The sequence below is a fragment of the Pseudomonas bubulae genome, assembly GCF_037023725.1.
GTDB classification, from domain to species: Bacteria; Pseudomonadota; Gammaproteobacteria; order Pseudomonadales; family Pseudomonadaceae; genus Aquipseudomonas; species Aquipseudomonas bubulae.
Genome location: NZ_CP146077.1, coordinates 67515 through 182857 on the forward strand (window position 1 = coordinate 67515; position 115343 = coordinate 182857).

The 115343-nt window shown below is 60.3% G+C and carries 98 protein-coding genes, 2 tRNA genes and 1 pseudogene (2 of these 101 cut by a window edge); 63 read left to right on the forward strand and 38 right to left on the reverse strand.

Annotated elements, in window-relative coordinates:
* On the forward strand, positions 1-1176 hold the 3' portion of the coding sequence (locus V6L81_RS00405) for an MATE family efflux transporter (protein ID WP_338660397.1). The gene continues 168 nt to the left of window position 1, outside the view; 1176 of the gene's 1344 nt are visible here — the last part of the coding sequence; its start codon lies beyond the left edge, outside the window; the stop codon is at positions 1174-1176.
* Between the two features lie 77 nt (positions 1177-1253).
* Here the strand turns inward: V6L81_RS00405 and speA are convergent, their stop codons facing one another.
* The 4 genes from speA to V6L81_RS00425 form a co-directional block, all read right to left on the reverse strand.
* Entirely contained in the window at positions 1254-3173 is a 1920-nt protein-coding gene (speA, locus tag V6L81_RS00410; protein ID WP_095001036.1) for an arginine decarboxylase, read from the reverse strand.
* Positions 3174-3381: 208 nt separating this feature from the next.
* A complete protein-coding gene (locus V6L81_RS00415) occupies positions 3382-3753 on the reverse strand; it encodes a translation initiation factor Sui1 (protein ID WP_016783399.1) in 372 nt (123 codons plus the stop codon).
* A gap of 310 nt (positions 3754-4063) precedes the next feature.
* A complete protein-coding gene (locus tag V6L81_RS00420) occupies positions 4064-4597 on the reverse strand; it encodes an NUDIX hydrolase (RefSeq protein WP_095026017.1) in 534 nt (177 codons plus the stop codon).
* Positions 4598-4600: 3 nt separating this feature from the next.
* Positions 4601-5668 carry a DUF2333 family protein gene (locus tag V6L81_RS00425; RefSeq protein ID WP_095001034.1) on the reverse strand — a complete coding sequence of 356 codons (1068 nt, stop codon included), beginning with the start codon at positions 5666-5668 and terminating at the stop codon, positions 4601-4603.
* A 243-nt stretch (positions 5669-5911) separates the two neighbouring features.
* On the opposite strand from V6L81_RS00425, the gene V6L81_RS00430 reads away from it, so the two are divergent.
* The 14 genes from V6L81_RS00430 (at position 5912) to V6L81_RS00495 (ending at position 24635) form a co-directional block, all read left to right on the forward strand.
* The gene (locus V6L81_RS00430; RefSeq protein ID WP_095001033.1) at positions 5912-7555 is read left to right on the forward strand and encodes a PleD family two-component system response regulator; all 1644 of its coding nucleotides are present in this window, start codon (positions 5912-5914) and stop codon (positions 7553-7555) included.
* Positions 7556-8553: 998 nt separating this feature from the next.
* On the forward strand, positions 8554-9597 hold the full coding sequence (locus V6L81_RS24150) for a methyl-accepting chemotaxis protein (RefSeq protein WP_404824669.1): 1044 nt from the start codon (positions 8554-8556) through the stop codon (positions 9595-9597).
* 156 nt (positions 9598-9753) lie between these two features.
* The gene (locus tag V6L81_RS00440) at positions 9754-11520 is read left to right on the forward strand and encodes a protein-disulfide reductase DsbD (RefSeq protein ID WP_338660399.1); all 1767 of its coding nucleotides are present in this window, start codon (positions 9754-9756) and stop codon (positions 11518-11520) included.
* A gap of 130 nt (positions 11521-11650) precedes the next feature.
* Complete coding sequence (gene aroQ, locus V6L81_RS00445; protein WP_048360251.1) at positions 11651-12106, forward strand: type II 3-dehydroquinate dehydratase; 456 nt, start codon at positions 11651-11653, stop codon at positions 12104-12106.
* 25 nt (positions 12107-12131) lie between these two features.
* A complete protein-coding gene (accB, locus tag V6L81_RS00450; RefSeq protein WP_095001030.1) occupies positions 12132-12590 on the forward strand; it encodes an acetyl-CoA carboxylase biotin carboxyl carrier protein in 459 nt (152 codons plus the stop codon).
* 17 nt (positions 12591-12607) lie between these two features.
* Positions 12608-13966, forward strand: a complete 1359-nt coding sequence (accC, locus tag V6L81_RS00455) for an acetyl-CoA carboxylase biotin carboxylase subunit (RefSeq protein WP_095001029.1) — start codon at positions 12608-12610, stop codon at positions 13964-13966.
* Positions 13967-14238: 272 nt separating this feature from the next.
* Positions 14239-15117 carry a 50S ribosomal protein L11 methyltransferase gene (gene prmA, locus V6L81_RS00460; protein WP_338660400.1) on the forward strand — a complete coding sequence of 293 codons (879 nt, stop codon included), beginning with the start codon at positions 14239-14241 and terminating at the stop codon, positions 15115-15117.
* Positions 15118-15147: 30 nt separating this feature from the next.
* Positions 15148-16401 (forward strand): DUF3426 domain-containing protein, encoded by a 1254-nt coding sequence (locus V6L81_RS00465; RefSeq protein WP_095001098.1) that lies wholly within the window; start codon positions 15148-15150, stop codon positions 16399-16401.
* A gap of 197 nt (positions 16402-16598) precedes the next feature.
* Positions 16599-17612 (forward strand): tRNA dihydrouridine synthase DusB, encoded by a 1014-nt coding sequence (gene dusB, locus V6L81_RS00470; RefSeq protein WP_095020812.1) that lies wholly within the window; start codon positions 16599-16601, stop codon positions 17610-17612.
* Positions 17609-17929 (forward strand): DNA-binding transcriptional regulator Fis, encoded by a 321-nt coding sequence (gene fis, locus V6L81_RS00475; RefSeq protein WP_003439210.1) that lies wholly within the window; start codon positions 17609-17611, stop codon positions 17927-17929. The genes dusB and fis overlap by 4 nt, the downstream gene beginning before the upstream one ends.
* A gap of 81 nt (positions 17930-18010) precedes the next feature.
* Entirely contained in the window at positions 18011-19618 is a 1608-nt protein-coding gene (purH, locus tag V6L81_RS00480; protein ID WP_095019746.1) for a bifunctional phosphoribosylaminoimidazolecarboxamide formyltransferase/IMP cyclohydrolase, read from the forward strand.
* 183 nt (positions 19619-19801) lie between these two features.
* Positions 19802-21100: a phosphoribosylamine--glycine ligase gene (purD, locus tag V6L81_RS00485; RefSeq protein WP_095001025.1), complete on the forward strand. Its 1299-nt coding sequence runs from the start codon at positions 19802-19804 to the stop codon at positions 21098-21100.
* A 99-nt stretch (positions 21101-21199) separates the two neighbouring features.
* The gene (locus V6L81_RS00490; protein WP_338660401.1) at positions 21200-23980 is read left to right on the forward strand and encodes a response regulator; all 2781 of its coding nucleotides are present in this window, start codon (positions 21200-21202) and stop codon (positions 23978-23980) included.
* Positions 23981-24038: 58 nt separating this feature from the next.
* The gene (locus V6L81_RS00495; protein WP_095001023.1) at positions 24039-24635 is read left to right on the forward strand and encodes a MarC family protein; all 597 of its coding nucleotides are present in this window, start codon (positions 24039-24041) and stop codon (positions 24633-24635) included.
* A gap of 81 nt (positions 24636-24716) precedes the next feature.
* Here V6L81_RS00495 and cobJ read toward each other — a convergent pair whose 3' ends face one another.
* The 6 genes from cobJ to V6L81_RS00525 all read right to left on the reverse strand — a co-directional run bounded on the left by cobJ (position 24717) and on the right by V6L81_RS00525 (position 38233).
* On the reverse strand, positions 24717-26384 hold the full coding sequence (cobJ, locus tag V6L81_RS00500) for a precorrin-3B C(17)-methyltransferase (RefSeq protein WP_133144726.1): 1668 nt from the start codon (positions 26382-26384) through the stop codon (positions 24717-24719).
* Positions 26381-27112: a precorrin-2 C(20)-methyltransferase gene (locus tag V6L81_RS00505; protein WP_086798974.1), complete on the reverse strand. Its 732-nt coding sequence runs from the start codon at positions 27110-27112 to the stop codon at positions 26381-26383. Before V6L81_RS00505 ends, cobJ begins: the two co-directional genes overlap by 4 nt.
* A complete protein-coding gene (locus V6L81_RS00510; protein WP_016783380.1) occupies positions 27112-27738 on the reverse strand; it encodes a precorrin-8X methylmutase in 627 nt (208 codons plus the stop codon). The genes V6L81_RS00505 and V6L81_RS00510 overlap by 1 nt, the downstream gene beginning before the upstream one ends.
* On the reverse strand, positions 27731-29062 hold the full coding sequence (gene cobG / locus V6L81_RS00515) for a precorrin-3B synthase (protein WP_338660402.1): 1332 nt from the start codon (positions 29060-29062) through the stop codon (positions 27731-27733). Before cobG ends, V6L81_RS00510 begins: the two co-directional genes overlap by 8 nt.
* Before the next feature lie 90 nt (positions 29063-29152).
* The gene (locus V6L81_RS00520; protein WP_338660403.1) at positions 29153-32917 is read right to left on the reverse strand and encodes a dermonecrotic toxin domain-containing protein; all 3765 of its coding nucleotides are present in this window, start codon (positions 32915-32917) and stop codon (positions 29153-29155) included.
* Between the two features lie 96 nt (positions 32918-33013).
* The gene (locus tag V6L81_RS00525) at positions 33014-38233 is read right to left on the reverse strand and encodes a dermonecrotic toxin domain-containing protein (RefSeq protein ID WP_338660404.1); all 5220 of its coding nucleotides are present in this window, start codon (positions 38231-38233) and stop codon (positions 33014-33016) included.
* Between the two features lie 188 nt (positions 38234-38421).
* Between V6L81_RS00525 and cbiE the strand changes: the two genes are divergently transcribed.
* The 26 genes from cbiE (at position 38422) to V6L81_RS00655 (ending at position 63797) form a co-directional block, all read left to right on the forward strand.
* Positions 38422-39633 (forward strand): precorrin-6y C5,15-methyltransferase (decarboxylating) subunit CbiE, encoded by a 1212-nt coding sequence (gene cbiE / locus V6L81_RS00530; protein ID WP_095017649.1) that lies wholly within the window; start codon positions 38422-38424, stop codon positions 39631-39633.
* Positions 39626-40723, forward strand: coding sequence for a cobalt-precorrin-5B (C(1))-methyltransferase (locus tag V6L81_RS00535; RefSeq protein ID WP_338660405.1), 1098 nt, complete (start codon positions 39626-39628; stop codon positions 40721-40723). Before cbiE ends, V6L81_RS00535 begins: the two co-directional genes overlap by 8 nt.
* Positions 40720-41448 carry a cobalt-precorrin-6A reductase gene (locus V6L81_RS00540; RefSeq protein WP_095025272.1) on the forward strand — a complete coding sequence of 243 codons (729 nt, stop codon included), beginning with the start codon at positions 40720-40722 and terminating at the stop codon, positions 41446-41448. Before V6L81_RS00535 ends, V6L81_RS00540 begins: the two co-directional genes overlap by 4 nt.
* A 49-nt stretch (positions 41449-41497) precedes the next feature.
* Positions 41498-41800, forward strand: a complete 303-nt coding sequence (locus V6L81_RS00545; protein ID WP_095020804.1) for a type II toxin-antitoxin system RelE/ParE family toxin — start codon at positions 41498-41500, stop codon at positions 41798-41800.
* 3 nt (positions 41801-41803) lie between these two features.
* The gene (locus V6L81_RS00550; protein WP_095024324.1) at positions 41804-42094 is read left to right on the forward strand and encodes an addiction module antidote protein; all 291 of its coding nucleotides are present in this window, start codon (positions 41804-41806) and stop codon (positions 42092-42094) included.
* Positions 42095-42203: 109 nt separating this feature from the next.
* Positions 42204-42602, forward strand: coding sequence for a DUF2946 domain-containing protein (locus V6L81_RS00555; RefSeq protein ID WP_095001016.1), 399 nt, complete (start codon positions 42204-42206; stop codon positions 42600-42602).
* 48 nt (positions 42603-42650) lie between these two features.
* Entirely contained in the window at positions 42651-43145 is a 495-nt protein-coding gene (locus V6L81_RS00560) for a copper chaperone PCu(A)C (protein ID WP_338660406.1), read from the forward strand.
* A 48-nt stretch (positions 43146-43193) separates the two neighbouring features.
* Complete coding sequence (locus V6L81_RS00565) at positions 43194-43559, forward strand: DUF2946 domain-containing protein (protein WP_095020802.1); 366 nt, start codon at positions 43194-43196, stop codon at positions 43557-43559.
* A gap of 101 nt (positions 43560-43660) precedes the next feature.
* Entirely contained in the window at positions 43661-45718 is a 2058-nt protein-coding gene (locus V6L81_RS00570) for a TonB-dependent copper receptor (RefSeq protein ID WP_095017655.1), read from the forward strand.
* 159 nt (positions 45719-45877) lie between these two features.
* The gene (locus tag V6L81_RS00575; protein WP_095038949.1) at positions 45878-47254 is read left to right on the forward strand and encodes a PepSY domain-containing protein; all 1377 of its coding nucleotides are present in this window, start codon (positions 45878-45880) and stop codon (positions 47252-47254) included.
* A gap of 165 nt (positions 47255-47419) precedes the next feature.
* Positions 47420-49546: a TonB-dependent receptor gene (locus tag V6L81_RS00580; protein ID WP_338660407.1), complete on the forward strand. Its 2127-nt coding sequence runs from the start codon at positions 47420-47422 to the stop codon at positions 49544-49546.
* A gap of 89 nt (positions 49547-49635) precedes the next feature.
* Positions 49636-50424, forward strand: a complete 789-nt coding sequence (locus V6L81_RS00585; RefSeq protein ID WP_095001010.1) for an ABC transporter ATP-binding protein — start codon at positions 49636-49638, stop codon at positions 50422-50424.
* Positions 50421-51371 (forward strand): ABC transporter substrate-binding protein, encoded by a 951-nt coding sequence (locus V6L81_RS00590; protein WP_095001009.1) that lies wholly within the window; start codon positions 50421-50423, stop codon positions 51369-51371. The genes V6L81_RS00585 and V6L81_RS00590 overlap by 4 nt, the downstream gene beginning before the upstream one ends.
* Positions 51368-52378, forward strand: a complete 1011-nt coding sequence (locus V6L81_RS00595) for an iron ABC transporter permease (RefSeq protein ID WP_095001008.1) — start codon at positions 51368-51370, stop codon at positions 52376-52378. Before V6L81_RS00590 ends, V6L81_RS00595 begins: the two co-directional genes overlap by 4 nt.
* Positions 52379-52601: 223 nt before the next feature.
* Positions 52602-53867 carry an urea ABC transporter substrate-binding protein gene (gene urtA, locus V6L81_RS00600; protein ID WP_095017659.1) on the forward strand — a complete coding sequence of 422 codons (1266 nt, stop codon included), beginning with the start codon at positions 52602-52604 and terminating at the stop codon, positions 53865-53867.
* Between the two features lie 149 nt (positions 53868-54016).
* Positions 54017-55519, forward strand: coding sequence for an urea ABC transporter permease subunit UrtB (gene urtB / locus V6L81_RS00605; protein ID WP_338660408.1), 1503 nt, complete (start codon positions 54017-54019; stop codon positions 55517-55519).
* The gene (gene urtC, locus V6L81_RS00610; protein WP_338660409.1) at positions 55519-56598 is read left to right on the forward strand and encodes an urea ABC transporter permease subunit UrtC; all 1080 of its coding nucleotides are present in this window, start codon (positions 55519-55521) and stop codon (positions 56596-56598) included. Before urtB ends, urtC begins: the two co-directional genes overlap by 1 nt.
* Positions 56595-57443 (forward strand): urea ABC transporter ATP-binding protein UrtD, encoded by an 849-nt coding sequence (gene urtD / locus V6L81_RS00615; protein ID WP_095001004.1) that lies wholly within the window; start codon positions 56595-56597, stop codon positions 57441-57443. The genes urtC and urtD overlap by 4 nt, the downstream gene beginning before the upstream one ends.
* 40 nt (positions 57444-57483) lie before the next feature.
* Complete coding sequence (urtE, locus tag V6L81_RS00620) at positions 57484-58182, forward strand: urea ABC transporter ATP-binding subunit UrtE (protein WP_095024332.1); 699 nt, start codon at positions 57484-57486, stop codon at positions 58180-58182.
* Between the two features lie 45 nt (positions 58183-58227).
* Entirely contained in the window at positions 58228-59067 is an 840-nt protein-coding gene (locus tag V6L81_RS00625; RefSeq protein ID WP_095017662.1) for an urease accessory protein UreD, read from the forward strand.
* 75 nt (positions 59068-59142) lie between these two features.
* On the forward strand, positions 59143-59445 hold the full coding sequence (gene ureA / locus V6L81_RS00630) for an urease subunit gamma (protein WP_016783355.1): 303 nt from the start codon (positions 59143-59145) through the stop codon (positions 59443-59445).
* 8 nt (positions 59446-59453) lie between these two features.
* The gene (locus tag V6L81_RS00635) at positions 59454-59987 is read left to right on the forward strand and encodes an N-acetyltransferase family protein (protein ID WP_338660410.1); all 534 of its coding nucleotides are present in this window, start codon (positions 59454-59456) and stop codon (positions 59985-59987) included.
* The gene (locus tag V6L81_RS00640; protein WP_095017663.1) at positions 59984-60517 is read left to right on the forward strand and encodes a GNAT family N-acetyltransferase; all 534 of its coding nucleotides are present in this window, start codon (positions 59984-59986) and stop codon (positions 60515-60517) included. Before V6L81_RS00635 ends, V6L81_RS00640 begins: the two co-directional genes overlap by 4 nt.
* Complete coding sequence (locus V6L81_RS00645; RefSeq protein ID WP_095000999.1) at positions 60514-60822, forward strand: urease subunit beta; 309 nt, start codon at positions 60514-60516, stop codon at positions 60820-60822. The genes V6L81_RS00640 and V6L81_RS00645 overlap by 4 nt, the downstream gene beginning before the upstream one ends.
* 35 nt (positions 60823-60857) lie before the next feature.
* Positions 60858-62558 (forward strand): urease subunit alpha, encoded by a 1701-nt coding sequence (ureC, locus tag V6L81_RS00650; RefSeq protein ID WP_095017664.1) that lies wholly within the window; start codon positions 60858-60860, stop codon positions 62556-62558.
* A gap of 105 nt (positions 62559-62663) precedes the next feature.
* The gene (locus tag V6L81_RS00655) at positions 62664-63797 is read left to right on the forward strand and encodes a sensor histidine kinase KdpD (protein WP_095000997.1); all 1134 of its coding nucleotides are present in this window, start codon (positions 62664-62666) and stop codon (positions 63795-63797) included.
* Positions 63798-63924: 127 nt separating this feature from the next.
* Here the strand turns inward: V6L81_RS00655 and V6L81_RS00660 are convergent, their stop codons facing one another.
* On the reverse strand, positions 63925-64230 hold the full coding sequence (locus tag V6L81_RS00660) for a chaperone modulator CbpM (RefSeq protein WP_095000996.1): 306 nt from the start codon (positions 64228-64230) through the stop codon (positions 63925-63927).
* Between the two features lie 2 nt (positions 64231-64232).
* Positions 64233-65144 carry a curved DNA-binding protein gene (cbpA, locus tag V6L81_RS00665; RefSeq protein ID WP_095000995.1) on the reverse strand — a complete coding sequence of 304 codons (912 nt, stop codon included), beginning with the start codon at positions 65142-65144 and terminating at the stop codon, positions 64233-64235.
* Positions 65145-65413: 269 nt separating this feature from the next.
* Between cbpA and V6L81_RS00670 the strand changes: the two genes are divergently transcribed.
* The gene (locus V6L81_RS00670) at positions 65414-66679 is read left to right on the forward strand and encodes an Hsp70 family protein (RefSeq protein ID WP_095000994.1); all 1266 of its coding nucleotides are present in this window, start codon (positions 65414-65416) and stop codon (positions 66677-66679) included.
* 48 nt (positions 66680-66727) lie between these two features.
* On the opposite strand, the gene V6L81_RS00675 is transcribed toward V6L81_RS00670, so the two are convergent.
* The 3 genes from V6L81_RS00675 to V6L81_RS00685 all read right to left on the reverse strand — a co-directional run bounded on the left by V6L81_RS00675 (position 66728) and on the right by V6L81_RS00685 (position 69057).
* On the reverse strand, positions 66728-67738 hold the full coding sequence (locus tag V6L81_RS00675; RefSeq protein WP_095000993.1) for an AI-2E family transporter: 1011 nt from the start codon (positions 67736-67738) through the stop codon (positions 66728-66730).
* A gap of 188 nt (positions 67739-67926) precedes the next feature.
* On the reverse strand, positions 67927-68208 hold the full coding sequence (locus V6L81_RS00680) for a PsiF family protein (protein ID WP_095000992.1): 282 nt from the start codon (positions 68206-68208) through the stop codon (positions 67927-67929).
* Positions 68209-68271: 63 nt separating this feature from the next.
* Positions 68272-69057, reverse strand: a complete 786-nt coding sequence (locus V6L81_RS00685) for a helix-turn-helix transcriptional regulator (RefSeq protein WP_095000991.1) — start codon at positions 69055-69057, stop codon at positions 68272-68274.
* A gap of 97 nt (positions 69058-69154) precedes the next feature.
* Between V6L81_RS00685 and V6L81_RS00690 the strand changes: the two genes are divergently transcribed.
* Positions 69155-70030: a DMT family transporter gene (locus V6L81_RS00690; protein WP_095000990.1), complete on the forward strand. Its 876-nt coding sequence runs from the start codon at positions 69155-69157 to the stop codon at positions 70028-70030.
* A 148-nt stretch (positions 70031-70178) separates the two neighbouring features.
* Here the strand turns inward: V6L81_RS00690 and V6L81_RS00695 are convergent, their stop codons facing one another.
* Entirely contained in the window at positions 70179-72245 is a 2067-nt protein-coding gene (locus V6L81_RS00695) for an AsmA family protein (RefSeq protein WP_095020792.1), read from the reverse strand.
* Positions 72246-72498: 253 nt separating this feature from the next.
* Here V6L81_RS00695 and V6L81_RS00700 point away from each other — a divergent pair, with 253 nt between their 5' ends.
* The 6 genes from V6L81_RS00700 to V6L81_RS00725 all read left to right on the forward strand — a co-directional run bounded on the left by V6L81_RS00700 (position 72499) and on the right by V6L81_RS00725 (position 76842).
* Positions 72499-72771: a hypothetical protein gene (locus V6L81_RS00700; protein ID WP_095000988.1), complete on the forward strand. Its 273-nt coding sequence runs from the start codon at positions 72499-72501 to the stop codon at positions 72769-72771.
* A gap of 180 nt (positions 72772-72951) precedes the next feature.
* Positions 72952-73584, forward strand: a complete 633-nt coding sequence (locus tag V6L81_RS00705) for a TetR family transcriptional regulator (protein WP_095000987.1) — start codon at positions 72952-72954, stop codon at positions 73582-73584.
* 161 nt (positions 73585-73745) lie between these two features.
* The gene (gene ureE / locus V6L81_RS00710) at positions 73746-74246 is read left to right on the forward strand and encodes an urease accessory protein UreE (protein WP_095017669.1); all 501 of its coding nucleotides are present in this window, start codon (positions 73746-73748) and stop codon (positions 74244-74246) included.
* On the forward strand, positions 74243-74917 hold the full coding sequence (locus V6L81_RS00715) for an urease accessory protein UreF (protein WP_095017670.1): 675 nt from the start codon (positions 74243-74245) through the stop codon (positions 74915-74917). The genes ureE and V6L81_RS00715 overlap by 4 nt, the downstream gene beginning before the upstream one ends.
* A gap of 9 nt (positions 74918-74926) precedes the next feature.
* A complete protein-coding gene (gene ureG / locus V6L81_RS00720; RefSeq protein WP_095000984.1) occupies positions 74927-75538 on the forward strand; it encodes an urease accessory protein UreG in 612 nt (203 codons plus the stop codon).
* A 170-nt stretch (positions 75539-75708) separates the two neighbouring features.
* Entirely contained in the window at positions 75709-76842 is a 1134-nt protein-coding gene (locus V6L81_RS00725; RefSeq protein WP_338660411.1) for an AGE family epimerase/isomerase, read from the forward strand.
* Positions 76843-76952: 110 nt separating this feature from the next.
* Here the strand turns inward: V6L81_RS00725 and V6L81_RS00730 are convergent, their stop codons facing one another.
* The 10 genes from V6L81_RS00730 to V6L81_RS00775 form a co-directional block, all read right to left on the reverse strand.
* Positions 76953-77858, reverse strand: coding sequence for a cation diffusion facilitator family transporter (locus V6L81_RS00730; protein WP_178126975.1), 906 nt, complete (start codon positions 77856-77858; stop codon positions 76953-76955).
* A gap of 70 nt (positions 77859-77928) precedes the next feature.
* Positions 77929-78696 carry an SDR family oxidoreductase gene (locus V6L81_RS00735; RefSeq protein WP_130872345.1) on the reverse strand — a complete coding sequence of 256 codons (768 nt, stop codon included), beginning with the start codon at positions 78694-78696 and terminating at the stop codon, positions 77929-77931.
* An 811-nt stretch (positions 78697-79507) separates the two neighbouring features.
* Positions 79508-80224 carry an ABC transporter ATP-binding protein gene (locus V6L81_RS00740; protein WP_095000980.1) on the reverse strand — a complete coding sequence of 239 codons (717 nt, stop codon included), beginning with the start codon at positions 80222-80224 and terminating at the stop codon, positions 79508-79510.
* Entirely contained in the window at positions 80221-81108 is an 888-nt protein-coding gene (locus V6L81_RS00745) for an ABC transporter ATP-binding protein (protein ID WP_095017673.1), read from the reverse strand. Before V6L81_RS00745 ends, V6L81_RS00740 begins: the two co-directional genes overlap by 4 nt.
* Positions 81105-82388, reverse strand: a complete 1284-nt coding sequence (gene livM, locus V6L81_RS00750) for a high-affinity branched-chain amino acid ABC transporter permease LivM (protein WP_095000978.1) — start codon at positions 82386-82388, stop codon at positions 81105-81107. Before livM ends, V6L81_RS00745 begins: the two co-directional genes overlap by 4 nt.
* A 2-nt stretch (positions 82389-82390) precedes the next feature.
* Positions 82391-83305: an ABC transporter permease subunit gene (locus V6L81_RS00755; protein WP_095000977.1), complete on the reverse strand. Its 915-nt coding sequence runs from the start codon at positions 83303-83305 to the stop codon at positions 82391-82393.
* A gap of 9 nt (positions 83306-83314) precedes the next feature.
* Entirely contained in the window at positions 83315-83470 is a 156-nt protein-coding gene (locus tag V6L81_RS00760) for a hypothetical protein (protein ID WP_153327708.1), read from the reverse strand.
* Position 83471: 1 nt separating this feature from the next.
* Positions 83472-84608, reverse strand: coding sequence for a branched-chain amino acid ABC transporter substrate-binding protein (locus V6L81_RS00765; RefSeq protein WP_095000976.1), 1137 nt, complete (start codon positions 84606-84608; stop codon positions 83472-83474).
* A gap of 363 nt (positions 84609-84971) precedes the next feature.
* Entirely contained in the window at positions 84972-86255 is a 1284-nt protein-coding gene (locus V6L81_RS00770; protein WP_095000975.1) for an FAD-binding oxidoreductase, read from the reverse strand.
* 142 nt (positions 86256-86397) lie between these two features.
* Entirely contained in the window at positions 86398-87888 is a 1491-nt protein-coding gene (locus V6L81_RS00775) for an aldehyde dehydrogenase family protein (protein ID WP_095000974.1), read from the reverse strand.
* Positions 87889-88042: 154 nt separating this feature from the next.
* On the opposite strand from V6L81_RS00775, the gene V6L81_RS00780 reads away from it, so the two are divergent.
* From V6L81_RS00780 to V6L81_RS00795, 4 genes are all read left to right on the forward strand, one after another.
* On the forward strand, positions 88043-88939 hold the full coding sequence (locus V6L81_RS00780) for a LysR family transcriptional regulator (protein WP_095017674.1): 897 nt from the start codon (positions 88043-88045) through the stop codon (positions 88937-88939).
* A 141-nt stretch (positions 88940-89080) separates the two neighbouring features.
* Positions 89081-90295, forward strand: a complete 1215-nt coding sequence (gene pncB / locus V6L81_RS00785) for a nicotinate phosphoribosyltransferase (RefSeq protein ID WP_338660412.1) — start codon at positions 89081-89083, stop codon at positions 90293-90295.
* 3 nt (positions 90296-90298) lie between these two features.
* Positions 90299-91126 (forward strand): ammonia-dependent NAD(+) synthetase, encoded by an 828-nt coding sequence (gene nadE, locus V6L81_RS00790; protein ID WP_095020790.1) that lies wholly within the window; start codon positions 90299-90301, stop codon positions 91124-91126.
* A gap of 214 nt (positions 91127-91340) precedes the next feature.
* On the forward strand, positions 91341-92369 hold the full coding sequence (locus V6L81_RS00795) for a DUF1338 domain-containing protein (RefSeq protein ID WP_338660413.1): 1029 nt from the start codon (positions 91341-91343) through the stop codon (positions 92367-92369).
* Positions 92370-92426: 57 nt separating this feature from the next.
* Here the strand turns inward: V6L81_RS00795 and azu are convergent, their stop codons facing one another.
* Positions 92427-92873: an azurin gene (azu, locus tag V6L81_RS00800; RefSeq protein WP_095000969.1), complete on the reverse strand. Its 447-nt coding sequence runs from the start codon at positions 92871-92873 to the stop codon at positions 92427-92429.
* 332 nt (positions 92874-93205) lie between these two features.
* Between azu and V6L81_RS00805 the strand changes: the two genes are divergently transcribed.
* Entirely contained in the window at positions 93206-93406 is a 201-nt protein-coding gene (locus tag V6L81_RS00805) for a hypothetical protein (protein ID WP_095000968.1), read from the forward strand.
* 350 nt (positions 93407-93756) lie between these two features.
* Here the strand turns inward: V6L81_RS00805 and V6L81_RS00810 are convergent, their stop codons facing one another.
* From V6L81_RS00810 to rnr, 8 genes are all read right to left on the reverse strand, one after another.
* Positions 93757-96063 carry a YgiQ family radical SAM protein gene (locus V6L81_RS00810; RefSeq protein WP_095000967.1) on the reverse strand — a complete coding sequence of 769 codons (2307 nt, stop codon included), beginning with the start codon at positions 96061-96063 and terminating at the stop codon, positions 93757-93759.
* Positions 96064-96295: 232 nt separating this feature from the next.
* A complete protein-coding gene (gene dnaB, locus V6L81_RS00815) occupies positions 96296-97690 on the reverse strand; it encodes a replicative DNA helicase (protein WP_016783319.1) in 1395 nt (464 codons plus the stop codon).
* Positions 97691-97810: 120 nt separating this feature from the next.
* The gene (gene rplI, locus V6L81_RS00820; RefSeq protein WP_003439047.1) at positions 97811-98257 is read right to left on the reverse strand and encodes a 50S ribosomal protein L9; all 447 of its coding nucleotides are present in this window, start codon (positions 98255-98257) and stop codon (positions 97811-97813) included.
* Positions 98258-98276: 19 nt separating this feature from the next.
* A complete protein-coding gene (locus V6L81_RS00825) occupies positions 98277-99173 on the reverse strand; it encodes a hypothetical protein (protein ID WP_095000965.1) in 897 nt (298 codons plus the stop codon).
* 36 nt (positions 99174-99209) lie between these two features.
* Positions 99210-99440, reverse strand: a complete 231-nt coding sequence (rpsR, locus tag V6L81_RS00830) for a 30S ribosomal protein S18 (RefSeq protein ID WP_003171373.1) — start codon at positions 99438-99440, stop codon at positions 99210-99212.
* Positions 99441-99468: 28 nt separating this feature from the next.
* Positions 99469-99894: a 30S ribosomal protein S6 gene (gene rpsF, locus V6L81_RS00835; protein ID WP_003439045.1), complete on the reverse strand. Its 426-nt coding sequence runs from the start codon at positions 99892-99894 to the stop codon at positions 99469-99471.
* A gap of 306 nt (positions 99895-100200) precedes the next feature.
* Positions 100201-100965 carry a 23S rRNA (guanosine(2251)-2'-O)-methyltransferase RlmB gene (gene rlmB, locus V6L81_RS00840; protein WP_338660414.1) on the reverse strand — a complete coding sequence of 255 codons (765 nt, stop codon included), beginning with the start codon at positions 100963-100965 and terminating at the stop codon, positions 100201-100203.
* Positions 100962-103625, reverse strand: coding sequence for a ribonuclease R (gene rnr / locus V6L81_RS00845; protein WP_095000963.1), 2664 nt, complete (start codon positions 103623-103625; stop codon positions 100962-100964). Before rnr ends, rlmB begins: the two co-directional genes overlap by 4 nt.
* Before the next feature lie 227 nt (positions 103626-103852).
* Between rnr and V6L81_RS00850 the strand changes: the two genes are divergently transcribed.
* From V6L81_RS00850 to V6L81_RS00890, 9 genes are all read left to right on the forward strand, one after another.
* A tRNA-Leu gene (locus V6L81_RS00850) sits at positions 103853-103939 on the forward strand.
* Positions 103940-104113: 174 nt separating this feature from the next.
* Positions 104114-104200: transfer RNA gene (locus tag V6L81_RS00855), tRNA-Leu, on the forward strand.
* A 192-nt stretch (positions 104201-104392) separates the two neighbouring features.
* Positions 104393-104899 carry a sigma-70 family RNA polymerase sigma factor gene (locus tag V6L81_RS00860; protein WP_095017676.1) on the forward strand — a complete coding sequence of 169 codons (507 nt, stop codon included), beginning with the start codon at positions 104393-104395 and terminating at the stop codon, positions 104897-104899.
* On the forward strand, positions 104892-105860 hold the full coding sequence (locus tag V6L81_RS00865; protein ID WP_095017677.1) for a FecR domain-containing protein: 969 nt from the start codon (positions 104892-104894) through the stop codon (positions 105858-105860). The genes V6L81_RS00860 and V6L81_RS00865 overlap by 8 nt, the downstream gene beginning before the upstream one ends.
* Before the next feature lie 145 nt (positions 105861-106005).
* A complete protein-coding gene (locus V6L81_RS00870; RefSeq protein ID WP_338660415.1) occupies positions 106006-107967 on the forward strand; it encodes a TonB-dependent receptor in 1962 nt (653 codons plus the stop codon).
* 48 nt (positions 107968-108015) lie between these two features.
* Complete coding sequence (locus tag V6L81_RS00875; RefSeq protein WP_338660416.1) at positions 108016-108780, forward strand: hypothetical protein; 765 nt, start codon at positions 108016-108018, stop codon at positions 108778-108780.
* The gene (locus V6L81_RS00880) at positions 108777-109868 is read left to right on the forward strand and encodes a cytochrome c peroxidase (RefSeq protein WP_338660417.1); all 1092 of its coding nucleotides are present in this window, start codon (positions 108777-108779) and stop codon (positions 109866-109868) included. Before V6L81_RS00875 ends, V6L81_RS00880 begins: the two co-directional genes overlap by 4 nt.
* A 233-nt stretch (positions 109869-110101) precedes the next feature.
* Positions 110102-111127, forward strand: coding sequence for an iron ABC transporter substrate-binding protein (locus tag V6L81_RS00885; RefSeq protein WP_095000959.1), 1026 nt, complete (start codon positions 110102-110104; stop codon positions 111125-111127).
* Complete coding sequence (locus V6L81_RS00890; protein WP_095017680.1) at positions 111127-112680, forward strand: iron ABC transporter permease; 1554 nt, start codon at positions 111127-111129, stop codon at positions 112678-112680. Before V6L81_RS00885 ends, V6L81_RS00890 begins: the two co-directional genes overlap by 1 nt.
* A gap of 125 nt (positions 112681-112805) precedes the next feature.
* Here the strand turns inward: V6L81_RS00890 and V6L81_RS24155 are convergent, their stop codons facing one another.
* From V6L81_RS24155 to V6L81_RS00900, 3 genes and pseudogenes are all read right to left on the reverse strand, one after another.
* A complete protein-coding gene (locus V6L81_RS24155) occupies positions 112806-113690 on the reverse strand; it encodes a methyl-accepting chemotaxis protein (RefSeq protein ID WP_370688628.1) in 885 nt (294 codons plus the stop codon).
* A gap of 21 nt (positions 113691-113711) precedes the next feature.
* A pseudogene (locus V6L81_RS24160) lies at positions 113712-114455 on the reverse strand (methyl-accepting chemotaxis protein); the annotation flags it as partial.
* Between the two features lie 419 nt (positions 114456-114874).
* A protein-coding gene (locus V6L81_RS00900) for an adenylosuccinate synthase (RefSeq protein WP_016783309.1) crosses the window boundary here: on the reverse strand, positions 114875-115343 show its 3' end. The gene runs 821 nt beyond the window's last position; 469 of the gene's 1290 nt are visible here — the last part of the coding sequence; the start codon falls outside the window, past its right edge — the gene reads right to left on this strand; its stop codon occupies positions 114875-114877.

Below are 115343 nucleotides of genomic sequence, written 5' to 3' on the forward strand. Positions count from 1 at the left end.
GTGGGCGCCAGCCTGTATATCTTCCTGGCCTGGATGATGGGTTTTCTGCGCATGGGCACCACCGGCTTCGCCGCGCAGGCCGCCGGACGCGGTGATGGCGCCGCGCTGCGGCAAATCCTGCTGCAGGGCCTGTTGCTCAGCGTGCTGTTGTCGATGCTGCTGGGGGCCATTGCGATTCCTTTTAGCGGCGTGGCCCTGAGCCTGATGCAGCCCTCCACCGAACTGCACGCGCTGACTCTGGAGTTCTTCCACACACGGCTGTTTGGCCTGCCCGCCGCACTGGCCAGTTATGCACTGGTAGGCTGGTTTTTGGGCACGCAAAACGCCCGCGCACCGTTGGCGATCCTGCTGACGACCAATCTGGTGAATATCGCGCTGAACCTGTGGTTCGTCCTCGGGCTGGACTGGGGGGTGGCAGGCTCGGCCCGGGCTTCGGTGATTGCCGAATGGAGCGGCGCCCTGCTCGGTCTGTGGCTGACCCGCGGTGCCCTGCGTCGATATCCGGGCAAGGTAGTGTGGGCCGCCCTGGGCATGTGGCACAACTGGAAGCCGTTACTGGGGGTCAATCGCGATATTTTTATCCGCAGCCTGATGCTGCAACTGGTGTTTTTCTCCATCACCCTGCAAGGCGCCCGCCTGGGCGATGCCACCGTGGCTGCCAATGCGTTATTGCTCAATGGCCTGCTGCTGGCTGCCCATGCCCTGGACGGTCTGGCCCACGCCGTCGAGGCACTGTGCGGACACGCTATCGGCGCCCGCGACCGTGAGGCGTTGCGCCGCTCGATGGTGGTGGCCTGCGGCTGGTCACTATTGGCCAGCCTGGGTTTTGCGCTGCTGTTTATGTTCGGCGGGCATCTGTTTGTGCAAATGCAGACCGACATCCCCAGCGTGCGCGACACCGCTTTCCAGTACTTGCCCTATCTGGCCCTGCTGCCGCTGATTGCAGTGTGGAGCTACCTGCTTGACGGGCTGTTTATCGGTGCTACCCGCGCTCGTGAAATGCGCAATGCCATGGTCATCAGCGTGGTCATCGTCTTCCCCGCCGCCTGGGTCCTGCACGGCTATGGCAACCACGGGCTGTGGATAAGTTTCCTGCTGTTTATGGTGCTGCGCAGCCTGACCCTGGGCGTGTATGCATGGCAGATGCAGCGCAAGAATCAGTGGTTCGGCGCCTGACACTGAGGCGAAAAAAAACGCCGGCCCGTGCAATGCACAGGCCGGCGTTTTTCGGTCAGCTCTGAAGCCCGTGGGGATCAGTGGCTCGACAGGTACGACGAGCGGGTCAGGCCCAGGCGCAGTGCGTCGAGGTACTGGGTACGCTCCTTGGCACTGATGCTGGCGCTGGCCACTTTGTCGCGGTAGTGGTTCATCAGCTCTTCAGGCGACAAGTGCACGTAGCGCAGCATGTCTTCGATGGTGTCATGGGTCTCGATACCGGCGTGGTACACGCTGCCGTCTTCGTTCTGGTAGATGTTCACCGAGTCGGTGTCACCGAACAGGTTGTGCATGTCACCGAGGATTTCCTGGTAAGCGCCCACCAGGAAGATCCCCAGCAGGTAGTCTTCACCTTCGTTCAGCCCGTGCACCGGCAGGCTGGTTTCGATGCTCTGCTCGTCGACGTATTGCTTGATCTTGCCGTCGGAGTCACAGGTCAGGTCTTGCAGCACGGCGCGACGCAGCGGCTCTTCGTTGAGACGATGCAGCGGCAGGATCGGCAGTACCTGGCCAATCGCCCAGGTGTCCGGCAGACTCTGGAACACCGAGAAGTTGCAGATGTACTTGTCGGCCAGCTTGTCGTTGAGCTCGTCCAGCACCTGACGGTGGGAACGCTGACGCGCTTTCAGCGAGTTGTGCAGGCGACGGCACACCGCGAAGTAGCACTGTTCGGCCAGGGCCTTTTCCGCCAGGGTGATTTTGCCATCAGCGTACTGGGCAGCGATATCGCTCATGTAGTGCGTGGCGCGCCAGTAGGTTTCGGTGACCATCTCAATGTCGGTCGGCCCCAGCAGGTCCACCAGCCATTGCACGGTTTCCGGCAGGCTTTCCTTGTTTTCGATCACCGGCACGTCGTCGTTGTGTTTCTCGACGTCGGTCACCTGCACCACCAGCATGGCGTGGTGGGCGGTCAGGGAACGGCCACTCTCGGAGAAGATGTGCGGGTGCGGCAGGCTCTGCGCATCGCAGAACTCTTTGAGCATACCCACAACCACACCGGCGTAATCGTCCATGTCGTAGTTGATCGAACTGGCGTTGCGCGAGTGGGTACCGTCGTAATCCACGCCCAGACCGCCGCCCACGTCGATATGGTCAACCGGCAGGCCGAGGTTGCGCAGTTCGCCGTAATAGCGGATCGCTTCCTTGAAACCGTGCTGGTAGTCCGCCAGGTTGGCGATCTGCGAGCCCATATGGAAGTGCAGCAGGCGGATGCCCTGGTCCAGACCGGCCGCTCGGAAGCGCTCAACCACCGACAGCAATTGCGCGGCAGAAAGACCGAACTTGGATTTTTCACCGCCGGTGTCAGCCCACTTGCTCGACGCCAGGGACGACAGGCGCACGCGCAGGCCAACCTGTGGCTTGACCTTGAGCGAGGCTGCTTCTTCGATCACCAGGTCTACTTCGGATTCTTTCTCGATCACGATAAAGACGTTGTGACCCAGCTTCTGGCCCATCAGCGCCAGGCGGATGAACTCACGGTCCTTGTAACCATTGCAGACGATGGTGCCGCCCTTGGGCGCCAGGGCCAGCACGGCCAGCAGCTCGGGCTTGGAGCCGGCTTCAAGACCGATCGACACGTTCTTGGTAGCGATGATGTTTTCGATCACCGCTTCCTGCTGGTTAACCTTGATCGGGTACAGCGCGGTGTATTCGCTCTGGTATTCCAGGCGCGCGATGTTGGCATCGAATGCGCCGGTCAGCTGGCGTACACGGTCTTGCAGGATATCCGGGAAACGCACCAGCAACGGCAAGGACAAACCGCTGGTCTTGCGCAGCTCGTCGACCTGCTCGTACAAATCGATGGGCGAGCTGTTCGGGCCGTTCGGACGGACTTCTACGCGACCGGCTTCATTGATCGCGAAATACCCGGCCCCCCAATGGCGAATCCCGTAAACACTGCGGCTGTCCGCAACTGTCCATTGGCTGCCATCGTCTTTGCGTGTGCGTCGTACGGACATCGAAGTCCCCTATAAATAAGTCAAATAGCCCAGCCTGAAAGCAGGCTGGCGCAGTCTAAAGTGTGAACGTGACGATTAGTCAGACCCTGACAATAGCGCCGAGTTTAGAAACCGGTGATAACAGGCTCTGTGAAAACCATGGCGAGCACGCTCTGACCAGCCTTCGAGGGGCGCCAGAACGGCTGTGCGGTGGCTTTCACAGAGGCTGCTAGCCGCCGGACTTCTTGGCTTTGAAACCGTGCTTGACCAGCTCGGCCAGCAGCAGTTCGACGTGGTCGCCCTGGATCTCGATGATGCCGTCTTTCAACGCGCCACCGGTGCCGCAGCGTTTTTTCAACGTCGTGGCCAGTTCCTTGAGTGCGTCTTCAGCCAACGGCACGCCGGTGATGGTGGTCACCGTCTTGCCGCCGCGGCCTTTGCTTTCGCGGCGCACGCGAGCGATACCGTCACCTTCGGGGATCAGGGTTTGTTTGCAGGTACAGGCGTCCACCGGCTGACGGCAGTCCGGACAGTGACGACCTGCGTCGGTGGAAAATACCAGGCCACCCAGGGCGGCGAAGGATGCGGCTTTTTTGGCCACCGGCAATCCTCATTCGGAGGACAAATAATTGGCCGGTGCCTGGCGCTGTTGCGCCAGGGTGTACCGACCGCGAAGCCCCACTCTGGCAGGGGCAGCGCAACTCAGGAGGGAAAACCGCCTGAGCCTGAAAAAGGTCGCGCAGTGTAACGACAAAATCGCTGCATCCCAATAGCCAATCGGCGGCATTTTTTAAAGCGCCAGCCACGAACTTGTGGGAGCGGGCTTGCTCGCGATGGGATCGCAGCGGTGCAACTGAAAAACCGGGTCGACTGAATCGCGAGCAAGCCCGCTCCCACAGGGGGAATCAACGTCAGCCCTGGGTCATATAACGCTTGAGCGCATCCAGTGAGTCAGGGCAGTAGTCCAGTTGCGTACTCAGGTGCAATGCCTCGGCCACCGGCATAAAGCACGCTTGCTGCACTTCCTCGGGCTGCACCTGCAACGGGCCGTCCCACACCGCTGAAAACACTGCGCACCACAGATGGTTTTGCGGAGCCTCGAAGTAAAAGCGCTCATGGGCCGTCAGCGGCACACCACTCACACCCAGTTCTTCGGCCAACTCACGGGCCGCCGATTCGGCGTAGGTTTCATTCACCCCGACCATGCCGCCCGCTGCCACATCCCAGAACCCCGGGTACAGCGCTTTGCTCAGGGTGCGTTGATGCACGCACAGCTCCCCGGCAGAGTTGAACAGCAAAATGAACGTACCTCGTCCAATCAGGCCGCGCTCGCGCAATTCATGACGGGGCAGGCCGCCCAGCAGGCGATCATCGCGATCCACCCAGGCAACTTGCTCGACATCAGAGGCCGCACGGTGTGCGGCCTCCAAGGCTGAAATGGCCATTGCTTAGCCTTGCGACAACAATTGACGCAAGTCCATGACCGCCGCGTTGGCGCGGGAAATATAGTTGGCCATGACCAGCGAATGGTTGGCCAGCACGCCATAGCCGCTGCCATTGAGGATCATCGGGCTCCAGACCGGTTCTTGCGCCGCTTCCAGCTCGCGAATGATCTGGCGCACGCTGACCGTGGCGTTCTTTTTCGCCAGCACATCGGCAAAGTCGACCTCAATGGCACGCAGCAAGTGTGACAGCGCCCAGGCCTGACCACGGGCTTCATAGAACACGTTGTCGATCTGCATCCACGGGGTTTCTACCACTTCTTCATCCACCACCGGCACCTGACCCGGTTGCAGGCTTTCGGTTTTCAGCGCGCTGTTGAGCTTGACCCGACCCACGCTGGCCGACAGGCGTTGCGACAGGGAGCCCAGACGGGTGCCGACATCACCCAACCAGTTGTTGAGGTTGTCGGCGCGGGCATAGAACAGGGCGTTTTTCTGGTTAGGGTCAGACAGGCGTGCCTGATAACGGCTCAGGGAATTGATGCCTTCCTGGTATTCGGATTCGCTGGACGGCAGCATCCAGCTTTTGTTGTCAAAGTTGAAACGCGGCTCGGCCTTGGCCAGATCGGCATCTTCCGCAGACTGCGACTGTGAACGGGCGAAGTCTTTGCGCAGGGCGCGGGTCAGGTCGCGCACCTGCACCAGAACGCCGTATTCCCAGCTAGGGATGTTGTCCAGAAAAATGCCCGGTGGAAAACGGTCATTGGACAGGTAACCGCCCGGTTTGCTCAGCAATGTGCCGGCCACGGTCTTGAGGGTTTCGACGGTGGTGAAGCCCGGCACCATCTGTTTGCCTTCTTTTTCGGCCGCCAATTGCGCGTTTTGCTGCACCGGGAACAGATCCGGCTCCTGGCTCCAGTACCAGCCCAGACCCAGGTTCACCAGCACAAAAATCCCTACCAGCACCGCGATGGAACGGCTCAGCAGGATGCTCTTGAAATAGCCACGCGACTGTATTTTGGGCTCTTTGACCGATTCGCGGGCTGTGCCCTCACGTTTTTTCCAGTCCAGCATGGCTATATCCTTTCATATGCTTGATTCAACGGTTCGACCACAACCCTAACCCATCGTGCCTTGCATGCACGCTTTTTATCTCAGGGGGCCACTACGCCCGGCACTATAGAACAAGCGCACAGGTGATGGGCAATATGGCTGCCCGACAGTTAATTTCAAGGAGAAACTCGTAGATTTGCAATGAGCTGCTAGCATAGAGCCATCATTCGATTTCAGCATGCCTCCCTACCCAGCAGCCAGGTTATGACCGAGCAAGAAGATCCCAGTCGCGAGCGTCTGAAAAACCACTTTGCCCAGCGTGTCACCCACCAGGCCCGCCAGATCCTTGAGATCTGGCAACGTCTGCAGGCCAATGAGTGGTCGCCTGCCGGCCTGGCCGAGCTCGACGACGCCAATTTGCGCCTGCTGCGCTTTGCCGAGCGCTTCGAGCAACCGGAGCATACCGCGCTGGCGCGGGCCATCGGCCTGGCGCTGCAGGACATGGCCGCCAACCAGAGCCGCCTGAGCAGCTCGATCATCACCGAACTCAATCGCCTTATGCAGCGCCTGTCACGCACCGGCTTGCGTCAGGGCGACTTGATGGGAAATATCAACCTGCCACCGCTGCGCAAGCCGGTGTATATCCTGCTGCAAGACCTGCCGCGCGCCGACCGACTAGCCAGGCAGCTAGAGTTTTTCGAGCTCAGCGCCCAGGCGATCAGCAGCCCGGCAGCATTTCGTCAGGCCATGGCCGAGCGTCATCCGGCCGCCATTGTGATGGACGTGGACTTTGCCAGCCCCGGTTTTGGCCTTGAACTGGCCGCCCAGGCCCAAGCCGGTCTTGAGCAAAAATTGCCGCTGCTGTTTTTCAGCCTGCATGAAACCGACACCCCGACCCGCCTTGCAGCGGTGCGCGCAGGCGGGCAGGCGTTTTTGACCGGCACCCTGGAAGCCTCCAGCCTGATGGAGAAAATCGAGGTGCTGACCTGTGTCGCCCAATATGAGCCCTACAAAGTGCTGATCATTGACGACTCCCGGGCCCAGGCGCTGCACACCGAGCGCCTGCTCAACAGCGCAGGCATTGTTACCCGCACCCTGATCGATCCGATCCAGGCGATGGCCGAGCTGGCAGACTTCCAGCCAGACCTGATCATCCTCGACATGTACATGCCCTCCTGCACTGGCACCGAGTTGGCCAAGGTCATCCGCCACAACGACCGCTACGTCAGCGTGCCAATCATTTATCTGTCGGCCGAAGACGATATGGACAAGCAGCTTGATGCCATGAGCGAGGGCGGCGATGACTTCCTGACCAAGCCAATCCAGCCGCGCCATCTGATCACCACCGTACGCAACCGTGCCGTGCGCGCCCGCCATCTCAAGGCGCGGATGGTGCGCGACAGCCTGACCGGGTTGTACAACCACACCCATATCCTGCAACTGCTCGAAGACTGCACCTTTCGCGCCCGCCGCGAGAACCGCCCCTTGAGCTTTGCCATGCTCGACCTCGATCACTTCAAGCACGTCAACGATGGCTACGGCCACCCCATGGGCGACCGGGTGATCAAGAGCCTGGCGCTGTTTCTCAAGCAGCGCCTGCGCAAAAGCGACTTTATTGGCCGCTACGGCGGCGAGGAATTCGCGATTGTGATGCCTGACACCGATCAAGAGTCGGCCTATAAGGTACTCAATCAGATTCGCCAGCGCTTTGCCGAAATCCACTACCCGGCCCAGCCCGCAGACCTGTCGTGCTCCTTCAGCGCAGGCGTGGTGCAGATGCAGGGCGAAGCCGACAGCCTGCAAATGGCCTCCCAGGCCGATGAGGCGCTGTACCGCGCCAAGAACAATGGGCGCAATCAGGTACAACCCTTTCACCAGACAAGGCCAATTGCCACTATTTGTCCCTGATCCCGAGTTTTCGTCACAACGCTGTAACTTAAGTGCAATAACTTTTGCCGCTTCTGACTGTGTAGTAGGCAAAATCCCACATGCGCCTCAAGCTGCTAACCAACCTCAACACGCTATTGCTGGTCGCCGTGTGCCTCGCGCTGGGTGCAACCTTGTGGTGGTCACAACAGGCCCTGGAACGCCCATTTTTGCTGATGGAACGCTACTTGAGCCTTTCGCAGCAGTTCCACAACACAGTGGCACGCAATATCGAGGACTACCTGGCCAGCGGTGACGCCCTGCGCCTGAGTGATGCCAACAGCGCCCTCGACACTCTCAAAAGCGAACTCACTCCTTTGCCGCCCGCACTGGCCGATGCACTGCGCCCCAGCCTGGAAAACCTCAGCACCTACAGCAATTCCGAACTGCTGGCCGCTGGCAAACTGGCCGGCGACCCCCAGGCCTTACTGCTACAGGCCGAACGCGAGCTGAGCGCCGGCCTGGAACAACTCGGCCAATATGCCAGTGACGCCACTTCCAACGAGGCCCGCGCTTATCTGCCCCTGCTGTTCACTGCCTCGCAACACCTGGCCAAGCTGTCCCTCGCCCGCGAAAAACTGGTCAGTAGCGGACGCAGTGAACTGGCCGGCGATGTGGAACGTGAGCTGGACAGCATTGAGCTCCAGGCCAGGCAAATCGACGCCCTGCCCCTGCTGGGCGTGAGCAGTAAAAGTGCCTCGGGCACCGATGATTTTGCCGCGATGATGGGCCTTGATCCCACCGAAACAACCCAAGCCGAAGATGCAGGAATTGCTCTCAAGCGCGAACTTAACAGCCTGCTAAGCCGCTACCCCGCAGAACTCAAGCGCACCCGGGACCAGATCGAACAACGCAGCCAGCTCAGCGCCGCCACCCACCTCAAGCTCAACGCCGTACAGCAGGCCATTGCCGGGCTGGAGCCCGTTGTGCGCGCCGAACACGGGCAAATCCAGAATGAAGTGCGGCTGATCCAGGGCCTGATGATTGGCCTTATCCTGTTGATCGCACTCCTGATCGACACCTTGCAGCGCAAACTGGCGCGGGTACTGACCTACCTTGCACCGCTGCTGTCGACCTGGGCCGAAGGTGATTTCAGCCGCGACATTCAATTGGGTAAAACCAACCGGGAATTGCGTGATATCGAGGCGTCACTAAACCGCCTGCGCAGCTATCTGGTGAACCTGGTGGGCACCTTGCGCCTGAATGCCGAGCAAGTGGCCGGCAGCAGCCGGACCCTGGCCGAGCTGAGCTCCGGACTGCATAGCGGCGCCGAGCGCCAGGCCGGCGATAGCGCACAAATCCGCGACGCGCTGGGTGAGCTGGAGGCCACCATTTCCCAGGTGGCGGGCGACGCCAGCCAGGCTGCCGATGCCAGCCGCAGTGCCGGCCTTGCGGTGGCCCAGGGGCAACGGGTGATTGGCCAGAGCCTGACCGGGCTGCATGCCCTGGTCGGTGAAGTACAAGGTAACGCGCAAACCATCGAACGCCTGGCCGAAGAGTCGGCCACCATCGGTGGCGTGTTGACGGTGATTCGATCGATTGCCGACCAGACCAACCTGCTGGCCCTGAATGCCGCTATCGAAGCGGCCCGCGCCGGTGAAATGGGCCGCGGCTTTGCCGTGGTCGCGGAAGAAGTGCGCTCGCTGGCACAGCGCACCGCAGGCGCGACCAACGAAATCCAGACCCTGATTGGCGGCCTGCAACTGGCCGCCCGCCAATCGGTTGAGGGCATCCGCGCACAAGTGACCCACGCCCGGGCCACCGCCCAGCAAGCCCAGGACGCAGATGGGGCACTGGATGAAATTGTCGGGGCGATTGCCACCATCTCCACTACCGCCGTACGCATCGCCGACGTTACCGCGCAGCAGACGGGGGCGGTCGGTGAGATCCGCGATCACGGTGAACGGATTCACGTACTGGGGGACGAAAACCTGCAACGTATCGGCATTGCCCGCGACCAGAGCCAGCAGCTACTGACGCTGGGGTCAGAACTCAACACCGCGGTGCAGGCGTTTCGGGTGTAACCCGCCCCCCTTGTGGGAGCGGGCTTGCTCGCGATACCGACGACTCGGTCTACCTGCATGACCACGGTGATGCAATCGCGAGCAAGCCCGCTCCCACACACCCACATACCCATGCACCGCGCTATCATGCCCCCACGTTTGATTTGCGAGATTCCTATGCGCCGCCTGCTTTTGCTCCTGTGTCTGCTGTTTGCCGTGCCTGCCATGGGCGCGGGCTTGCTGGATAACCGCCCCAGCGCAACCCTGGGCGCCATCAACAACAGCAGCGACTTTCTGCCAGTACGCGAAGCCTTCAAGCTCAACCTCATCAGCAGCACACCCGAGTCGATCAAGCTGCGCTTCGTGCCCACCGAAGGCTATTACCTGTACCGGCACAAGTTCGCCTTCAAGACCGAACCCGCCGATATCGCCCTGGGCACCGCGCAACTGCCCCCCGGCGAAGCCAAACACGATGAGTACTTTGGCAATGTCGAGGTCTATCACGGGATTCTTGACGTCGATATCCCGCGCCCGGCCAAAGACCAGCGCCCCTTCACCCTGGTGGTCACCTACCAGGGCTGTGCCGACAAGGGCCTGTGCTACCCGCCGGAAACCGAGCGCCTGAGCATCGATGGCGTCACAGCCACCAGCACCGGCGAACCGGCAACCGCGTGGAACTGGCGCGAACTGGCGCTGTTTTTCCTGGCCGGCCTGGGCCTAACATTTACTCCCTGCGTACTGCCGATGCTGCCGATTCTGTCGGGCGTGGTGTTGCGCGGCCAGGTGGGCGGGCGGCGCGGCTTCAGCCTGTCGCTGGCCTACGTGTTGCCGATGGCGGCCTGCTTTGCCCTGCTGGGCGCCTTGATGGGCATGTTCGGTGCGCAACTCAATTTGCAGGCACGTTTGCAATCGGTGTGGGTGCTGGTGCCTTTCGCGCTGTTCTTCGCGATTTTCGCCCTCGCCATGTTCGGTGTATTTGAACTGAAACTGCCGCAAGCCATCAGCAATCGCCTCGACCGTGTCGCCAATCGCACCCAGGGTGGCTCGCTGTGGGGCGCGGCGGTGCTGGGCGTGGTCTCCAGCCTGCTGGTTTCTCCTTGTGTATCGGCGCCGCTGGCCGGGGCGCTGCTGTACATCAGCGCCAGTGGCGATGCGCTGGGTGGCGGCTTGAAGCTGTTCGCCCTGGGCCTGGGGATGGGCGCACCGTTGCTGTTGGTCGCAACCGGTGGTGCGGCCTGGCTGCCAAAAAGCGGACCGTGGCTGGTCAGTGTGAAAAACGCGATTGGCGTACTGCTGCTCGGCCTGGCAATCGGCCTGCTCAGCCGCGTGCTGCCCGGGCCGGTCACGCTGCTGCTGATCGGCGCGCTGGCGGCGGGTGTCAGTTTGTTCCTTGGCACCCTCGAGTTCACCAGCAAAGCCCCGCGCCAGCGTCTGGCTCAACTGCTGGGCCTGTTTTTACTGATCTATGCCCTGGCCTGCTGGTTTGGCGCCCTGAGCGGTCAGAGCGATCCGCTCAACCCCATCGGCCATTCCCAACCGGTTGCCAGCGCCGCAAATGGTTCTGCAGTACCAGCAGGCCAATGGCTCACTGTCAGCACCCCGGCCGAACTGGACAGCGCACTGGCCCAGGCCAAAGCCGCTGGGCAACCACTGTTGCTGGACTGGTACGCCGACTGGTGCATCAGTTGCAAAGTGATCGAACATGAGGTGCTGAATAACCCCAGGGTGCTGGATCTGCTCAAGGGTTACCGACTGGTGCGTTTCGATATGACTGCCAGCAATGCCGAACAACGCGCCCTGCTCGATCACTACAAATTGTTCGGCCCTCCGGCACTGATGTTCTTCGGCAAGGAGGGAGCCGAAATAAGTGACCAACGGGTCATCGGCGAGATCAATGCCGCGGACTTCGCCGAACGTGTTGCGATCGCGAATGACCAGATCTAGAGCCTCAGTCACAAACTTTTCGCGAACATCGGTCATCGTGCTGGCTATTGCAGTTAACTGGACAGCGAATCCGCTTTTCGGCATAGTCGCCCGGCACTGACAACTGCACACAGATAATAAGGAACAGCAGATGGCGACTTTCCTGGTACTACACGGCCCCAACCTGAACCTGCTCGGCACCCGCGAGCCGGGCGTCTACGGCGCTACCACCCTGGCGCAAATCAATCAGGATCTGGAACAAAGGGCCCGTGATGCCGGCCACCATTTGCTCTACCTGCAAAGCAACGCCGAGTATGAATTGATCGACCGCGTACACGCTGCCCGCAACGAAGGGGTGGATTTTATTCTGATCAACCCGGCGGCTTTTACCCACACCAGCGTGGCATTACGTGACGCGCTGCTGGCGGTGAGCATCCCATTCATCGAAGTGCATTTGTCTAACGTGCACAAACGCGAACCTTTCCGCCATCACTCCTACTTCTCCGACGTTGCGGTAGGTGTGATCTGCGGCCTTGGCGCCAGCGGTTATCGACTGGCCTTGGAGGCCGCCCTGGAACAGCTTGAACTACAAGCTAAACGCCCCTGACCGACCCATTGGGAGTTGACGATTCATGGATATCCGTAAAGTTAAGAAACTGATCGAGCTGCTGGAAGAGTCCGGCATCGACGAGCTGGAAATCAAAGAAGGCGAAGAGTCCGTACGTATCAGCCGTCACAGCAAGACACCTGCCCAGCAGTACTACGCGCCAGCCCCAATGCAAGCGCCTGCTGCAGCGCCAGTGGCTGTTGCCCCGGTTGCCACCGTGACCGAAGCGCCTGCTGCACCGAAACTGAACGGTTTTGTGGTCAAGTCGCCAATGGTCGGTACCTTCTACCGCACCCCGGCGCCTACCTCGCCTGCCTTCGTTGAAGTGGGCCAGACCGTCAAGGTCGGCGACACCATTTGCATCGTGGAAGCGATGAAAATGATGAACCACATCACCGCCGAAAAAGCCGGTGTTATCGAATCCATCCTGGTAGAAAACGGTCAGCCGGTTGAGTTCGACCAACCGCTGTTCACCATCGTTTGAACCACGGGGAGCCAACGATGTTGAAGCCTCAGAAGCTGGAAAAAGTCCTGATCGCCAACCGTGGCGAGATTGCTTTGCGCATCCTGCGGGCGTGCAAGGAAATGGGGATCAAGACTGTCGCGGTGTACTCCACTGCCGACAAAGAGCTGATGCACCTGGGCCTGGCAGACGAAACCGTCTGCATCGGTCCGGCACCGGCCAACCTGTCTTACCTGCACATTCCGGCCATCATCGCGGCCGCGGAAGTGACCGGTGCCACGGCGATTCACCCGGGCTACGGCTTTTTGGCTGAAAACGCCGACTTCGCCGAACAGGTCGAGAAATCCGGTTTTGCCTTCATCGGCCCGAAAGCCGACACCATTCGCCTGATGGGCGACAAGGTATCGGCCAAGCACGCCATGATCGCAGCAGGCGTTCCGACCGTTCCAGGTTCTGACGGCCCGCTGCCGGAAGACCCTGAAACCGCATTGCGCATTGGCCGTGAAGTCGGCTATCCGGTAATCATCAAGGCCGCTGGCGGCGGTGGTGGTCGCGGTATGCGCGTTGTGCACCGTGAAGAAGACCTGATCGAAGCTGCCAAACAGACCCGCGAAGAAGCCGGCGCCTGGTTCAGCAACCCGATGGTCTATCTCGAGAAATACCTGACCAATCCGCGTCACGTGGAAGTTCAGGTCATTTCCGACGGCCAGGGCAATGCCATCCACCTGGGCGACCGCGATTGCTCGCTGCAACGTCGTCACCAGAAAGTGCTGGAAGAAGCTCCGGCACCGGGCATCGACGAAACCGCACGCGCCGAAGTTCTGGCACGTTGCGTACAGGCCTGTGTAGACATCAACTACCGCGGCGCGGGTACTTTCGAGTTCCTGTACGAGAACGGTCGTTTCTACTTCATCGAGATGAACACTCGTGTGCAAGTAGAGCACCCGGTGTCCGAAATGGTCACTGGCATCGACATCCTCAAAGAGATGTTGAGCATCGCAGCCGGCAACAAGCTGTCCTTCACCCAGGCTGACGTGAACATTCACGGTCACTCGCTGGAGTGCCGGATCAACGCGGAAGACCCGGCGACGTTCATGCCGAGCCCTGGCATGGTCAAGCACTTCCACGCTCCGGGCGGCAACGGCGTTCGCGTCGATTCGCACCTGTACAGCGGCTACAAGGTTCCGTCCAACTACGACTCCCTGATCGGCAAGCTGATCACCTGGGGCTCGACCCGTGACGAAGCCATGGCGCGCATGCGCAATGCCCTGGACGAAATCGTGGTCGACGGGATCAAAACCAACATCCCGTTGCACCGTGATCTGGTGAATGACGAAGGCTTCTGCAAAGGCGGCGTCAACATTCACTACCTGGAACACAAACTGGCTAACCAGTAAGTTTGTATTCTGATCAACAAAGCCGCTTTCGAGCGGCTTTGTTGTTTCTGTAAGGCAGGCAACTGCCCTTGTGGAAGCGGGCTTGCTCGCGGTGGCCTCACACGGGCCAACCTGCCAGACCAGGTCGCCTGTATCGCGAGCAAGCCCGCTCCCACCAGGGATCCGTTGCATTCATCGTTTTTTGATTACCCCCCATGCCTACGCTCGCGTAAACTTGCGCGCTTCTCGCGGCCCGACCGGCTGCACACTCCAATTTTTCAAAGGTGCCCGCCATGCCTTGGCTGCAAGTACGCCTCGCCATCAGCCCGGAACAAGCCGAAACCTACGAAGACGCGTTCCTCGAAGTCGGTGCCGTTTCGGTTACGTTCATGGACGCCGAAGACCAACCGATCTTCGAACCTGAGCTCAACACCACCCCGCTGTGGTCGCACACCCATTTGCTGGCACTGTTCGAAGGCGGCACCGAAGCCGAACTCGTACTCTCCCATCTGGAACTGCTGACCGGTTCGCCACTGCCTGAGCATCACGCCGAAGTGATCGAAGACCAGGACTGGGAACGCAGCTGGATGGACAATTTCCACCCGATGCGTTTTGGCAAGCGCCTGTGGATCGTGCCAAGCTGGCACGCGGCTCCCGAGCCGGATGCCGTCAACCTGCTGCTCGATCCGGGCCTGGCTTTCGGCACCGGCACCCACCCGACCACCGCCCTGTGCCTGGAATGGCTGGACGGTCAGGACCTGAAAGACTGCAACGTGCTGGACTTCGGCTGCGGCTCGGGCATCCTCGCCATCGCAGCCCTGTTGCTGGGAGCCAAGGAAGCCGTCGGCACCGATATCGACGTGCAGGCGCTGGAAGCCTCACGCGACAACGCCAACCGCAACGGCATCGACCAGGCCCTGTTCCCGCTGTACCTGCCGCAAGACATGCCACAAGTGCAGGCCGATGTCGTGGTCGCCAACATCCTCGCCGGCCCACTGGTTGCTTTGGCCCCGCAACTGTCGAGCCTGGTCAAACCGGGTGGTCGCCTGGCACTGTCGGGCATCCTCGCCGAACAGGGCGAAGAAGTGGCCGCCGCTTACGCCCAGGACTTCGATCTGGACCCGATTGCCAATCGCGATGGCTGGGTGCGCATCAGCGGCCGTCGGCGCTAGAATGAAACCATGCCCAATCCGGATGGCCGCATGAGCGATAGCTTCGTTACCCAGTGCCCACATTGCCAGACCAGTTTTCGCGTCAGCCACGCCCAATTGGGCATGGCGCGCGGTGTGGTGCGCTGTGGCGCCTGCCTGCAAGTGTTCAATGCCGCGCAGCAGCTGCTGAACCAGAGCACTGAAACAGGGCAGCCGCCCGCCGTGGAGATGCCCGTCGTCGCCGCGCCCGAAGTGATCGAACCTGCCCCTGTCGAAGTACCTGCCCCAACCGTGCCGGTCAACCCGGCACCGTGGCAGACCAGCACGATCGATCTCGACCATCTGGATCTGGACGAAGAACTGGCCAAGCTCGAAGAGCGTGAAATCCAGCCCAGCAAAAGCTTTGGCCAACCGCACAAGCCCAAAACCACGTCGCTAAGCGCTCGTCGCGAAACCTCTGACGCAGAAGAAGGTGAGTGGTCAGACAGCCTGTTCAGCGAATCTGCGGCAGACCGCGCCGAATCCGCCAAGGTTGCCGGGCAAGCCGCCGAGATTGCGCAAACCGGACGCACCGAGCCGTCATTGTCACTGGACCTCGATGAACCCGACGATACCCCGCCGCTTCAGCTTTCCCTGGACGACGACCTCGAACCGCCGCTGACAGGCGAACGACTGTCTGCCACCGAGGACGAGGACGACGCACGCCCTGAGCCTGCGCCTGTCAGCAAGGACAGACGCAAACGCAATGAACCGGCCATGGGCGAAGACCCGCTGATGGATCTGGTGGACGATCCGCTGCAGCTGGACTGGCAAAAACGCCGTACGCCCTGGGGCAAACGCCTGCTCTGGAGCTTGCTGGTACTCCTGGCCGCAGCCGCACTGGCCGGGCAGTACATTGCCAACCACTTCGACGAACTGGCACGCCAGGACCAGTACCGCCCGATCTTCCAGCAGCTGTGCCCGCAGATCGGCTGTACGGTGCCCTCCAAGGTCGATATCGACCGGATCAAGAGCAGCAATCTGGTGGTACGCAGCCATCCGGAATTCGCCGGTGCGCTGGTGGTGGATGCAATCCTCTACAATCGCGCACCGTTCTCTCAGCCCTTCCCGCTGCTGGAACTGCGATTTGCCGATCTCAACGGCAAAATGATCGCCAGTCGTCGGTTTAAACCTGGCGAATACCTCAGCGGTGACTTGGCCAAAGCCGAAATGCCACCGCAAACCCCTATCCACATTGCTCTGGACATCCTCGACCCGGGCCCCAAGGCCGTGAACTACAGCCTGAGTTTTCACTCGCCCGAATGAGCGGGTTTCGCACAAGTTGCTAGCTTTAAGCTGTAACCGACACGTTTAAAGCGCACCGGCTTGCCGCTTGACCCTTGAAACTTGCTGCTTATTGTTCAAAATTCACTCAATTGCAGCTTTAACCAGTCATCGAGAGCGGGTATCATGCCAACCCTTTTTCGAACTCCCAAGATCCGGCCCCACAACAGGGAAGTCCTATGTCGGCGGTACGCATCGGCCCATATACATTGAACAACGGTTTGATTCTCGCCCCCATGGCGGGTGTCACCGACCAGCCCTTTCGTCAGCTTTGCCGACGCATGGGTGCAGGCCTTGTTGTTTCGGAAATGGTCACCAGTGACATGAGTCTCTGGAACAGTCGCAAATCGCGCCTGCGCATGATTCACGACGGTGATCCCGAGCCACGCTCGGTACAGATCGCCGGCGGTGATGCGCAAATGCTGGCAGACGCCGCCAGAGCCAATGTGGAGCTGGGCGCACAGATTATTGATATCAACATGGGTTGCCCGGCAAAGAAGGTCTGCAACAAGGCCGCCGGCTCCGCGTTGCTGAAAGACGAAGCACTGGTAAACGAGATCCTGCAGGCCGTCGTGGCTGCGGTTGATGTGCCGGTTACCCTGAAGATCCGCACCGGCTGGGACCGGGACAACAAGAACGGCATCACGGTGGCAAAGATCGCCGAACAAGCCGGGATCAGCGCACTGGCGGTGCACGGCAGAACCCGTGCCGACCTGTACACCGGTGATGCCGAGTACGACACCATTGCCGCGATCAAGCAGGCCGTGTCGATACCGGTGTTTGCCAACGGCGATATCGATTCACCCCAAAAGGCCCTGCACGTGCTGAGCGCGACCGGGGCTGACGGACTGTTGATTGGCAGGGCGGCCCAGGGGCGGCCCTGGATTTTCCGCGAAGTCGATCACTTTCTGCGTACCGGGCAACTGCTGCCGGCACCGGAGATGATCGAAGTGGAACGTATTCTGCTAGAGCACCTGGCTGCATTGCACACCTTCTATGGGGAGGTGCTGGGCGTACGTATCGCCCGTAAGCATGTCGGGTGGTATCTGGCAACCTTGCCGGGCGCCAAGGAGTTTCGCGCCCACTTCAATCGTTTGGAAGATACGGAAGCACAATGCGCCAACGTTCAGGCGTTTTTCGCCGAACGACACAAGAGCCTGGTGACAGGGGACGAAGGATGGGTGGCCGCATGACGATGATGACCGAGACATTAGTGAGTGGAACAACGCCCGTGAGCGACAACGTCAACTTGAAACAGCACCTCAATACACCGAGCGAAGAAGGCCAGACCCTTCGCGGGAGTGTCGAGAAGGCGCTGCACAATTATTTCGCCCATCTGGAGGGCGCTGAAGTCACGGACGTCTACAACCTGGTACTTTCCGAAGTCGAGGCTCCCCTTCTCGAGTGCGTCATGAACTACGTCAAGGGCAACCAGACCAAGGCCTCCGAGCTGCTGGGCCTCAATCGCGGCACCTTGCGCAAAAAGCTCAAACAGTACGATCTGCTGTAAGCATTCAATCAAACCTGAAAGGCGTCCTGATAAAACAGGCCGCCTTTTTTGCTGACTCCTTTGCTTTTGATGGAAATCGAGATGACCGATCAGACTACCCGCCTGCCGATCCGCCGCGCTCTAATCAGCGTTTCCGACAAAACCGGAATCCTTGATTTCGCCCGTGAACTGGAAGCCCTCGGCGTCGAGATCCTGTCCACTGGCGGTACCTTCAAGCTGCTGCAAGACAACGGTGTGGCCGCTGTTGAAGTCGCGGACTACACCGGCTTTGCAGAAATGATGGACGGTCGGGTGAAAACCCTGCATCCGAAAATCCACGGCGGCATCCTGGGCCGTCGCGGCATCGACGACGACATCATGAACGAGCACGGCATCAAGCCGATCGACCTGGTCGCGGTCAACCTCTACCCGTTCGAAGCCACCATCTCCAAACCAGGTTGCGACCTGCCGACCGCCATCGAGAACATCGATATCGGTGGCCCGACCATGGTTCGCTCGGCAGCGAAAAACCACAAAGACGTGGCCATCGTGGTCAATGCCAGCGACTACGCCAATGTTCTGGAAAACCTCAAGGCCGGCGGCCTGACCTACGCGCAGCGTTTCGACCTGATGCTCAAGGCCTTCGAACACACTGCCGCCTACGACGGCATGATCGCCAACTACCTGGGCACCGTGAACCAGGCTGCTGAAACACTGAGCACCGAAGACCGCGGCCTGTTCCCGCGCACCTTCAACAGCCAGTTCATCAAGGCCCAGGAAATGCGCTACGGCGAGAACCCGCACCAGAAAGCGGCGTTCTACGTTGAAGCCAAGCCGACCGAAGTCAGCATTGCCACTGCAACCCAGCTGCAAGGCAAGGAACTGTCGTTCAACAACGTGGCCGATACCGATGCCGCGCTGGAATGTGTAAAAAGCTTTGTCAAACCGGCATGCGTCATCGTCAAGCACGCCAACCCGTGCGGCGTTGCCGTCAGCCCGGACGCCGAAGGCGGCATTCGCCAGGCCTACGAGCTGGCATACGCCACGGATACCGAGTCGGCTTTCGGCGGCATTATCGCTTTCAACCGTGAGCTGGACGCCGAAACGGCCAAGGCCATTGTCGAGCGTCAGTTCGTTGAAGTGATCATCGCCCCGTCCGTGAGCGAAGAAGCCCGCGCCATCGTGGCCGCCAAAGCCAACGTGCGCCTGCTGGCCTGCGGCCAGTGGAGCGAAGATCGCGCCCCGGCCTGGGACTTCAAACGCGTTAACGGCGGTTTGCTGGTACAGAGCCGCGACATCGAGATGATCGGCAGCGAAGACCTGAAAGTCGTGACCAAGCGCGCCCCGAGCGAGCAAGAGATCAACGACCTGATCTTTGCCTGGAAAGTGGCCAAGTACGTAAAATCCAACGCCATTGTTTACGCCAAGGGTCGTCAGACCATCGGTGTCGGCGCAGGCCAGATGAGCCGCGTAAACTCGGCCCGTATCGCTGCGATCAAGGCTGAACACGCCGGCCTGCAAGTGCAGGGCGCGGTCATGGCATCGGACGCATTCTTCCCGTTCCGTGACGGCATCGACAACGCAGCCAAAGCCGGCATCACTGCCGTGATCCAGCCAGGCGGCTCGATGCGTGACAACGAAGTGATTGCAGCCGCTGACGAAGCGGGCATTGCCATGGTGTTCACCGGCATGCGCCACTTCCGTCACTAACAGCACGATCCCATGTAGGCACCGGCTTTTGTGGGAGCTGGCTTGCCTGCGACAGCAACACCTCGGTAGTGTCTGAAACACCGAGGTGCCTGTATCGCGGGCAAGCCCGGCTCCCACAAAAGCCCGGCCTTCAGGCACCTCAGCGGTGCTCATCAGAATTCAGCGTCATCCGAGGTTTTTGAAATGAATGTTTTGATCATTGGCAGCGGTGGCCGCGAACACGCACTGGCCTGGAAAGTAGCTCAGGACCCACGTGTCGCCAAAGTATTCGTTGCCCCGGGCAACGCCGGCACCGCCATTGAAGCCAAATGCGAGAACGTCGCCATCGACGTGCTGGCCCTTGAGCAACTGGCAGACTTTGCCGAGAAAAACGTTTCCCTGACCATCGTGGGCCCGGAAGTCCCGCTGGTTGCCGGTGTGGTTGACCTGTTCCGCTCCCGTGGCCTGGACTGCTTCGGCCCGACCGCTGGCGCTGCCCAGCTGGAAGGCTCCAAGGCGTTCACCAAAGACTTCCTGGCGCGTCACAAGATCCCGACCGCCGACTACCAGAACTTCACCGAAATCGAACCGGCTCTGGCTTACCTGCAGAAAGTCGGCGCGCCGATCGTGATCAAGGCTGACGGCCTGGCCGCAGGTAAAGGCGTTATCGTCGCCATGACCCTGGCCGAAGCCGAAGACGCCGTGCGTGACATGCTCGCAGGCAACGCCTTTGGCGAAGCCGGCTCGCGCGTGGTGATCGAAGAGTTCCTCGACGGCGAAGAAGCCAGCTTTATCGTGATGGTCGACGGCAAGAACGTATTGCCGATGGCCACCAGCCAGGACCACAAGCGTGTCGGCGACGGCGACACCGGCCCGAACACCGGAGGCATGGGCGCTTACTCTCCTGCCCCGGTGGTCACCGCTGACGTTCATCAGCGCGTCATGGACCTGGTCATCTGGCCAACCGTGCGTGGCATGGCCGAAGAAGGCAACGTCTACACCGGTTTCCTGTACGCAGGGCTGATGATCGACAAGGCCGGTAACCCGAAAGTGATCGAGTTCAACTGCCGCTTCGGCGATCCGGAAACCCAACCGGTGATGCTGCGCCTGCAATCGAGCCTGGTACTGCTGGTTGAAGCGGCTCTGGCTCAAGCGCTGGACAAGGTTGAAGCGCAATGGGATCCGCGCCCGAGCCTGGGTATCGTGCTTGCCGCCGGCGGCTACCCTGGCGATTACGCCAAAGGTACTGTCATCCAGGGTCTGGACGCAGCCGCCAAGCTGGAAGGCAAAGTGTTCCATGCCGGCACTGCACTCAATCAAGCCGGTGAGGTGGTGACCTCGGGGGGTCGCGTGTTGTGCGCAACCGCCATGGGCGACACCGTAGAAGCGGCACAGCACAAGGCTTACGAGCTGGCCAAGGCCATCGAGTGGGAGGGTTGCTTCTACCGTAACGATATCGGCTACCGTGCCATTGCTCGCGAACGTGGTGAACCTCAGGAGTAAACACTCCATACGGATAGGCGGGGCGTCTGCGCCCTTGCCTAACCGTTCCAGGCCCGCGCATAGTTACCGTCTAGCTTCAATCCATGAAGGGATTTCGCCGTGCGCTGGCTCAGGATCGCCATAGCTTTTACCGCCGCCCTACTGGCCACTGTGCTTGGCATGATGCCTGCGCAAGCCGCTACAGCGACCAGTTGGTCTGTTCTGTCAGACCCGCAGGCCAGCCTGCAACTGAGCGATGTACGCTCCCCTCGCCTGTCCAGCCAGTTCAGCCCTGTCGACCTTGACCGCATTGGTGCTGCTGAACCCGGCGAAGCCTTGTGGCTGCGCGTACGCCTGCAACCCGACAAGCACGAGCAGATCCTGCGGCTGTTTGCCCCTGACCTGGCGCGCCTGGACATGTATGTATTCGATGATCAAAAACTGATCAGCGAAATCAACACCGGCTCGGCATTGCCCACCAACCGCAAACCGGTGCCCAGCAGTGACTACCTGCTGCCCCTGCCGCAAAGCGCCGAACCGCTGGATGTTTACCTGCGCATGGTCTCTGACCACCAGCTGCGCCCCCACATTACTCTCGACACTGCCGTGATGCTGGCCGCCAGCCAGAGCAAGCCCCTGCTCTATGGCCTGTTGCTGGGCTGCATGACGATGCTGTTGCTGCACAACATTGTGCGCTTTGCCTTCAGCCGCTCACCCAGCAGCCTGTGGCTGGCGATCTGCGAAGCATTGCTCATGGCCAGTTCAGTGTTGTTCCTGAACCTGCTCGACCCCTGGCTGGGGCAGTGGCACAGCCTGCAAACCCCGGGCGCCTACCTGACACTGCTGCTGACCGCCCCGTGCGGGCTGATGTTCACCTATAGTTTTTTCGCGAGTCGCGGTGCCCATCGGCTGCTCAAACTGCTGCTGCTGGACATTCTTATTATCGCCCTCGGTGGCCTGTTGCTGCTGTTTATCGACAACCTGCCGCTAAACCTCATTACCTATGCCCTGGTCGGACTGGCAAGTGTCAGCATTCTGGCCGTATCGGTTTACCACTGGCAAAAGGGCTACAAACCGGCACGCATGTTTGCCATGGCGATGGTGATTTTCAATATCGGCACCCTGGTGATTCTCCCGGCGCTGCTGGGCCTGACCCTCATCGCACCGCAGGAGCTGGTGCTGGCGCTGATGTGCGTGGTGTGCATCAGCGGCTTGCTGATGAGCTTCGCCCTGAGCGAACGCAACCGCAGCATCACCCAGGCCCAGTTCAGCATCAGCCGCGAACTGGCGGCCAGCACGGCCGAAGTCAATGCCAAGGCCGAGTTCCTGTCCAAGATCAGCCATGAAATCCGCACCCCCATGAACGGCGTGCTGGGCATGACCGAGCTGCTGCTGGGCACACCGCTTTCGGTCAAGCAGCGCGACTACGTACAGACCATCCACAGCGCCGGTAATGAGCTGCTGACGCTGATCAACGAAATCCTCGACATCTCCAAGCTTGAGTCAGGGCAGATCGAACTGGATGACGTGCAGTTCGACCTCAATGCCCTGATCGAGGATTGCCTGAGCATCTCCCGCACCAAGGCCGAACAGCAGAACGTCGAACTCATCAGCTTTATCCAGCCACAAGTGCCACGGGTGATCAGCGGCGACCCCACACGCCTGCGCCAGACCCTGCTCAGCCTGCTCGAAAGCTCCCTGAAAAAGACCGACGAGGGTGAGATCCTGATCGTCGTGGCCCTTGAGGAGCGCAATGGCCCGCCACGCTTGCGCATTGCCATCCAGGACTCCGGCCAGCCGATGGATGAGCAGGAGCGTGACGCCCTGTTGCACGCCGAACTGCACAGCAAGAACTTCCTTGCCGCAACCCGCCTTGGCGGCCACCTGGGGCTGGTGATCGCCCGCCAGCTGATCATGCTGATGGGCGGCGAATTCGGCATAAAGTCCGGTCAAACCACCGGCAGCAACCTGTGGCTGACCCTGCCCCTGGACCCGCAACACCTGGAACACCCAACCTCGGACCTCGACAGCCCGCTCAAAGGCGCGCGGGTACTGGTGGTGGACGACAACGACACCTGCCGCAAAGTGCTGGTGCAGCAATGCTCCGCCTGGGGCTTGAATGTCAGCGCCGCCGCCTCGGGCAAGGAAGCCCTGGCCTTGCTGCGCACCAAGGCGCACTTGCGAGACTACTTCGACATCGTCCTGCTGGACCAGAACATGCCCGGCATGACCGGCATGCAACTGGCCGCCAAGATCAAGGAAGACCCGAGCCTGAACCACGACATCCTGCTGGTCATGCTCACCGGTATCAGTAATGCCCCTAGCAAGATCATTGCGCGTAACTGCGGGATCAAGCGCATCCTCGCCAAGCCGGTGGCCGGCTACACCCTCAAGACCACCCTGGCGGACGAACTGACCCAGCGCAACAAAGGCCATGCCGCCGCACAAACCACCGCCAATGGCCCCGCTGCCGTTGCGGTCTCCGTGCCCGGCGACTTCCGCATTCTGGTGGCCGAAGACAACAACATCTCGACCAAGGTTATCCGCGGCATGCTGGGCAAGCTCAACCTGAACCCGGACACGGCCTGCAATGGTGCCGAAGCGCTCAAGGCGATGAAGACCCAGCGCTATGACCTGGTGCTGATGGACTGTGAAATGCCGGTACTCGACGGATTTTCCGCCACCGAGCAGTTGCGCGCCTGGGAAGTCAGCCACCAGCGGGTACGAACTCCGGTTGTCGCCCTGACCGCCCACATCCTTACCGAACACAAGGAACGCGCCCGGCAGGCCGGTATGGACGGGCATATGTCCAAACCCGTGGAGCTGTCGCAACTGCGCGAACTGGTGGAGTTTTGGGTCGAACAACGTGAGCTGCGTCAATCCCGTACGCAACTGTCCTAACAGACAGCCAATCCCCCTGATAGACTTTCGGCGCCCCCTATCGATGTGAGCTCAGACCATGCTCCATGTGCTGTTCAGTGTGTACTTGAAGATGCTGGTGCTTTACAGCCCGTTTTTCGTGCTGTCGTGCTTTATCAGCCTGACCCGGGGTTACTCGAACAAGGAACGCCGCCGGCTGGCCTGGAAAGTGGCCCTGGCCACGCTGATCTCCAGTGTATTGCTGTACCTGTTCGGGCGCACGATCTTCAGCGTCTTCGGCATCACCGTCGATGCATTCCGCATCGGTGCCGGCAGCGTGCTGTTTATCTCGGCGCTGGGCATGGCCCAAGGCAAGTCTGCGGTGCAAACAGACAATGTGCAGCAGGACGTGACGATTGTGCCCTTGACCATCCCGCTCACTGTCGGGCCCGGCACGATCGGTGCGTTGCTGGTCATGGGTGTCAGCCAGCCCCACTGGGATGACAAGCTGATGGCGATTGTCAGTATTGCCCTGGCCAGCCTGACGGTGGGCGTGGTGCTTTACCTGTCCAACCGCATCGAACGGATTCTCGGTGAGCAGGGCTTGCAGATCGTCAGCCGCCTGATGGGCCTGTTTGTCTGCGCCCTTGCAGCGCAGATCATCTTTACCGGGATCAGGGGCTATATGGTCCCCTGAAAACACATAGAACTGTGGGAGCGAGCCTGCTCGCGAAAGGCTCTGACAGCCGCTTCGCGAGCAGGCTCGCCCCCACAGGGCTCAGGGTTTTTCGCCATACCAGCGCGGCGTGTACACCCATTGCATGCCGTCAGCACGGGCAAAGGTGCACGTCGTCGACGACCCCACCAGCACCATGGTGCGCATATCCACCTGCTCCGGGGTCAACTCGCCCAGGGTCAGGGTGCGCAGGGTCTGGCCCGGACGGCCAATGTCACGACCCAGCACCACCGGCGTTTGCGGCGTGCGATGGCGCCTGACGATATCCAGCGCAACGCCCAGCTGCCATGGCCGTGAACGGGAAATCGGGTTGTAGAACGCCAACGCCAGATCCGCCTCGCAAGCCAGGTCCAGACGCTTCTCAATAATGCTCCACGGCTTGAGGTTGTCCGACAGCGACATCACGCAGAAGTCATGCCCCAGCGGCGCCCCGGCCTGCGCGGCCGTTGCCAGTGAAGCTGACACACCCGGCAGGATCTCCAGATCGACGCTGTGCCACTGCGGGTCCACAGACTCATGCAAGGCTTCGAGCACGGCCGCGGCCATGGCAAAAACCCCAGGGTCCCCCGAAGACACCACCACCACCGAACGCCCCTGCGCCGCCAGCTCGAAGGCGTGGCGGGCACGCTGCATCTCTTCGCGGTTATCGGTGCAATGCATCACCTGATCGTCGCGGAACGGGCCGGCCATACGCACATAGGTTTCATAACCCAGCACATCATTGGCCCGCGCCAGCTCGGCCTTGACCGCAGGCACCATCAGTTCGGCAGCGCCGGGGCCCAGGCCAATTACAGCCAGACGGCCACGGGCCCGGCCAATCGTTTCAGGTTCCAGCGGCGCCGCGGCAACACCCAGCACCACGCCATTGCCCGGTTCACACCAGGCAACAGGCAGCAACGCTGCATCGCTGCCCACAAACCGCAACGGCACCGCCAGCTCAAGGGCCGTTTCACGCAGCGCTGCACTGGCCATCAAGGTTTCCGGTGCGACGATGCACGCCAGCGACTGACGTGCCAGCCCGGCCTGGTACAACGATTCGAGGATTGACTGTGGCGAAACCTCGGCACACACCTGCGCCAGTACATTGCGCGAATAAATCAGCAACTCGTCTGCCACTGGCAGGCGCTCGGCGCTGCCCACATGGATCGCCAGACGCGCCTGCCCGCTTTCGGGCAGTTGCGCCCGCGCCAGCCAAGGCGCATCGCCTTCGATACGTACTGATTCGCCGGCCAGCAGGTCCGAAACAAAGCGTTTGCCCAGCTCCAGATCGGCCAGCACATAGCCCGCAGGCGGATTGAGCAGACAGGTGCCAAAGCGCAGTTCGCCGCTGGTGGTGATCGCCGGAGCAATGCCCAGACCCGCCGCAATGACCCGCGCCAGATCATTCACCCCACCCAGCCCGCCCAGCAACGGCACCACCGCGCTGGCGTCTTCGGCAACCGCCAGTACCGGTGGCTCGGCGCCTTTTTCCAGCAGCAACGGCGCCAGCGTGCGGATCACAATACCCGCAGCGCATAGCGCAATAATCGGTGTGTCCTGCTGATAAAGCTGACGCAGGGTGTCGCCGAAATCGCTGTAACTGCGATCACCGCCGTCTACCCGCCCTGCCAGCCCGAGGACAGAAGCGCCGGGCAGCAACTGCTGGATACGGCGTGCAGTGTCCAGGCTGCCATTGCCCAGAATGACAATGGCCGGTGCCGGGCGACTCAACCCTGCCACCTTTCGCCTGGGACGATAATCAGCGAGAAATACGGCGAAGACATCGGTTCCACTTCATTGAGCGGCACGATCTTCTGATTGCTCATGGTGGCGCGCTCGACATACAACGCCCGCTCGGCCAGCCCCAGCTCGCCCAGCACTTCGCGCACTTTATGAAAGTTGCGCCCCAGCTTCATGATCACTGCCGCATCGGCAACCGCCAGCCGCGACTTGAGTTCTTCGTGGGGCAGCACACCCGAGAGCACCGACAGGCTCTGGTTGCGATACACCAACGGCACGCCCAATACCGAAGCGCCGCCCAGCATCGAGCACACGCCCGGTACCACTTGTGCTTCAAAACGCTGGGCCAGACGGTCGTGCAGGTACATATAGGAGCCGTAGAAGAACGGATCACCTTCGCAGATCACTGCCACATCACGGCCGGCATCCAGATGCACGGCCACTTCAACCGCAGCCTGATCGTAGAAATCACTGATCACCTGCTCGTAGGACAACGGCTCCGGCAACACCTCGGTGGTCACCGGGTACACCAGCGGCATCTGGGTTTGCGCGTCTTGCAGATGGGCTTCGATGATGCCGAACGCATTGCCCTTCTTGCCCTTGGCCACGAAATACGCCACCACCGGCGATTCGCGCAGCAGGCGCAGGGCTTTAACCGTGATCAGCTCAGGGTCGCCGGGGCCTACGCCCAAACCGATCAAACGTCCTGGTTGCGCCATTATTCGATCTCCGTGGCCAGGGCGTTGACGGCCGCAGCCGCCATCGCACTACCGCCACGGCGGCCTTGCATGATCACAAACGGCACGCCACGGCTGTCTGCCGCAAGCATGGCCTTGGATTCCGCGGCGCCGACAAAGCCCACCGGGAAGCCCAGGATCAGTGCCGGCTTGGGAGCGCCGGCATCGATCATTTCCAGCAGGTAAAACAGCGCGGTGGGCGCGTTTCCAATCACCACCACACTGCCTTCCAGGTACGGGCGCCAATGCTCAAGGGCCACCGCCGAACGGGTGTTGCCCTTCTCCAGCGCCAGCTCAGGTACGCCTTCTTCGCGCAGGGTGCAGATCACCGGGTTGTTGGCCGGCAAACGGGTACGGGTGACGCCTTCGGAAACCATCCGCGCATCGCACAGAATGGCAGCACCTGCCGCCAGCGCATCACGCCCGGCCTTGCCGGCACCCGGCGAAAAACGCAGGTCTTCAATGGCATCGACCATGCCGCAGGCGTGGATCACACGCACGGCCAGTTTTTCGAGATCCGCCGGGATGCTGTCGAGGTTGGCCTCGGCACGAATAATGGCGAACGAATTGCGATAGATCTCTTGACCATCGCGGATGTAATCAATCATCGGTGTTGCTCCATTGGCGGGCCTCAAGCCAGGCGCCCGCCGCTTCAATTGTAAGATTGCGCTCGCGCAGAACACCGAAACCGGCGTGCTCCGGGGTGCGTAAATAGAGGTCGTAATGACCGGGCGCCACGGCCAGTAAAGTGACCGGCGCGACGTGGGCTGCCGCGCAGGAGCGCTGGCAGCCGGTCAGGTGAATATTCAAAGGCTTTGGCAGCAACGCGGCCAACTGACGGGCATCATGCTTCGTGTCGGCCAGCCCTTTGGCACAGGCACTGGAGCCGGTACAGGCCACCAGATGCGCCAGCGGGTTGCCAGCCTCTACGATCAAGCCGAGCACCATCAACTGGCTCATCACCGCAGCGGCCTGAGCGGCCGCTATGTTGGGCAACAAGACGCTCTGCCATGGCGTGAACCGTAAAGTGCCATCGCCGTAGCGCTCGGCCAGCTCGGCCAACCCCGTGAGCATCGCCGCATCCAGCCGCCCCAGTGCCGGCGCCCCGCCGATATAGACCCGACCAGGCGCTTGCTGTGGCCAAATGCCGAGGTGCATGGACGCCGAGATGGCCCTGCACTGCCAGTCGCCAGCAGGCAACAGTGCCACGCTGATTCGCTGTGCCAGCTGCCCGACAAATGACTCAGTGGTGACCTCCTCCAGCAGATGACGCATGCGGGTTTGCTCAGGTCGCGCCAGATCCAGAAACTGCATCAGCACGGCCAACACCAGCTCATGCCCGTACTCCACGGGTACGGCTGCCAACGCGCAATCGTGCGCCGGGCACCCGGCCAGGCCAAAAGCCAACAGCGTCTGGCCATTACGCACAAATGCCGACAACCACAGATCATGCGGATGCTCCAGCATGGCCAGGGCCTCGCCGCCATCCAGTTGCACGGCGAACTTGGCCGACAGCTCGGTGAACCTTGGCGTGCTTTGCAGGCTGGCCAGTATCTGCCGGGCCAGCGGCCACGTATCGATATGCATCTGCAGATCAATGCCGGCACTCGGGCTGAGCATCAAGTTGCGCACGTCGTCACCGGCGGCAGTAGCAGGCCCAAGCCCGGCCGCCAGCAAGGGCGCAATCAATGCACTGTGCTGCGGCCCCACACCACGGATTTGCAAATTGCCACGGTTGGTCGCTTCGATCACACCACTGGCATACCGCTGAGCCACATCTGCCACCGTGCGAGCCTGATCGGCGTTAATCGCGCCGCCATCCAGCTTGACCCGACAGATACCGCCATCCATTGCCTGGACGATACGCAGTAACCCCGGGCAAGCCGAGGGGCGCACAGGCGTCGTGACAGAAAGTTCAGGTGGCAAGTTCAAGGAGCTATCCAGAGCAGGCAATACGCTATTGCAGGTCGCGCATTATGCCTGCTTTGGGCGAGTGCATGAAAAGCCTGCCGGACGGAATGACTACTCCCGTGTATTAACCTCGGGCAGTTGTGGATGATCCCGGCCCAGACGGGTGATCAACAACACCACGGAATCGGCATTGGCCAGCATGAGGTCAATGCGTTTACGAGCATCGTGTTTAAAGATCGGCCGCGCTTGCTCAAGGGTCCTGACACCGCTAAGCGCCTTGATTTTGGCCTTGCCCGGGTTAGCGGGTATATCCGCCCAGGTGCGCTCTTCAGGATCAAATTGCTGAAACAGGTGCTCGGTCGAGATATAGGGTGAATGGCAACTCTGGACGATCTGGTTAAACGACTTGATCTGGCTGCCCAGGGGGGTTGATTCATCCAGCAGGTCCTCGTAAGGAAAGCCGGGATTCAGATAGTTGATGTCCTCGGTATCAAGCGCCTGATGGCTGATCTCATGCAGCATAAAGGCCGCCCGATAATGCACGTTGGTCCTGAAAGGTGGCTGGGTGGCTTTCACAAATGCCTGGCTCAAGGCGTTGGGTGTTTCAAATAGAGTGCTGAAAAAATGCTCACTCAAGTACAGGCGCTTGTGCAAATCCCAGCGGTGAATCCAGGCGACGGCCTTGTCGTTGAACCGGGAGCGGCAGACCACGTATTTACTGGAAGTCAGCGGCGACAGATCGGGATGCAAAAACCTCGCAAGCAGGGGCCCGATCGTTTCATTGAGTCGGTCAAGCAACGGCTGATCAACGTGCTCCACATCAAAGAACGTCTGTATCAACGCCCGGTTCCGGGCATTCTGCGTCCCCGGTTCGAGCAAGGTGTGCAGGGCGCTTTGACTGCGCTGCAGGTAGGTGACGGCCTGGGCATGGGCCTCGCGAATGGCCTGTGCCTTGTCAGGAAAGCGCCGCTCAATGCTGGCCATGCCGATGGCCTGCATCTCATGGGTCAGGCGGTCGGATATCGAAGCCGTGGTCGACAGTACAGGGCCGCCCCCCAGTAACGGTTCCTTGAGATCAAGCTCCCAATGCTCACGCTCGTTGATTTTCACCAGCGGCCCTTCGCGGCCTTCTCCGATAAAAATGCGCCAGCGCTCGCGCCAGGCCTGCACCTGAAAAACATGCCCGCCCAGCAGCACATAGTGAAGACCTGTGCCCGGGTGACGGTACAACCGGGTCAGGCTGTCCTGCTTGAGCTCCAGCAAGGCCACATCATTGGCCTGAAAGGGCTGCAGGCCGATCTCCTGCTCAGGCGTGAGGTGCACCGCCGCTTCGGACTGCGGCTGACGCAAGACTGTCGGAGTCACTGTTTTCAGTTGGCGCAGTGTCAGATAACCACTGCCTATCTGTGCCAGCGACGAGGCAAAATCAGCCACGGCTTCGCCCCACTCGCCTTTTTGCGCGGCCTCGAAACCCTGCTGCACAAAACCCGCCGTTTGCCAGACCACCATGGGAATACTCAGCCTGGCAGGCAAAAACATCAACGCAGTCGATGCAATCAACGAAAACAGGTACTTGAATGACTCCCAGTCGGCTTCGGCGGAGGTCTTCGACTGGGCGGCGGCCATGTCCAACAACAGGTGGTAGTTGTCGACATACAACTGTTCAAACAGATTGCCCGCGACGGGCCTTGGCGCCAGGGTCGGGGGGGCCGGCCTGAGCATGAAACTGCCGAGGGACGCGTCCACATACTGCGGGATATGGGGCTCCACAAAACCGCCATAGTTGTAGGTTTTACGGGCCTCGGGCTCAAGACGCTGGAGCACCAGCGCCTGCAGGTCCGTGTTGATACGCAGGTCGTCGAGCAAGGCGGCTTCGTTGTTGTACGCTTTGAATGTAAAGCGCTCGCTGTAGTTGACCCACAGGATCTGCGGCCCGGCGCCTGACTCCACAGGCCCAATGATGTAGAGCCCCCTGGCCCGATCAGGATCGGCTTCGGGCTCGGCTACCAGCTCAAATGGCCGGACGATGATCGGCATTCTGTCCAACGTCAGGCGGGCCGCTCCATCTGGCATGTTGATGACCTGCTGTATGTACCGATACGCCATCTCCTGGCCAGGGTCGATCAGTTTTTCCCGCAGGGCCTGTTCCATCACCTGCAGCGAGAGCTGCTCGGAGAATTGTTGTTGGCGCAAGGTCACCCCCGGTTTTCCGGGCGCCAGCTTGTCTTGCAACAAAGCACGGTAATGCGCGCCGATTTCCAGTTGTCGGGTCAGTCGTTTTACATACGTCGCATTCAAGGCCGTCGGCAACGCACTGCCATTAGGGGCTCGCAAGGAAATCGCGCCTGCATTGAGCCGGTAAAAACCGTTAAGCGAAAATTGCGTGAGGGTCTGAACAGTGCGCGTCGTCGCCGCTGGCATAAAAGAGGGCGTGCTACCAACCGGTACCGGGGAAGGCACATAGGTGTCGATCACCACCTCGATCGCATCCGGGTCTGGCGCCTGCCCCGCGAAGTCGAGCTCCAGACGCAGTTTCAGTAACGCGCGGGCGTACTCGGCAAGCGGCGGGATATCATGCAGGTAGTTTTGCTGTTCCTGCCCTGCCCCTGGATAGCGCTGCAACAACCCGGCATAAGCCAACTTGTCTGCCTTCGAGGCGTTTTTCAACCACTGCGGTATTGCCGCCTCAAACGCTTGCAGGCGCGCCATTTCAACCACAGGTTCCAACACCAGCCCTGCCCGACCTTGTACCAGTTCACTGTGGATAAGATTTTCAAAGGCTTGCGCCGACAAGGGGATGGCTTGAGCCGTACGGCAGGCAAAGCCGGCGTCCGCCAGCACCTTGGCAATAGCCCGTAGCTGGGTCTCTCGGACAAAGTCGTGTTCAACACGTTCGAATTGAAGCCCGCCAATTTTCCCGTTAGCGGTGCTGTCCAGCCAGGCCGTAACCTGCGGCTGCGTGCCCGTGCTGACATGGCTCAGCAGTTCCCAGCGCCGTGCCTTGTCCGCCAGGCGAGCTTGCAGTTGGGTGGTGCACTCGCCCACCGACGCAAAGCCTTCGAACCCCGAACCCGCGCTCCAGAATATGGCCCGGCCGGCAGTTGCAGGCTGCTGACCACCGCGCTCGGTGAACAACAGACAGTTGACGATATCCAGCCCGGCCTGTGCGCCATTGATTGATAGTGCAATGGCAAACACATCGGGAACAAACCCTGCCAATGCTCGACGCCGGGCGCTCACCGGCTGGCTCAGCACCGCGCCCAGCACCGCCAGGTCCGCCGCTGAAAGCCGGTTGCCCGATTGCATCAGCTGCAATTCGGCCCGTAGCATCGCCAACCTCAGGGTACACAGCCTGTCGATCAACGTATCGGCCCTCGGCGGTGGGGCCGGGGTATAGAAAAACGCACGGAGCTGATTGACATACCCCTGGAAAAACCCCGCTGCGGCCTGATCCATGACGTTGATTAGTTCACTGCCTGAAAGTGGCTTGGGTGGATTGAGATCCGGGGTATCCAGCAAGTGCAGGCCCGCCTCTATTCTTTCGGGATCACGCGGCAGCGGCTGTAGTCCGGTGACCTGTTGCAACAATGCTTCCATCAGCGACACCGGCTCACGCAAGCCAGCGACCCGTAACCGCATACGGTCGAGCTCCAGCACGTCATGCCCCGCGCGGGCCAGCGCTTTCACCAGCCTTGAATACGCATACGAAAACGGTGCAGGCCATGGCCGCAACAATTCATCAACCTGGGAAGCGATGTTCATTAACTGCATCACCAGCCCCTCGGCCTGCCCGCCGTTGCCAGCAGCCATCGGGCGGACATTGAAGGTTTCGTTCGATGCAGAGCCGGAATTAAATGTGGAAGTGATTGCCTTCATGGGTGATCTCTCTTCGCTTGCGGACAATGCACAACACGCTATCGCGCCCCCGGACGACAACGGCACTACATAGATACCCGGGCACTTTCCGGGGGATCAAACGACAGCGACAGTTGCCGGTTTGAAGTACCCGAGCCAGGTAATCAACAACGTCTGAGAGTCGGCATTCATCAGGATCACCCTCTCGCGAAACACCGGGTCACTGAAAAACCGGTCACGCACCTCTTCGATGTTTTTGCTGCGAGTCTTGTGGATCAAGCTGTGTGCCAGCTTGAAAGGGAGGGGCAGGTAACTGCGCCGGTTGCTGTACTTCTCCTTGAAAAGATCTGCCTTGCGAATTTCGGTGGTCAGTTGACGATAACGGTGATCCTGCATCTGCCTTTTAAGCGTACGTATCTGACCATCCCAGTCACGCTCGGGAACCAGCAACTCTTCGAAGGGATGGCTTACACCCAGATAATTGATATCAATGGTGCCCATGACCAGGTGGCTGAATTCATGGAGCAGAATGGTGGCCGTCGAATGCTTGACCCGGTCGAACTCGCGGCCGTCCACCCCCATCACTGACAGGCTGAAAATCTCGTCGGCCGAGGCGAAGTAACCCTGAGAAAAAAGCACGGTCTTGCGTTTGATCACGCTGCCCAGCGAAGAAACTCGCGCCACTTCTCGCGGGTTGGGCGGTGAGTACAAGCCGTAGCGGCTGGAGTGCTGTGGTGAAAACTCGGTGGATTGCAGGGCCGTCAGCAGTTTGTCGACGATGCGTTTGAGCTTGTCGAGCAAGGGGTCGTCGACTTGGCTCACACTGAACACCCTGGCAAGAAAGCGCCGGGTCTGGGCATTCAGCTGGCTGGCGGAGCCGACTGATTGCAGATGCTCCCTGCAATCAGTCAGATAGCGAATAGCCTGTTCGTGCGCCTCCCGAATCACCTGGGCCTTGCGTGGCTGCAGACGTTCGATGGCAGGCATGCCCAGGACCGTAACTGTGTGCTCCCGGCCAAACGAAACGCTCCCCGATGTACCCGACCGCGTGCCCAGTGCCTGACCACCGCCTGGCAACGGTTCCTTGAGATCGAGTACCCAGCGCTGATGGGGGCTGCGTTTGACCAGAGGGCCATCGCGGTCTTCACCAATATGAATACGCCATCGATCCTGCCAGGCTGCGACTTGAAACACCTGCCCGTCCAGAACGATAAAGCGGTGGCCTGACTCGGGGTCAGTAAACAACCCGGAGCCAGTGTCTTCATGCAGACTATCCAACGACACATGATTGGCCGCATAGGGCCGCAAGCTGGCCTGCTGCTCACGGGTCATGGTCTCCAGAGGGGCCTCGAAGGCAGCAACGACGTGAGGTTCCCCGGTTGTGCGCCTCAGTGCGCCATGGCTACCCGCGATCATCAACAACGCCGTGGCAAAATCAAACACAGCCTGCCCCCAGCGATCATCTGCCACGGCCTGAACAGCTGACTGTGCACTGGTCTGGGCCTGCCAGATCATCAAGGGCACACTCAGCTTGCCCGGCAGAATCAGCAAAGCAGTGTCCGCCAGCAGCGACAGCAGATACACAAGGGAAGCCCAGTCCGCCTGCGCTGCGCTGCGGGCCTGGGTACGAGCCAGGGCCAGCCGCACATTGAGGGTATCGACGTACAACCTGTTCAGGCAGTTACCGGTCAACTGGCCGGGATCGAGGCTGGCGGGAGGATTGGCCACCTGCGGCGAGCTCAAGGTCGGATCGACATAGCCGATATGCGGCTCGCGAAATCCCCCATATTCATAAATTTTACGAACCCGGGGTTCCAGCCGCTCCAGCACCTCGTCCTGCAAGGCTCCAGAACCGTGCAACCGATGCAGAAAATCGGACTGGCTGCTGTACTCTCGAAGCGCAGGCCCCTTGCCGTAGAGCACATACAACACCTGCGGCCCGCTATCCAGAGCAGCCGGACCAATCAGGTACATGCCCTGCGCCCGGTCGGGATGACGACCGGTTACGGCGCGAAAAGCCAGTGGCCGCACAACCAGCTCGATGCCCTTGAAGCGTTCGCGGGCTTTGGCGTCCGGGCTGTTCAGTACATGCTCAACGAAATCATGGGCCGTCTGGCTCAATGCGCCCTTGATTCGGGCTTGCAGCGCGTATTCGAGCACCTGCGCAGGCAGCTGCTGACAGAACAAGCCCTGACGCCGTGCAGCACCCTCATGGCCCGGGGTGAGTTTTTCGACCAGCAGGGCCTGATAGCTTTCGCCAAGATCCAGCGAACGCACCAGCTCACTCACATAGTGGTCATCCAGCCCCGCAGGCAAAGGTTCTTCGCCCAGTGAGCGATAGCTGCGCACGCCAGAGTGCACATTGAAAAAATGACTCAGGGCAAAATACGTCAGCGATCGCCTCAGCCTGGAGACTGCTGCGCCTCCGGCGATCTCTCCGCCAGCCGGTCCGCTGTATTGCACCACGCTGATTTCGACCTTGTCCGGGTCAATTGCCACGCCCGGAAAGTCAGCCTTCAAGCGTGCCAACAACCGCTCGCGGGCATAGTCGAGCAGCTCGGGCACGTCTTGCGAATACCCCTCGCTCCCGGCCTGTTGAATTCGCAGCAGGATCCGACCGTAGGCTTGCTGGTCACTGGTCGCCGCGTGCTTGAGCCAGTCAGGCAAACCCTCACGGAACTGCCATTGGCGGGCGGCGGCGAGCGTTGCGTCAACATTGAACTGCGCCTGCTCCGACCAGTAGCAATCCACCTGGTTGACCAGTTCCGGTGCCGACACCTGCTGCACCACACCTCGCTCCAGCAGGAAGCCGATATCACTGAGGTGTTTTTCTGTCTCCCGGCGCTGGCAGGTTTCAAGCCAGTCGGTGTCGATCACGCTGGCAGTCCATTTCACATCAACGGCGGCCTGCACCCTTTCGCGCTCACGCAAGCTGATACAGCGCAACAGATGCCATTGTTCAACACGATCCCGCAAGCGGGCCTGCAAGGTCTCAAGGCATGATGCCAGTGAATCGAAACATTCCAGGCTCCAGGCTGCCGTCCACAAGACGGCTTGCCCGGAGTTGACGCTGTCAGTGCCACCGCGCCCGGTCATCACAAGGCAGTTGCGCAGCGTGATGCTTGGGCGTCTGCCGGGCAGGGTTAACGCCAGCTCGCAGACATCGGGGATAAACCCGTTGAGCGCCCGTCGTGCAAGGTAGGTCGAATGCTCCAGCACAGCCCTGACAATGGCACTCCCGTTACTGTCCAGGCGCCCGTCCATCTGCCTGACGAATGCCTCGTAACGCAGCGCCGAGCCCCGGAACCGGGCCAGTCGGCTAATCACGGTCGAACCCGCCAATGCGGCCATCCCCATATAGTAAAACCCGTGCAGTTGCTGCATGAATTGCGCAACGAGGCCCACAGAAGCGCGGTCGAGCAAGGCCAGGACGGCTGCGCCATCGGGGTAATGGATCGGCTTGATGTCCGGGCTGTTTTTTTGCACGCCAAGACGTATTCGCGCGCCATCGACCGGGAGCGGACTCCAGCCTGTGACCCGATCCAGCAACGCATCGACCAGCGGGACAACCCGCAACGGCTCCAACTGCTTGCGCAAAGCCGCGGTGCCATAAATACGCAGCACCAGATCCCCGGGGATCAAATGGCTCAAACCAGGCGACGCCAGATGCTGCTTGAGCCGTCGGTGGGCAAAGCCCCTGAGCTCGGGCCGGCCCAGCAGCATCAGGGCTACCTGCCCGTTGAGCACCTGCAGTTTGCTTTGGATCAAAGGTAACGTAGCGCTGTCACCTGCCGTAGCCGCAGCTGTCGCCGGGCCATCAAGCGCCAGCCGGGTACTCCAGCGCCCTTGCTGGTTGGGCTCCGTCAAGCGTGGATCGAGCAGCGCACGCACATCCAGCCCGTGATCCACCACGGCATTCACATTACAGTCCTTGCCACGTATGGCACCGAGCAGAAAGGTAAAATCCCGCGCCTGCTTGTCGATGATGGAGCGCACACGGTTTTCGAACAGATCACCCTCGATGGTCTCGACACTCAGGACCGGGTCAAGCATAAGGCGCAATACCGGCCGCTGATCGCGTGACACATGACCGAGCAGGTTGTCTCTGTCGCGGGGCTCCTTGAGCCGTGCGAGCACCTGACCCTTGAGCGTCTCGTCATTGTCAAAGCGCTCAAGTGCAGCCTGTTCGCTGAACAAAAACAGCTCGGGAGTGGAGACCGGTACAGACACACTGAACAGCCCGGCCAGTTCTACCCTGGCGCCCCCCTGCCCCAGCAATGACAGCCGGGCGGGCCGCCATTGCCCATGGGCATATCGATCATCATTCAGGCGCGAGCGCCCCACAGCCAGCAGTGCATCGAACTGCACGGGATCAATCCGCCCCTCGTGACGAGCCTGTAACAACTCATTGAAAAACCGGTCGCCCATAAACTGAACAGCCAGCACCCTCAGGCTCAACCCTTTTATGTCCAGATACCACCAGGCTTCGAGTTGCTGCTGCATCACGGCCTGAATGCCCCCGACAATTTCCCTGACCAACTGGTACATGCGCACATCCAGCGTGGGTGATCGTGCTTGAGCTGCATCGAAGGCTACGGTCGGGCTCAGATACTCGCGGATGTGATTGCCCGGCCACTCGCCTTTGCCCAGGTACGCCAGTGCCAGATCCAGAAGGCTCATGCTCGACAACGGTGGCTGGCTGCCAGCCGTCGCCATCGCATAGCTGTTGACCTGCAGCGTCTGAGCAGACAGGCCCAACCCCTGGAACTCGTGCTCCAGGGCCAGCGTGAGCTGGGCATTGAGCACCCCGCGCAGGGACGGAAGATCGAGCAGGCGCGCCCTCAACAACTCAAGGTTGTGCAAACGCAGATCCTGCAACGAGCGTGTGCGATGCTCAAATACCAGACCTTCAATCAAGCACCGCCTGATCCTCAGGGAGCGCAGTTTTTTCAGGTCTTCACGCACCTCGATCGGCATAAAGCGCAGCAAGGTGTCACGTACCAGCGGGTCGGCCAGACGCCGCTTGAGGGTTGTGCGCAGCGCGGTTGAATTGGCGATGCGCTCCAATCCACCGAGAGGGGAATACAGGAATGCGCCTGGCGGGTTGCTGTCTGCCCGGGTTACGATGAAATGGCCGGCAAGATCGGCGGCCGGGGCGTTGTCCGCGCCAAGCTCAAGGGCATAGACATGCTGCGGTTGCACCGCAATGACCTGCTGCAGACAGATAAACTCTTGCGCCGTGAGTTGCCCCGCGGCATCGAGCCGCGCCAGGTTGTCCAGATACCCTGTTTGCATGGCGGCGAGCCAGTCATCCGGCTCAAGCTGATCATCTGTCACTGGCGACTGCCTCAGAACCCACGGAAGGCAAATCTTGGCCCGAATCTCCGGTACAACGGCATTAACCGGCTACCACCTGTAAAGATGAACTCTGGTGCAGTGCAAGGCGCGTTATCATGCGCACCTGTATCCGCAGGGCCTTCGCCCGGTAGCGGAGGAACAACCCGGCGTTTATCAAGAGGATCGGCATGTCGCCCTGGCTAACAGTTGTGGGAATCGGTGAGGACGGTTTTGCCGGGCTGGGCAAAAATGCGCGCCGCGCCTTGTTGGGCGCGACCCGCGTAATCGGCAGCCAGCGCCAGCTCGACCTGCTGCCCGCCTGCATTCGCGCCGAGCGCCAGACCTGGCCGAGCCCGTTTTCACTGGCCCCAGTGCTGGCCCTGCGCAACACGCCGACCTGCGTACTGGCCAGCGGCGACCCCATGCTGTTTGGTGTCGGCGCCAGCCTGGCGCGACGGGTAGCGCGGGATGAAATGCAGGTGCTGCCAGCGCCATCGTCCTTTTCCCTGGCCGCAGCACGCATGGGCTGGGCCCTGCAGGACGTAGTCACGCTGTCGGTAGTGGCACGCCCCGTCGTCGCCCTCAATGCCCACCTGCACAGCGGTGTACGTCTGCTGGTACTGAGCAACGATGGCAGCAGCCCGTCCATCATCGCCCGTCTGCTGAGCGCGCAGGGATTTGGTCCCAGCCGCATGACGGTGCTGGAACACCTGGGCGGCCAGGCTGAACGCAGGATCGACACCCGCGCCTGCGACTGGAGTGACCCGCCCGTCGCGGCGCTTAACCTGGTCGCCATCGATTGCCTGGCCGACGCCAGCGCCCGGCCGCTGTCACGTATCGGTGGGCTGCCCGACAGCGCGTTCGAGCATGATGGCCAGTTGACCAAGCGCGATGTGCGCGCCGTAACCCTCGCCCGCCTCGCGCCACTGCCAGGCCAATTGCTGTGGGACGTAGGCGCGGGCAGCGGCTCGATCGGCATCGAGTGGATGCGTACCTGGCCGAGTTGCCGCACCTTGGCGATTGAAGCCGACGAAGGCCGCCAGCAACTGATCGAACGTAACCGCGATACCCTTGGTGTGCCCGGCCTGCAACTGATTCGCGGCAAGGCACCCCAAGCTCTTGACGGTCTGGAGCCCCCGGACGCGATTTTTATCGGTGGCGGCGTAACCCGCGAAGGCGTGCTCGACACCTGCTGGCAGCGACTCAAGCCCGGCGGGCGGCTGGTGGCCAATGCCGTCACCCTGCAAAGCGAAATGCTGCTGATGAGCTGGCGCGAGCGCCACGGCGGCGAACTGACCCGCATCCATATTGCCCAGGCCCAGCCCCTGGGTGAATTCGACACCTGGCGTCAGGCGTTGCCGATTACCCTTCTGGACATGACCAAGCCTCTCGATGCGTGACGAAACTGCCGAACAACCCGCCCCCCTGCGCAGCGGCCTGACCACCGGCAGCTGCGCCACCGCCACCAGCCTGGCCGCTGCCCGCCTGCTGCTGGGCGGCGTGTGTAACGACGCCGTGCAAATCACTTTGCCCAAGGGTAAACAGGTGCAAATGCGCCTGGAGTTCTGCCGTCTGTGGCAAGACGGCGCCGAAGCGGGCACCATCAAGGACGCCGGCGACGATCCCGACGTGACCCACGGTGCACTGCTCTATTCACGGGTGCGCTTGCGACCTGAACCGGGTATTAGCTTTGTTGCCGGGCAAGGTGTCGGCACCGTAACCCGCCCGGGTCTGGTATTGAACGTGGGCGAGCCGGCGATCAACCCGGTGCCACGCAAAATGATCACCGAGCACCTGCAGCAACTTGCCACCGAACTGGGTTACGGCGGTGGCTTTGAAGTGACTGTCAACGTACAGGACGGCGAAGCCCTGGCCCTGAAAACCATGAACCCGCGCCTGGGGATTCTCGGCGGGCTGTCGATCCTGGGCACCAGCGGCATCGTGCGGCCGTTTTCCTGCGCGGCTTATATCGCCTCTATCCACCAGGGCATAGACGTCGCCAAGACTAACGGTTACCTGCACATTGCCGCCTGCACCGGCAATGCCAGCGAAGACACCATGCGCCGGGTCTACAGCTTGCCGGAAATCGCCCTGATCGAAATGGGCGACTTTGTCGGCGCAGTGCTCAAGCATCTGCGCAAAGTGCCTGTGGATAAACTGAGCATTTGCGGCGGTTTCGGCAAGATCAGCAAACTGGCCGCCGGGCATATGGACCTGCACAGTCGCCATTCCAGCATCGACCTGCCGCAACTGGCCCAATGGGCAGCGGATATCGGGGCCGACCATCCACTCCAGGAGGCCATCCGCCAGGCCAACACCAGCCAGCAAGCCCTGGCGATGGCCAGTGCGGCCGGTATCGCGTTGGGCGATGTGGTGTGCCAGCACGCTCTGGACTTTGCCCGCAGCGTGGTGCCGGCCCAGGTACAGGTCGAAGTGTTTGCCATCGACCGCCAGGGCGGGATTGTCGGTCACGCCGGAGCCTTTGCATGAAACGTATTTTGTTATTGGGCGGCGTCACCGAGGCGCTGGCCATTGCCCGTACCCTGGGCCCGCAGCATGTCTACAGCCTGGCCGGGGTTGGCCGGGTGCCGACGGACCTGACCTGCGAGGTACGGGTGGGCGGATATGGCGGCGCTGAAGGTTTGGCGCAGTACATCCGCGAACAGCGCATCGACATGCTGCTGGACGCCACCCACCCCTACGCGGCGAAAATCAGCCATAACGCGGCCCTCGCTGCTGCTGCCAGTGGCATCCCGTGCTGGGCGCTGCGCCGCCAGGCCTGGGTGGCGCAGACGGGCGATGACTGGCGTGAAGTGGCAGATTGGAGCGAACTGGTGGAAGCGCTCGCCACCTTCCAGCGCCCCTTGTTCACCTTGGGCCGTGAGCCGCTGGAGCACCTGCACGAAATTCCGCCAGAGCAGTTCTGGACCCTGCGCGCCCTCGACGCTTACCCCGGCACTGCACGCTGCGACGTGATTGGCGCACGCGGGCCGTTCCTCATCGATGACGAACGCCTGTTGTTTGCACAACGGCGCATCGACGTATTGATCAGCAAAAACAGCGGCAGCAGCGCCACCGAACCCAAGCTGCAAGTTGCCCGCGAGCGCGCAGTGCCGGTGTTGATCCTCAAGCGGCCGACGCTGGCGCAGGTGGATCGGGAGTTCCGGACGGTCGAGGAGCTGATGGAAGGGTTGGCGCAGGGGAATTATTTGTGAATGTGTAAAAGCTGGCGATGGTGTATCCTTCAGAATACGATCATGCCCCATGATCACTTTCGAACAAACACGCGAATTCGCCAAATGGTTGGGCGCACTTAAAGACAAAACCGGGCAAGCCCGCATTCTTGCTCGCCTGAAAGCAGCCGGTTTGGGTCACTTCGCCGACTGCGAGTGCGTCGGTGGCGGTGTTTACGAAATGCGGATTCACTGCGGGCCCGGTTATCGAGTCTATTACACCCGCAAAGGCGAAGTGTTCTACCTGCTGCTTGTTGGCGGCGATAAAACCACCCAGACACGAGATATAAAACGCGCAAAACAAATGGCACACACACTGGGTAATGAGGACTGACGCATGACCGAGCAACTTACCCGTTTCGATACCGTTGACTACCTGAAGTCCCCGGAGGATATGGCGGCTTACCTGGACGCCTGTTTCGAAGAGGACCCCGGCGACGGCAGTCTGATCCGAGCGGCGCTCAACGATATCGCCCGCGCCCAAGGCATGACTCAAATCGCCCGCGAAGCCGGGCTGGGCCGTGAAAGCCTGTACAAGGCCCTGGGCAGCAAGGGCAACCCCGAGTTCGCGACTATCATCAAAGTGATGAAGGCGCTGGGGCTCAAGCTGCATGCCACAGCAGCCTGAAATTTGCGCGTACTGGCCGATCGCGACACTTCGCCACACCCGCACTTTTTACTTACGCCGAGCATTCAGGCTAAATAGCCCCTTGATCGCTCCACTCACGGAATTCGTCATGTCCCGACAACGGTTTGCATTTGCCTGGATCGCCTGCTTTGCAGTGCTGTTCAACATGCTCGCCATGTCGATGGCCGGAGCGACCCAATCCGTTGAGCGAGGGCCCACCGAGCAGTTCATGTGGAGCAGCTTCTGCTCCTCCACCGGCACCAAGATGGTCGCCGTATCGTTGGGCACGTTCGAGCCCGCCGACAACCAGCATGACGATCATTCCACCATGCAGCATTGCTGGTGCTGCTCGGGCGCCGCGCCGGTGGTGGCGCTGCCCGCGCATATTCCCAAGCTCTACTTTGCCGCCATCGAGCGGGGCCACAGCCTGGTCCCGGATCACCTCAAGCGCCCCACCCCGCGCCAGCAATGGCCGAGCCTCAACCCCCGCGCATCGCCCCTGGTCTGATTCTTCCTCGCAACCCCTTTGCGTTTTGAATCGTTCCGGAGAATTGCCATGTTGAACCTTTCCCTGTTCAAGCACGTCGTGATTGCGGCGGCTGTGTTGCTGCCTGACTGTTTTGCCAACGCCCACGAATACAAAAGCGGCGACCTCGAAATCGCCCACCCGTGGTCCCAGGAGCTGCCGCCCAATGCGCCCACCGTGGCCGCGTATTTCATCATTCACAACACCGGCAGCACGGCCGATCGCCTGGTCAGCGTCGACACGCCGATTGCCGATAAGGCCGAACTGCACCAGCACATCATGGAAGGCGACTTGATGAAGATGCTGCCCGTGGCCAGCGTCGAAGTGCCGCCCGGCGGCACCGTCACCTTTGCACCCATGGCGTACCACGTGATGATGTTCGGTCTCAAGGACCGCAGCCTGCTGCAGGACGGCAAGCACTTCCCGCTGACCCTGCATTTTGAAAAAGCCGGCGCCGTGCCGGTTGAGGTCAATGTGCAGAAGCAGGCACCTGAAGACAGCATGGAACACATGCACGCCCACTAACGGCCAAGGTTGCTGATCCCCGTGCGCGAACCTCGCGCCAGGCACTCCATGTCGCATATTCGCGGCAGTTGGCTGAGCCTGTTTGCCATGTTGATGATTTTTATCGGCCCGCTGATTTCCCAGGCGATGCCGATGGATCATCACGCCTCCATGCCCATGTCGATGGATATGAGCATGGACATGTCTGCGCACGCCGAACATGAACAGCCTTCAGCCGACCACCATGCCATCTGGGAAAAGTGCGGCTACTGCACCCTGCTGTTCAGTTGCCCGGCCTTGCCCGGCACCCCGGGCCTGACCCTCTATAACTCACCAGAACCCCGCAGTTACCTGGCCGCCAATCCCCGCCTGGGCCACGCCCGGCAACCGGTCTTCCCGGGCTCCCGCTCCCGCGCGCCTCCCGTATTCCTTTAGCTACCGACACCACAACACATCATCTGGCCGACCTGCATGCACTGTTTCAGACAGTCGCAGGTGCGTGGCCGAGTTGTATTCGTCTGACTATTGGAATGTCTATGTCCCGCTTTACTGCTGCCTCCCGTTTGCCCTTTACCCTCAGCACCCTGTGCTGTGCGATTCTGGCAACCACCGCTGTGGCCGACGAACATGCCGGGCACAGCAATGAGCTGAGCCCGCTGGTGATCACCGCCATCGCCCCCAGCTCACCGCTGACCATCGTCACCAACCCCAAGGACCCGCGCCAGCCCGTGCCTGCCAGTGACGGCGGCGACTACCTCAAGACCATCCCCGGCTTCGCCCTGATCCGCAACGGCGGCACCAATGGCGACCCGGTGCTGCGCGGCATGTTCGGCTCGCGCCTGAATATCCTTACCAACGGCGGCATGATGCTCGGCGCCTGTCCCGGGCGCATGGACGCACCCACCTCCTACATCTCGCCGGAAACCTACGACCAGCTCACGGTGATCAAAGGCCCGCAAACCGTGCTCTGGGGCCCGGGCGCCTCGGCGGGCACCATCCTCTTCGAACGCGAGCCCGAGCACTTCGGCGAACTGGGCACACGGGTCAATGCCAGCCTGCTGGCGGGTTCCAACGGGCGCTTCGACAAAACCATCGATGCCGCCGCCGGTGGCCCGCTGGGCTATGTGCGGGTCATCGGCAACACCGCCCATGCCGATGACTACAAGGACGGCAACGGCGACACCGTGCCGTCGCGTTACGACAAATGGAACGGCGACATTGCCCTGGGCTGGACCCCGGACGCCGACACCCTGCTGGAACTCACCGCCGGCAAGGGCGACGGTGAAGCGCGCTCGGCCGGACGCGGCATGGACGGCAGCCAGTACAAGCGCGAAAGCCTGGGACTGCGTTTTGAAAAGTCCAATATCGGCGACGTTCTCGACAAGATCGAAGCCCAGGTCTACTACAACTACGCCGACCATGTGATGGACAACTACACACTGCGTACCCCGTCGGGCACCGGCATGATGGCCGGGCCGATGGCGTCCAACGTCGACCGCCGCACCCTCGGTGCGCGGATCAAGGCCACCTGGCGTTGGGCCGATTACCAGTTGATCAGCGGCATCGATGCGCAGACCAACGAACACCGCAAACGCATGGGCATGGGCATCGATACCTACAAGGACCAGAACTGGAGCAAGGACGCCGATTTCCACAACTACGGCGCCTTTGGCGAGTTGACCTGGTACGCCGCCGAGCGCGACCGGCTGATTACCGGTGCTCGTCTTGACCGCGCATCCGCCAAGGATTACCGCGCCCGACTCGGCTCGGGGATGATGAGCAAGCCCAACCCGACCCTGGACAAGACCCGCGCTGACACCCTGCCCAGCGGTTTTGTGCGTTACGAGCATGACCTGAGCGACAGCCCGACCACCCTGTACGCCGGGCTGGGCCACACTCAGCGCTTCCCCGATTACTGGGAGCTGTTTTCGCCGAGCTCCGGCCCGACCGGTTCGGTGAATGCATTCGACGCCATCAAGCCCGAGAAAACCACGCAGCTCGATGCGGGCCTGCAATACAAGACCGACACCCTGGAGGCCTGGGCCTCGGTGTACGCCGGCGAGATTCGCGACTACATCCTGTTCGACTACGCCAAGGGCTCATCCCAAGCGCAAAACATCAACGCCCGGGTCATGGGCGGCGAGCTGGGCGCGGCGTATCAGTTGACGTCAAACTGGAAAGCCGACGCCACCCTGGCCTACGCCTGGGGCAAGAACACCAGCGATGGCAAGGCTCTGCCGCAAATGCCGCCGCTGGACACCCGCCTGGGCCTGACCTACAGCGAGGACGACTGGAGTGCCGGCGCCCTGTGGCGCGTCGTGGCACGCCAGGACCGCATAGACCGCAACGCGGGCAATGTGGTCGGCAAGGATTTCGGCAAAAGTGCCGGCTTTGGCGTGTTCTCGTTGAACGGTGCATACCGCATCAACAAAAACCTCAAGGTCAGCGCCGGGGTCGACAACCTGCTGGACAAAAACTACAGCGAGCACCTGAACATGGCGGGCAACGCCGGTTACGGCTACCCGGCCAATGACCCGCGCGCCATCAATGAACCGGGCCGCACGCTGTGGACCAAGGTGGATGTGAGTTTCTGACAAACCGCCAGCCCTCACCCCAACCCTCTCCCGGAGGGAGAGGGAGCTGATTTGCGCCGTGCTTGAACCCGCAGCGGTCAGTCCCCTCTCCCTCTGGGAGAGGGCTAGGGTGAGGGTCTTTGCTGACGACAACAATTTCAACCTTGCGGAGCCGCTCCCATGAGCCGACCAACACCGTCTTTCTACAACCTGGCCTGGCGCTGGCATTTCTACGCCGGGTTGTTTGTCGCCCCGTTTATGATCCTGCTGGCCCTGACCGGGATCATTTACCTGTTCAAACCCCAGCTTGATCCACTGCTGTACGACCATCTGCTCAACGTCACCCCGGCCCATCACAGCCTCAGCGCCGATGAGCAACTCAGCCGTGTGCAGGCCACTTATCCACAGGGCCATATCAGCCAGTACCTGCCGCCGATCAATCCGCAACGCAGCGGCCAGTTCGTGGTTCACAACGGCGGGCACGAGCTCAATGTGTTTATCAACCCCTACACCGGCCAGGTGCTGGGCGAGCAGGATGCCAAGCTCAACCTGCAAGCCGTGGCGCGCACCCTGCACGGCGAATTGATGATCGGCACCCTCGGCGACCGGCTGGTGGAACTGGCCGCTGGCTGGGGCGTGGTGCTGGTGGTGTCCGGCCTGTTCCTGTGGTGGCCGCGGGGGCAATCGGCTGCCGGAATTCTATGGCCGCGCCTGAGCAGGCGCGGGCGCGTGCTATGGCGCGACCTTCACGTTGTCACAGGGTTCTGGGGGGCCGCCTTGCTGCTGTTCATGTTGATCAGCGGCATGACCTGGACCGGCTTCTGGGGCAAGCAATATGCCGACCTGTGGAACCGTTTCCCGGTAGCCATGTGGAACGACGTGCCGAAGTCTGATATCGAGGCCCGCAGCCTCAATACCGCCAATCGCCAGACCGTGCCCTGGGCAATGGAAAACACACCGATGCCGGTCTCCGGCGCCCACGCCGAACATATGGCCCACGCCGCGCACACCTCAGGCCCCGCCGCCCCCGGCATCACCCTGCAAGCGGTGGTCGACACCGCCACGGCCCGCCAGGTCGAGGCCGGCTACAGCATCACCCTGCCGACCACCGCCACCGGCGTATTCACCATTGCCGTATTCGCCGACGACCCGCGTAACGACGCCACCCTGCATGTCGATCAATACACCGGCACGGTACTGGCCGACGTGCGTTGGCAGCATTACAGCAATGTCGCCCGCGCCACCGAAATGGGCGTGATGCTGCACGAAGGCAAGCTGTTCGGCCCGCTCAACCAGATCGTGATGCTGCTGGTGTGCCTGATGATCCTGCTCAGTTCCGTAAGCGGCCTGGTGATCTGGTGGAAGCGTCGCCCGCAAGGCGGTATGGGGGTTCCGCCGCTGCGTCACGACCTGCCGACCTGGAAGGCCGGCGTTGCCATCATGCTCGCTCTGGCTATCGCGTTCCCGCTGGTGGGCGCCTCGTTGATCGCAGTGTGGGGGCTCGACCGGTTATGGCTGATGGTGCGCAAACTACGGCCGGATGAGCGCCTTTCATAACCAGCATGAACCATCCGAGAGGCGCATTGCAGAGCCACCCCTATAATGGCACGCCAATATCATGCGCGAATTAAGTGTTACTGTATAACAAAACCATTTAAGCTCCATCACCCGCCGCCAGGAGGCAGCGGGGACACCCTCTGAAATAAGCGACTCACTGCCCTGATGAACAAGTACTTTTTGTCCAGTCTCTGCCTGCTGGCGCTGAACAGCGCCCAGGCCGATGACGCCGCCCCCTCTCTGATGCTGCCTGCCGCGAGCGTTACCGCGCCTGAAGTCGAGATTGAAAGCATCGACCTCAAGACCGCCACCAGCGCCGGCTCACGCCTGAACCTTACCGGTCTCGAAACGCCTGCCAGCGTTGAAAGCCTGACCGGCGCGCAAATCCGCGCCCGTGGCGACCGCAGCGTGCAGGACGCCGTGACCCGCACCACCGGCATCAGCAACACCGGCACACCGGGCAACGGCGGCTCCGCCTATTCGGCCCGGGGCTTTGTCGGCGAAGGCTCGGTGATGCAGCTCTATGACGGCGTACGCATGTACAGCGGCGCGGGCACCGTGACCTTCCCGGTGGACGACTGGTCGGTGGAACGCATCGACGTGCTGCGCGGCCCGGCCTCGGTGCTGTATGGCGACGGCGCTACCGGCGCAGTGATTAACGTAATCCCGAAAAAACCCTTCTCCGGTGCCATAGAAAACCATGTCCGTGTGGGCTACGGCTCGTACGACACCCGCCAGCAGGCACTCGACAGCGGTGGCTCGCTGACCGATACCCTGAGCTATCGGTTGAATATCAACCACGTCCAGAGCAATGGCTGGATCGACCACGGCGACTCCGAAAACACCTTTGTCAGCGCCGCTCTGCGCTGGCAGGCCAGCGATGACCTGGCGTTTACCCTGAGCCACGACTATGGCGATCAGGAGCCGCAAAACGATTTCGGCGTACCGCTGATCAATGGCCGGTATCACCAGAGCCTGCGGGACAAGAACTACAACGTGCGCGATGCAAAACTGCATTACAACGACCAGTGGACGCGCCTCAATACTGAATGGCAGATCAACGACGCCCTCAGTGCCAACAACGAGCTGTATTACCTCAAGGCCCAACGCCGCTGGCAGAACGCCGAAAACCACGCCTGGAATGAAAGCCAGCAGACCTTGCTGCGCAGGGGCTACTTCAGCATCAAGCACGAGCAGGAACAAGTCGGCGACCGCCAGACCTTCACCCTCAACCACGACCTGTTCGGCCTTGAAAGCAGAACCCTGGTGGGCGCGGATTACAACCGCATCCACTTCAACCTGCACAGCAACTCGCCGTATAAAGACGTGAATGAAAACGGTCAGCCGATTGACCTGTACCACCCGGATCGTGGCGAATTTGAAAGTGACTCGCCGTACCGCGATCAATACACCACCACCACGCAACAGGTTTCGCTGTTCGCCGAAAACCGCACCGAGCTGAGCGATCAACTGTCGCTGGTCACCGGCGTGCGCCGCGATATCGTGCATCTGGACCGCGATGACTTCGCGGTCAATGGCGACGCCACTCGAACTGACCGCAGCCTGTCGGCCAACAGCTGGAAAGTCGGGTTGGTATACGAACTGACCCCGGACATGTCGATCTATGCCCAGCAAGCCACCAGCGTTGATGGCGTGGGCGGCTTGATCAGCCTGAGCGAAAAGCAGCAAAACTTCGAGCTGGCCCATGCGCGCCAGACCGAAATCGGCTTCAAGCAGATGTTCTGGGATCAGCGCGGCGAATGGACCCTAGCGGCCTATCACATTGTCAAAAAAGACCTGCTGACCTCCGACCCGAATATCCCGGGCAATACGCTGCAAGTGGGCGAGCAGTCCTCCAGCGGCCTGGAAGCCAGCCTTGACCTGCAACTGCCGCAGCGCTGGGCGTTGCAAGCCAACGCCTCGGTGGTGCGCGCGCAGTACGACAAGTTCGACGATGAAGGCGTATCGCGCAAAGGCAACCGTCCCACCGACGTACCCCGTCGCACCGCCAATCTGTGGTTGAGCAAGGCCATCAACGATGATGTAAGTGCCGGTGCCGGCGTGCGCTATGTCGACTCGCGTTATGCCGACATGGCCAACAACGTCGAGCTGCCGAGCTACACCGTGGTAGACGCCAGCGTGAGCTGGAAAGCGATGCCCAAAACCACCCTGGGTTTGCGTTTGAACAATTTGTTCGACCGCCAGTACGCCGTAACCCAATACAATGGCGGCCAGCAATGGATCATGGGCGAACCGCGTTCGTTTTTCGTGACGGCTGATTACACCTTTTAACCGCTGGCCCTCACCCTAACCCTCTCCCGGAGGGAGAGGGCTAGGGCTAGGGTGAGGGGCTTTTGACTTTAAAGAACAACCGGACTTTTATGACCCGCCTCACCCTCACCCAGCTCGCCTGGAGCCCTCTGGGCCACGGCCATTGCCATCACCAGTTCCAGCTGCGTGATGCCAACCTGCATGTCGCGGCGGGTGAGTTTGTGGGGCTGATCGGGCCCAACGGCAGCGGCAAGACCAGCCTGTTGCGCTGCGCCTACCGTTTCAGCAAGCCGCAATCGGGCACTGTCCAGCTCGACCGCCACAATCTCTGGCAGCAATCACCCCGCTGGTGCGCGCAACGCATCGCCGTGGTGTTGCAAGAATTCCCCGACACTTTCGGCCTGACCGTCGATGAAGTGGTCGCCATGGGCCGTACCCCGCACAAAGGCCTGTTCGATGGCGACACCCAAGCTGATCGCCAACTGGCCACAAACGCCCTCGCATCCGTCGGCCTGCAGGGTTTTGAAGACCACGCTTTCGCCACCCTCTCGGGCGGCGAAAAACAACGGGTGATCCTGGCCCGTGCCCTGACCCAGCAACCCGAACTGCTGATCCTCGACGAGCCCACCAATCACCTCGACCCGCGCTATCAGCTGGAGTTGCTGCAACTGGTCAAGCGCCTGAACATCGGCACCCTGGCCAGCATCCACGACCTCAATCTGGCCGCTGCCTTTTGTGACCGGCTGTACGTCATTGACCACGGCAAGATCATCGCCAGCGGCACGCCCCGTGAAGTCTTGACTGTGGAGCTGTTGCGCGACGTGTTTGGCGTGGCGGCCCTGATCGACGACCATCCGCTGTCCGGCTACCCGCGCATAACCTGGATAACCCACGCATGAACCTGATTCGTTTCGCCCTCTGCCTGGGCGCAGTGCTCGCCTCGCCCCTGGCCTTTGCCGAGGCCACGCAGTACCCGCTGACTATCAAGAGTTGCAATCGCGACGTAACCTTCGACCAGGCCCCCAAACACGCGGTCAGCCATGACATCAACATGACCCAGATGATGCTCGCCCTCGGTCTCAAGCCACACATGGCCGGCTACAGCGGGATCAGCGGGTGGAAGGCCGTGACCCCGCAGATGAAAGTGATCCTCGATGGTCTGCCGGAACTGGCGAGCAAATACCCGTCAGTGGAAACCCTGCTCAATGCCAACGTCGATTTCTTCTTCGCCGGCTGGGACTACGGCATGCGCGTGGGCGGCGACCTCACGCCGCAAACCCTGACCCCGCTGGGCATCAATGTGTATGAGCTGACCGAGTCCTGCGCATTTGTGATGAAGCGCCCGCCCGCCAGCATGGAAGACACCTATAACGACCTGCGCAACCTGGGCAGGATCTTCGACGTGCAGGATCGCGCCAGTGCGTTGATCGCCCAGATGCAGGCAAAAATTGCAGACGTCCAAAACACCCTGCCCACCTCGAAGCCCCGGGTTTTCCTGTATGACAGCGGTGAAGACCGGGCCATGACTTCGGGCAAACTGGGTATCCCCCACGCATTGATCGAAGCCGCCGGTGGCAACGATATCCTCAGCGATATCGACGCCAGCTGGACCCGTATCAATTGGGAAACCGTGGTCGAGCGCAACCCCGAAGTCATCGTGATCGTTGATTACAGCGAGGTCACCGCCGAGCAGAAACAACGCTTCCTGGAAACCAACCCGGCGCTGCAATCGGTAGACGCGATCCGTAACAAGCGCTTTATCGTTATCCCTTATGTGCAGGCCACGCCGGGCATCGACAATGTGCTCGCCATCGAAACCCTGGCTAAAGGCTTTCACCCGCAATGATGGCCAGCCGCTACGCCCTGTTGCTGACTGGTCTTGGCGCATTGCTGCTGGTGTCGTGTGTGGTTTCGCTGGGTTTTGGCCCGGCGCGGGTGCCAGTGGACGTGGTGTGGCAGATTCTGCTGCACAAGCTGTTTGGCATCGGCGACGTTAACTGGAGCGCGGGCCAGGAACATATCGTGTGGCTGATCCGCGTGCCGCGCATGTTGCTGGGGGCGCTGGTGGGCGCAGGGCTGGCACTGATCGGCGCGGTGTTGCAGGCCGTGACCCGCAACCCCCTGGCCGACCCGCACCTGCTGGGTGTGACCAGCGGCGCCACGCTGGGGGCGGTGATTGTGGTGCTGCATGTGGGCGAAATCGTCGGGCTGCTGACCCTGCCCATTGCCGCATTTATCGGGGCGCTGTTGAGCATGGCTCTGGTACTGGCCATCGCCAGCCGACACGGCCGGCTCGACAGCGACCGTTTGCTGCTGTGCGGCGTGGCCGTATCCTTTGTGATGATGGCCGTGGCCAATACCCTGCTGTTTCTGGGCGACCACCGGGCCAGTTCCGCGGTGCTGTTCTGGATGCTCGGCGGGCTGGGACTGGCGCGCTGGGAGCTGCTGGCCATCCCCAGCGCCAGCGTGCTGCTGGGGCTGGTGTTGCTGCTGGGTATGGCACGCCCGCTGAATGCCCTGATGGCCGGCGAACAAACCGCCGTGACCCTGGGCTTGAATGCGCGCAATGTGCGCCTGCGGGTATTTTTGATCGCCTCGCTGATGACCGGCGTGCTGGTGGCCATCAGTGGCTCCATTGGTTTTGTCGGGCTGATGATTCCGCATATCGCCCGCCGCCTGGTGGGCGCGGAGCATCGACGTCTGCTGCCGGTATCCGCCTTGCTGGGCAGTGTGTTCCTGGTCTGGGTCGACGTGGCGGCACGCACCCTGATCGCCCCCGAAGACCTGCCCATAGGCGTGGCCACGGCGGCGATTGGCGGGCTGTTTTTTATCGGGTTGATGCGCAAACGCTAACACCGCCTGACAGGGCGGTAGTGAGTCAAACCCGCAAAGCACCAAGGTGAAGCATAACCCCGCACCACGCCTTCCCGGCGGCACCAAACGGGTGCGTCGTCGCGCCCACTCTTCGCGCAAAATACTGTTCCAGAGCCCTTTTCAGGTATAGGCACAGCCTTTGCTAAAGACCTCTCCAGTCATTGAATTCATCACTAAAAATCAGAGACCTGGAGATCGCACCATGAAGCGTCGTAGCTTGATCAAGGCTTTCACCCTGAGCGCCTCCATCGCAGCCATGGGCATGACCTGGACGGTGCAAGCCGCCGAGACCATCAAAGTAGGGATTTTGCATTCGTTGTCCGGAACCATGGCGATCTCCGAAACCTCGCTCAAAGACATGGCCCTGATGACCATTGACGAGATCAACGCCAAGGGCGGTGTCAACGGCAAGATGCTCGAACCCGTAGTGGTCGACCCGGCCTCCAACTGGCCACTGTTTGCCGAAAAGGGCCGTCAGTTGCTGACTCAGGACAAGGTTGCGGTGGTGTTCGGCTGCTGGACATCGGTGTCGCGCAAATCGGTACTGCCGGTGTTTGAAGAACTCAACGGCCTGCTGTTCTACCCGGTGCAATACGAAGGCGAAGAGATGTCGCCCAACGTCTTCTACACCGGCGCGGCGCCGAACCAGCAAGCGATTCCAGCGGTGGAATACCTGATGAGCGAAGACGGCGGCAGCGCCAAACGTTTTGTGCTGCTGGGCACCGACTACGTGTACCCGCGCACCACCAACAAGATCCTGCGCGCATTCCTGCATTCCAAAGGCGTGGCCGACAAGGACATCGAAGAGGTCTACACCCCGTTTGGCCACAGCGACTACCAGACCATCGTGGCCAATATCAAAAAGTTCTCGGCGGGCGGCAAGACAGCGGTGATCTCCACGGTCAACGGTGACTCCAACGTGCCCTTCTATAAAGAGCTGGCCAACCAGGGCCTGAAAGCGACCGACGTGCCGGTGATCGCGTTCTCGGTGGGTGAAGAGGAGCTGCGCGGCATCGACACCAAACCGCTGGTGGGTAACCTGGCGGCGTGGAACTACTTCCAGTCGGTAGAGAACCCGGTCAACGCCAAATTCGTGGCTGACTGGAAAGCCTACGCCAAAAAACACAACCTGCCGGGCGCCGACAAGGCCGTGACCAACGACCCGATGGAAGCCACCTACGTGGGCATTCACATGTGGGCCCAGGCGGCCGAAAAAGCCAAGTCCACCGATGTCGACAAGGTGCGCGAAGCCCTGGCGGGCCAGACCTTTGCCGCGCCTTCGGGCTACACCCTGACGATGGACAAGACCAACCATCACCTGCACAAGCCGGTAATGATCGGCGAGATCCAGCCGGACGGGCAGTTCAGCGTGGTATGGCAGACCGAAGGGCCGATCCGCGCCCAGCCGTGGAGCCCTTACATCCCGGGCAATGACAAGAAGCCGGATTACGCGGTGAAGAGTAACTGAGGCCAGCCTCATCGTTGTGCTTTTGTGGGAGCGGGCTTGCTCGCGATGCAGTCAACACGGTTTGACTGAAAGACCGCGTTGCCTGCATCGCGAGCAAGCCCGCTCCCACAGGTGTGTTGAATTGCTTCTATCTGTGCAAGGCCATAACTATGCCCACTGCCCTTTACCGCGTTATCGTCGCGCTACTGCTGTTGCTGCCCCTGGCCGCCCACGCCGACGACGCCAGCGACTTCGCCGCAGCCAATAACGCCCAGCAAGCCCAACTCCTGGAAAGCTGGGCCGCACAACCCGCGCCCGCCCGCATCGAACTGATCAATAGCCTGCAACAAGGCCAGATCAGCGTAGACGGCCAGGTTAAAACCCTGCGCCTGAACAACCGCTTGCGCAGCTTGATCGATACCGCACTGGCCAGCCATCAACTGCTGGCAGCCGACCCCAAGCTGCGCTTGAGCGCAGCGCAACAATTGCAGAAATCCGCCAAACCGGCGCAACTCAATTTCCTCGACCAACAACTGGCCGCTGAAAAGGACAGCGATGTGCACAGCGCATTAAGCCTGGCGCTGGCCAATCTGCAATTGGTCGACCCCAACCCTGCCGTGCGTCTGGCCGCCGTGCGCCTGCTGGGCGAAACTGGCGAACCGCTGGCCCGCACCCGCCTCGAAAACCTGCTGCAACCAGGGGTAGAAACCGATGCCAGCGTGCACACCGCCGCCGAAACCAGCCTGGTGCAAATCAAACGCAAGCTGCTGATCGGCGACCTGCTGGGGCAGGCGTTCAGCGGTTTGTCCCTCGGATCGATCCTGCTGCTGGCTGCACTCGGCCTGGCCATCACCTTTGGCCTGCTGGGGGTGATCAATATGGCCCACGGCGAAATGCTGATGCTCGGCGCCTATTCCACCTACTGCGTGCAGTTGCTGTTCCAGCGCTTTGCTCCCGGCGCCATCGAGTTCTACCCGCTGCTGGCCCTGCCCGTGGCGTTCTTCGTTACCGCAGCCGTGGGCATGCTGCTGGAGCGCACCATCATCCGTCACCTCTACGGCCGCCCGCTGGAGACATTGCTTGCCACCTGGGGCATCAGCCTGATCCTGATCCAGCTGGTACGCGTGCTGTTCGGCGCGCAAAACGTCGAAGTGGCCAACCCGGCCTGGCTGTCGGGCGGGCTGCAAGTGCTGCCCAATCTGGTGTTGCCGTATAACCGTCTGGTGATCATCGTCTTCGCCCTGGCCGTGGTGGTACTGACCTGGCTGCTGCTGAACAAGACCCGTTTGGGCCTCAACGTGCGCGCCGTTACCCAGAACCGCAACATGGCTGCCTGCTGCGGTGTACCCACCGGGCGCGTGGACATGCTCGCCTTCGGCCTGGGCTCGGGGATTGCCGGACTTGGCGGCGTGGCCTTGAGCCAGGTCGGCAACGTGGGCCCGGATCTGGGACAGGGCTACATCATCGACTCGTTTCTGGTGGTGGTGCTGGGCGGCGTCGGCCAATTGGCCGGTACTGTGTATGCGGCCTTTGGCCTGGGTATCGCCAACAAGATCCTCGAACCGCAGATCGGTGCCGTGCTGGGCAAAATCCTGATCCTGGGACTGATCATTCTGTTTATCCAGAAGCGTCCGCAGGGGCTCTTCGCGCTTAAAGGACGGGTGATCGACTGATGAGTCAGCCTCTGATGGTCACTGCTGCACAAAAGGCCGGACCTACGGTCACTACACTGGTGGGCGTTCTGGTCCTGCTGGTATTGCTGGCCCTGCCGCTGCTCTCGTTGTTGCCCGCCGACAGCCCGTTGCAGGTCTCGGCCTACACGCTGACGCTGGTGGGCAAGATTCTCTGCTACGCCATTGTCGCCCTGGCCCTGGATCTGGTCTGGGGCTACGCCGGGCTGCTGTCGCTCGGCCATGGCCTGTTCTTCGCCCTGGGCGGTTACGCAATGGGCATGTACCTGATGCGCCAGGCCTCGGGCGACGAGCTGCCGGCCTTTATGACCTTTTTGTCGTGGACCGAGCTGCCATGGTACTGGGTCGGTACCGAGCATTTCTGGTGGGCAATGTGTCTGGTGGTATTGGCCCCCGGCCTGCTGGCCCTGGTGTTCGGCTTTTTCGCCTTTCGCTCGCGGATCAAGGGCGTGTACTTCTCGATCATGACCCAGGCCCTGACCTTCGCCGGAATGCTGCTGTTTTTCCGCAACGAAACCGGCTTTGGCGGCAACAACGGCTTCACCAATTTTCGCAGTATTCTGGGCTTTGGCATCACCGAGCCGGGCACACGCGCGGCGCTGTTTTTGGCCACCGTGCTGCTGCTGGTGACCAGCCTGTTCCTTGGCTGGCGACTGGCGCGCAGCAAGTTCGGCCGGGTATTGACCGCACTGCGCGACGCGGAAAACCGCCTGATGTTCTGCGGCTACGACCCGCGCGGTTTCAAGCTGTTCGTCTGGGTACTGAGCGCCATGCTGTGCGGCCTGGCCGGGGCCTTGTATGTGCCCCAGGTGGGCATTATCAACCCGGGTGAAATGTCGCCGACCAACTCCATCGAAGCCGCCGTATGGGTCGCCCTCGGCGGGCGCGGCACCCTGATCGGCCCGCTGCTGGGGGCAGGCGTGGTCAATGGCATGAAAAGCTGGTTCACGGTGGCGTTCCCCGAGTACTGGCTGTTCTTCCTGGGCGCACTGTTTATCGTCGTGACCCTGTACCTGCCTAAAGGCGTGATCGGCCTGCTGAAGAAAAGGGGCGAACAATGAGAATCACACCGACCGCCGAATTCATGCTCGAACCGGTGCTGGACGCTGGCAGCAGTCGCGACGCCATCGGCCTGGGACAAGCCGCCGGGCCGGGCCTGAACACCCGCCACGGCACCCTCCTGACCCTGGAAGACATCAGCGTCAGCTTCGATGGCTTCAAGGCCCTGAACAACCTCAACCTGTATATCGGCGTCGGTGAACTGCGCTGCATCATCGGCCCCAATGGTGCGGGCAAGACCACCATGATGGATGTGATCACCGGCAAGACCCGGCCCAGCGAAGGCCAGGCCTGGTTTGGCGAAACCCTCGACCTGCGCCAGATGAGCGAAGTACAGATCGCCCAGGCCGGGATTGGCCGAAAGTTCCAGAAGCCCACGGTATTCGAGGCCCTGAGCGTGTTCGAGAACCTGGAACTGGCGCAGAAGACCGACAAGTCGGTGTGGGCCAGCCTGCGCGCGAAACTGACAGGAGAGCAAAAGGACCGTATCGGCGAAGTGCTGCATACCATCCGCCTGACCGGCTCGGCCCTGCGGCCTGCGGGGCTGTTGTCCCACGGGCAGAAACAGTTTCTGGAAATCGGCATGTTGTTGATGCAGGACCCGCAACTGCTGTTGCTCGACGAGCCGGTGGCGGGCATGACCGATGCCGAAACCGAATTCACCGCCGAGCTGTTCAAGAGCCTGGCGGGCAAACATTCGCTGATGGTGGTGGAGCATGACATGGGCTTTGTCGGCTCGATTGCCGACCACGTCACCGTGCTGCACCAGGGCAGCGTATTGGCCGAAGGCTCGCTGGAGCAGGTGCAGGCGGATGAACGGGTGATCGAAGTCTACCTGGGTCGCTGAAAACTGCCCGCTCCCACAGGGGGCATGGAGAGAACTGAACATGCTTAACGTCGAAAAACTGCACCAATACTACGGCGGCAGTCATATCCTTCGCGGCCTGTCCTTCGAGGTCAAAGTCGGTGAAGTCACCTGCCTGCTCGGCCGTAATGGCGTGGGCAAGACCACCCTGCTCAAATGCCTGATGGGCCTGTTGCCGGTCAAGGAAGGCAGCGTGCAGTGGGAGGGCCAGCCCATCACCACGCTCAAGCCTCATCAGCGGGTCCACGCCGGGATCGCCTATGTGCCCCAGGGCCGGGAGATTTTCGGGCGCCTGACGGTGGAAGAAAACCTGCTGATGGGCCTGTCGCGCTTTCCCGGCGCCGAGGCCAGGGAAGTGCCGGCGTTTATCTACGAACTGTTCCCGGTGCTGCTGCAAATGAAACACCGGCGCGGCGGCGATTTGTCCGGCGGCCAGCAGCAACAGCTGGCCATCGGTCGCGCACTGGCCAGCCGCCCGCGTCTGCTGATCCTCGACGAGCCCACCGAAGGCATCCAGCCCTCGGTGATCAAGGAGATCGGCGCAGTGATCAAAATGCTCGCCGCCCGCGGCGATATGGCGATTTTGCTGGTGGAGCAGTTTTATGACTTTGCCGAAGAACTGGCCGATCAGTATCTGGTGATGTCGCGAGGTGAAATCGTGCAACAGGGGCGTGGCGAAAATATGCAAACAGAGGGTGTGCGCGGGCTGGTGACGATTTAATCTGTCCCTCTTTCCTGGTGCTTTTCTTACAAAGAAGTCCTACATATGAACCTGCCGGCCAATACCGCATTGTTCACCCCCAGCTGGCTCGCCGAGCTGGAGCTGGGCTATGGCCGTTTTGGCGACAGCACCCGCCCTACCCTGCGGCGCCACCTCGGCCCGTTGCGGGTGCAAAAGCATTTGTACGCCGAAGGCCCCGAGGTGTGCCAGCACATCATCGTCCACCCGCCGGGGGGGATTGCCGGGGGTGACCAACTGAATATCAGCGCCAGCGTCGGCCCCGATGCCTGGGCGCAATTGACCAGCCCCGGCGCGGCCAAGTGGTATCGCGCGGCGGGCCCGGCTTACCAGACAGTCGAATTGAACGTGGCTGCCGGCGCGACCCTGGAATGGCTGCCGCAAGAAACCATCGTGTTCAGCGCAGCCCAGGCCGAACTCACCACCCGTATCGAACTTGCAGGCGATGCACGGCTGTTTTACTGGGACATGGTGGCGTTGGGGCGGCTGGCCAGCGGCGAGCGTTTTGAGCACGGGCATTTTCAGTCACGCCTGGATATCCGCCGCGACGGCCAGTTGCTCTGGCATGAACGCCAGCGCATTGCAGGCGGCGACGGGCTGCTGGATTCGCCCATCGGCCTGGATGGCAACCCGGTGTTTGCCACCTTGCTGGTAACGGGTGAAGTCAGTGCCGAGCTGCTGGAACGCTGCCGCGCGCTGGCCAACCCGGTGCGCGGTGATTTGACTCAATTACCGGGTCTACTGGTAGCGCGCTGCCTGGCCAGTGAAGCCTTGCAGGCGCGCAGCTGGCTGATCGATTTATGGCGCTTGCTGCGCCCGGCATTGCTGGGGCGCGAGGCGTTGGCGCCACGCATCTGGAGTACCTGAAGAGCCCCTCTCCCTCTGGGAGAGGGTGAGGGCCAAGGCCCGACTCATTTTTAACTGCCGAACACGGACCCGACCATGGACCTGACTCCACGCGAAAAAGACAAGATGCTGATCTTCACCGCCGGCCTGCTGGCCGAGCGTCGGTTGGCCCGCGGTGTGATTCTCAACTACCCGGAAACCATCGCCTATATCTCCGCAGCCCTGCTCGAAGGTGCCCGCGATGGCCGCACCGTCGCCGAGCTGATGCACTACGGCACCACCCTGCTGACCCGCGACCAGGTGATGGAAGGCATTCCGGAAATGATCCCCGATATCCAGGTCGAAGCCACCTTCCCGGATGGCACCAAGCTGGTCACCGTCCACCAACCTATCGCCTGAGGCCGAGCATGTCTTATGTCATTCGTGATGCAGTCGCGGCGGATCTGCCGGCGATTCGCGATATCTACAACGATGCGGTGCTCAACACTCTGGCCATATGGAACGAAAACACCGTAGACCTGGACAACCGCCAGCGGTGGTTCGACGCACGACAGGCCCAGGGTTACCCGATTCTGGTGATCATCGACGACACCAATATCGCCCTGGGCTATGCCTCGTTCGGCGACTGGCGGCCGTTCGAGGGCTTTCGCCATACCGTTGAGCACTCGGTGTATATCCACCCCGAGCAACGCGGCAAAAAACTCGGGCCACAGTTGCTGGCCGAGTTGATCAAGCGCGCCCGTGCCTGCGACAAGCATGTGATGGTCGCCGCCATCGAAGGCGCCAACGCGGCCTCGATCCATGTCCACAGGCAACTGGGCTTTGTCACCAGCGGGCGCATGCCGCAAGTGGGGATCAAGTTCGGCCGCTGGCTAGACCTGACTTTTATGCAACTGATGCTTAACCCCGGCGCCCTGCCGCCCAAGGAGCTCGCACAATGAACGCCGAACAGGTGGTACGCGTGACGGCGCAGAGCTTTGCTCAGTACCGCGATGACTTGATTGTGTTGCTGCTCGATGCGGTCGGGCACGGCGCATCGGTGGGTTTCATGAACGATCTGGATCAGCCTCAGGCCAGCCGTTACTTCAACGAAGTTCACGGGCAACTGGAACAAGGCAATCTGCTGCTGTGGGTACTGGTCGAAGACCAGCGCGTGCTGGCCAGCGTGCAACTGGTGCTGTGCCAGAAGGCCAACGGCCTGAACCGTGCCGAGGTGCAAAAACTGCTGGTGCTCAATGAAGTGCGTCGCCGCGGCCTGGGACAGGTACTGATCCACGCCCTGGAGCAAGGCGCCCGCGAGCAAAAGCGCGGCCTGTTGCACCTGGACACCGAAGCCGGCTCCCCCGCCGAGAACTTCTACAGTGCCCTGGGCTACACCCGCGTGGGCGAGTTGCCCAACTACTGCCAAAGCCCCGACGGCCACTACAGCCCCACGGCCATCTACTTCAAAACCCTGAGTGAGCCGCAATGATCCCGGGCGAATACCGCATTGAGTCGGGCGAGATCGAACTGAACGTCGGCCGCCGCACCCTGGTCCTGAGCGTAGCCAATCGTGGCGACCGCCCGATCCAGGTCGGCTCGCATTATCACTTTTTTGAAACCAACGACGCCCTGATGTTTGACCGTGGCGACAGTCGCGGCATGCGCCTGAACATTCCGGCTGGCACCGCCGTGCGCTTCGAGCCGGGGCAAACCCGTGAAGTGGAACTGGTGGAACTGGCCGGTCTGCGCCGGGTGTTCGGCTTCGCCGGGCGGGTGATGGGCAATCTGGATTGACCCTCAGGGTCCGAACCAATTTTTAGGAACTCATCATGAAAATCTCCCGTCAGGCTTACGCCGACATGTTCGGCCCCACCGTCGGCGACAAGATCCGCCTGGCCGACACCGAGTTGTGGATTGAGGTCGAGCACGACTTCACCACCTACGGCGAAGAAGTGAAGTTCGGCGGTGGCAAGGTGATTCGTGACGGCATGGGGCAGAGCCAACTGCTCGCCAGTGAAGTGGTCGACACGCTGATCACCAATGCGCTGATTATCGATCACTGGGGCATCGTCAAAGCCGATGTGGGCCTCAAGAACGGGCGCATCCACGCCATCGGCAAGGCCGGCAACCCGGATATCCAGCCCGATGTGACCATCGCCATCGGCGCCAGCACCGAAGTGATCGCCGGCGAAGGCATGATCCTCACCGCAGGCGGCATCGACACCCATATCCACTTTATCTGCCCGCAACAGATCGAAGAAGCGCTCAACAGCGGCGTGACCACCATGATCGGCGGCGGTACCGGCCCGGCCACCGGCACCAATGCCACCACCTGCACTTCGGGGCCGTGGCACATGGCGCGCATGCTTCAGGCCGCCGATTCGTTCCCTATGAACATGGGCTTTACCGGCAAGGGCAACGCCAGCCTGCCGCAACCGCTGATCGAACAGGTCGAAGCCGGAGCCATCGGCCTCAAGCTGCACGAAGACTGGGGCACCACCCCGGCGTCCATCGACAACTGCCTGACCGTTGCCGATCTCTATGACGTGCAAGTGGCGATCCACAGCGACACCCTGAACGAGTCGGGCTTTGTCGAAACCACCCTCGCCGCCTTCAAGGGCCGCACCATCCACACCTATCACACCGAAGGTGCCGGTGGCGGGCATGCGCCGGACATCATCAAGGCCTGCGGCCTGACCAACGTGCTGCCCAGCTCCACCAACCCGACGCGGCCTTTTACGCGCAACACCATCGACGAACACCTCGACATGCTGATGGTCTGCCATCACCTCGACCCGAGCATCGCCGAGGACGTGGCTTTCGCCGAAAGCCGGATCCGCCGCGAGACCATCGCCGCCGAAGACATCCTCCATGACCTGGGCGCGTTCTCGATGATCAGCTCCGACAGCCAGGCCATGGGCCGGGTGGGCGAAGTGATCACGCGCACCTGGCAAACTGCCGACAAGATGAAAAAACAGCGCGGGCCGCTGCCTGAAGATGCACCGGGCAACGATAACTTCCGCGCCAAGCGCTATATCGCCAAATACACCATCAACCCGGCGATCACCCATGGCGTAAGCCATGAAGTGGGCTCGATCGAAGTCGGCAAGTGGGCCGACCTGGTGCTGTGGCGCCCGGCGTTTTTCGGCGTCAAACCGACGTTGATCATCAAGGGCGGGGCCATTGCGGCAAGCCTGATGGGCGATGCCAACGCCTCGATCCCCACGCCGCAACCGGTTCACTATCGCCCGATGTTCGCCAGCTACGGCGGCTCGCGCCACGCCACCTGCCTGACCTTTATCAGCCAGGCCGCGTTTGACGCGGGCGTCCCCGCAGCGCTGGGTTTGCAAAAGCAAATCGCGGTGGTAAAGGGCTGCCGGGATGTGCAGAAAAAGGATCTGATCCACAACGGCTATCTGCCCGCGATCGAAGTCGACCCGCAGACCTATCAGGTCAAGGCCGACGGTGTATTGCTGTGGTGTGAACCGGCCGAGGTCCTGCCGATGGCACAGCGCTACTTCCTGTTCTGACACCCCGTATTTGCAGGGGGATTGGCGGTTGTACTGGAACGCTGCATTTGGCGTTAAGATGCGGCTCCATTTTTTACAACCGCTCTTGCAGCAAGGCGTGTGGCCATGGGCCTATCTGAATTCATCGTGCTCAATGTAGATCGCATCGTCGATGAATGGGAGCAGTTTGCCGAAACCATTACCCCGGCAGCCGAATCCATGAACAGCGTCGCGCTGCGCGACCATGCCAGGGAAATCCTGCTGGCTGCTTCGCGGGACATGAACACCGCGCAAACGGCCAGCGAGCAGCAGGCCAAGGCCGAGGGTGAAGGCCCCGAAACGAGCCCTGCGCTGGATGAAGCAGCTGCCAGCCACGGCGAACTGCGCCATACCGTGGGTTTTGATCTGGTGCAGATGACTTCGGAGTTCCGCCACCTGCGCGCCTGCGTCATCCGCCTGTGGGTCGCCAGCATCCAGGCCCCGGCCCACGAGCACCTGCTCGACATGATCCGCTTCAACGAAGCCATTGACCAGGCCCTGGCCGAGTCCACCGCGGCCTATGCCGAACAGGTCAATCGCTCACGCGACATCTTCCTTGCCATCCTGGGTCATGACCTGCGCGCACCGTTGCAGGCAGTGAGCATGTCCAGTGAAATGCTGGAGCGCAAAACCAGGCTTGACCCTGCGGCGCAGCCTTATCTGCTGGCCATCAGAAACGGCACGCGGCACATGGGCGCGATGGTCAATGACCTGCTGGAGTTTGTGCGCAGCCGTCTGGGCACCAGCCTGCCGATCGAGCCCGAGCCGATGGACCTGGCCCAGGCCTGCCAGGCGGCGCTGGATGAAGCCTGCGCCGGGCAACCGGATTGCGCGCCGGCACTGCAGGTCGAAGGTGATGTGCAAGGGCACTGGGATCCGCGCCGGTTGGGGCAACTGCTGCAAAACCTGATCGGCAATGCCCTGCAGCACGGTGCGCGCCGGGGCAAGGTGACATTGCACCTGAGCGGGGACAGCGAAGCGGTGACCTTGCGCGTGCACAACCTGGGCATGCCCATCGCCGAAGACGCCCTGGGCACCCTGTTCGACCCGCTGGTGCGCAGCCCGAGCGAAGACCTGACCCAGCCGGGTACATCCACCAGCCTGGGCCTGGGGTTGTTTATCATCAAGGAAGTGGTGGACGCCCACCAGGGCAGCATCGACGTGACCTCGACCGAAGCCGAGGGCACGACGTTTACGGTGGTGTTGCCCAAAAACGCCTGAGCCCTGGGCAAACACAATCTGTGGGAGCGGGCTTGCTCGCGATGCAGTCGCCGCGGTCTATCAGGAACACCGCGCCGGGGCCATCGCAGGCAAGCCAGCTCCCACAGAGCCTTTAGGCAGGCTTCATCTATTGCGTCACAAACCGCCCCAACTGCTGCTTCAGGCGCTGGTTTTCGGCCCGCAACTGCTGCACTTCTTCGAGCAGGTCCAGCGCCAGCGCCACGCCCTCCCATTCCATCTGCAGATCATCACGCAGCTTGGCCGCGCGTCTGGCGATGACCAGTTCGTAGTCTTCAAAACGCCACACGTCAGGCGTGCGGCCCTGAGGTTCGATAATTCCGTGTTCGACAATCTCTATCACGTAAGTGGCCGGGATATTGGCCTCTTCGCAGAACCTTTCCATGTCCAGCTGAACGATCAGGGTGCTGCTCATGATCAGTTACTCCATTGGGCTCTCGGATCAAATGCTGCTTTGTCGGCAAGTTCTTGCCACAGGGCCTTGGTGGCCTCGTCGCCATGGGTCGGCATGACCACTTTCAGTTGCGCATACAAATCACCACGCTGGCCTTGCTTGTCCACCAGGCCGTGCCCCTTGATGCGCATGCGCTGACCGCTCTGGCTGTCAGGGCGAATGGTCATCATCACCTTGCTGGTCAGGGTCGGTATCGCCACCTTGGTGCCCAGCGCAGCTTCCCACGGCGCCAGAGGAACCGTGATAACCAGGTCATGGCCTTCAACATCGAACTTCGGATGCGGTGCAAAACGGATGATCAGGTACAGATCACCGTTGGCCCCGCCACCCACGCCCGGGCCACCCTGGCCTTTAAGGCGGATGCGCTCACCGTCGGTCACACCGGCCGGGATCTTCACGTTCAGGGTCTTGCTGACCCCGCCTATCTGAAAGCTGATGGGCTTGGACTCACCCGACAGGGTTTCTTCAAGGAAAATCGGCAATTCCATTTCAACATCCTGCCCGCGACGGCCCGCACTGCGGCCTGATTGCCCACCAAAACCGCCACCACGCGAACCGAAGATCGAGCTGAAGAAGTCCGAAAAATCGCCATTGTCTTCGAAACCGCCGCTGGAACGGCCTTGCCAGCCCGGCGGCCCCTGGAACGGCTGGCCATGCTGGCCGTATTTGCGAATTTCGTCGTATTCAGCGCGTTTTTCGGCGCTTTTAAGCGCTTCATACGCCTCGTTGACATCCTTGAACTTGCTCTCGGCGTCCTTTTCCTTGCTCACATCCGGGTGATACTTGCGCGCCAGCTTGCGATAGGCGGTCTTGATCGCCTTATCGTCCGCCGTGGGCTCGACACCCAGGATCTTGTAATAGTCTTTGAAGTCCATGTAAGGATCACCATCCGTTATCAATATCGCGCAGCTCAGGTCACCAGAATGCTCCGGTTGCCCGGCCTGTCATTTGACCGGCCTCAAGAACAGCGCTGCCAATGTTTATCGGCAGCCTAAAGACTGCCACGCCAATGACTGGAAGTTTGGGGATCAAGGATAGTCTTTCAAGTGGATTAAAACCTGCGATTTAACGATTAGTCGTGCTTCGATTCTGCGGCGGTCTGACATACACTGCGCGGCCGTTTTTTGACCGGAACACGAAAGACATGAAAAGCGCCTCTCCAGCACGTGCCTGCGGTATCGACTTCGGCACGTCAAACTCCACCGTCGGCTGGCTGCGTCCAGGCGTGGAAACCCTCATTGCGCTGGAGGACGACAAGATCACCCTGCCCTCGGTGGTGTTCTTCAATATGGAAGAACGCCGCCCGGTGTACGGCCGTCTGGCGCTGCATGAGTACCTGGAAGGCTACGAAGGCCGCCTGATGCGCTCGCTCAAAAGCCTGCTGGGTTCCAAGCTGATCAAGCACGACACCAGCGTTCTGGGCACGGCGATGCCGTTCAAGGACTTGCTGGGGCTGTTTATCGCCCAGTTGAAAAAGCGCGCCGAAGCGACCGCCGGTCGTGAATTCGAAGAAGTGGTACTCGGTCGCCCGGTATTTTTCGTCGACGACGACCCCCTGGCCGACCAGGAAGCCGAAAACACCCTGACCGACGTGGCACGCGCCATCGGTTTCAAGGAAGTGTCCTTCCAGTACGAACCGATCGCCGCGGCATTTGACTACGAGTCCACCATCGAGCGCGAAGAGCTGGTGCTGATTGTCGATATCGGCGGTGGTACGTCCGACTTCTCCCTGGTGCGCCTGTCGCCCGAGCGCCGTGGCCTGGACAACCGCCAGGACGATATTCTGGCCACCGGCGGCGTACACGTGGGCGGTACCGATTTCGACAAACAGCTGAGCCTGCAAGGCGTGATGCCATTGTTCGGCTACGGCAGCCGCATGAAAAGCGGCGCCTACATGCCTACCAGCCATCATATGAACCTGGCGACCTGGCACACCATCAACTCCGTGTACTCGCAAAAATCCCAGCTGTCGCTGGGCAGCATGCGTTACGACATTGAGGATACCGGCGGTATCGACCGTCTGTTCAAACTGATCGAGCAGCGTGCCGGACACTGGCTGGCGATGGAAATCGAGCAGACCAAGATCGAACTGACCCACAACGACAGCCGCCATGTGCCGCTGGACCGGGTTGAAGCGGGGTTGAGCGTAAACCTGAGCCGGGCGATGTTTGAAGAGTCCATCGACAACCAGCTGGAACGCATCCGCAACAGCGTGACGCAATTGCTGGGCAATGCCGGCGTGGGTGTCGAGCAGGTGGATACGGTGTTCTTCACCGGTGGTTCAAGCGGGATTCCGGCCTTGCGCCAGAGCGTCGCGGCCATGTTGCCGAATGCGCAGCATGTTGAAGGCAACATCTTCGGCAGCATCGGCAGCGGTCTGGCGATTGAGGCCAAAAAGCGTTACGGCTAAAACCCTCGCCCCAACCCTCTCCGTCCGGGAGAGGGTTGGGGCAAGCCGTTACACCAACCCCACCTGCTTCAGCTCACTCTTCAAATATGCATAGTAGATCGGCCCCGCCACCACGCCCGGCAGGCCGAAGGCTGCTTCAAAGACCAGCATCGCCAGCAGCAATTCCCACGACTTGGCACTGATTTGCCCGCCGACGATCTTGGCGTTGAGGAAGTATTCCAGCTTGTGGATAACAATCAGATAACCCAGCGCCCCGATCGCCACCCAGATCGATAGCGACAAACCGACGATAGTGATCAGGGTGTTGGAAATCAGGTTGCCAATCACCGGCAGCAAACCCAGCAGGAAGGTCAGCACGATCAGGGTTTTGGTCAGCGGCAGATGCACGCCCAGCAGCGGCAGGACTACAGCCAGAAAGATCCCGGTAAATACCGTGTTGAGCAGCGCGATCTTGATTTGCGCAAAAACGATATTGCGGAAGGCTTGTACCAGCAGGTGCAGACGCTCGAACAGCGCAGCCGACAGCGGCTTGCGGCGGCTGATATCAGGAATGGTCTGCAAGGCCATGATGGCCCCCAGCACCATGCCGATCAGCAGGGTCACGAACATATGCGCGGCGTCTTTGCCCACCAGTTGCAGATCGCTGAGGTGCTTGTTCATCCATTGCCCGATGGCAATCCGGAACTCGGCAGCACTGGCTGGCAGGTAGCTGTCCAGGAACGGCGGCAACTGGCCGCGGGCCCGATCGACTACGGCCATGAATTTATTCAGTGAAGCGCCGGGGTTTTCCGCCTCATGCAACAGAAAACTGATGGCACCGGCAAAGATCAGCGCCAGTACGCTGACAATCACCGTACCCAGCAAAGCCACCGCCAGCCAGCGCGCACGGCGCCCGGCAATCAGACGCTGCAATTGCGGGGTGAGCATATTGACCAGTTCGAACACCAACAAGCCCGCCAGCAGGCTGGGCAACAAACGCAACGGGAAAACCAATAGCAGGCCGCCAGCAATAATGATGTAGCTGGCCAAGACGATGTGACGCTGAGAAAACGATGGCATACAGCCTCAAAACTGACAGCGTGAAAGGACAAGCAGTCTGCCAGCCTTCAGCTGCGAGCACTAGAATTTGTGACTGGCGGGAGGGCATACACCCTGTGGGAGCGGGCTTGCTCGCGAATCAGGCGCTGCGGTATGTCAGTTAAACCGCAGTGAGGCCATCGCGAGCAAGCCCGCTCCCACAGTGCCGATCATTTTTTCTTCAGGCAATCACTCATAAAGGCTTTGCGCGCATCGCCCTTGAGGGCTTGGGTGCCTGCGGTGGCATTGCAGGTTTTCATCTTGTCCTGCTGCGTCGCCGGCTTGGCTTTGAGGCAGGTACTCATAAAGGCTTTGCGCTCATCGCCCTTGAGGGCCTTGGCACTGGCGTCAGCGTTACAGGTGGTCATTTTGTTCTGTTGGGCCGTGGCCGCAAAGCCCTGGGAACACAGGAGCAGACCTATCATCAGCAAAGGAACACGCAGCATCTTCATGGAGTTTTCTCCTTGTTGGCGCGCCAACGGGCAGCGCGATTCCTGAAGTGTAGACAAACTCTGTTACAGCACTCGCGCCTGACGTCGATACTGCTCCGGGGTACATCCGGCCTGGCGCTGGAACATTGCGATAAACGCCGACGAGGTGCTGTAACCCAGGTCGAAGCCCACGTCCTGCACGCTGCGCGCAGACTCCAGCGCCTCAATCGCGGCCAGAAACCGCAGACGCTGACGCCACTCGCCAAAGCTCATGCCCAGTTCCCGCACAAACACCCGCGCCAATGTACGTTCGCTGACATGCACCTGCTGCGCCCACTGGCCCAACGGGCGGTTGTCGCCTGGGCTCTGTTGCAGCGCTTCCAACACCAGCAACAGGCCCGGATGGCTGGCATAAGGCAAGAAGCACTGATGCACCGGTGCCTGGCGCAATTGATCGACCAGCACCCGGGCCAGTCTTACATCGGCTTCGCTTTGCGGGATATTGATATCGCGGCGGGCAAAGTCGCTGAGGATGGCCTTGAGAATATCGCTGATAGCCAGGGTGACCGGGGTGGTCGGCAAGTGCTGGCAATGCACGGCATCCAGATACACAGAGCGATAAACAATCGCCTGGGCGTTGTAGGCACTGTGCTCGGTGTTGGGCGGCACCCAGACCGCGTATTGCGGCGGCGACATAAAGCGCCGGCCATCGACTTCAAAGCGCATCACACCGTGGGCCACATAATCCAGTGAGCCCCAGGCATGGGTATGGGGCACGGCATGGCTGTGGGCCTCAATCTCGGCATAGCGAAAGTAAACCGGCGCTGGCAGACCGTCGAACTCGGGGACGTTGATCAGATTCTTGTGCATGCTGTCTGGATACGGGGTGAGGTTGGCTGGATCGCAGTATAGGCTCGCAGACAGACAAGCGGATAATCACCGCTCATTAACCCTGTGGTTGTCACCGATGCAATACGCTTACCCGCTACTGGCCATTTTGATCTGGGCCGGCAATACCGTTATCAACAAGCTTGCGGTGGGAGCGATCTTCCCGTCCGAGATCGGCTTTTATCGCTGGCTGCTGGCTGGCCTGCTGTTTACCCCCTTTATGCTCAAGCCGGTGATGAGCAACTGGCCGATCATCCGCCCCAACCTGGGCAAGATTTTCATCCTCGGCGTGCTCGGCATGGCGGTGTACCAGAGCCTGGCCTACTACGCGGCGGCCCGTACGTCGGCGACCAATATGGGCATTATCCTGTCATTGATGCCGCTGATGGTGCTGAGCATGTCGATTATCAGCCTGGGGCAGCGCCTGACTGCCGGGGCCTTGGTGGGCGCGGTCGTATCGTTTGTCGGGGTACTGGTGGTGGTGTCGAGCGGCAGCCTGGCGGCCTTGCTTGATCATGGCCTCAACCTGGGTGACGCGATGATGCTGGTCGCCACCCTGGCCTATGCGGTTTACAGCACCCTGCTGAAAAAATGGCAACTGCGCCTGCCGCCGCTGCAGATGCTGTATATGCAGGTGCTGGTGGCGATTGTGGTGTTGTTTCCGCTGTATCTGGCCTCACCTAAGGTCGGCCCGACTGTGCATAACATGGGGCTGGTGCTTTATGCCTGTGTGCTGGCGTCGATGATCGCACCGCTGGCCTGGATGAAAGCCGTGGCCAACCTTGGCCCGAGCCGTACCACGCTGTTCTTCAACCTGCTGCCGTTGATTACCGCGCTGATCGCAGCGGTGGTGCTCAAAGAGCAACTACATGCCTATCACCTGATTGGCGGGGCGCTGACTCTGGGAGGGGTAATTCTGTCGGAGCGCTGGACTACGCCGTTGCGGGCGGCGTGATTTAGCCCTCACCCCAGCCCTCTCCCTGCCCGCTTTCGATGTCCGGCTCAAGCCTTCGCAGAGAGAGGGAGTCAACTGGTGGCGTTGCCCGGATCCACTTTTGCCTTTAGTCCCCTCTCCCTCCGGGAGAGGGTGAGGGACTTTTGATCTACTTCACCGTCTTCGGCACCTTGCCCTGCTGCATTTGTTGCAGCAGCGGCGCGCACTGGTTGGGTTCGCCACCGCTTGGGGCGACCAACGCCAGTAATCCCGCCGCCGGCCCCGCAATCACACCCAATGCCACCATGCCCGCACCACGTAACAGCAGCGGCACGGCTTGCACACCCGCTGACGGGTTGGCAAAGGTACCGCGTACATACAGCGGTGAACGCAACGAAAACAGACGCAAGCCCTTGGACTCTGGAGTGATCTTCAAGTCCAGCTGCTCGGTAGCAAGGTTGATCGTGCCATCGATATAGATAATCGCGTTCTCGGTATCGAACACAAACAATCGGGTACTGGCCAGCCCGTTCTTGATCCCCAGGTCCGCTGCCGCGCAGTTGATCTTCACGTCCTCGTCGCCAAAAATCTTGCCCACTACATAGTTGCCTACGTTCAGGCCGGCAATTTCCATAAGGCTGCGACTGATAGCACCGTCATTGATGATCATCTTCAGATCACCGTTGGCGGTGCCCAACAACTTGGCCACCGAATTGCCGGTACCGGTAATCGTGGCATCACCATTGAGTTCGCCGAAGCTGGTTTTCATCGGTTCAAAGGTGGGAAACAGTTGCTTGAGTTTAAAGTTGCGCGCGGTCAGCCTGGCGCTGCCTTTCAGGGGCGCAGCACGGCCGTTGAGACGAATCTGCGCATCCAGCTTGCCACCTGCCACGCCAAAACGCAGCGGCTCAAGACTCAGTTCGCCATCATTGAGCACCACATGGGTGTAGAGGTCGGTAAACGGCAGCTCGGCGCTTTGCACGATACGTTTGCCGGTGAGTTCTACGTCTGCGTCCATATCGCGCCAGCGCTCGGTGCGAAACTCTTCCACCGGCAGCACCTTGCCCGCAGGCTGCTTGCTCTCGCTGCCCCGGGCTTTTTGCTGGGTGTTGGAGTCGGCACCGATCAACGGCCCCAGGTCAGCCATCAGCAACTGGTTGGACACCAGCTTGCCGGACAGCTTGGGCCGTGGCTGGCTGGCCACATATTTCAGATCGCCATGGATATCACTGCTGCCGATTTTGCCGTTGAAATTTTCATAGCTGAAGGTCGCGCCATTGGCATCACGCAATTTGGCGGTCAAATGGCCGTCGGTGGAGTACGGCGGCGAATCCGGCAAGGTCACGCCGGTCAACGGATAGAGGTTACTCAGGCTGGTACCGGCCAATTTCAGGCGCAGGTCCAAGGCACCCAGATTGAGCGGGTCGGTCAAGGTCCCGGCCAGCTCGACATGGCTGTCGGCAATGCTGACCCGGGCTTGCAACGGGAAAGGCTGAGTCGCGTCCTGCAATGCCAGCAGACCGCCAATTTTACCGCTGCCGTTGAGCTGCTGACCGTGGTACTGGCCTTTGACCTTGAGGGCGAACGCATAGTCCTGCGGTTTGCCGCCCTTCTCCAGGGCCTTTTTCGCGTCTTTTTCGCCGACGATCTCGCTAAACGGGATGGGTTTGCCCAGCGAGTCGATCAGCACGTCCAGTCGGGTTTTCAGGGTCTGATCATTGAGGGTCACATGCCCCTTGTCGAAGCCGATAGCACCGATGTCCAGCGTCCAGGCTGAAGGCTCGGCATCCGGGTCCTTGGGGTCGAAGGTAAAGGTCCAGTTCGCCCGGCCATCAGCCAGGCGCTCAAGACTGGCGCTGGGCTCTGTCAGATTGATGCGCGGGATATCCACGGTTTGGGTCAACAGCGCCAGCGGCGACAGGCGCAGCTCGACTCTTTTCAGGCTGGCCATTTGCGCAGTTTTCGCCCACTCGGGGTTGCCCAGGGTCAGGTCCTGAGCAATCACATGGGGCCACGGCACCCAGGCCCGCCAGCCGCCCTGATCCTCTTCGCGCTGCCAGCGCACAGCCAGGTCACCGTTAATAGCAAACGGGCGGTGGAGGATTTCAGACACTTTGCTGTTGATGGTCGGCTTGATGCGGTTCCAGTCGAAGGTAGCGAGGATCACCACCAGCACGGCCACCAGCAGAACGAAAATACCGCCTGCCCAGGCAAGGGTCTTACGGGTGCGCGTCATGTCACGGCTCCTTGAATTCCACAGAACGTCCCAGTTACGACGCCATAAATGTACGACTGGCAAAGACGCCGGAAGGTTTAACCCCGGTACGGCTTTCGTATAAAAAATTTCAAAAGCCCCGGGCTAGAGCCTCCCAGCCTGAACAATCAATTTTGTCGATTATCACCATTGGCCGTATGAACTTTGATATCCGGCAGCCAAGCGTAGCATTGCCATCACACCTACTTAGTTGCATTGCTACGGAGCACACACCATGAAACGCCCAGTCCTGTTTGGTCTTTCCCTTTCACTGATGGCCTTCAACGCCTTCGCCATGCCTGCCGATGAAGAGCCGACCCCAATGGCCCAACCAGCATCGAGCTCCTTGAGCCAGCCGCTCAACCCGGTTGCCGAAGACGGCGCACAACGTACCCTGGACCAACAAAACAGCTATGCCGAAGATGGCTACGATCGCACTCCGGGCAGCCAGTTTGTCGCCGAAGGTGGCGCCGATCGTCTGGCAGAACGCAACAAGCATGCGAGCTAAGCCTTTCGCAGGTGTGGGAGCGGGCTTGCTCGCCAATGCATCCCTGCCGCTGATCCGCTAGCCCGCGTAACCTGCATCGCGAGCAAGCCCGCCCCCACACTTTGTGCAGTACACCGTTCGACGTCATCAAAGCCGATTTGCTAGAGTGCGCCGCTGTACTTGTCTGGAATACCAGCCCCGATGCTGCCTCGTGCCGAACAGAAGCAACAAACCCGCCTTGCGCTGATGGATGCTGCCCGCCACTTGATGGAGTCGGGTCGCGGCTTTGGCAGCCTGAGCCTGCGCGAAGTCGCAAAGACCGCTGGCATCGTGCCGACCGGTTTTTATCGCCACTTCAGCGACATGGACCAACTGGGCCTGGCCCTGGTCAGTGAAGTCGGCCAGACCTTTCGTGAAACCATTCGTCTGGTGCGTCACAACGAACTGTTTATGGGCGGTGTGATCAACGCCTCGGTACGAATTTTTCTCGACGTGGTAGAAGCCAACCGCTCGCAGTTTCTGTTTCTGGCCCGCGAGCAATACGGCGGCTCGCAACCGGTTCGCCAGGCCATTGGCGCCCTGCGCGAAGACATCACTTCGGATCTGGCGGCCGACCTTGGCTCCAAGCCCAAGTTAGCGCACCTGAATCATGCCGGCCTTACCGTGATCGCCGATCTGGTGGTCAAAAGCGTATTTGCCGCCTTGCCCGACGTGATCGACCCGCCTGCAGATTCACTGCCCGATCACCTGCAGCCCCAGGCCAAGATCAGTCAGCAACTGCGCTTTATTTTTATCGGGCTCAAGCACTGGAAAGGCCTGGGCAGTACCGAATAATCGCAAGCGCACCCCATTGGTGCGCCGATGCGCAGATTGCGCACTTATATAGAACATCTTCATCTTTCTGCACCCTTTTTGGGCCTGCATTTGCAGCCTCCGACCGGGTTGGCAAGCCCCTTGCTGTGGTTGGAGTAATGTCCATTGCAGGAAGCCTTCCGATGCTGGTGATTCATCGCAGAGTCCAGTCCCACCCCGTGTGGAGCGCCGAGTTACACCTGAACTTCGAAGCCCGCAGCAAAAGTCGCCTGCGTTGTTTCAGCAGCAGCGGCGAAGATGTCGGCCTGTTCCTTGACCGTGGCCAGTCACCGCTGGTCGATGGCGAATTTCTGCAGGCTCAGGACGGACGCATCGTGCGCGTCTGTGCCAGCCCCGAAAAGCTCCTGCATGTCACCTGCTGCAATGCTTTTGAACTGACCCGCGCCGCTTATCACCTGGGCAACCGCCACGTCGCCCTGCAAGTGGGTGATGGCTGGTTACGCCTGCTTGACGACTACGTGCTCAAGGCCATGCTGGAGCAACTGGGTGCCCATATCGAGGCCATCGAAGCACCGTTTCAGCCCGAACACGGCGCCTATGGCGGTGGCCATCACCACTCCCGTGCGGGCGAAGAGGACTTCAACTACGCCCCGCGGTTGCATCAGTTTGGTGTGCGCTTGTGAACCCGGCCTGGGCGCTCTTGCGCCTGGCCAGCCCGCAGCTGCCCATTGGCGGCTACAGCTATTCCCAGGGGCTGGAAATGGCCGTTGAAAACGGCCGCGTGGCTGACCCGGCCACGGCAGCGCGCTGGATCCGCGATCAATTGCTGCTCAACCTCGCCCGCTTCGAGGCGCCCTTGTTGCTCGCCCACTGTCAGGCCGCAGCGGATCAAGACTGGAACGCTTTGCAGCGTTTGTGTGACGAGCATCGCGCCAGCCGTGAAACCCGAGAACTGCATCAGGAAAGCCGGCAAATGGGGTATTCCCTGCAACAGTTACTCACCGGCTTACCGGAGCTGGACGAGCCCGCACGCGAGTTTCTCGCACAACAGGCCGAGCCCCATCTGGCGCTGGGCTGGGCATTGGCCGCACGCGCCTGGGGCATCGACCCACAGGACGCATTGGCCGCCTGGCTCTGGAGCTGGCTGGAAAACCAGTTGGCCGTGCTGATGAAAACCCTGCCCCTGGGCCAGCAAGCGGCCCAGCGCATGACCAGCGAACTGTCGGCTGCGTTGCAGCAGGCCCAGCAACACGCCAGTAGCCTCCACTTATCCCACATTGGCAGTGCCGCTTTCGGCCTGTCTTTGGCGAGCATGGCCCACGAGCGCCAGTACAGCCGCCTGTTTCGTTCCTAGGAGAAAGCAATGAACACACAGCCTTTGCGTGTTGGCATCGGTGGCCCGGTAGGCTCCGGCAAAACTGCGCTCACCCTGGCCCTGTGCCTGGCCCTGCGGGAAAAGTACAACCTGGCCGTCGTCACCAACGATATCTACACCCGTGAAGATGCTGACTTTCTGGTGCGCAATGAGGCGCTGGCGCCAGAGCGGATCATCGGTGTAGAAACCGGCGGCTGCCCGCACACAGCGATTCGTGAAGATGCTTCGATCAACCTGGAGGCTGTGGATCAGTTGAACCGACGCTTTCCCGGCCTTGACCTGATTCTGGTGGAATCGGGTGGGGATAACTTGTCGGCCACCTTCAGCCCGGAGCTGTCCGACCTGACCATTTACGTGATCGACGTGTCCGCCGGGGACAAGTTACCGCGCAAGGGCGGGCCGGGGATCTGCAAATCGGACCTGCTGGTGATCAACAAAATCGACCTTGCGCCGCTGGTGGGCGCATCGCTGGAACTGATGGACAGCGACACCAAGCGCATGCGCGGTGCAAAACCCTTTGTGTTCAGCAACCAGAAGACCGGACATGGCCTGGACACTATCGTGGCGTTTATCGAGCGTCAGGGATTGTTGATCCAATAGCGGTGAAATCATCTGTGGGAGCGAGCCTGCTCGCGATGGCCGCGACGGGGTACATCAGAAAAACGCAGCGATGCCATCGCGAGCAGGCTCGCCCCCACAGAGTTGAGATCATCCGGGGAATCACGGTGTATCATGTCGCGCAATCGCCCCAGCCGTGACGACACCCACCGATGCCTGATGTAGCCAGCTCCGACTTCCCGCTTGAACTGACCGCCCAATTTGCGGCAGTACAGCAGCATTTTCGCCAGGTCATCGTGCCGCTCTGGCAAGGCCCCGGCTGGAATGCCGAACTCGCACTGCCCTTCGAGGCCTTGAGCCCCGCGCACCAGCCGCTGCCACCCCAGCGCTATCGCGCCATGGCTTGCGCACGGCAGCTGTACCTGTTCGCCAGCCTGATCGACGACCCGACCTTCCCCGGTGCCGCCGAACGCGCTGCTGAACTGTTCCGCTCGCTGCACCTGCATTTTCATGACGCCGAGCACGGTGGCTGGTTCTACAGCATCGGCCCCGATGGCGCGCCGCTGGATCAACGCAAAGACCTCTACACCCACGCCTTTATCATCTTTGCCTGCGCCCATTACTGGGCGAAAGTGCGCGAGCCACAGGTGGCGTCGGCGCTCAATGGCGCACTGGCAGTGGTGGCTGAACGTTTCAATGACGGCAACGGCCTGTATGAAGCCAGCCTGGAGCGGGATTGGTCGCCACTGGGCAGCGGCCCGCTGCAAAACCCGTTGATGCACTTGGCCGAAGCGTTCCTGGCCACTTTGTCGGTACGTGACGATAAGCCAGTGCAGACGGCCTTGCTGGCCCTGGCCGAGGGTATGCAACAGCGCTTTATCGAGCCTGTGCATAACGTCATGCTGGAAAAACCGCTCGGAGCTGTGGATAACTGGTTTGAACCGGGGCATCAATTCGAGTGGTTCTTTTTGCTGGAGTCTTCGCCACTGCTGCGCCAGACGTCGTTGCACGGTTCGCTGGAGCGGGCGTTCGGGTTTGCCGAGCAGGTGGGGGTCGACCCGCAGAGCGGCGCGGTGTGCGGCATGCTGGCCCCTGATGGCAGCCTGCGCGATGGTACCCAGCGTATCTGGGCACAGGCCGAGTACCTGCGCGCCCTGACCTTGCGCCCGAACAGCCAGGCACAGGTGCAGCGTCAATTGCTGGCGCTGCAGCAGAAGTTTCTACATGCCGGTGGCTGGTACGAATGCCGCGATGGCGCGGGCAAGGTCAGCCGCGAGGATATGCCGTCGACCACGCCTTATCATCTGGCCACCTGTTACAGCGGTTTGGCGCAATACCTCGGCTAACACCAACAGCTGTGGGAGCGGGCTTGCTCGCGATGGCATCACCGAAAAAGTCCTGACAAACCGCGCCGCCTGAATCGCGAGCAAGCCCGCTCCCACCACTCAAGGCTGGCTCAGGCAATCCACTTACGATCACCGGTAAAGCTGATGGTCAGCCAGCGCGCACTGTCCGCGGCACCCAGCAGCCCGGAGATCTCTTCGCGCAGTGCATCAAGGGTCTTCACGCTGGTCAGTGGATAACCTGCCGGCAACACGATATGAATCTCTATAAACCGTGCCCGCCCGTGCTTCTGCACATAGGTTTTGTAGCCTTCAAAACCATGCCGCGCCGACATTTCCTCGAGCACATCCCGCACCTTGTCATCCAGCGCATCCGGGACAATCCCGAGCACATCACGCAAGGCCGGCTTGAGGATCTTGAACGCCGGCGCAAGCATGCTCAGCGCCAGCAAAATCAGGATCCCCGGGTCAACATAAGCGGCCCACTGTGCATAACCCTGCTGCTTCAACAGCAACGCCGTGACAAAACTTATCAACAGCCCCACCGACAACATGGCATCCACCAGCCAGCTGACATTATCGAACTGGATCAGGGTTGACTTGAGCTTGCGATTTTTGCGCTTTACCCAGAAGTAGTAGGCAAATTCAACAACGGTGAACACCGCCGCATAGACGATCACCAGCCCCAGTTCGATATCACGCCCGCCATTGATAATGCCGAACACGCCATTGAGAAAGGCGTAGATCGCAATCAACAACAGGAAGCTGCCTTCAATCAGCAGCACCATGGGCTCAAGGTGCCAAAAACCGAACTGGAAACGCTGGTTGCTTTCCTTGGCGATCAGTTGCGCCGTAATCAGCATCAGCACTTTGATAAAAGTCGCGATCAGAGAGAAAAACCCATCGAACATGATGGATTCGGAACCCGAAATAAAACCCGTCACGATGCCGGCAATGGCCACCGCGAACATTAGAACGGTCGATTGCTTGAGCAGTTTCTGCTCACCACGGTTACTCACACAAACTCCTTTTCAGCCCGATTGAATGCGACCCCCTCAGGAGGTCGCAGGTGGGCTGCCAGGGGTGAGTTTACTCCTTGGCGTGGCGCTCGATGGCAAAACCGCTCCAGGACTGCGTGACGGGCATCAGCTCAAGGCGGTTGATGTTGACGTGGGCCGGAGTATTGAGCACCCAGAAAATGGTCTCGGCGATGTCTTCTGGCTGAATCGGTTCGGCGCCCTGATAGGTCGCGTCGTAGCGAGCCTTGTCGCCGCCAAAGCGCACCATCGAGAACTCGCTCTCGCACAGGCCCGGCTCAACGTTGCTGACCCGCACGCCCGTGCCCTGCAAATCGCAGCGCAGGTTCAGGGAGAACTGTTTTACAAACGCCTTGGTACCGCCATACACATGGCTGCCGGGGTAAGGATAACTACCCGCGATGGAACCCAGGTTAACGATCCCGGCACCACGGCCGTAGGCAATCAGTCGTGGCAACAGCAGGCGGGTGGTGTAGAGCAGGCCCTTGATATTGGTGTCGACCATGGTCTCCCAATCGTCGAGGTCGCATTTGGGCGCAGGGTCGGTACCCAGGGCCAGGCCCGCGTTGTTGATAAGCCCACGCAATCTGCTGAACGAAGGTGGCAAACCGGCAATCGCCGCTTCCATCGCGGCACGGTCGCGCACATCCACCACCAGGCCGTGTACTTCGGTTTGCTTGGATAACTCTTCGCACAATGCTTTCAAACGGTCTTCGCGTCGCCCCGTCAACACCAGTTTCCAGCCTGCCTGTGCAAACTTGCGTGCACATGCTTCACCAAATCCGGAAGTCGCGCCCGTAATAAACAGGGTGGAAGTCATCATGTTCTCCTTGGCTGGCGGGCATCGGCCGCCGTTGAATTGGACGTTGAGCAGAATGCCCCGGCTAGCGTTCAGCGGCAACCTGCGGTGTTTTCAAAACAAGTCTGTACAAAAAACAACCAGCACGCGACAAGCCACGACGAACAAGGGCTGGAGCCATATGCGCTCACCTTATCCACAGGCCCGTCCACAGTCTTTGGGGGCAACTCCAAAAAGCGCAAAGCCCCGATCCACAAGGGATAGAGAGCATCGGTAAGACTTTTTTACTTGACCCGGGCACACCCCGCATGCAGACGCCCCAAAAAGGTGCAACCGTGGAAAATCCGCCAGATAGCCAGAGGCCAGTAATTACGCTGCCTGGAGCATTCTTTCCAGAGTTTAACCACAGACTTATCCACAGGTTAGTCATTATTTCCAGACGCTCTTTACACCCGTACAAACCTGTTGACAAATCGGCGCAACGGCTGCGCAAAAGCCGCTGGTCGAAAAATAACCACCCAGCTGGACACCTTGTAAATAAAGGGCTACAGCCAACTACTCCCACGTTACCCACAGCCACCTCCACAGCAAACGGGGACAAGTCAAAATGATGACAAAACAGGTAATTGCAGCGGCTTTATGTCGCGCTTTCACAGCGTTGTAATATTGTTTTCCACAATTTGCGGCGAGGGCGGGCGGGGTGGAATTGTCTGACAAAAAGACATGTGGGAGCGAGCCTGCTCGCGATGGGATCGACGCGGTGATTCAAACAAACCGCAGTGATGCCATCGCGAGCAGGCTCGCTCCCACACAGAGAGATGTGAAATGCCTGTTAATGCCCGCCCAAATAAGCGTTACGCACCTCCTCGTTACTCAGCAGTTCCTTGCCGGTGCCGGTCAGACGGATTTCACCGTTGACCATCACATAGGCCCGGTCCGACAACCGCAGGGCATGGTTGGCGTTCTGCTCCACCAGAAAGATGGTCATGCCAGTGCCTGCCAGCTCCCGCAGCGTGGCAAAAATCTGCTTCACCACAATCGGTGCCAACCCCAGGCTGGGCTCATCCAGCAACAGCAGCTTGGGCCGGCTCATCAGCGCTCGGGCAATGGCGAGCATTTGCTGTTCGCCACCCGACATGGTCATGGCCCGCTGATTGCGCCGCTCCAGGAGCCGGGGGAACAACTCGAACATGCGCTGCATGTCTTCGTCGGCATATTTGTCGCCAATGGGGATGGTGCCCATCAGCAGGTTTTCTTCCACCGACATGTCCGGAAACACGCGACGGCCTTCCGGCGACTGGGCGATACCGTTGGAGGCGATGTAGTGCGAGGACTTGTGGGTAATGTCCACCCCCTGGTAGATAATTTGCCCGCCGCTGGCCCGGGGCTGGCCAAAAATCGACATCAGCAACGTGGATTTACCCGCGCCGTTGGAGCCGATCAGGCTTACCGTTTCGCCCTCCTCAATATGCATCGAGACTTTTTTCAGGGCCTGGATCGGCCCGTAGTGAACGTCCAGTTCCTTGAGCTCGAGGATCGTGCCCGTCATATCAGCTCCTCTTCGTCTGCGCCAAGGTAGGCCGCAATCACTTTGGGGTCGTTGCGGATGGCCTCAGGCCCGCCTTCGGCAATCACGTTGCCGTGGTCGAGCACCACGATGTGATCGGAAATGCTCATGACCATGCCCATGTCGTGCTCGATCAACACCACCGTCAGGTCGTGTTCGTCGCGCAGCAGGCGGATCATCCCGCTCAACGCTTCGGTTTCCTGCGGGTTGAGGCCTGCCGCCGGTTCGTCCAGGCAGATGATTTGCGGCCGCGTACACATGGCCCGGGCAATCTCCAGGCGTCGCTGCTGGCCATAGGACAACTCACCGGCCAGGCGATTGGCACAGTCCACCAGGTCAACCACCTCCAGCCAGTAGAAGGCATGATCCAGCGCATCGCTTTCAGCCTTGCGATAGCCCTTGGTATTGAGGATGCCGGCGAGCATGTTGCGGTTGACCCACATATGCTGGGCCACCAGCAGGTTTTCCAATACCGACATTTCCTTGAACAGGCGGATATTCTGGAACGTGCGCGCCAGCCCCGAGCGGTTGACCAGATGTGTTCCGCCGAACATTTTGTAATACAGCCGGCTGGCAAACGCCTTGGGCGATACAAAGTCGCTCAGCCTGAACGGCTCCCCCAGTAGCTTGATCACGTTGGTACGAGTACCGCGGGCATTGAGTTCGATCCTGCCGCCGCTGGCTTTGTAAAAGCCGGTCAAACAGTTGAACACTGTGGTTTTACCGGCACCGTTGGGGCCGATCAGGGCAAAGATCGAGTTGCGTTTGACCTTGAGGCTGACATCGCTCAGGGCCTTGATCCCGCCAAAGTGCATCATCAGTTTGTCGACCGAGAGCACAACATCGTCTTTTGACAATTCGCTCATGGCGCAACCCCCTTGCGTGGCGCAACTCCGACACGGCTGATGCGGATCAGGCCTCGTGGTCGCCAGATCATCATCAACACCATCAACACACCAAACAGCAGCACCCGGTACTCGGCAAAGCTGCGCAACAGTTCAGGAGCCACCGTCAGCACGAATGCGGCGATCACCACGCCCACTGTCGAGCCCATGCCGCCGAGCACCACAATGGCGAGGATCAGCGCCGACTCGAAGAAGGTGAACGAGGAAGGGTTAACAAAACCCTGGTAGCTGGCAAAGAACACCCCGGCCAGGCCAGCCGTGGAGGCACCAATGGTGAACGCCGACAGCTTGACCAGCACATGGTTGAGGCCCATGGAACGGCAGGCAATTTCGTCTTCGCGCAGCGCTTCCCAGGCGCGGCCGATCGGCATGCGGGTCAGGCGGTGCTTGATGTACAACACCAGCAGCACCACCAGAAACAGCACGATATAGATAAACAGGAACTTGATATTGGGGTTGTATTCCAGGCCGAAGAACTCATGAAATGGCACCCCGCCATCTTTCGCGCGCCGGCCGAACTCCAGGCCGAAAAAGGTCGGCGATGGCACCGGCATGCCATTTGGCCCGCCGGTAAACGACAGCCAGTTGTTGAGGATCAGACGGATGATTTCACCAAAGCCCAGGGTCACGATGGCCAGGTAGTCACCGTGCATGCGCAACACCGGAAACCCCAGAATGCATCCCGCCATCGCCGCCGCAATGGCCGCCAGCGGCAGCACCGTCCAGAAACCCAGCCCCAGGTATTGATAGCCCAGCGCCAGACCATAAGCGCCGATGGCATAGAACGCCACATACCCCAGGTCGAGCAACCCCGCCAGGCCAACCACGATATTCAGCCCCAGGCCCAGCAGCACGTAAATCAGCCCAAGGATGACCACGGTCAGAATGTATTTATTGGCGAAAAACGGAAACACGATGGCAATCACGATCAGCAACGGCACGATCCAGCGCAGCCGCGACTTGTAGTCCGGTGCCAGCACATGCACGCCCGAGCCTGTGGACTCAAAGCCCTGCAGGATTTTCAGCCCTTTGGCAGTCTGTAAAAACAGGCTCAGGGCAAAGCGCCCGACCATAACGATAGCCACCAGCCAGCCTACCCGGGCCGGTTGCAGGTTGAAGCTGTAACCGTCGAGCACCACCCCTACGATGGGCCCGAACACAATCAATGAAATCAACCCGGCCAGGATCGAGTCGACTACGCTTTTTTTGATATCAATCGGTTTATTAATGGCTACAGACATACTTACACCTTCGCCACGAGAGGACGACCCAGCAGGCCTTGAGGACGGAAAATCAGAATCAGCACCAGCAGTGAGAAACTGAATACATCCTTGTAATCCGAGTTAATCAACCCGGCAAAAAGCGACTCGGAAATACCCAGGATGATCCCGCCGAGCATGGCCCCCGGCAGTGAACCGATGCCGCCGAGCACCGCTGCGGTGAAGGCCTTGATCCCGATGATGAAACCGGCATAGAAGTCGAACGTGCCGTAGTTCATGGTAATCAGCACACCAGCCAGCGCGGCCATGGCGGCACCGATCACGAACACGTAGGAAATCACCCGGTCGGTATTGATCCCCAGGATCGACGCCATCTTGCGATCCTGCTGGGTGGCGCGGCACATGCGGCCCAGCTTGGTGTACTTGATGATGTAAGTAAGCAGGCCCATGCCCACAAAGGCGGCGAGCAGAATAAAGACTTTGGTGTAGGTCAGCTGTACGAAGCCTGAGCCGATATCGACCCGCCACGCCCCGCTAAGTAACGTCGGTACGCCCTGCTGACGTGAGCCTTGGGCGATTTGCACATAGTTCTGCAGGATAAGGGAGATACCAATGGCGCTAATCAGCGGCGCCAACCGTGTGGAATTGCGCAGCGGCTTGTAGGCCACGCGCTCGATCACCCAGCCATACACGCCCGTGACCACCACCGTGAAAATAAGGGTGCCCAACATCAACAACGGGAAGGATTCGATACCGAAGTATGCCAACAGAGCCAGACTGATCGCCGCGAGGTAAGCAGAGATCATGTATACCTCGCCGTGGGCGAAGTTGATCATGCCGATGATGCCGTAGACCATTGTGTAGCCGATGGCGATCAGGCCGTAGACAGACCCGAGGGTCAGGCCGTTCAGCAGTTGCTGTAGGAAAATACCATCCATAACGCAATCTCACGCACTGGAGCCTTTGCGCAGACGCAAGCCATCCACGCCGTCACAGGACAGCTTGGCTGGCAGGGTGTGCGCGACTCCTGGAAAAGAAGACAGGTGGTGCAGATCCATCCCTACCTGATGCCCGCCGAAGCTGGCATCAGGTAGGTGACTCATCTCACTTCTGTTTTTCCAGTTGGTGATATTTACCGTCTTTGTCCCACTGGTACATAACGTAGTCGGAGACTTTAAGGTCACCTTTGCTGTCCCAGGCTTTCTCACCCATCACGGTTTTAACCGGGTTGGCCTTGAGCCACTTGGCAGCATCTTCACCCTTGTTGGATTTGGCGCCGGCAAAGGCGTCAGCCAGGGCCTGGACCGAAGCATAGGCGTACAGGGTGTAGCCCTCTGGTTCGGTGCCAGCCTTACGGAACTCTTCAACCACCACCTTGCTGTCTGGCAACAGGCGCGGGTCGGCACCGAAGGTCATATAAACGCCGTCAACGTACTGCGGGCCGCCTGCGGTGGTAACCAGTTCGTCGGTGACCACACCATCATCGGACATGAACTTCACATCCTTGAGGCCTTGCTCACGCAGTTGGCGTACCAGCGGGCCGGCTTCCGGGTGCAGGCCACCGAAATACACCACGTCGGCCCCGTTGGAGCGGATTTTGGTCACCACGGCACTGAAGTCTTTTTCGCCTCGGGTCAGGCCTTCGTACAACACAGGGGTCACGCCGCGCTTGATCAGTTGCGCCTTGGTAGCGTCCGCCAGGCCCTGGCCATAGGTGTCCTTGTCGTGCAAAACGGCCACTTTCTTGCCTTTGAGCACATCAACAATGTAATCCGCCGCCACAATGCCCTGCTGGTCATCACGACCACACATGCGGAACATCGCGCTCAGGCCACGCTCGGTCACCGCCGGGTTGGTGGAGCCAGGAGTGATCGCAATCACACCGGCATCGGCGTACACCTCAGACGCCGGAATGGTCGATGAAGAACAGAAGTGCCCTACTACACCGGCCACTTTGTCCTGGTCGACCAAACGGTTGGCGACGGCTACGGCCTGTTTCGGCTCGCAGGCATCGTCCCCGGCCACCAGAACGATCTTCTCGCCGTTGACCCCACCGGCGGCGTTGATCTTGTCTGCCGCTGCCTTGGCACCCTTCATGTACTGCTCGCCAAAAGCTGCGTTGGCGCCAGTCATCGGGCCCGCAACACCAATTTTCAGATCAGCCTGAACAAACGAAGAAACGCCCAATGCAGCTGCTACGGCGAGGGCCAGAAAACCTTTCTTGTAGAACGTCTGCGACATGAGGTGGTGCTCCTGAGGTTTTATTAGATGGCACTTCGACTTCACCTAAAGCGCTGAGCAAGCCGCGTGCCATTGGCTTTTTATTCTTAAAAAAGTCGTTCTATTGTTGTTATATCGACTGTTTCGAGCCCATTTTCATTGGGCGTGCAACCGTCTAAACCGAGGAAGGTAAAACCGCTATGTTTCTACAGGCGCCACCTGCCGCAGCCGGTATTGCAACCAGGTTGCCCCGGGTTGCGCAAACGTCCTGTAACCACTTGCGTCACCGAACTGCACACTCTCGGTGCAGGACTGCTACAGGCCGCACCACTTAAGGCTAGCCGCTGCCAGGCAAAACGTCGGGGCGCCCAGGAAAAAACCGCGTCAGATCACAATTCTTAAACATTGGCCGGCGTGATACAGCGAAAAACCGGCTTCGTATAAACAACTGCGCAACCCCGTGCCAGACAGCGGCCGCATCGGTGCAAAGGGGATTGGCAAGGCCTTGGCATCGCCACTGCACAAATAGTCGGCAAAGGCCTTGCCGACCACGCTGCCTGTGGTTACACCGCGACCGTTATAGCCGGTGACTGCCACCAAACCGGGCGCCGGTTCAAATAAGCGCATCAGATGATCGGGCGTAAATGCGATGCAGCCCGTCCAGGTGCACTCCCATTCCACGCCCTTGAGGTACGGGAAATAATGCTGCTGCACGCGGTCGGCCCAGGCCTTGAGAAACCACGCAGGCTTCTGATTGCCGTTGCCCAGGCTGCCGAGCAGTAAACGGCCGTCGGCATCGCGACGGATACTGCTCAATACCTGGCGGGTGTCCCACGACCCTTGGCCGCCTGGCAAGATTCGCGCTGCGCTGGCGTCGGTCAGAGGTTTGGAGGCGACCTGGTAGTAATAACCAGGGAAAAAGTTACGTCGTAAATCAGTCCATTCGCCTTCAGTGTAGGCATTGGACGCCAGCACCACCTGCTCTGCACTTACCGCACCGTGGGCCGTTTGCACTGACCAGCGTGGGCCTTGGCGTTCAAGTCCGGTGACCGGGGAATGATCGAACAGCTGCCCGCCCAGATCACAGGCTGCCTTGGCCAGGCCCGAGGTGTAGGCCATAGGGTTGAGGGTGCCGGCGCGACGGTCGAGCAAGGCGGCGGCGATTTTTGTGGTGCCGGTAGCGGCTTCGCAGGCGGCGCCGGTGAGCAGTTCAACCGGGGCGCCACGGCGCTTCCATTGTTCTTCACGGCTGCGCAAATCGGCTTCGCCACGGGCATTATGGGCCATGTGCAGGGTGCCTTCACGGCGCAACTGGCAGTCGATGCGGTATTTGTCGATCAGGCTGAACACCAGTCCCGGGGCGGCACCGAGCATGCGGTTGAGCTGGCTGCCGACAGCCTCGCCGAAACCGGCTTCGATATCGTCGGGCGGTATCCACATCCCGGCATTAACCAATCCTACGTTGCGGCCTGAGCCGCCATGACCGGTGCGATAGGCTTCGAGCACACAGACACTTTTGCCCTGCTCGAGCAAATGGATGGCGGCGGACAAACCGGTGATGCCGGCACCGATCACACACACATCAACGCTCAACTCGCCCTTGAAGGTTGGCGCTTGGGGGCGTTGGGGGGTAAGGGTTTCCCACAGACATTGTTCTTGTAAAGGCATTGCCAAGCTCCAGAAATGAAACCCAACCAAAATCAAAGCCCCTCACCCTGGCCCTCTCCCGGAGGGAGAGGGGACTAAAGGCAAAAGCAGATCAGCTCCCTCTCCCTCCGGGAGAGGGTTGGGGGTGAGGGCTTGCATCACCTCAATCGAACGTAATCCCTTGCGCCAACGGCAATTCCAGCGAGTAGTTGACGGTATTGGTCTGCCGGCGCATATATCCACGCCATGCATCTGACCCCGACTCGCGACCGCCCCCGGTTTCTTTCTCACCACCAAAGGCACCCCCGATTTCCGCACCGCTGGGCCCGATATTGACGTTGGCAATCCCGCAATCACTGCCAGTGGCCGACATGAATTGCTCGGCCTCGCGCACATCGGTGGTGAAGATGCACGATGACAGCCCCTGCGGCACCGCGTTGTTCAGGCGCAAGGCCTCGGCAAAGTCGCTGTAACCGACCACATACAAAATCGGCGCGAAGGTCTCGCTGCACACCACGTCGCTTTGCTCGGGCATTTCCACAATCGCCGGGGCCACGTAGTAAGCGCCAGGGTACTGGCCCGCCAATTGCCGCTCGCCACCAAATACCCGCCCGCCTTCGCTAAGGGCCTGCTCCAGCGCATCACGCATGTTTTCAAAGCTGCTTTTGTCGATCAGCGGCCCCACCAGATTGCCTTCCAGCGGATGACCGATACGCACTTTGGAATAGGCCGCCTTGAGCCGGGTGACAATTTCTTCCTTGACCGAGTCGTGGGCAATCAGCCGGCGCAGGCTGGTGCAGCGCTGCCCGGCAGTACCGACAGCACTGAACAGGATGGCACGCACGGCCATGTCCAGGTCGGCACTCGGCGCCAAAATCATCGCATTGTTGCCGCCCAGCTCCAGAATACTGCGGGCAAAGCGTGCGGCGATTTTAGGTGCCACTTCGCGGCCCATGCGCGTGCTGCCGGTGGCACTGATCAGCGCGACTCGCGGATCGTCAACCAGGGCTTCGCCCGCTTCACGACCACCAATCACCACCTGGGCCAGGTACTTGGGCGCGCCCTCAAACGAGCTCAACACACGATCAAACAAGGCCTGACAGGCCAGCGCCGTCAGCGGGGTTTTTTCCGATGGTTTCCAGATCACCGCGTTGCCGCATACCAGCGCCAACGCGGTATTCCACGCCCACACGGCCACCGGAAAGTTGAATGCGCTGATCACACCCACCACACCCAGCGGGTGCCAGGTTTCACGCATATGGTGGCCTGGTCGCTCCGAGGCGATGGTCAAGCCGTAGAGCTGACGCGACAGGCCAACTGCAAAGTCGCAGATGTCGATCATTTCCTGCACTTCGCCCAACCCTTCCTGGGTGATCTTGCCCGCTTCCCATGACACCAGCTCGCCCAGATCGGCCTTGTACTCACGCAGCAAATCGCCGAACTGGCGCACCAGTTCCCCACGACGCGGGGCAGGCACCTTGCGCCATGCCTCGAAGGCGTGTTCGGCGCGGGTCACGTGCTGCTCGGCCTCGGCAGCCCCTTCCCAGTGCACCGCACCGATCTGGCTACCGTCAATCGGCGTATACACCGGCTGATTGCCCTGCTGGTACAGCGCGGGGTTCACACCAAGACGATCCAGTAATGCAGCAACCATTGAAGGCACTCCTTGAGCTTTAAAAAATGATTCACAGGCCTTTAGTTGTAGCTGGCTGGCATGGCGGCAACAAACGACCTTTAAGCGAGATATCATTCCGAAAATTCATGCTGCACTGGTAACGTTGCCTGACAACAACAATCAGAGGCCTTCTATGCTCAACAAGCGCCATCTACCTTCGATCACGGCGTTGCAGTGTTTTGAAGCGGTGACCCGTCATCTGAGTTTCACCCGCGCGGCCGAAGAGCTGAATCTGACCCAGAGCGCGGTCAGCAAACAGGTCGCACAGCTCGAGGAGCTGTTGCAGCACTTGCTGTTTCGCCGGGTGCGCCGCCGTTTGCAACTGACGCCTGCAGGGGATTTGTATCTGGTAGAAGTCCGAAAAATCCTGACCCAGGTAGAGATGTCGACCCACACCCTGCGTTCCTATGGCGGCGAAACAGAAGTGCTACGGGTCTCCACCCCTTCCACTTTTGGCGCCCGCTGGCTGGTGCCGCGCCTCAAAGGTTGGGGCATACGCCATCCGCATATTCATCTGGATCTGTGCAATGAGCAGCAAGGCGACGATTTGCTGCAAGGGCGCAGCGATCTGGCGTTTTACTTCGGCCAGGGCTCACGGCCCGGCACCGAGAGCCTGAAGCTGTTCAGTGAAGAACTGGTCGCCGTATGTTCGCCAGCAAGCTTGCCGGGCACGGCACTGACCGACCCGACCCAACTCACAGGTCTGGTGTTGCTGCAGAACGCTTCGCGGCCACAGGCCTGGCACGAGTGGTTTGAGCATCAGGGGTTTCATACCGATCACAGCTACCATGGGCCGCGCTTCGACACCTTCTACATGTGCATCCGCGCAGCCCAGGTTGGCTGTGGCGTGGCACTGCTACCGAGGTTCCTGGTGGAAGAGGAATTGGCCGACGGCAAACTGGTCATCGCCTGGCAGCACTTGATGCCGAGCCGCGATGCCTACTACCTGGCCTATCCTGAACATACGGCAGGCGTACCCAAGGTAAAAGCATTCGTGAGCTGGTTCATGGAGCAGCTGGATGCGCGATAACACCTGTGGGAGCGGGCAGAAACAGGCTACGACCACAAAAACCGCTGGCAAAACCGCCTGCAGATATGCGCCACTAGCGCCATTCATTGAAAAAGCTGGACACCGTGGCTATCAGGCACGGGCAGCATGGAGATTGCCGCTATGAGCGAGAGTGTATTTGCCGATCGCATCGTGCAGAACCTGCTCGACACCGACTTCTACAAATTGACCATGATGCAGGCGGTGCTGCACAACTACCCCAACGTCGAAGTCGAATGGGAATTCCGCTGCCGCAACAGTGAGGATCTGCGCCCATACCTCAACGAAATTCGTCACCAGATCGAACGCCTGTGCGAACTGAGCATGACTCAGGACCAGCTGGGGTTTCTGGAACGCATCACCTTTATGAAGCCCGACTTCATCCGCTTTTTGGGGCTGTTTCGCTTCAATATGCGCTATGTACACACCGGCATCGAAAACGGCGAACTGGTTATCCGCCTGCGCGGGCCGTGGCTGCATGTGATCCTGTTTGAAGTGCCGTTACTGGCGATTGTCAGCGAAGTACGCAACCGTTCGCGCTATGCCGATACCGTGCTGTCACAGGCCCGGGAGCAGCTGTATCGCAAGTTTGACTGGCTGCAGGCCAATGCCAGCGCTGAAGAGTTGTCTGAACTGCAAGTCGCCGATTTCGGCACTCGTCGACGGTTTTCGTACCGCGTGCAAGAAGAAGTCGTCAGTGTGCTCAAGCACGACTTCCCAGGGCGCTTTGTCGGCACCAGCAACGTCAACCTGTCCCGCGAGCTGGACATGAAGCCGCTGGGGACCATGGCCCACGAATGGATCATGGCCCACCAGCAACTGGGCCCACGGCTGATCGACAGCCAGAGTGCCGCGCTCGACTGCTGGGTGCGCGAGTACCGCGGCTTGCTGGGCATCGCGCTGACGGACTGCATTACTACCGATGCCTTCCTGAAAGATTTCGATCTGTACTTTGCCAAGCTGTTCGACGGCCTGCGCCACGACTCCGGCGACCCTGTGGGGTGGGCCGAAAAATGCATAGCTCATTACCACAAGCTGGGCATCGACCCCATGAGCAAGACTCTGGTGTTCTCCGACAGCCTGACCCTGCCCCGGGCGCTGGAGATTTTCCGGTCACTGCGCGGCCGGATCAACGTCAGCTTCGGTATCGGGACTAACCTGACCTGCGACATTCCGGGGGTTGAGCCAATGAGCATCGTGCTTAAAATGAACGCCTGCAATGGCTCGCCGGTGGCCAAGATTTCCGATGAACCGGGCAAAACCCATTGCTCCGACCCCAATTTCGCCGCCTATTTACGCCACGTTTTCCAAGTTCCTGAACATTCTCCCAAGGAGTGAATCATGCAGGCCGTACAGCGTCAGATTGCTGCAGACCTCAAGGTCCAGCCGCCGTTCAAAGACACCGCAGCCCTTGAGGCCGAGATTGCCCGGCGTATCACTTTCATTCAGTGCTGCCTGCACAACGCCAGGCTCAAGACCCTGGTACTGGGCATCAGCGGCGGGGTCGACTCCCTGACCGCAGGCCTGATGGCCCAACGTGCGGTGCAGCAATTGCGCGAACAGACCGGTGACCAGGCTTATCGCTTTATTGCCGTGCGCCTGCCTTACGGTGTGCAGCATGACGAAGCGGACGCCACGGCGGCGGTCGACTTTATCAACCCGGACGAGCGCCAGACCGTGAACATCGGCCCTGCGGTCAAGGCCCTGGCGGCTGAAGTGACCGCGTTTGAAGGCAAGCCTGCCACCACCGTGGACTTTGTACTGGGTAACACCAAGGCGCGTATGCGCATGGTGGCGCAATACACTATTGCCGGGGCGACTGGCGGACTGGTGATCGGTACCGACCATGCCGCCGAGGCGGTAATGGGCTTCTTCACCAAGTTCGGTGATGGTTCCTGTGATCTGGCGCCGCTCAGCGGGCTGGTGAAAAATCAGGTGCGGGCCATTGCGCGGCATTTTGGTGCGCCGGAATCGCTGGTGGAGAAAGTCCCGACTGCCGACCTCGAAGACCTGGAGCCCGGCAAACCGGACGAAGCGTCCCACGGCGTGACCTATGCCGAGATCGATGCCTTTTTGCATGGCGAGCCGGTGAGCGAAGAAGCGTTCAATATCATCTGCAAGACGTACGAAAAGACCCACCACAAGCGTGAGATGCCGTTCGCGCCTTGAGCCCGTGCGTACCTCTCCCGGAGGGAGAGGGAGCAGACCGCACGCGGTTTCAAGAACACCATCAATCCGTCCCCTCTCCCTCCGGGAGAGGGCTAGGGTGAGGGGCTTTTTCCTTCCCGGAAAAAACGGAATGAACCCCGCAATTTTTTTCGCTTGTGGCCGCAACGGCCAAAGGCTTTGATAGACGTCTATTTCGTCGCCAGAGCCCTGCCCCATGCCTGCTTTCGATGCTTTGTTCTCCCTTGTCGATTCCGTGCTCGGCCAACCGGCCACCGCCTGGTTGCGTGAGCATGTCGAAGTGCCTGAAGGGCTGCTGCGCTTCAACTGGCATGAACAGGCACTGCACCGGGTGTGGCTCGCCGAAGCACTGAACCTGTGCCTGCTGCACAAACTGGTGGAAGCCGTGCCTGAAGGCCGACGCTATGTACAGGAACAGGAACAGGCACAGCATGGCCGCAAGGTAGTGTTCGACCATGGCGCCCTCCGTACGGTGGACTGGCCTGCCAACGGCGAACTGCCCCGCGGCCGCCAGGCATTTGCCCGTTTGCTGGAGCCACTGGGCTTTACCGATGTGCGAACCTACCCGCTGACCAAGCTGAACATGACCGGCTGGGGATACCGACAAATGGATCTGCCCGAAGACATCGCCCAGTTCTTTGTCTCGGAACTGCACCCCGGCCGCTTCAGCGAGGCTTTTCAACAGGCCGTCAGCCGCGTGGTCGGTTCCAGCCTTGACCCGCTGCAGGCCCAACACCACAGCATCCTCAAGACCCTGAGCCTCACCCGCCACTGCAGCCTGAGCCAGGCGCAGGCCCTGTTGCCAGGGCTGTATCAAGCATTCGGCCGGCAGCATGGCGTGGTACAGGAAACGGACTACCACTGCCTCCTCGCTGAAAGCGCCGAGATGGCCTGGATCGCAACCGAGGGCAACAGCTTCAACCATCTGACCGATCGCGTGCCGGACCTCGAAGCCTGTGTGGCGCAACAACGTGACTTGCAACGGCCCCTGAAAGACAGCATCGAAGTGTCCGCCTCGGGGCGGGTGATGCAAACCGCCTATCGCGCCAACACGGTCAGCCGCGGCCTGGTCGATGCTGCCGGGGTGTACCGCGAGCACGCAGTGCCGGGGTCATTTGTGGAGTTCATCCAACGCAAGATCGACCCTGATACCGGCCGCATCGATCTGAACTTCGACAGCAGCAACGCCCAGGGCATTTTCAAGATGACCGACTCCAGGGCCTGAACGCAAACAGCCCTGACGGCGCAGGGCACGTCAGGGCTGTTAAGGGCTTGGGTGGTGTTATTTAAGAACCACAGCGCCTTTCATCATCGAGTTGTGGCCCGGGAAGGTGCAGAAGAATTCATATTCTTCGCCCGCTTTCAGCTTGGCCACATCGAAGGTCACGGAATCTTTCTCACCGGCGCCAATCACTTTGGTGTGGGCGATGATGCGCTCATCACCGTCCTTGAGATAGTTTTTGTCCAGGCCAGCGGCAATGCCGTCGGTAGAAACTGCCTGCATGTCTGCCTTTTTGCTCAAGACCCAGTTATGACCCATGACGTTTTTCGGCAGATTGCCGGAGTGCGTCAGGTTAACGGTGAAGGTCTTGCAGGATTTGTCGATGACGATCTCTTTGGTGTTGTAAGACATTTGGTCAGTCGAATCGACAGTTACAGCGCACTCAGCCGCCAGCAAATGGCCGCTGGCCAGAGTCAAAAGGGATACCGCAACAACTTTGGCAAACATGGTGTATCTCCAAGGCAGGGTATGGGGAAGCAAAAATCTGTATACAGATTGCCTGAAAATTGTATCGATTCATATGATCTGCGTCATGGTCTATCGCCACAATCGACACAATCCATCCCAGAATGGACTTCAGGCTTATAACCTTAGGCCATCATTTTGAATTTTGGGGGAATAAGTAACTAGATTTAATCCACAACCGGCTTTTGCGTGGGTGTAGAGTCGTATTTTTAGCGCAATGTGCAACCTTGCAAAAACCCAGCTAACGGCTAAGCACTAATACAGGGCAGAATACGCGCCGCTCAACCTCACCTTCGACCCCAAGAGGATCGCCCATGGCCAAACCAAACTATAACTTCGCTAAGCGTCAAAGAGACTTGGCTAAAGAGCAGAAGAAAGAGGAAAAGGCTGCCCGCAAGAAAGCGGCTGCTGAAGGCGGTACTGTTGATACCGAGCTGGACCACGAAGTCGACAGCGAAAGTGAAGACGCCGCAGAAGATACCGGCGCACCAGAAGACAAAGCTCCAACTGCTTGACCCCCTCGGCCCGGTTATCCACAACCCGGCCCACAGGATCTGTGATCAGGATCAGCAGCCCGCCTGCTGATCCTCGCAGTTAGCCTGAACGCCCTCAGACGCTTCCAACCTCATTCCCTTACTCCGCGACAGCAAACAGCCTACAAACCCGTGGCAGGCCTCTCAGCGCGCAGAAAGCACAACGCCAGCCCTGAGGCTGGCGTTGATTTACTGCAATTTACGCAAAACCGTAGCAGCTGCCGAAGGAACACTGCAACTGTGGGAGCGAGCCTGCTCGCGAAGGTCGTTCGCGAGCAGGCTCGCTCCCACAATAGGGCTTGACCTGCAACAGAGTATCTACAAGGGCAGGCTTAGCGCGGCACTACCGGCTTGCGGGCCGGGCGCTGGCTCTTGCCGCCCTTGGCTGCTTCCTGGCGCTCCTTGGCAGCCTGCTTGTTGCGGGCAAACGCAGCAGCCTTGGCCTGTTCACGCTTGTCCCACGGGTTGCCACCATCACTGGCACGCGGCGGCAGGCCAGTGTGCTGGGTCAGGATCTTGGTGGTCTTCTCACCCGCGACCTTGTGGCTACCGGCAGGCGTCGAGTTTTTGCGACGGGCACTCTGGTAACTGTCGGTCGCCGGCTGATGCAACGGGATCAACTGGTCCTTGCCCGAACCGATCAGGTCGGCACGGCCCATGCGGGTCAGCGCCTCACGCAGCATCGGCCAGCCTTTCGGGTCGTGGTAGCGCAGGAACGCCTTGTGCAGGCGGCGCTGCTCCTCGCTCTTGACGATGGTCACCGAGTCGCTCTTGTACGTGACCTTGCGCAGCGGGTTCTTGCCCGAGTGGTACATCGCGGTGGCGGTAGCCATCGGCGACGGGTAGAACGCCTGCACCTGGTCGGCACGGAAACCGTTGGTCTTGAGCCAGATGGCCAGGTTCATCATGTCTTCGTCTTTAGTGCCGGGGTGAGCGGCAATGAAGTACGGGATCAGGTACTGCTCTTTGCCTGCTTCCTTGGTGTACTTCTCGAACATGCGCTTGAACTTGTCATAGCTGCCAATGCCCGGCTTCATCATCTGGTTGAGCGGACCTTCCTCGGTGTGTTCCGGGGCGATCTTCAGGTAACCACCGACGTGGTGGGTGACCAGTTCCTTCACGTATTCCGGCGACTCGACGGCAAGGTCGTAACGCAGACCGGAAGCGATCAGGATTTTCTTCACACCGGGCAAGGCACGGGCGCTGCGGTACAGCTGAATCAGCGACGAGTGGTCGGTGTTCAGGTTCGGGCAGATGCCCGGGAATACGCATGACGGCTTGCGGCAGGCAGATTCAATTTCCGGCGTTTTGCAGGCGATGCGGTACATGTTCGCGGTCGGGCCGCCAAGGTCGGAAATAACCCCGGTAAAGCCTGGCACCTTGTCGCGGATCTCTTCGATTTCGCGAATGATCGACTCTTCGGAGCGGTTCTGGATGATGCGGCCTTCGTGCTCGGTAATCGAGCAGAAGGTGCAACCACCAAAGCAGCCACGCATGATGTTCACCGAGAAACGGATCATGTCGTAGGCCGGGATTTTTTCCTTGCCGTACGCAGGATGGGGAATACGTGCGTAAGGCATGCCAAACACGTAGTCCATTTCTTCAGTGGTCATCGGGATCGGTGGCGGGTTGAACCATACATCCACTTCGCCGTGCTTTTGCACCAGCGCACGGGCGTTGCCCGGGTTGGTTTCAAGGTGCAGCACGCGGTTGGCGTGGGCATACAGCACCGCATCAGCACGTACTTTCTCGACCGATGGCAGACGGATGACCGTCTTGTCACGGGTCATGCGCGGGCTGGCCAGGATCTGCACGACCTTGGCTTCGTTCGGGTCTTCAACCGGGCCCTTTTCCTGCTCGATGGCGCAGGCCTGGGTGTCCTGGGTGTTGACGTACGGGTTGATGATCTTGTCGATCTTGCCCGGACGGTCAATACGCGTGGAGTCGACTTCATACCAGTCTTTTGGCGTATCGCGACGAATGAACGCGGTGCCGCGCACATCGGTGATGTCTTCGACTTTGTGGCCGTAGGACAGACGCTGGGCCACTTCGACGATGGCGCGCTCGGCGTTGCCGTACAACAGGATATCGGCACAGGCGTCGATCAGGATCGAATTGCGTACGCGGTCCTGCCAGTAGTCGTAATGCGCGATACGGCGCAACGAAGCTTCGATACCGCCGAGTACGATCGGTACGTTTTTGTAGGCTTCCTTGCAGCGCTGGCTGTACACCAGACTGGCGCGATCCGGACGTTTGCCTGCCATGCCACCGGGGGTGTAGGCGTCATCGGAACGGATCTTTTTGTCAGCGGTGTAGCGGTTGATCATCGAGTCCATGTTGCCGGCGGCAACGCCGAAGAACAGGTTCGGCTCGCCCAGCTTCATAAAGTCGTCTTTGGACTGCCAGTTCGGCTGGGCAATGATGCCCACACGGAAACCCTGGGACTCCAACAAGCGACCAATGATGGCCATACCAAATGACGGGTGATCGACATAGGCATCACCCGTCACGATGATGATGTCGCATGAATCCCAGCCAAGCTGATCCATCTCCTCCCTGCTCATGGGCAGGAATGGTGCTGGGCCGAAACATTCGGCCCAGTACTTCGGATAGTCAAATAGAGGCTTGGCTGATTGCATGTCGATGACCGGTGTTGAGTGCAAAAAAGGGGGCGCGGCATTTACTAAGAAATTCGCGGGCGCGGAATATAGCACAAAAAATGACCAATTCCGACGGCAATGGTCGGAATTGATTGGCGCAGGCATATTGTCTGTGGGAGCGAGCTTGCTCGCGATTCAGGCGGCGCGATCTATCTGATTGACCGCGTCGATGCTATCGCTGGCAGGCCAGCTCCCACAGAAGCCGGACAGGTTAATCGTCGTCGAAGTTGTAACTGCCTGGCGCCAGGTTTTCGAAGCGCGTGTATTTGCCGATAAACGCCAGGCGCGTGGTGCCGATCGGGCCGTTACGCTGCTTGCCGATAATGATCTCGGCAATGCCCTTGTGCTCGGTCTCGGGGTGGTACACCTCGTCCCGGTACACGAACATGATGACGTCGGCGTCCTGCTCGATGGCTCCGGATTCACGCAAGTCGGAGTTGATCGGGCGCTTGTTGGGCCGCTGCTCCAGGGAACGGTTGAGCTGTGAGAGCGCGACTACCGGGCAGTTGAATTCCTTGGCCAGCGCCTTGAGGGAGCGGGAAATCTCGGAGATTTCGTTGGTACGGTTGTCACCGCCGGAACCCGGGATCTGCATCAATTGCAGGTAGTCGATCATGATCAAGCCGATATCGCCGTGCTCACGCACCAGTCGCCGGGTACGGGCGCGCATTTCCGATGGGCTGATGCCCGCGGTATCGTCGATAAACAGTTTACGGTCATTGAGCAGGTTGACCGCCGAAGTCAGGCGCGGCCAATCGTCGTCTTCGAGGCGACCGGCCCGGACCTTGGTCTGGTCGATGCGACCCAGCGATGACAGCATACGCATGATCAGCGATTCACCTGGCATCTCGAGAGAGTAAACCAGTACCGCTTTCTCGCTGCGCAATACGGCGTTTTCAACCAGGTTCATCGCAAAGGTGGTTTTACCCATCGATGGACGACCGGCGACGATAATCAAGTCCGCAGGCTGCAAGCCGCTGGTCATGCCATCGAGGTCGGTGTAACCGGTGGACAGGCCGGTGATGGCGTTGTCGGTGTTGAACAGCGTGTCGATACGGTCGATGGCTTTGGTCAACAGATCATTGACGCTCACCGGGCCACCGGTTTTTGGCCGGGCCTCGGCAATGGCAAAGATCTGGCGCTCGGCCTCATCGAGGATTTCTTCGGCGCTGCGCCCTTCCGGGTTGAATGCACTGTCGGCGATTTCGGTGCTGATACCGATAAGCTGACGCAACGTCGCACGCTGACGCACGATCTGGGCGTAGGCCTTGATGTTGGCGACCGACGGCGTATTTTTTGCCAGTTCACCGAGGTAGCCCAGGCCGCCCACCTGCGAAGTCTGACCTTCCTTGTCCAGTTGCTCGGCAAGGGTCACGACGTCAATCGGGGAGTTCTGGTCTGCCAGCTTGGCTATGGCGCGGAAGATCAGGCGGTGGTCATGTCGATAAAAATCACCGTCCGAAACCTGATCCAGCACGCGTTCCCAGGCGTTGTTGTCCAGCATCAAACCACCGAGCACAGCCTGTTCGGCCTCGATGGAATGCGGAGGCACCTTCAGGGCTGCGGTTTGTAGATCGTATTGCTCAGGAGCGGAGATATCGTTCATGGCCACTTGGAATTAGTTTGAAAATCAGGATCTGCAGAAAGACAAAGGGCACGACCTGTAAACAGGATCGTGCCCGATGTTAACCGTCCGGCACACAAGGTGCCAGTCAGTTAAGACTGCTTAAGCAGCTACCACAACAACGCGTACGGTTGCTTCAACTTCGGCGTGCAGGTGCACAGCCACGTCGAATTCGCCAACGTTGCGGATAGTGCCGTTCGGCAGACGAACTTCGCTTTTTGCAACTTCAACGCCGGAGGCGGTCAGTGCATCAGCGATGTCGTGAGTGCCGATCGAGCCGAACAGCTTGCCTTCGTCGCCAGCGGTGGCAGTGATAGTCACTTCCAGCTCAGCCAGTTGGGCAGCGCGTGTTTCAGCCGAAGCTTTTTTATCTGCAGCAGCTTGTTCCAGCTCAGCACGACGCTCTTCAAACGCAGCCAGGTTGGCAGCGGTTGCAGCGGTAGCTTTGCCGTACGGCAGCAGGTAGTTACGACCGTAACCGGCCTTAACATTTACTTTGTCGCCCAGGTTGCCCAGGTTCGCGACTTTTTCCAGAAGGATCAGTTGCATGTGAAAATCCTCTTAACTTTTAACCTTCACCGTCCGCAGAGTCTTTATCGGTGCCTTTCGGCGCCAGACGTCCGCGAAAATCAATCAGGCTGTCGACAATGGCCAAGACCACGAGCAACGGATAGATCAGCTGCATAAACAGCAACAGCGTGACGTACAACCCCACCAGCCAGAACTTGGCCAGTCGCTTTTGCGCCACCAGCCCATGAATCAGGGCCAGCCCGGCGAAGAACAACGCTACGCTGCACAACGGCGTAAGCATGGCCATTTCGGGACCGAAGTTCGGCCCTACAAGCATGCACGCCAGCAATACGAGCGCTGGTCCCAGCGGTAGGCGGATGCTGCGAAATTCGCTGGCAAAACCACCCGGGTTATACAACAACGCCTGCCAATAACGCCCAAGTATCAGGCTCAGCACGCTGACGACCTGCATCAAAGCTGCAATCAAACCGGTGAGGACGGGTGCAATCAGTGCTCCAAGGCGCGCTCGCTCTACGTCAGATAACTTGTCGTAGAGACCATTGAGGACCTGCGGCAGAAGTTTTTCCAACTCCTGCGCCATCGCACCAATGGGTTCGCGGAAAACCGTACCCAGGACCACGCCATACACCACACCCAACGCTACGCTGACCAGCAGCACGCGATTCCAGGACTGACCGGCGCGTAACATCAACGCCAGCCCCAGAGTTCCCAGCAGCACCATAAGGGTGCGGGGCTCTCCGATAAACCACCAGACCAAGGCCGGCAGTAACGCCCATGAGAGAATGCTCAAGGCATCTCTCGGACCGCGCCGCAGAAGCACCAGGCTACCTGCAGCAGCACTCAACCAGAACAAGAACGGCAATGCCGCACATCCGGCCACGATTAACGTGGCCTGCACACGGCCTCGCATGATGAACTCAGCTAAGGCGCGCATGCTTTCAATCCTTTACTACTTGTCGACTGCCCGGTCTCAGCGGCCGTGGCTGTCGGTGTAGGCCAGCAGGGCCAGGAAGCGGGCGCGCTTGATAGCGGTGGCCAGCTGACGCTGATAACGAGCTTTAGTACCGGTGATACGGCTTGGAACAATTTTGCCGGTCTCGGATACGTAAGCTTTCAGAGTGTTGAGATCCTTGTAATCGATCTCTTTCACTTCTTCTGCGGTGAAGCGGCAGAATTTACGACGACGGAAGAAACGTGCCATGTAATTGGCTCCTCAAAAGGTCCGTGGATTACTCGTCAGCGTTATCGCTGGCGTCGCTGTTATCGCTGTCATCGCCATCGGCGCTGTCAGAATGCTCAGGACGGTCACGACGCTCACGGCGCTCACTGCGGTTCTCTTCAGCCTTGAGCATCTCGGACTGGCCAGTTACGGCTTCGTCGCGACGGATGACCAGGTTACGGATCACAGCATCGTTGTAACGGAAGTTGTCTTCCAGCTCAGCCAGGGCTTTGCCAGTGCACTCAACGTTCAGCATCACGTAGTGAGCCTTGTGAACATTGTTGATTGCGTAGGCCAGTTGACGACGGCCCCAATCTTCCAGACGGTGGATTTTGCCGCCGTCTTCTTCGATCAGCTTGGTGTAACGCTCTACCATGCCGCCGACTTGTTCGCTTTGATCCGGGTGGACCAAAAAGATGATTTCGTAATGACGCATGAATGCTCCTTACGGGTTGTAGCCTGCCGCTAACTAAAAAGCGGTCAGACAAGGAGTGAATGACACTTGTGTGTCTTGCCTAGAGAGGCACATATGCGCCCGCCATGACGGCAAGGGGCGCAATTGTAGAGAAGGGACAACAGAGGCGCAAGGCAATTGGTGATTATTTGAACAATCTTTACTTGTATACGCCACAAACCAATGTGGGAGCGGGCTGGCTCGCGATGGCATCGCTGCGGTCATCCAGAGACACCGCGTGATACGCATCGCGAGCAAGCCCGCTCCCACATTTAACAGCCAGCCAGCTTACTTCTTCTTCGAAGAAGTCTTGGCCTTGGCGCCGCGCTGACGCTGGGCTTCGAACAGGCAAACACCTGTCGCCACCGAAACGTTCAGGCTGCTGACGCTGCCGGCCATCGGCAGCTTGACCAGGTAATCACAGTGCTCACGGGTCAGGCGACGCATGCCCTTGCCTTCTGCACCCATGATCAGGATGGTCGGGCCGGTCAGGTCCTGGTCATAGATACTGACTTCAGCCTCACCGGCCGTACCGACAACCCACAAGCCGCACTGCTGGAGCTTCTCCAGGGTACGCGCCAGGTTGGTCACGGCAACCAACGGAATAACTTCCGCTGCACCGCAGGCTACTTTTCGTACCGTCGGCGTCAGCGTTGCAGATTTGTCCTTGGGCACGATAACAGCCAGCGCACCGGCAGCATCCGCCGAGCGCAGGCAAGCACCCAGGTTGTGGGGATCGGTCACGCCGTCCAGTACCAGCAACAACGGGGCACCTTCAGTGCGATCGAGCAGCTCGTCGAGCATGGCTTCGCCCCAGACCTGGCTCGGACTCACATCCGCCACCACACCCTGGTGCACGCCTTCGACCCAGACGTCCATTTCACGACGCTCGGCCTGGCCGACAGCCACACGGTTTTCGTTGGCCAGCTCGATCAGCGTTTGTACACGCGGATCACTGCGACCTTCTGCCAGCCATACCTGCTTGACGCGCTTGGGATGGTGACGCAGCAATGCTTCTACGGCATGCACGCCATAGATTTTTTCCAGACTCATGACTTGGCCTTAGGTTTGCGCGCCCCGCCGCTTTTGGCGGCTGGAGCGGTGCCCGATTTTGGCGGGCCTTTACGATGTTTGCTCGGCTTGGAAGGCTTGCCCGCATCTTTTGCAGGCGCCCCCCTACCCGACTTTCCCGGCTCCGATGTCCGACCGCCGCTTTTCGATTCGGCCAGCAGCGCCTGTTTCAGTTCACGGCTTTTGCGCAGCTCGGCGTTTTTTGCCGCAGCATCGCTTGGGCGATAAGCATCATCCGAGGATTTTTTAGCGGGCTTGGCCGGCGCACTGCGACGTGCAGCCGGGGCTGGCTCAACCGGCTTTTCAGTCGGCTTGGTACCAGCCTTGCCTGCATTCCTGGTTTTAGGCGCATCAGCAGTACGATTTTTACGACCAATCGGCGCACTGAGGGTTTTTTCCGCCATTTCGAAGTCGATCTTGCGCTCGTCGAGATCGACGCGCATGACCCGCACTTCAACGGTATCACCCAAGCGGAAGCTGCGACCGGTGCGCTCGCCCGCCAGGCGGTGATGCACAGGGTCGAAGTGGTAGTAGTCGCCCGGCAAGGCAGTTACGTGAACCAGACCTTCAACATAGATATCGGTCAGTTCCACGAACAGGCCAAAACCGGTCACTGCCGTTACCACGCCAGGGAACGACTCGCCTACGCGATCCTTCATGAACTCGCACTTGAGCCAGTTGGTCACATCGCGGGTGGCCTCGTCGGCACGGCGCTCGCTCATGGAGCACTGCTCGCCGAGCTGCTCCAGGATCGCTTCGTCGTACGGATAGATGCGCGCTTTCGGAATGGTCATCGCACCAGCACGGCGAACGTGCGGGGTATCCATCTTGGAATGGATCACGCTGCGGATCGCACGGTGGGTCAACAGGTCAGGGTAGCGACGAATCGGCGAGGTGAAGTGGGTATAGGCTTCATAATTCAGGCCGAAGTGGCCCTGGTTATCGGAGCTGTATACCGCCTGGCTCAACGAACGCAGCATTACGGTCTGGATCAGGTGGAAATCCGGACGGTCCTTGATGCTGGCCAGCAATGCCTGGTAATCCTTTGGCGACGGACCATCTTTACCTTTGTGCAGGCTCAGGCCCAGCTCACCGAGGAACGCACGCAGTTTTTCCAGACGCTCCGGCGGCGGACCATCGTGGACACGATACAGCGCAGGAATCTCGTGCTTCTTGAGGAACTCGGCGGTGGCCACGTTGGCCGCCAGCATGCACTCTTCAATCAGCTTGTGCGCATCGTTACGGGTGGTCGGGCGAATATCGGCAATTTTGCGATCGGAACCGAAGATGATCCGGGTTTCCTGGGTTTCAAAATCAATCGCGCCACGGGTATGACGAGCTGCCAGCAACACCTTGTACAACGAGTACAACTGCTTGAGGTGCGGCACCACATCAGCGTATTCGCTGCGCAGTTGCTTGGCCTCGCTGGTTTTCGGCTGCTCCAGAATAGTGCTGACCTTGTTGTAGGTCAGACGTGCCTGGGAATGGATCACCGCTTCGTAGAACTGATAGTCGGTCATTTCGCCGGTTTTGGAGATGGTCATCTCGCAAACCATGGCCAAACGGTCGACTTTCGGGTTCAGCGAGCACAGGCCGTTGGACAGCTGCTCAGGCAGCATCGGGATCACGCGCTCAGGGAAGTACACCGAGTTGCCGCGAACCTGGGCTTCGGCATCCAGGGCCGAACCGATTTTCACGTAGCTGGAGACGTCGGCAATTGCCACGTACAACTTCCAGCCGCCGGAGAACAGGCGCAGCTTGCCAGGCTTGGCTTCGCAGAATACGGCGTCATCGAAGTCGCGGGCATCTTCGCCGTCAATGGTGACGAACGGCAGATGACGCAGGTCGATGCGCTTCTCTTTGTCTTTCTCTTCGACTTCCGGCTTCAGGCGGCTTGCTTCCTTAAGCACAGCTTCCGGCCATACGTGAGGAATGTCGTAAGTACGCAGGGCAATATCGATTTCCATGCCCGGAGCCATGTAGTTGCCTACAACCTCCAGTACATCGCCTTGCGGCTGGAAACGCGGCGTAGGCCAGTGAGTAATCTTCACTTCGACGAACTGACCGATTTTTGCGCCAGCGTTGCGACCCGGGGTTACCAGCACTTCTTGCTGGATCTTCGGGTTGTCGGCCACTACGAAGCCAATACCACCTTCTTCAAAGTAGCGACCCACGATGGTTTCGTGAGCACGGGAAACCACTTCGACGATCACGCCTTCACGACGACCACGACGGTCCAGCCCCGAAACACGGGCCAGCGCACGGTCGCCATCGAACACCAGGCGCATTTGCGCAGGGCTCATGAACAGGTCGTCGCTGCCGTCGTCCGGAACCAGGAAGCCGAAGCCATCGCGGTGGCCACTGATACGGCCGAGAATCAGGTCGAGCTTGTCCACCGGCGCGTAAGTGCCACGGCGGGTGTAAATCAGCTGGGCATCGCGCTCCATCGCACGCAGGCGACGGCGCAAGGCCTCGATTTGGTCTTCTGTGGTCAGACCGAACTCTTCCACCAACTGTTCACGAGCAGCAGGCGAGCCACGCTCGGCCAGGTGCTGAAGGATCAGTTCGCGGCTAGGGATAGGGTTTTCGTATTTTTCCGCTTCACGTGCGGCCTCGGGATCGAGGGTCTGCCAATCGGCCATTAGATAGTTTTCACCTTGTCTATATGCGGGTTAGTTTGGCATACGCGTATTGAAACGGGAAATTTCAGGCACACACTGGGCCTTATTAGTCCTTTCTGACGCGCTTTGCTGCTGTCGACCAACCGTTCGCGAAATATTTTCACTATTTTTAAACACAACGCTTTACAGGTCAAAGGTTCGTCCGTAAGATGCGCGCCATCAACAACGGCAACAGCGTTGAAGATACTGCCCAGATGGTGAAATTGGTAGACACGCCAGCTTCAGGTGCTGGTGATCGCAAGGTCGTGGAAGTTCGAGTCTTCTTCTGGGCACCAATTCGAGATTGCAGAGTAGTACACTCTTCAGCCTCACACAAAAACCCGCGAAAGCGGGTTTTTGCATTCCGGGTCAGCTAAGCCCCTGATTTAATAAAATTAAAACAGGGGTTTACAGATCGAAAAGCTCTACGTATTATGCGCCACATCAACAGCGGCAACGTTGCTGATACTGCCCAGATGGTGAAATTGGTAGACACGCCAGCTTCAGGTGCTGGTGACCGCAAGGTCGTGGAAGTTCGAGTCTTCTTCTGGGCACCAATTCAGGTTTACAGGTTCACCCTGTGCAACCACTCAAAAAGCCCGCGAAAGCGGGCTTTTTAGTTTCCGGGATTCCTTCCTGCCCTCTTCGATACCTTTTATCTGCGGCCTAAAGGTCGTATTTGATAATCTATCTCATCCGCATTAATATCCGGCCAACTTCAGATCCCTGGCTCATCCTCCTGGATACCCGTGCCCGACACCAATGACAGGCTCCAGCTTTACCTGACGCATCGTATCGCCCTGGTCGACTATGCCGCCCCCATCGTGGGCTGCCGGGCCAAGGCAGAAGATGTGGTTCAAGACGCCTGGCTGCGCTTCAGCCAGGGCGCGGACAACCTCGCCCCGCTGACACAACCGGTGGGCTATCTTTACCGTATCGTGCGCAACCTGGCCTTTGACCTCAATCGCCGGGCAACCCTGGAAAACCGCCACACCACCCATAGCGAATCATTGGACGAACACATTTCCAACGCGCCTTCGCCCGAGCAGCAAGCCTTGCATGTGGACGAATTGCGCAAATTGCAACATGCTTTGTCCCGCCTGCCGGAGCGCACGCGCCAGGCATTCGTATTGCATCGCCTGCAAGGCCTGACGTTTCAGCAAATCGGCACGCAACTTGGCATATCCGTGAGCCTGGCCCACCAATTGGTCCGCGACGCCCTGACCTACTGCGCGGAACAACTGAGTGATGACTGAAAAACCGCCCCCGAACCCGATCTGGGAAACCGCACTGGACTGGCTGCTGCTGATCCAGGAGAACCCTCAAGACTCCGAACTGACCGAACGCCTGAACCACTGGCGCGCCAGCGCCCCTGAGCACGACGCGGCTTATCGCAAGGCGCTCAAGGTCTGGAGCCTGAGCGGCGAGGCGCTCACCCTGCCGGCGACAACAGCACCGGCCCCGCCGATGGCACGCCCACCCCAGCGCCTGAGCCGGCGCAAACGCGCACTGGTCGGCGCCGCCGTGGCCGCCAGCGCCCTGCTGATGTGGGGCCCCGACTGGCAGGCGATGCAAGCCGACCACCGCAGCCCCACCGGCGAACACCGCACAGTGGCGCTCAGCGATGGCAGCCAGATGCTTCTCGACAGCAATACGCTTGCCGATGTGCAGTTCAACCCCGATCAGCGAGAAGTCACGCTATTGCGTGGCCAGGCCTTTTTCTCGGTGACCCACGATGCCAACCGCGCCTTCTACGTCAACGCCGGTGACGTGCGGGTTCGGGTGACCGGCACCGCGTTTGCGGTCAACCTGGACGACAACGGTGTCGACGTCAGCGTCGAGAGCGGCACGGTTGCGGTACAAACGCCGCAAGCATCGGTTTCGGCCACGCACCTGCTGGGCCATGGCGACCAACTGCACTTCACTGCAAACGGCCAGCGCACGCGCATCGTGCAATTGCCCCAGGAGCAAATCGCGCCCTGGCGTCGCTGGCAGCTGGTGGCGGTCGATCAATCGATCGATGACGTGATCACCCAGTTGCGCCGCTATCAGCCGGGCCTGATTCTGCTGACGGACAAGGCGCTGGGGCAACGACGCATCACCGCAGCCCTGAACCTGCGCGACCCCAAACGCGCACTGCAAACCGCCATTGCCCCATTGGGCGGACGCCTGCAGGACAGCGTGCCCTACACCCTGATCGTCTCGACCAAGCCCTGAGCCTCCCTGCGGGCGCGGGCTTGCGCTAACGAAACTATTTTCACTTATTTCTGGAAATCCTGAAGGCCCGGGAGTCTTTACCTACGAACGTCACTGATAAAGATTCGCATTAGTGACTATGGCGTTTCATTTCGTAGGTCACCTCATGCCTTCTTCGCGTTTGCGTTGTGTCAGTGTTGCTCGCTATCGATCGTTGTCCCTGGCCCTGTTGCTCGGCCTGCCCGCACTGGCCATCGCTGCCAGCCCGGCAGCCGACACGCCAATCAGCCGTCAACAACTGCACTTCCAGATCCCGGCCCAGCCTTTGGCCAGCGCCCTGATTGCGTTTTCCCAGCAGTCAGGCTGGCAGGTCAGCGCGGAAAGCACCGTGCTCAACGGCCTGACCAGCTCGCCAGTCGATGCCAGCACCAGCCCCGAAAAAGCCCTGGCCCACCTGTTGCGCGGCACGGGCATGCTATGGGAAGTGACCTCGTCTGACAGCGCCTCAATCCTGCCGCCCGCCCAAAGCGATGTGCTGCAAATCAAAAGCACCCCCATCACGGCGATGGAGCCGGTGTTCCAGGGCGAACAGGTGATCGACCGGCAGATGATCGAGGACCTGCCCTCGGGCAACGGTGATATCACCAGCCTGCTGCGCACCAACCCCAACGTGCAGTTCGACAACAGCCAGTTGAGCAGCAAAAACCCGGGGGAAATCGCCCCCGCCGATATCAGCATCAACGGCGCACGGCCCTGGCAGAACCTGTTTATCGTTGACGGCATGAGCATGAACAACGACCTGGACCCGGGCAACAGCAACGACGACTTCGATGAGATACCGGGGCGCAGCCAGGGCCTGGCGCTGGACACCGACCTGCTGGAAAACATCAAGGTCTACGACAGTAACGTGCCGGTAGAATTTGGCGGCTTCAATGGCGGTGTAGTCGAAGCCAATACCCGCGACCCCCGCAAGGAACTGCACGGCAAGGTGTCGGTACAAATGACCCGCTCCGAGTGGACCCGCTATCACCTGAACAAAGACGACCCGGACCTGGAAAATTTCAAGGCCGGCTTTGGCAACAACTACCAGCCCGACTTCGAAAAAGTCATCACCCGCGCCACCCTCGAAGGCCACCTGACCGACAACTTCGGCTTGCTGGGCACCTTCTCGCGTAAAGAATCCACCATGCCGACCCGCCTGTTTTCCGTGGCCAACCAGACCGAAACGGCAATGGAGACCGAAGAACAATCGCGGCGCATCGACAACTACTTCCTCAAGGCCACCTGGCAGATCAACGAAGACTGGAAGCTCGATACCACCCTGACCCACGCGCCGGAAACCGCCCGCACCTACGGCCCCAACTCGCTGGTGTCCGGCCGCGATATGGATGCCGGTGGCGACAGTATCAGTACGCGCCTGGTGTGGAACGCGCCCCTGGCCCGGGTTGAGCAGAACCTGAGCTGGAGCGAGCTGAATACCTCACGCTATTCCGACCGCGACTACATGATCCTCTGGCGAACTTCGGCCAGTCGCGACTGGAGCACCTCGGCATTCGCCACCGAAGGCGGTTTTGGCGATATCGAAGAAACCCAAAAAACCCTGGCCTACAAACTCAAGGCCGACTGGAACAGCTTCAAATGGCTGGGTGTGGATCATTCGCTGCAAACTGGCCTGGAGCTGTCGCAGAACTCGGCCAGCTATGAGCGCGGCACACCCTACAGCAGCTATGCGGTGGACAAGGCCACGTCATGCACCGGCAATGACCCGCTGTGCTCAATGGCACCAACAATCAATGGCTGGCCTGGCCAGTATGCGAACAAGATGACCGTTACCCAGGGCAAAATTGCCTTCGACACGCGTTCATGGGCGCTGTATCTGCAAGACGAAATGCACTACAAGCGCCTCACCGTCAGGCCCGGCATCCGGGTGGACGGCGACAACTATATGAATCAGATCACCTTCGCCCCGCGCCTGGCCACCGAGCTGGACGTGTTTGGCGATGGCAAGACCCGCCTCACTGCCGGCGCCAACCGTTACTACGGACGCAACCTTTACGCCTATCGCCTGCGCGACGGTATTGCCTCGATGAGCACCGAATACACCCGCAAGACGCAGACGTCTGACTGAGAGCTGAGCAAGCACATCGCCAATGACAGCAAATTCAACCAGCTCAAAGTGCCTTACGACGACGAACTGACCCTGGGCCTGAGCCACGTGCAGTGGAACACCGAGTTCGCCGTCAAGTACGTCAACCGTAAGGGGCGCGACCAGATCAGCCGCGCCTGGGGCGCGCAAATCGGCGAACCGTCCGAAGACACCTCGACCCTGGCTGCCAACTACTACACCTACTACAACGGCGGCAAAAGCGACGCCGACATCTACACCCTGAGCATCACCCCCCTGCAACCCTTCAATCTGGGCAGCACCCGCACCACTGCGCAGTTTGCGATGGACTGGAGCAAGATCAACAACACCGGGCTGTCCAGCTACAGCGCCAGCATCGGCGCTATCTACGTAGAAGACCCGACGATCCAGTACGACGGCAAGTTCATGAAGTATTCCGACATGCCCGCCAGCAACTACAACCGCCCCTGGACCGCGCGCCTGACCACCGTGACCGAAGTCGAGCCCCTGCACCTGACCTGGACCAACTTCCTGCGTTACCGCGACGGCTACCGGCGCATTGCCTCCACCAACAAAAAGGTCGAGCACGAAGGCAGCAGTGTCTATGTCTGGGAAGAAACCCCGTTCTCCGGGGCACTGACATGGGACACCCGTGTGGCCTGGGAGATGCCCACCGCCAAGGATCAGGCCGTTTTCGTCAATCTCGACGTCAGCAACCTGCTGGACAAGACCATCGTCAGCTCCACCGACACCAACGGCGTACTCAACTATGAAGTCGGCCGCCAGTTCATGCTGGAAGTGGGGTATAAATTTTGAAGACCCTATTCCTCGGCCTGACCCTCGGCACCCTGACCCTGAACGCAGTCGCCTGCGACGAACAGGCCGCCGACTACAAAACCTGCATCGCCCAACAATACCGCCAGCCCGTCGCCCAATGGCCTTCACCCCTGGTAGATGCCGATGTGCAATGGCAGGAAATGGCCGCCCTGCCCGCCCACGCCCCCGCACCGCCGGATAACCCGTTCAGCGAAGCCAAGGCCGAGTTGGGCAAAAAACTGTTCAACGACCCCAAGCTCTCGCGCTCCGGGCAAATCGCCTGCGCTTCGTGCCATGAAGCCGATATGGCCTTTGCCGATGGCCGCCGCGTCTCGTTCGGGCATGACCGCCAGAGCGGCCGACGCAATGCCCCCAGCCTGGCAATGAGCGGCTACAGCCCGGCGCTGTTCTGGGACGGGCGCGGTGGCACTCTGGAACAGCAAGCCATGCACCCCATCGTCGACCCGGTGGAAATGGCCTTTGATATCCCGCAACTGCTGCAACGGCTCAATACCAATAGCGCTTACCGGGAGGAGTTTGCACAAGTTTTCGGGCCAGGCCCGATCACCCCACAGCAAACCGCCCAGGCCCTGGCCACCTTTCAGCGCACGCTGGTCAGCGCCACGCGCAACACCGCCTTCGAGCAACTGCTGCGCGGGCGCCCGCAACGCATGAGCGATGAGCAGCTCTATGGCCTGCATCTGTTTCGCACCAAGGCACGCTGCATGAACTGCCACTTCGGCCCGGCGCTGAGCGACGAGCAGTTTCATAACGTCGGCCTGAGTTACTACGGGCGTAAATACGAAGACCTCGGGCGCTACGAAGTAACGCGCAAACCAGAAGACGTGGGGGCATTTCGTACGCCGTCATTGCGCCTGGTGATGAAAACCGCACCGTGGATGCACAACGGCCTGTTTGTGAACATGGAAGGCACGCTGGCGTTCTACAACATGGGCATGCCCCGCCCGCGCCCCAACGCGCAACAGGTCAACGACCCGTTGTTCCCACGCACCAGCGACCGGCTCAAGGCGCTGAACATGGACAAGGACGAACTGCGGGCCTTGCGCAGCTTTCTCGACACACTGTAGGCAGCGCCTGACTTTGTGGGAGCGGGCTTGCTCGCGATGCAGGCGACACGGTGTACCGGTAAAACGGCAGCATACCCATCGCGGGTAAGCCCGCTCCCACAAAAGCAGAACAGGCCGGCAGCATCACATTTCGTCGCACTGGTGCAATTGGACGCTGGGTCAAGCGCACTTGAGAAACGATATCGTTTATTATTGTTACAAGTTTTGTAGTACCCAAGCGAGGAAACCAGCGAATGATGCTCCGAAATACCCAGCTTGCGACATTTCTACTGCGCAGTTTGTCCATCGCAACACTTGGCCTGACCCTGCTTGCTCCCGCCGCCTACGCTGCCGATCCTGTGACGCTGACCCTGTACAACGGCCAGCACAAAGAGGTCGGCGACAACCTCGCTGCCGCCTTTGAAGCCAAGACCGGCATTCACGTCAATGTGCGCAAAGGCAGCAGCAACCAACTGGCCAGCCAGATCATGGAAGAAGGCGATCGCTCGCCTGCGGACGTGTTCTACGCCGAAGAGTCGCCGCCTCTGAACAGCCTGGGCGAACAGGGCTTTCTGGCCAAGGCCGATGACAGCACCCTGCAAGCGCTGCCCAAAGAGTACGTGGCCGCCAATGGCACCTGGATCGGCGTGACTGCGCGTACCCGCGTTGTCGCCTTCAACCCGAAAAAGATCAGCGAAGACCAGTTGCCCAAGTCGGTTCTGGATTTCGCTGACCCGCAATGGCAAGGCAAGATCGGCTTTGTACCCACCAGCGGTGCCTTCCAGGAACAGGCCGTAGCAATCATCAAGCTGCACGGGCGCGATGCCGCCGAAGAATGGCTGACCGGTCTGCGTGCGTTCGGCAAGACCTACACCAACAACATGGTGGCACTCAAAGCCGTAGAAAACGGTGAAGTCGCCGCAGTACTGGTCAACAACTACTACTGGTTTGCCCTGCAACGCGAAAAAGGCCAGCTGGATTCCAAACTGCACTACTTCACCGATGGTGATGCGGGCGGTTTGATCACCGTGTCCAGCGCCGGCGTGATCAAGGCCAGCAAACACCCCAAGGAAGCCCAGCAACTGCTGGCTTACATGGCCAGTGAAGAAGGTCAGCGCGTTATCACCAACACCACCGCTGAATACCCGATGCGCAAAGGCATGGTCTCGGAACGCGGCCTCAAACCGTTTGAAGAGCTGCAACCGCCGAAAGTGACGCCTGCCGACCTGGGTAACGCTGAAGAAGCACTGGACCTTGAACGTGATGTAGGCCTGCTCTGATGTTGTCAGCCGCTCAACCTGCACGCTTTACGCCCACTCGCAAAAAGCCTTCGATCTGGCTGTTGTTGCCCGTACTGCTACTGGTGGGCCTGAGCCTGTTGCCGCTGTTGTATGTCGGCACAAAGGCCTGGCAAGCCGGGTGGTCTGAAGCCCTGCACCTGTTGTGGCGGCCTTATGTCTTTGGCCTGATGCGCAACACCTTGCTGCTGATGATCGGCGTCACACTGACCTGCGCGCTGGTCGGCCTGAGCCTGGCCTGGCTGCTGGAGCGCAGCAACCTGGCGGGGCGGCGCCTGTGGGGCGTGATCCTGTGCCTGCCATTTGCCGTGCCGGCGTTTGTCAGCAGCTTTACCTGGGTATCGCTCAGCGCCAGTTTCGAGGGCCTGGGCGGTGCCATTCTGGTGATGAGCCTGTCCAAGTACCCGCTGATCTTTCTGCCGGTGGCGGCGACCCTGCGCAACCTCGACCCAGCCCTTGAAGAGTCGGCTCGAACCCTGGGGCAGAACCGCTGGGGGGTGTTTTTCAAGATCACCCTGCCACTGCTCTGGCCTTCGCTGCTGGCCGGCTCGTTGCTGATTGCCCTGCATATGCTGGTGGAATTCGGCGCGCTGTCGATCATCGGCCTGCAGACCTTTACCACAGCCATTTATCAGCAGTTCGAGCTGGAGTTCAGCAATGCCAATGCGGCGATGCTGTCTGCGGTGCTGCTGGTGATGTGCCTGAGCCTGTTATGGCTGGAACTTAAGGTTCGTGGCAAAGGCCGGCATATTCGTATCGGCCAGGGCGCTGCACGGCATGCGGAACAAGTGAACCTGGGCAAGTGGTCGCTACCGGGGCAACTGTATTGCCTGGCGCTGGCGGTGATTGGCAGCGGCATCCCGCTGGGCATGCTGGCGTACTGGCTGATCAAGGGCAGCTCGGCAGCATTCCCGCTGGCCGAGATTGGCGAGGCTCTGTTCTCGTCGCTGTCACTGGCCCTGGGCGGTGCGGCGCTGTGCCTGGTGCTGGCTGTGCCGGTCGGATTGCTGGTGGTGCGCTACAAAGGCCCGCTGGCCATCTGGGCGGAGCGTTTGCCATATCTGTTACATGCACTGCCCGGGCTGGTGATTGCCTTGGCGCTGGTCTACTTCGCCCTGCATTATGTGCCGGCGCTGTACCAGACTTCGGCATTGCTGCTGATTGCCTATGCGCTGCTGTTTTTGCCACTGGCACAGGCACCCATCCGCACGGCGCTGAACAAGGCGGCTCCGCAACTGGAAGAAGCAGCACGGACCCTGGGCGCCACTTCGTTTACGGCATTTTGCCGGGTGACCCTGCCGATTATCTTCCCCGCGCTGGGGGCGGCCTTTGCCCTGGTGTTTCTGGATGCGATGAAGGAATTGACCGCCACCTTGCTACTGAGTCCGACCGGGCTGAACACCCTGGCAACACAAGTGTGGTCGCATACTTCGAATATCGAGTTTGCGGCAGCGGCGCCTTATGCGGCGTTGTTGATTCTGGTGTCGGGGCTGCCGGTGTACTTGCTCACCACCAGGATGTATTTGAGCCGCTGACAGCGGATCCAGCATACCCCGTGTGGGAGCGGGCTTGCCCGCGATGGCATCGACGGGGGCATGCAGATACACCGCGCTGCCCGCATCGCGAGCAAGCCCGCTCCCACAGGGGCAGCCCCGCTTCTCTACGCCCGGAACTGCCCAAGACTCGCCTTGAGCTGCGCCGCCAACCCGTCCAGCACCTTGCCGCTGGCCGTGGTCTGGGTCACCGCCTCGGCCGCACGCTCGGCCTGGGCATGGATCACTTCCACCCGCCCACGCACCGCATACGCTCCTTGCGCCTGATGCTCGGCAGCTTTGGTCGCATCACCAATCGCGCTATGCACCTGCTCGACCGATACCTGCATGGTCTTTTGCAACTGCACGCTGCCGCGCAGCACCGCCAGGCCCTCATCGGCCTGACGCCCCGCCAGGCCAATGGCCGCCACGGCTTCCCTGGCTCCCTGCTGCAAGGCCACGATATGCGCCTGAATATCACCGGTAGAGCTTTGGGTTTTGCTGGCCAGAGCCCGCACTTCATCGGCTACCACAGCAAAACCACGCCCAGTCTCCCCCGCCCTCGCGGCTTCAATGGCCGCGTTCAAAGCCAGCAGATTGGTTTGCTCGGCGATGCCGTGAATCACCGTCAGCACCACTTCAATCTGCTCACTTTGCTGCGCCAGACGCTCGATCACCTTGGCTCCCTCGCCCACCTGTCCGGCCAGCGCCTCGATCAGCCCCCCGACCTTGGCCGAGGTGCGAGTGTTTTCATCAGTAGCCTGACGAATATCAACCACCTGCCGGAGCGCCGCCTGCATCGCCTGGCTTTCCGACTGGGCTGCATCTGCCATGGTCGACAGTGCATGCAGGCTCTGAGCTACTTCATCGCGCTGTAACTGCGCGGCAGCATCGGCCCCGGCATTGCGCAAGGTCATCACACCGATCTCGACCCCGGTGCGCTGCGCCACATCACCCGCCTCACGCACGATGGGCTGCAGTTTGTCGACAAAGCGGTTAACCGCCGCCGCCATATCGCCGATTTCATCCTTGCTGTTCAGGCCTACACGCTTGGTCAAATCGCCTTCGCCTGCGGCCAGGTCATCCAGCGCGGCAATCAGCAGCAGCAACTTGTTGACCACCCGCCGCCCCAGCACCACCGCCAGTAACAGCAACACACCAAGTCCGACAATCGCCAGCCCCATGCCAATACGCCAGCGCAAGGTGTCCGCCGCCTCGCGCACGGTCTGCGCGGTATTGGCCTGCATCTGCGCCGCCGCTGCCTGCGCCGACTCCAGACGCGCGCCCAGTGCTGCCGAACTGTCGCTGGCAGCACCTTGCAAGCTTTCGCCGACCAGTTGCCCGCTATTGGCTATCAACGTCGAAAAGCGCTGGTCGAGGGCCGCCAGGTCCTGCTCAACCGAGGCGGTGGAAACCCCCATCAGCACTTTGCCGATCTCGACGCCATTGGGGTTGATAGAGGCTTCGAGGTAGTACACCGACGGATCATGGCGGGCCGCATCGAGCACTTTATCCAGCGCCCGCTCGCCATTGCCCTTGGCCAAAAGCGCCTGGTTGATCGGGTTATCACGATTGAGATAGCGGGTCAGATGCTGCCCCGTGGCATCGTCGTACACCACGAATAACACATTAGGATTACGTTGAGCGCGTCGGGCGAAATCGGACAGCGTGGGCACGTCGCTATCCCATATGGCACGCGGCGCTACAGCTGCCAGCAGTTGCGCCATGTCGTTTGCCGAGTCCTGCAGGTTCTTCTCCAGCGATTGCCTGAGCTGCATTTGCTCGTCTTTCAAGCGTGGCTCCAGGCCCGCGGTCAAACGCTGCCGGGTGCTGGCAGACAACGCGTCAAGGCTGCTTTTAACTTCACGCCCGGCCTGCTCCAGTTCCGCGGTGAGCTTTTGGCTGTCTGCCCCCAGACGCGCATCCAGATCAGACTCCAACGCCGTCACCGTGCTCCGTGTCAGTGCAACAGCCACCAAAACCTGCACCAAAAGAGCGATACCTAGGGTAACGAATACAGGCCGCAGCAGACGGCTTTGTAACAGTGAGAGAACGGCAGACACGGAAAACCCTCCACTTAGGTGCCATTATTTTGATAGCACGCTTATTGACGGTTTTCACAGCAAGGGTCGTGCCGCACAACAGGCAGAAACGACAAAAGGCCCCGAAGGGCCTTTTGTTTTACATCAGCAGCGACTTAAGCGAACGGGTGACGCAGAACGATGGTCTCGTTGCGGTCCGGGCCAGTCGAAATGATGTCGATCGGAGCGCCGATCAGCTCTTCTACGCGCGTGATGTAAGCGCGAGCGTTGGCTGGCAGCTCTTCCAGGGTTTTGGCACCCACGGTCGATTCAGTCCAGCCCGGCACTTCTTCGTACACAGGCTGCAGGCCTACGTAGCTGTCAGCGTCGGTCGGTGCAACATCAACACCGTTTGCGTCTTTGTAGCCAACGCAAATGTTGATGGTTTCCAGACCGTCGAGTACGTCCAGCTTGGTCAGGCAGATGCCCGAGATGCTGTTCACATCGATAGCGCGACGCAGGATAACGGCGTCGAACCAGCCGCAACGACGGGCACGGCCGGTGGTAGCACCGAACTCGTGACCTTGCTTGGCCAGGTGAGCGCCAACGTCGTCGAACAGCTCAGTCGGGAACGGGCCCGAACCT

Excerpts from the sequence above, each read along its gene's own strand:
- speA (WP_095001036.1), bottom strand. The coding sequence starts at position 3,173 with ATGTCCGTACGACGCACACGCAAAGACGATGGCAGCCAATGGACAGTT.
- V6L81_RS00420 (WP_095026017.1), bottom strand. The coding sequence starts at position 4,597 with ATGGCCATTTCAGCCTTGGAGGCCGCACACCGTGCGGCCTCTGATGTC.
- V6L81_RS00425 (WP_095001034.1), bottom strand. The coding sequence starts at position 5,668 with ATGCTGGACTGGAAAAAACGTGAGGGCACAGCCCGCGAATCGGTCAAA.
- V6L81_RS00430 (WP_095001033.1), top strand. The coding sequence starts at position 5,912 with ATGACCGAGCAAGAAGATCCCAGTCGCGAGCGTCTGAAAAACCACTTT.
- V6L81_RS24150 (WP_404824669.1), top strand. The coding sequence starts at position 8,554 with ATGATTGGCCTTATCCTGTTGATCGCACTCCTGATCGACACCTTGCAG.
- V6L81_RS00440 (WP_338660399.1), top strand. The coding sequence starts at position 9,754 with ATGCGCCGCCTGCTTTTGCTCCTGTGTCTGCTGTTTGCCGTGCCTGCC.
- aroQ (WP_048360251.1), top strand. The coding sequence starts at position 11,651 with ATGGCGACTTTCCTGGTACTACACGGCCCCAACCTGAACCTGCTCGGC.
- accB (WP_095001030.1), top strand. The coding sequence starts at position 12,132 with ATGGATATCCGTAAAGTTAAGAAACTGATCGAGCTGCTGGAAGAGTCC.
- accC (WP_095001029.1), top strand. The coding sequence starts at position 12,608 with ATGTTGAAGCCTCAGAAGCTGGAAAAAGTCCTGATCGCCAACCGTGGC.
- prmA (WP_338660400.1), top strand. The coding sequence starts at position 14,239 with ATGCCTTGGCTGCAAGTACGCCTCGCCATCAGCCCGGAACAAGCCGAA.
- V6L81_RS00465 (WP_095001098.1), top strand. The coding sequence starts at position 15,148 with ATGAGCGATAGCTTCGTTACCCAGTGCCCACATTGCCAGACCAGTTTT.
- dusB (WP_095020812.1), top strand. The coding sequence starts at position 16,599 with ATGTCGGCGGTACGCATCGGCCCATATACATTGAACAACGGTTTGATT.
- fis (WP_003439210.1), top strand. The coding sequence starts at position 17,609 with ATGACGATGATGACCGAGACATTAGTGAGTGGAACAACGCCCGTGAGC.
- purH (WP_095019746.1), top strand. The coding sequence starts at position 18,011 with ATGACCGATCAGACTACCCGCCTGCCGATCCGCCGCGCTCTAATCAGC.
- purD (WP_095001025.1), top strand. The coding sequence starts at position 19,802 with ATGAATGTTTTGATCATTGGCAGCGGTGGCCGCGAACACGCACTGGCC.
- V6L81_RS00495 (WP_095001023.1), top strand. The coding sequence starts at position 24,039 with ATGCTCCATGTGCTGTTCAGTGTGTACTTGAAGATGCTGGTGCTTTAC.
- V6L81_RS00505 (WP_086798974.1), bottom strand. The coding sequence starts at position 27,112 with ATGGCGCAACCAGGACGTTTGATCGGTTTGGGCGTAGGCCCCGGCGAC.
- V6L81_RS00510 (WP_016783380.1), bottom strand. The coding sequence starts at position 27,738 with ATGATTGATTACATCCGCGATGGTCAAGAGATCTATCGCAATTCGTTC.
- V6L81_RS00520 (WP_338660403.1), bottom strand. The coding sequence starts at position 32,917 with ATGAAGGCAATCACTTCCACATTTAATTCCGGCTCTGCATCGAACGAA.
- cbiE (WP_095017649.1), top strand. The coding sequence starts at position 38,422 with ATGTCGCCCTGGCTAACAGTTGTGGGAATCGGTGAGGACGGTTTTGCC.
- V6L81_RS00535 (WP_338660405.1), top strand. The coding sequence starts at position 39,626 with ATGCGTGACGAAACTGCCGAACAACCCGCCCCCCTGCGCAGCGGCCTG.
- V6L81_RS00540 (WP_095025272.1), top strand. The coding sequence starts at position 40,720 with ATGAAACGTATTTTGTTATTGGGCGGCGTCACCGAGGCGCTGGCCATT.
- V6L81_RS00545 (WP_095020804.1), top strand. The coding sequence starts at position 41,498 with ATGATCACTTTCGAACAAACACGCGAATTCGCCAAATGGTTGGGCGCA.
- V6L81_RS00550 (WP_095024324.1), top strand. The coding sequence starts at position 41,804 with ATGACCGAGCAACTTACCCGTTTCGATACCGTTGACTACCTGAAGTCC.
- V6L81_RS00555 (WP_095001016.1), top strand. The coding sequence starts at position 42,204 with ATGTCCCGACAACGGTTTGCATTTGCCTGGATCGCCTGCTTTGCAGTG.
- V6L81_RS00560 (WP_338660406.1), top strand. The coding sequence starts at position 42,651 with ATGTTGAACCTTTCCCTGTTCAAGCACGTCGTGATTGCGGCGGCTGTG.
- V6L81_RS00565 (WP_095020802.1), top strand. The coding sequence starts at position 43,194 with ATGTCGCATATTCGCGGCAGTTGGCTGAGCCTGTTTGCCATGTTGATG.
- V6L81_RS00570 (WP_095017655.1), top strand. The coding sequence starts at position 43,661 with ATGTCCCGCTTTACTGCTGCCTCCCGTTTGCCCTTTACCCTCAGCACC.
- V6L81_RS00575 (WP_095038949.1), top strand. The coding sequence starts at position 45,878 with ATGAGCCGACCAACACCGTCTTTCTACAACCTGGCCTGGCGCTGGCAT.
- V6L81_RS00580 (WP_338660407.1), top strand. The coding sequence starts at position 47,420 with ATGAACAAGTACTTTTTGTCCAGTCTCTGCCTGCTGGCGCTGAACAGC.
- V6L81_RS00585 (WP_095001010.1), top strand. The coding sequence starts at position 49,636 with ATGACCCGCCTCACCCTCACCCAGCTCGCCTGGAGCCCTCTGGGCCAC.
- V6L81_RS00590 (WP_095001009.1), top strand. The coding sequence starts at position 50,421 with ATGAACCTGATTCGTTTCGCCCTCTGCCTGGGCGCAGTGCTCGCCTCG.
- V6L81_RS00595 (WP_095001008.1), top strand. The coding sequence starts at position 51,368 with ATGATGGCCAGCCGCTACGCCCTGTTGCTGACTGGTCTTGGCGCATTG.
- urtA (WP_095017659.1), top strand. The coding sequence starts at position 52,602 with ATGAAGCGTCGTAGCTTGATCAAGGCTTTCACCCTGAGCGCCTCCATC.
- urtB (WP_338660408.1), top strand. The coding sequence starts at position 54,017 with ATGCCCACTGCCCTTTACCGCGTTATCGTCGCGCTACTGCTGTTGCTG.
- urtC (WP_338660409.1), top strand. The coding sequence starts at position 55,519 with ATGAGTCAGCCTCTGATGGTCACTGCTGCACAAAAGGCCGGACCTACG.
- urtD (WP_095001004.1), top strand. The coding sequence starts at position 56,595 with ATGAGAATCACACCGACCGCCGAATTCATGCTCGAACCGGTGCTGGAC.
- urtE (WP_095024332.1), top strand. The coding sequence starts at position 57,484 with ATGCTTAACGTCGAAAAACTGCACCAATACTACGGCGGCAGTCATATC.
- V6L81_RS00625 (WP_095017662.1), top strand. The coding sequence starts at position 58,228 with ATGAACCTGCCGGCCAATACCGCATTGTTCACCCCCAGCTGGCTCGCC.
- ureA (WP_016783355.1), top strand. The coding sequence starts at position 59,143 with ATGGACCTGACTCCACGCGAAAAAGACAAGATGCTGATCTTCACCGCC.
- V6L81_RS00635 (WP_338660410.1), top strand. The coding sequence starts at position 59,454 with ATGTCTTATGTCATTCGTGATGCAGTCGCGGCGGATCTGCCGGCGATT.
- V6L81_RS00640 (WP_095017663.1), top strand. The coding sequence starts at position 59,984 with ATGAACGCCGAACAGGTGGTACGCGTGACGGCGCAGAGCTTTGCTCAG.
- V6L81_RS00645 (WP_095000999.1), top strand. The coding sequence starts at position 60,514 with ATGATCCCGGGCGAATACCGCATTGAGTCGGGCGAGATCGAACTGAAC.
- ureC (WP_095017664.1), top strand. The coding sequence starts at position 60,858 with ATGAAAATCTCCCGTCAGGCTTACGCCGACATGTTCGGCCCCACCGTC.
- V6L81_RS00655 (WP_095000997.1), top strand. The coding sequence starts at position 62,664 with ATGGGCCTATCTGAATTCATCGTGCTCAATGTAGATCGCATCGTCGAT.
- V6L81_RS00660 (WP_095000996.1), bottom strand. The coding sequence starts at position 64,230 with ATGAGCAGCACCCTGATCGTTCAGCTGGACATGGAAAGGTTCTGCGAA.
- cbpA (WP_095000995.1), bottom strand. The coding sequence starts at position 65,144 with ATGGACTTCAAAGACTATTACAAGATCCTGGGTGTCGAGCCCACGGCG.
- V6L81_RS00670 (WP_095000994.1), top strand. The coding sequence starts at position 65,414 with ATGAAAAGCGCCTCTCCAGCACGTGCCTGCGGTATCGACTTCGGCACG.
- V6L81_RS00675 (WP_095000993.1), bottom strand. The coding sequence starts at position 67,738 with ATGCCATCGTTTTCTCAGCGTCACATCGTCTTGGCCAGCTACATCATT.
- V6L81_RS00680 (WP_095000992.1), bottom strand. The coding sequence starts at position 68,208 with ATGAAGATGCTGCGTGTTCCTTTGCTGATGATAGGTCTGCTCCTGTGT.
- V6L81_RS00685 (WP_095000991.1), bottom strand. The coding sequence starts at position 69,057 with ATGCACAAGAATCTGATCAACGTCCCCGAGTTCGACGGTCTGCCAGCG.
- V6L81_RS00690 (WP_095000990.1), top strand. The coding sequence starts at position 69,155 with ATGCAATACGCTTACCCGCTACTGGCCATTTTGATCTGGGCCGGCAAT.
- V6L81_RS00695 (WP_095020792.1), bottom strand. The coding sequence starts at position 72,245 with ATGACGCGCACCCGTAAGACCCTTGCCTGGGCAGGCGGTATTTTCGTT.
- V6L81_RS00700 (WP_095000988.1), top strand. The coding sequence starts at position 72,499 with ATGAAACGCCCAGTCCTGTTTGGTCTTTCCCTTTCACTGATGGCCTTC.
- V6L81_RS00705 (WP_095000987.1), top strand. The coding sequence starts at position 72,952 with ATGCTGCCTCGTGCCGAACAGAAGCAACAAACCCGCCTTGCGCTGATG.
- ureE (WP_095017669.1), top strand. The coding sequence starts at position 73,746 with ATGCTGGTGATTCATCGCAGAGTCCAGTCCCACCCCGTGTGGAGCGCC.
- ureG (WP_095000984.1), top strand. The coding sequence starts at position 74,927 with ATGAACACACAGCCTTTGCGTGTTGGCATCGGTGGCCCGGTAGGCTCC.
- V6L81_RS00725 (WP_338660411.1), top strand. The coding sequence starts at position 75,709 with ATGCCTGATGTAGCCAGCTCCGACTTCCCGCTTGAACTGACCGCCCAA.
- V6L81_RS00735 (WP_130872345.1), bottom strand. The coding sequence starts at position 78,696 with ATGACTTCCACCCTGTTTATTACGGGCGCGACTTCCGGATTTGGTGAA.
- V6L81_RS00740 (WP_095000980.1), bottom strand. The coding sequence starts at position 80,224 with ATGACGGGCACGATCCTCGAGCTCAAGGAACTGGACGTTCACTACGGG.
- V6L81_RS00745 (WP_095017673.1), bottom strand. The coding sequence starts at position 81,108 with ATGAGCGAATTGTCAAAAGACGATGTTGTGCTCTCGGTCGACAAACTG.
- livM (WP_095000978.1), bottom strand. The coding sequence starts at position 82,388 with ATGTCTGTAGCCATTAATAAACCGATTGATATCAAAAAAAGCGTAGTC.
- V6L81_RS00755 (WP_095000977.1), bottom strand. The coding sequence starts at position 83,305 with ATGGATGGTATTTTCCTACAGCAACTGCTGAACGGCCTGACCCTCGGG.
- V6L81_RS00760 (WP_153327708.1), bottom strand. The coding sequence starts at position 83,470 with ATGAGTCACCTACCTGATGCCAGCTTCGGCGGGCATCAGGTAGGGATG.
- V6L81_RS00765 (WP_095000976.1), bottom strand. The coding sequence starts at position 84,608 with ATGTCGCAGACGTTCTACAAGAAAGGTTTTCTGGCCCTCGCCGTAGCA.
- V6L81_RS00770 (WP_095000975.1), bottom strand. The coding sequence starts at position 86,255 with ATGCCTTTACAAGAACAATGTCTGTGGGAAACCCTTACCCCCCAACGC.
- V6L81_RS00775 (WP_095000974.1), bottom strand. The coding sequence starts at position 87,888 with ATGGTTGCTGCATTACTGGATCGTCTTGGTGTGAACCCCGCGCTGTAC.
- V6L81_RS00780 (WP_095017674.1), top strand. The coding sequence starts at position 88,043 with ATGCTCAACAAGCGCCATCTACCTTCGATCACGGCGTTGCAGTGTTTT.
- pncB (WP_338660412.1), top strand. The coding sequence starts at position 89,081 with ATGAGCGAGAGTGTATTTGCCGATCGCATCGTGCAGAACCTGCTCGAC.
- nadE (WP_095020790.1), top strand. The coding sequence starts at position 90,299 with ATGCAGGCCGTACAGCGTCAGATTGCTGCAGACCTCAAGGTCCAGCCG.
- V6L81_RS00795 (WP_338660413.1), top strand. The coding sequence starts at position 91,341 with ATGCCTGCTTTCGATGCTTTGTTCTCCCTTGTCGATTCCGTGCTCGGC.
- azu (WP_095000969.1), bottom strand. The coding sequence starts at position 92,873 with ATGTTTGCCAAAGTTGTTGCGGTATCCCTTTTGACTCTGGCCAGCGGC.
- V6L81_RS00805 (WP_095000968.1), top strand. The coding sequence starts at position 93,206 with ATGGCCAAACCAAACTATAACTTCGCTAAGCGTCAAAGAGACTTGGCT.
- V6L81_RS00810 (WP_095000967.1), bottom strand. The coding sequence starts at position 96,063 with ATGCAATCAGCCAAGCCTCTATTTGACTATCCGAAGTACTGGGCCGAA.
- dnaB (WP_016783319.1), bottom strand. The coding sequence starts at position 97,690 with ATGAACGATATCTCCGCTCCTGAGCAATACGATCTACAAACCGCAGCC.
- rplI (WP_003439047.1), bottom strand. The coding sequence starts at position 98,257 with ATGCAACTGATCCTTCTGGAAAAAGTCGCGAACCTGGGCAACCTGGGC.
- V6L81_RS00825 (WP_095000965.1), bottom strand. The coding sequence starts at position 99,173 with ATGCGCGCCTTAGCTGAGTTCATCATGCGAGGCCGTGTGCAGGCCACG.
- rpsR (WP_003171373.1), bottom strand. The coding sequence starts at position 99,440 with ATGGCACGTTTCTTCCGTCGTCGTAAATTCTGCCGCTTCACCGCAGAA.
- rpsF (WP_003439045.1), bottom strand. The coding sequence starts at position 99,894 with ATGCGTCATTACGAAATCATCTTTTTGGTCCACCCGGATCAAAGCGAA.
- rlmB (WP_338660414.1), bottom strand. The coding sequence starts at position 100,965 with ATGAGTCTGGAAAAAATCTATGGCGTGCATGCCGTAGAAGCATTGCTG.
- rnr (WP_095000963.1), bottom strand. The coding sequence starts at position 103,625 with ATGGCCGATTGGCAGACCCTCGATCCCGAGGCCGCACGTGAAGCGGAA.
- V6L81_RS00865 (WP_095017677.1), top strand. The coding sequence starts at position 104,892 with ATGACTGAAAAACCGCCCCCGAACCCGATCTGGGAAACCGCACTGGAC.
- V6L81_RS00870 (WP_338660415.1), top strand. The coding sequence starts at position 106,006 with ATGCCTTCTTCGCGTTTGCGTTGTGTCAGTGTTGCTCGCTATCGATCG.
- V6L81_RS00885 (WP_095000959.1), top strand. The coding sequence starts at position 110,102 with ATGATGCTCCGAAATACCCAGCTTGCGACATTTCTACTGCGCAGTTTG.
- V6L81_RS00890 (WP_095017680.1), top strand. The coding sequence starts at position 111,127 with ATGTTGTCAGCCGCTCAACCTGCACGCTTTACGCCCACTCGCAAAAAG.
- V6L81_RS24155 (WP_370688628.1), bottom strand. The coding sequence starts at position 113,690 with ATGGCGGCGGCGGTTAACCGCTTTGTCGACAAACTGCAGCCCATCGTG.